The sequence below is a fragment of the Roseburia yibonii genome (genome assembly GCF_014297335.1).
Taxonomy (GTDB): Bacteria; Bacillota; Clostridia; order Lachnospirales; family Lachnospiraceae; genus Roseburia_D; species Roseburia_D yibonii.
In genome coordinates this window covers 1-115,343 of the sequence record NZ_JACOQH010000007.1, presented here as the reverse complement: position 1 = coordinate 115,343, position 115,343 = coordinate 1, and the positions used below count along the sequence as shown (strand labels likewise).

93 protein-coding genes are annotated in these 115,343 nt (G+C 47.7%); 18 read left to right on the top strand and 75 right to left on the bottom strand.

The genetic code is table 11. The features are described from left to right. Positions 1-62 precede the first annotated feature (62 nt). Positions 63-380: a 30S ribosomal protein S10 gene (gene rpsJ, locus H8Z76_RS10295; protein ID WP_022514257.1), complete on the bottom strand. Its 318-nt coding sequence runs from the start codon at positions 378-380 to the stop codon at positions 63-65. Positions 381-678: 298 nt separating this feature from the next. Continuing rightward, positions 679-846, bottom strand: a complete 168-nt coding sequence (locus H8Z76_RS10290) for a hypothetical protein (protein WP_186982443.1) — start codon at positions 844-846, stop codon at positions 679-681. A 134-nt stretch (positions 847-980) separates the two neighbouring features. On the opposite strand from H8Z76_RS10290, the gene H8Z76_RS10285 reads away from it, so the two are divergent. Continuing rightward, positions 981-1,838 (top strand): class I SAM-dependent methyltransferase, encoded by an 858-nt coding sequence (locus H8Z76_RS10285; RefSeq protein WP_147619062.1) that lies wholly within the window; start codon positions 981-983, stop codon positions 1,836-1,838. Positions 1,839-1,895: 57 nt separating this feature from the next. Here the strand turns inward: H8Z76_RS10285 and H8Z76_RS10280 are convergent, their stop codons facing one another. The 5 genes from H8Z76_RS10280 to H8Z76_RS10260 form a co-directional block, all read right to left on the bottom strand. Next, positions 1,896-2,465 carry a cytidylate kinase-like family protein gene (locus tag H8Z76_RS10280; RefSeq protein WP_022514898.1) on the bottom strand — a complete coding sequence of 190 codons (570 nt, stop codon included), beginning with the start codon at positions 2,463-2,465 and terminating at the stop codon, positions 1,896-1,898. 35 nt (positions 2,466-2,500) lie between these two features. Further along, positions 2,501-3,325, bottom strand: a complete 825-nt coding sequence (locus H8Z76_RS10275; protein ID WP_243240531.1) for a TraX family protein — start codon at positions 3,323-3,325, stop codon at positions 2,501-2,503. Positions 3,326-3,368: 43 nt separating this feature from the next. Beyond that, positions 3,369-5,669, bottom strand: a complete 2,301-nt coding sequence (locus H8Z76_RS10270) for a GGDEF domain-containing protein (protein ID WP_186982442.1) — start codon at positions 5,667-5,669, stop codon at positions 3,369-3,371. 27 nt (positions 5,670-5,696) lie between these two features. After that, positions 5,697-6,083 carry a DUF6483 family protein gene (locus H8Z76_RS10265; RefSeq protein WP_022514901.1) on the bottom strand — a complete coding sequence of 129 codons (387 nt, stop codon included), beginning with the start codon at positions 6,081-6,083 and terminating at the stop codon, positions 5,697-5,699. Positions 6,084-6,229: 146 nt separating this feature from the next. Next, on the bottom strand, positions 6,230-6,868 hold the full coding sequence (locus H8Z76_RS10260; RefSeq protein ID WP_186982441.1) for a CAP domain-containing protein: 639 nt from the start codon (positions 6,866-6,868) through the stop codon (positions 6,230-6,232). A 226-nt stretch (positions 6,869-7,094) separates the two neighbouring features. On the opposite strand from H8Z76_RS10260, the gene H8Z76_RS10255 reads away from it, so the two are divergent. Beyond that, positions 7,095-9,419, top strand: coding sequence for a diguanylate cyclase domain-containing protein (locus H8Z76_RS10255; protein ID WP_186982440.1), 2,325 nt, complete (start codon positions 7,095-7,097; stop codon positions 9,417-9,419). Between the two features lie 65 nt (positions 9,420-9,484). Here the strand turns inward: H8Z76_RS10255 and H8Z76_RS10250 are convergent, their stop codons facing one another. The 8 genes from H8Z76_RS10250 to H8Z76_RS10215 form a co-directional block, all read right to left on the bottom strand. Next, entirely contained in the window at positions 9,485-10,426 is a 942-nt protein-coding gene (locus tag H8Z76_RS10250) for an ROK family glucokinase (RefSeq protein ID WP_147619058.1), read from the bottom strand. 87 nt (positions 10,427-10,513) lie between these two features. Beyond that, a complete protein-coding gene (locus H8Z76_RS10245; RefSeq protein WP_186982439.1) occupies positions 10,514-11,179 on the bottom strand; it encodes a hypothetical protein in 666 nt (221 codons plus the stop codon). Positions 11,180-11,198: 19 nt separating this feature from the next. After that, the gene (locus H8Z76_RS10240; protein ID WP_186982438.1) at positions 11,199-13,529 is read right to left on the bottom strand and encodes a transglycosylase domain-containing protein; all 2,331 of its coding nucleotides are present in this window, start codon (positions 13,527-13,529) and stop codon (positions 11,199-11,201) included. After that, a complete protein-coding gene (locus H8Z76_RS10235) occupies positions 13,529-15,055 on the bottom strand; it encodes an ATP-binding protein (protein WP_186982437.1) in 1,527 nt (508 codons plus the stop codon). The genes H8Z76_RS10240 and H8Z76_RS10235 overlap by 1 nt, the downstream gene beginning before the upstream one ends. Continuing rightward, complete coding sequence (locus tag H8Z76_RS10230) at positions 15,052-16,110, bottom strand: metallophosphoesterase family protein (RefSeq protein ID WP_186982436.1); 1,059 nt, start codon at positions 16,108-16,110, stop codon at positions 15,052-15,054. The genes H8Z76_RS10235 and H8Z76_RS10230 overlap by 4 nt, the downstream gene beginning before the upstream one ends. Positions 16,111-16,306: 196 nt before the next feature. Beyond that, positions 16,307-16,972: a hypothetical protein gene (locus tag H8Z76_RS10225; RefSeq protein WP_022516506.1), complete on the bottom strand. Its 666-nt coding sequence runs from the start codon at positions 16,970-16,972 to the stop codon at positions 16,307-16,309. Between the two features lie 135 nt (positions 16,973-17,107). Beyond that, positions 17,108-17,668 (bottom strand): accessory gene regulator B family protein, encoded by a 561-nt coding sequence (locus tag H8Z76_RS10220; protein WP_022516505.1) that lies wholly within the window; start codon positions 17,666-17,668, stop codon positions 17,108-17,110. Continuing rightward, positions 17,665-17,817: a cyclic lactone autoinducer peptide gene (locus tag H8Z76_RS10215; protein ID WP_022516504.1), complete on the bottom strand. Its 153-nt coding sequence runs from the start codon at positions 17,815-17,817 to the stop codon at positions 17,665-17,667. Before H8Z76_RS10215 ends, H8Z76_RS10220 begins: the two co-directional genes overlap by 4 nt. Positions 17,818-18,012: 195 nt before the next feature. On the opposite strand from H8Z76_RS10215, the gene H8Z76_RS10210 reads away from it, so the two are divergent. From H8Z76_RS10210 to H8Z76_RS10200, 3 genes are read left to right on the top strand one after another with little or no spacing between them, the layout of a single operon-like run. After that, a complete protein-coding gene (locus H8Z76_RS10210; protein WP_022516503.1) occupies positions 18,013-18,369 on the top strand; it encodes a helix-turn-helix domain-containing protein in 357 nt (118 codons plus the stop codon). Between the two features lie 21 nt (positions 18,370-18,390). Continuing rightward, complete coding sequence (locus H8Z76_RS10205) at positions 18,391-19,098, top strand: LytR/AlgR family response regulator transcription factor (RefSeq protein WP_022516502.1); 708 nt, start codon at positions 18,391-18,393, stop codon at positions 19,096-19,098. Positions 19,099-19,104: 6 nt separating this feature from the next. Then, positions 19,105-20,412 carry a sensor histidine kinase gene (locus H8Z76_RS10200; protein WP_022516501.1) on the top strand — a complete coding sequence of 436 codons (1,308 nt, stop codon included), beginning with the start codon at positions 19,105-19,107 and terminating at the stop codon, positions 20,410-20,412. A 23-nt stretch (positions 20,413-20,435) separates the two neighbouring features. Here the strand turns inward: H8Z76_RS10200 and gnpA are convergent, their stop codons facing one another. The 3 genes from gnpA to H8Z76_RS10185 are packed head-to-tail and all read right to left on the bottom strand — an operon-like array spanning position 20,436 to position 24,636. Next, positions 20,436-22,592 carry a 1,3-beta-galactosyl-N-acetylhexosamine phosphorylase gene (gene gnpA / locus H8Z76_RS10195; protein WP_186982435.1) on the bottom strand — a complete coding sequence of 719 codons (2,157 nt, stop codon included), beginning with the start codon at positions 22,590-22,592 and terminating at the stop codon, positions 20,436-20,438. A 2-nt stretch (positions 22,593-22,594) separates the two neighbouring features. After that, positions 22,595-23,704, bottom strand: coding sequence for a phosphotransferase enzyme family protein (locus H8Z76_RS10190; RefSeq protein WP_279287702.1), 1,110 nt, complete (start codon positions 23,702-23,704; stop codon positions 22,595-22,597). A 20-nt stretch (positions 23,705-23,724) separates the two neighbouring features. Next, the gene (locus H8Z76_RS10185) at positions 23,725-24,636 is read right to left on the bottom strand and encodes a glycosyltransferase family protein (RefSeq protein WP_186982434.1); all 912 of its coding nucleotides are present in this window, start codon (positions 24,634-24,636) and stop codon (positions 23,725-23,727) included. Between the two features lie 177 nt (positions 24,637-24,813). Here H8Z76_RS10185 and H8Z76_RS10180 point away from each other — a divergent pair, with 177 nt between their 5' ends. Genes H8Z76_RS10180 through nagA form a run of 3 tightly spaced genes read left to right on the top strand, consistent with a single transcriptional unit; the run spans position 24,814 to position 27,574 of the window. Further along, a complete protein-coding gene (locus H8Z76_RS10180) occupies positions 24,814-25,710 on the top strand; it encodes an AraC family transcriptional regulator (protein ID WP_186982433.1) in 897 nt (298 codons plus the stop codon). Further along, the gene (gene nagB / locus H8Z76_RS10175; RefSeq protein ID WP_186982432.1) at positions 25,710-26,459 is read left to right on the top strand and encodes a glucosamine-6-phosphate deaminase; all 750 of its coding nucleotides are present in this window, start codon (positions 25,710-25,712) and stop codon (positions 26,457-26,459) included. The genes H8Z76_RS10180 and nagB overlap by 1 nt, the downstream gene beginning before the upstream one ends. Next, complete coding sequence (gene nagA / locus H8Z76_RS10170; protein ID WP_186982431.1) at positions 26,456-27,574, top strand: N-acetylglucosamine-6-phosphate deacetylase; 1,119 nt, start codon at positions 26,456-26,458, stop codon at positions 27,572-27,574. The genes nagB and nagA overlap by 4 nt, the downstream gene beginning before the upstream one ends. A gap of 10 nt (positions 27,575-27,584) precedes the next feature. Here nagA and spoVT read toward each other — a convergent pair whose 3' ends face one another. The 16 genes from spoVT to H8Z76_RS10090 all read right to left on the bottom strand — a co-directional run bounded on the left by spoVT (position 27,585) and on the right by H8Z76_RS10090 (position 44,511). Further along, the gene (gene spoVT / locus H8Z76_RS10165) at positions 27,585-28,133 is read right to left on the bottom strand and encodes a stage V sporulation protein T (protein ID WP_022516301.1); all 549 of its coding nucleotides are present in this window, start codon (positions 28,131-28,133) and stop codon (positions 27,585-27,587) included. Positions 28,134-28,383: 250 nt separating this feature from the next. After that, positions 28,384-29,037 (bottom strand): CatA-like O-acetyltransferase, encoded by a 654-nt coding sequence (locus H8Z76_RS10160; protein WP_186982430.1) that lies wholly within the window; start codon positions 29,035-29,037, stop codon positions 28,384-28,386. A gap of 30 nt (positions 29,038-29,067) precedes the next feature. Further along, complete coding sequence (gene rhuM / locus H8Z76_RS10155) at positions 29,068-29,988, bottom strand: virulence protein RhuM/Fic/DOC family protein (protein WP_186982429.1); 921 nt, start codon at positions 29,986-29,988, stop codon at positions 29,068-29,070. After that, complete coding sequence (locus H8Z76_RS10150; RefSeq protein WP_147619048.1) at positions 29,975-30,196, bottom strand: helix-turn-helix domain-containing protein; 222 nt, start codon at positions 30,194-30,196, stop codon at positions 29,975-29,977. The genes rhuM and H8Z76_RS10150 overlap by 14 nt, the downstream gene beginning before the upstream one ends. Positions 30,197-30,345: 149 nt before the next feature. Then, complete coding sequence (locus tag H8Z76_RS10145) at positions 30,346-32,016, bottom strand: methyl-accepting chemotaxis protein (RefSeq protein WP_186982428.1); 1,671 nt, start codon at positions 32,014-32,016, stop codon at positions 30,346-30,348. A 4-nt stretch (positions 32,017-32,020) separates the two neighbouring features. After that, positions 32,021-33,355 carry an ABC transporter substrate-binding protein gene (locus H8Z76_RS10140; RefSeq protein WP_147619046.1) on the bottom strand — a complete coding sequence of 445 codons (1,335 nt, stop codon included), beginning with the start codon at positions 33,353-33,355 and terminating at the stop codon, positions 32,021-32,023. Positions 33,356-33,374: 19 nt separating this feature from the next. After that, positions 33,375-34,358, bottom strand: a complete 984-nt coding sequence (locus tag H8Z76_RS10135) for a carbohydrate kinase family protein (RefSeq protein ID WP_147619045.1) — start codon at positions 34,356-34,358, stop codon at positions 33,375-33,377. Positions 34,359-34,382: 24 nt separating this feature from the next. Continuing rightward, the gene (locus tag H8Z76_RS10130) at positions 34,383-35,192 is read right to left on the bottom strand and encodes a substrate-binding domain-containing protein (protein WP_186982458.1); all 810 of its coding nucleotides are present in this window, start codon (positions 35,190-35,192) and stop codon (positions 34,383-34,385) included. A gap of 24 nt (positions 35,193-35,216) precedes the next feature. Beyond that, complete coding sequence (locus tag H8Z76_RS13790) at positions 35,217-35,375, bottom strand: LacI family DNA-binding transcriptional regulator (protein WP_186982427.1); 159 nt, start codon at positions 35,373-35,375, stop codon at positions 35,217-35,219. A gap of 25 nt (positions 35,376-35,400) precedes the next feature. Beyond that, positions 35,401-36,813: a glycoside hydrolase family 32 protein gene (locus H8Z76_RS10120; RefSeq protein ID WP_186982426.1), complete on the bottom strand. Its 1,413-nt coding sequence runs from the start codon at positions 36,811-36,813 to the stop codon at positions 35,401-35,403. Continuing rightward, positions 36,773-38,230, bottom strand: coding sequence for a sucrose phosphorylase (gene gtfA / locus H8Z76_RS10115; protein ID WP_147619042.1), 1,458 nt, complete (start codon positions 38,228-38,230; stop codon positions 36,773-36,775). The genes H8Z76_RS10120 and gtfA overlap by 41 nt, the downstream gene beginning before the upstream one ends. Positions 38,231-38,263: 33 nt before the next feature. Then, positions 38,264-39,127, bottom strand: a complete 864-nt coding sequence (locus H8Z76_RS10110; RefSeq protein WP_186982425.1) for a carbohydrate ABC transporter permease — start codon at positions 39,125-39,127, stop codon at positions 38,264-38,266. Next, on the bottom strand, positions 39,127-40,005 hold the full coding sequence (locus H8Z76_RS10105) for a carbohydrate ABC transporter permease (RefSeq protein WP_186982424.1): 879 nt from the start codon (positions 40,003-40,005) through the stop codon (positions 39,127-39,129). Before H8Z76_RS10105 ends, H8Z76_RS10110 begins: the two co-directional genes overlap by 1 nt. A 139-nt stretch (positions 40,006-40,144) precedes the next feature. Continuing rightward, positions 40,145-41,518 (bottom strand): ABC transporter substrate-binding protein, encoded by a 1,374-nt coding sequence (locus tag H8Z76_RS10100; protein WP_147619039.1) that lies wholly within the window; start codon positions 41,516-41,518, stop codon positions 40,145-40,147. A 357-nt stretch (positions 41,519-41,875) separates the two neighbouring features. Continuing rightward, positions 41,876-43,165, bottom strand: a complete 1,290-nt coding sequence (locus H8Z76_RS10095) for an MATE family efflux transporter (protein WP_147619038.1) — start codon at positions 43,163-43,165, stop codon at positions 41,876-41,878. Further along, on the bottom strand, positions 43,162-44,511 hold the full coding sequence (locus H8Z76_RS10090; protein ID WP_186982423.1) for an MATE family efflux transporter: 1,350 nt from the start codon (positions 44,509-44,511) through the stop codon (positions 43,162-43,164). Before H8Z76_RS10090 ends, H8Z76_RS10095 begins: the two co-directional genes overlap by 4 nt. 175 nt (positions 44,512-44,686) lie before the next feature. Between H8Z76_RS10090 and H8Z76_RS10085 the strand changes: the two genes are divergently transcribed. Together H8Z76_RS10085 and H8Z76_RS10080 are read left to right on the top strand one after the other, a co-directional pair. Then, positions 44,687-45,577: an alpha/beta hydrolase gene (locus H8Z76_RS10085; RefSeq protein ID WP_186982422.1), complete on the top strand. Its 891-nt coding sequence runs from the start codon at positions 44,687-44,689 to the stop codon at positions 45,575-45,577. A 24-nt stretch (positions 45,578-45,601) separates the two neighbouring features. Next, a complete protein-coding gene (locus H8Z76_RS10080) occupies positions 45,602-47,710 on the top strand; it encodes a methyl-accepting chemotaxis protein (RefSeq protein ID WP_186982421.1) in 2,109 nt (702 codons plus the stop codon). A gap of 44 nt (positions 47,711-47,754) precedes the next feature. Here the strand turns inward: H8Z76_RS10080 and H8Z76_RS10075 are convergent, their stop codons facing one another. From H8Z76_RS10075 to H8Z76_RS10060, 4 genes are all read right to left on the bottom strand, one after another. Further along, positions 47,755-49,365, bottom strand: coding sequence for a GGDEF domain-containing protein (locus H8Z76_RS10075; RefSeq protein WP_186982420.1), 1,611 nt, complete (start codon positions 49,363-49,365; stop codon positions 47,755-47,757). A gap of 123 nt (positions 49,366-49,488) precedes the next feature. After that, on the bottom strand, positions 49,489-50,103 hold the full coding sequence (locus tag H8Z76_RS10070) for a cell wall hydrolase (RefSeq protein ID WP_147619033.1): 615 nt from the start codon (positions 50,101-50,103) through the stop codon (positions 49,489-49,491). 197 nt (positions 50,104-50,300) lie between these two features. Next, complete coding sequence (locus H8Z76_RS10065; RefSeq protein ID WP_186982419.1) at positions 50,301-52,088, bottom strand: methyl-accepting chemotaxis protein; 1,788 nt, start codon at positions 52,086-52,088, stop codon at positions 50,301-50,303. A 150-nt stretch (positions 52,089-52,238) separates the two neighbouring features. Then, complete coding sequence (locus H8Z76_RS10060) at positions 52,239-53,408, bottom strand: cation diffusion facilitator family transporter (RefSeq protein ID WP_186982418.1); 1,170 nt, start codon at positions 53,406-53,408, stop codon at positions 52,239-52,241. A 244-nt stretch (positions 53,409-53,652) separates the two neighbouring features. Between H8Z76_RS10060 and H8Z76_RS10055 the strand changes: the two genes are divergently transcribed. Continuing rightward, positions 53,653-55,155: a L,D-transpeptidase family protein gene (locus H8Z76_RS10055; protein WP_186982417.1), complete on the top strand. Its 1,503-nt coding sequence runs from the start codon at positions 53,653-53,655 to the stop codon at positions 55,153-55,155. Positions 55,156-55,184: 29 nt separating this feature from the next. Here H8Z76_RS10055 and H8Z76_RS10050 read toward each other — a convergent pair whose 3' ends face one another. The 9 genes from H8Z76_RS10050 to H8Z76_RS10010 form a co-directional block, all read right to left on the bottom strand. Then, positions 55,185-57,488, bottom strand: a complete 2,304-nt coding sequence (locus H8Z76_RS10050) for a GH1 family beta-glucosidase (RefSeq protein WP_186982416.1) — start codon at positions 57,486-57,488, stop codon at positions 55,185-55,187. Positions 57,489-57,512: 24 nt separating this feature from the next. Further along, positions 57,513-59,711: a methyl-accepting chemotaxis protein gene (locus H8Z76_RS10045; protein WP_186982415.1), complete on the bottom strand. Its 2,199-nt coding sequence runs from the start codon at positions 59,709-59,711 to the stop codon at positions 57,513-57,515. A gap of 57 nt (positions 59,712-59,768) precedes the next feature. Then, positions 59,769-60,899 (bottom strand): SGNH/GDSL hydrolase family protein, encoded by a 1,131-nt coding sequence (locus H8Z76_RS10040; RefSeq protein ID WP_022516287.1) that lies wholly within the window; start codon positions 60,897-60,899, stop codon positions 59,769-59,771. Positions 60,900-61,030: 131 nt separating this feature from the next. Then, entirely contained in the window at positions 61,031-62,053 is a 1,023-nt protein-coding gene (locus tag H8Z76_RS10035; RefSeq protein ID WP_022516286.1) for a glycoside hydrolase family 130 protein, read from the bottom strand. 36 nt (positions 62,054-62,089) lie between these two features. Beyond that, positions 62,090-63,265 (bottom strand): glycoside hydrolase family 130 protein, encoded by a 1,176-nt coding sequence (locus tag H8Z76_RS10030; protein WP_177307107.1) that lies wholly within the window; start codon positions 63,263-63,265, stop codon positions 62,090-62,092. Then, positions 63,255-64,430 carry an AGE family epimerase/isomerase gene (locus H8Z76_RS10025; RefSeq protein WP_186982414.1) on the bottom strand — a complete coding sequence of 392 codons (1,176 nt, stop codon included), beginning with the start codon at positions 64,428-64,430 and terminating at the stop codon, positions 63,255-63,257. Before H8Z76_RS10025 ends, H8Z76_RS10030 begins: the two co-directional genes overlap by 11 nt. Before the next feature lie 18 nt (positions 64,431-64,448). Continuing rightward, positions 64,449-65,309, bottom strand: coding sequence for a carbohydrate ABC transporter permease (locus H8Z76_RS10020; RefSeq protein ID WP_186982413.1), 861 nt, complete (start codon positions 65,307-65,309; stop codon positions 64,449-64,451). Between the two features lie 15 nt (positions 65,310-65,324). Further along, on the bottom strand, positions 65,325-66,311 hold the full coding sequence (locus H8Z76_RS10015) for a carbohydrate ABC transporter permease (protein WP_186982412.1): 987 nt from the start codon (positions 66,309-66,311) through the stop codon (positions 65,325-65,327). Between the two features lie 410 nt (positions 66,312-66,721). Further along, entirely contained in the window at positions 66,722-68,182 is a 1,461-nt protein-coding gene (locus tag H8Z76_RS10010; RefSeq protein ID WP_186982411.1) for an ABC transporter substrate-binding protein, read from the bottom strand. Between the two features lie 375 nt (positions 68,183-68,557). On the opposite strand from H8Z76_RS10010, the gene H8Z76_RS10005 reads away from it, so the two are divergent. After that, positions 68,558-69,463, top strand: coding sequence for an AraC family transcriptional regulator (locus tag H8Z76_RS10005; protein ID WP_186982410.1), 906 nt, complete (start codon positions 68,558-68,560; stop codon positions 69,461-69,463). Positions 69,464-69,478: 15 nt separating this feature from the next. Here the strand turns inward: H8Z76_RS10005 and H8Z76_RS10000 are convergent, their stop codons facing one another. From H8Z76_RS10000 to H8Z76_RS09990, 3 genes are all read right to left on the bottom strand, one after another. Next, positions 69,479-71,611 carry a glycoside hydrolase family 36 protein gene (locus H8Z76_RS10000; protein WP_186982409.1) on the bottom strand — a complete coding sequence of 711 codons (2,133 nt, stop codon included), beginning with the start codon at positions 71,609-71,611 and terminating at the stop codon, positions 69,479-69,481. Positions 71,612-71,627: 16 nt separating this feature from the next. Next, positions 71,628-74,093, bottom strand: a complete 2,466-nt coding sequence (locus H8Z76_RS09995; RefSeq protein ID WP_186982408.1) for a beta-mannosidase — start codon at positions 74,091-74,093, stop codon at positions 71,628-71,630. Between the two features lie 112 nt (positions 74,094-74,205). Beyond that, complete coding sequence (locus H8Z76_RS09990) at positions 74,206-75,243, bottom strand: LacI family DNA-binding transcriptional regulator (RefSeq protein ID WP_186982407.1); 1,038 nt, start codon at positions 75,241-75,243, stop codon at positions 74,206-74,208. A gap of 261 nt (positions 75,244-75,504) precedes the next feature. Between H8Z76_RS09990 and H8Z76_RS09985 the strand changes: the two genes are divergently transcribed. The 3 genes from H8Z76_RS09985 to H8Z76_RS09975 all read left to right on the top strand — a co-directional run bounded on the left by H8Z76_RS09985 (position 75,505) and on the right by H8Z76_RS09975 (position 80,099). Then, positions 75,505-77,529, top strand: coding sequence for a methyl-accepting chemotaxis protein (locus tag H8Z76_RS09985; RefSeq protein WP_186982406.1), 2,025 nt, complete (start codon positions 75,505-75,507; stop codon positions 77,527-77,529). After that, a complete protein-coding gene (locus tag H8Z76_RS09980; RefSeq protein WP_022514293.1) occupies positions 77,526-78,506 on the top strand; it encodes a sugar ABC transporter substrate-binding protein in 981 nt (326 codons plus the stop codon). Before H8Z76_RS09985 ends, H8Z76_RS09980 begins: the two co-directional genes overlap by 4 nt. A 180-nt stretch (positions 78,507-78,686) precedes the next feature. Continuing rightward, on the top strand, positions 78,687-80,099 hold the full coding sequence (locus H8Z76_RS09975; protein WP_186982405.1) for an IS1182 family transposase: 1,413 nt from the start codon (positions 78,687-78,689) through the stop codon (positions 80,097-80,099). A gap of 177 nt (positions 80,100-80,276) precedes the next feature. On the opposite strand, the gene H8Z76_RS09970 is transcribed toward H8Z76_RS09975, so the two are convergent. From H8Z76_RS09970 to H8Z76_RS09930, 9 genes are all read right to left on the bottom strand, one after another. Then, positions 80,277-82,472 (bottom strand): alpha-galactosidase, encoded by a 2,196-nt coding sequence (locus tag H8Z76_RS09970; protein ID WP_186982404.1) that lies wholly within the window; start codon positions 82,470-82,472, stop codon positions 80,277-80,279. A 122-nt stretch (positions 82,473-82,594) separates the two neighbouring features. Continuing rightward, a complete protein-coding gene (locus H8Z76_RS09965) occupies positions 82,595-83,221 on the bottom strand; it encodes an NUDIX hydrolase (RefSeq protein ID WP_243240530.1) in 627 nt (208 codons plus the stop codon). Between the two features lie 24 nt (positions 83,222-83,245). Further along, a complete protein-coding gene (locus H8Z76_RS09960; RefSeq protein ID WP_186982403.1) occupies positions 83,246-84,355 on the bottom strand; it encodes a CPBP family intramembrane glutamic endopeptidase in 1,110 nt (369 codons plus the stop codon). Between the two features lie 97 nt (positions 84,356-84,452). After that, positions 84,453-86,183 (bottom strand): phospho-sugar mutase, encoded by a 1,731-nt coding sequence (locus H8Z76_RS09955; protein WP_022514297.1) that lies wholly within the window; start codon positions 86,181-86,183, stop codon positions 84,453-84,455. Positions 86,184-86,273: 90 nt separating this feature from the next. Beyond that, on the bottom strand, positions 86,274-87,206 hold the full coding sequence (locus tag H8Z76_RS09950; RefSeq protein WP_186982402.1) for a glycoside hydrolase family 113: 933 nt from the start codon (positions 87,204-87,206) through the stop codon (positions 86,274-86,276). Between the two features lie 141 nt (positions 87,207-87,347). Continuing rightward, complete coding sequence (locus tag H8Z76_RS09945; RefSeq protein ID WP_186982401.1) at positions 87,348-88,694, bottom strand: MATE family efflux transporter; 1,347 nt, start codon at positions 88,692-88,694, stop codon at positions 87,348-87,350. Positions 88,695-88,794: 100 nt separating this feature from the next. Beyond that, positions 88,795-89,148, bottom strand: coding sequence for a hypothetical protein (locus H8Z76_RS09940; RefSeq protein WP_022516570.1), 354 nt, complete (start codon positions 89,146-89,148; stop codon positions 88,795-88,797). An 88-nt stretch (positions 89,149-89,236) separates the two neighbouring features. Next, positions 89,237-90,991, bottom strand: coding sequence for an ABC transporter ATP-binding protein (locus H8Z76_RS09935; protein WP_022516569.1), 1,755 nt, complete (start codon positions 90,989-90,991; stop codon positions 89,237-89,239). Then, positions 90,984-92,717: an ABC transporter ATP-binding protein gene (locus tag H8Z76_RS09930; protein ID WP_147619015.1), complete on the bottom strand. Its 1,734-nt coding sequence runs from the start codon at positions 92,715-92,717 to the stop codon at positions 90,984-90,986. The genes H8Z76_RS09935 and H8Z76_RS09930 overlap by 8 nt, the downstream gene beginning before the upstream one ends. A gap of 144 nt (positions 92,718-92,861) precedes the next feature. On the opposite strand from H8Z76_RS09930, the gene H8Z76_RS09925 reads away from it, so the two are divergent. Continuing rightward, a complete protein-coding gene (locus H8Z76_RS09925; RefSeq protein WP_186982400.1) occupies positions 92,862-93,740 on the top strand; it encodes a LysR family transcriptional regulator in 879 nt (292 codons plus the stop codon). A 14-nt stretch (positions 93,741-93,754) separates the two neighbouring features. Here H8Z76_RS09925 and H8Z76_RS09920 read toward each other — a convergent pair whose 3' ends face one another. The 6 genes from H8Z76_RS09920 to H8Z76_RS09895 form a co-directional block, all read right to left on the bottom strand. Then, positions 93,755-94,759, bottom strand: coding sequence for an aldo/keto reductase (locus tag H8Z76_RS09920; protein WP_186982399.1), 1,005 nt, complete (start codon positions 94,757-94,759; stop codon positions 93,755-93,757). A 57-nt stretch (positions 94,760-94,816) separates the two neighbouring features. Beyond that, complete coding sequence (locus H8Z76_RS09915) at positions 94,817-96,019, bottom strand: glycosyltransferase family protein (protein ID WP_186982398.1); 1,203 nt, start codon at positions 96,017-96,019, stop codon at positions 94,817-94,819. A gap of 35 nt (positions 96,020-96,054) precedes the next feature. Beyond that, positions 96,055-96,507: a chemotaxis protein CheW gene (locus tag H8Z76_RS09910; protein ID WP_022514450.1), complete on the bottom strand. Its 453-nt coding sequence runs from the start codon at positions 96,505-96,507 to the stop codon at positions 96,055-96,057. A 163-nt stretch (positions 96,508-96,670) separates the two neighbouring features. After that, the gene (locus H8Z76_RS09905; RefSeq protein ID WP_147619010.1) at positions 96,671-97,513 is read right to left on the bottom strand and encodes a carbohydrate ABC transporter permease; all 843 of its coding nucleotides are present in this window, start codon (positions 97,511-97,513) and stop codon (positions 96,671-96,673) included. Beyond that, the gene (locus H8Z76_RS09900) at positions 97,513-98,475 is read right to left on the bottom strand and encodes a carbohydrate ABC transporter permease (protein WP_022514448.1); all 963 of its coding nucleotides are present in this window, start codon (positions 98,473-98,475) and stop codon (positions 97,513-97,515) included. Before H8Z76_RS09900 ends, H8Z76_RS09905 begins: the two co-directional genes overlap by 1 nt. A gap of 80 nt (positions 98,476-98,555) precedes the next feature. Further along, positions 98,556-99,965, bottom strand: coding sequence for an ABC transporter substrate-binding protein (locus H8Z76_RS09895; protein WP_186982397.1), 1,410 nt, complete (start codon positions 99,963-99,965; stop codon positions 98,556-98,558). A gap of 192 nt (positions 99,966-100,157) precedes the next feature. On the opposite strand from H8Z76_RS09895, the gene H8Z76_RS09890 reads away from it, so the two are divergent. Next, the gene (locus tag H8Z76_RS09890; RefSeq protein WP_022514446.1) at positions 100,158-100,898 is read left to right on the top strand and encodes an AraC family transcriptional regulator; all 741 of its coding nucleotides are present in this window, start codon (positions 100,158-100,160) and stop codon (positions 100,896-100,898) included. Positions 100,899-100,921: 23 nt separating this feature from the next. Here the strand turns inward: H8Z76_RS09890 and H8Z76_RS09885 are convergent, their stop codons facing one another. From H8Z76_RS09885 to H8Z76_RS09860, 6 genes are all read right to left on the bottom strand, one after another. Then, positions 100,922-103,630, bottom strand: coding sequence for a GH36-type glycosyl hydrolase domain-containing protein (locus H8Z76_RS09885; RefSeq protein WP_186982396.1), 2,709 nt, complete (start codon positions 103,628-103,630; stop codon positions 100,922-100,924). Positions 103,631-103,650: 20 nt separating this feature from the next. After that, complete coding sequence (locus H8Z76_RS09880; RefSeq protein WP_022514444.1) at positions 103,651-106,065, bottom strand: GH36-type glycosyl hydrolase domain-containing protein; 2,415 nt, start codon at positions 106,063-106,065, stop codon at positions 103,651-103,653. 286 nt (positions 106,066-106,351) lie between these two features. Next, the gene (locus H8Z76_RS09875) at positions 106,352-108,628 is read right to left on the bottom strand and encodes an EAL domain-containing protein (protein ID WP_186982395.1); all 2,277 of its coding nucleotides are present in this window, start codon (positions 108,626-108,628) and stop codon (positions 106,352-106,354) included. Between the two features lie 33 nt (positions 108,629-108,661). Further along, the gene (locus tag H8Z76_RS09870) at positions 108,662-110,107 is read right to left on the bottom strand and encodes a sensor histidine kinase (RefSeq protein WP_022514442.1); all 1,446 of its coding nucleotides are present in this window, start codon (positions 110,105-110,107) and stop codon (positions 108,662-108,664) included. Further along, positions 110,104-110,790 (bottom strand): response regulator transcription factor, encoded by a 687-nt coding sequence (locus H8Z76_RS09865; protein WP_022514441.1) that lies wholly within the window; start codon positions 110,788-110,790, stop codon positions 110,104-110,106. Before H8Z76_RS09865 ends, H8Z76_RS09870 begins: the two co-directional genes overlap by 4 nt. Beyond that, positions 110,765-112,216: a serine hydrolase domain-containing protein gene (locus tag H8Z76_RS09860; RefSeq protein ID WP_186982394.1), complete on the bottom strand. Its 1,452-nt coding sequence runs from the start codon at positions 112,214-112,216 to the stop codon at positions 110,765-110,767. Before H8Z76_RS09860 ends, H8Z76_RS09865 begins: the two co-directional genes overlap by 26 nt. Positions 112,217-112,396: 180 nt before the next feature. On the opposite strand from H8Z76_RS09860, the gene H8Z76_RS09855 reads away from it, so the two are divergent. Then, positions 112,397-112,636, top strand: coding sequence for a nitroreductase family protein (locus H8Z76_RS09855; RefSeq protein ID WP_022514439.1), 240 nt, complete (start codon positions 112,397-112,399; stop codon positions 112,634-112,636). Between the two features lie 15 nt (positions 112,637-112,651). Here H8Z76_RS09855 and H8Z76_RS13905 read toward each other — a convergent pair whose 3' ends face one another. From H8Z76_RS13905 to H8Z76_RS13670, 4 genes are all read right to left on the bottom strand, one after another. Continuing rightward, complete coding sequence (locus tag H8Z76_RS13905) at positions 112,652-113,233, bottom strand: pyridoxamine 5'-phosphate oxidase family protein (protein WP_330595055.1); 582 nt, start codon at positions 113,231-113,233, stop codon at positions 112,652-112,654. A gap of 113 nt (positions 113,234-113,346) precedes the next feature. After that, positions 113,347-114,441 (bottom strand): amidohydrolase, encoded by a 1,095-nt coding sequence (locus H8Z76_RS09840; protein ID WP_243240529.1) that lies wholly within the window; start codon positions 114,439-114,441, stop codon positions 113,347-113,349. A 10-nt stretch (positions 114,442-114,451) separates the two neighbouring features. Further along, positions 114,452-114,880, bottom strand: coding sequence for a GNAT family N-acetyltransferase (locus H8Z76_RS09835; protein ID WP_186982392.1), 429 nt, complete (start codon positions 114,878-114,880; stop codon positions 114,452-114,454). A 200-nt stretch (positions 114,881-115,080) separates the two neighbouring features. Further along, a partial coding sequence (locus tag H8Z76_RS13670; protein ID WP_243240528.1) for a ClbS/DfsB family four-helix bundle protein occupies positions 115,081-115,343 on the bottom strand: 263 nt, incomplete at its 5' end.

Below are 115,343 nucleotides of genomic sequence, written 5' to 3'. Positions count from 1 at the left end.
CTTACAGAATGTTGTGTTGCTTCTATATTAACCCTTCAGGATTGTTGCCATTTTTGACTTTCTTACTTTTCTTTCATTTTGATATCAATGTAAACACCAGCCGGCATTTCCAGTCTGGATAATGCATCTACAGTTTTCTGTGTCGGTGCAATGATATCGATAAGTCTCTTATGAGTTCTCTGCTCGAACTGCTCTCTGGAATCTTTGTACTTGTGTACTGCTCTAAGAATCGTAACTACTTCTTTCTTAGTCGGAAGTGGTACTGGTCCACTCACCTGTGATCCGTTTTTCTTTACAGTCTCGATGATTTTTTTTGCTGATGAATCCACTAATTCGTGGTCATAAGCTTTGAGCGTGATTCTCATTACTTGACTTGCCATAAAAAAAGTCGCCTCCTTTTCGCACTTTTACTTCAGTACGACAAGCGGTGACTGTACACTTCTCCGTGTGTGTCCTACGGATTTACACACGTTGTTTCTACCTTTCGTAGACATCTTTGATTCGTACAGTGACTTGTCGCCAGTTTCCTAACTTGACATTCGCTCCACGGAAAACCTGCCATATCAGGCAGCAACCTCGCGCTTCAACGCTATCATGTCACAGCACTTGCTAGTATACAGGATATCCTCCGGCTTTGCAACACTTTTTTCAAAGAAATTGTATTTTTTCCGGTACAATCTATTTTTTCCGGTTTTTCATGCAAAAGGGCGGGATTTTTCCGGTTCCCGCCCTAAAAAACAGCTCACGCATGTTGTTTGCCTCTTCAAATTCCTGAATGATCTTCTGTTCCGGTGCCCCGCTTAAGACGCTCACTGCGATATTGACCACGAGCGCTGATGTACTCATTTTCTCTCCTCCTCATGTATAATGCCGTAATTATAACACACTTCATCCGGGAAAGAAACGGAAAGATATTGACGCTGGCGCGCGCGGTCGATATAATAACTTCATATATAATTAGGTAGGAAGAGGATTTTAACATGTGGATTGCAGATCAATGGAAAGATTATGAAGTAATAGACTGTTCAAAAGGAGAAAAGGCGGAACGCTGGGGAAATTATATCCTGGTGCGCCCGGATCCGCAGGTCATCTGGGACACGCCCAAGAACAACCGCTGTTGGAAGAAGATGAACGCGCATTACCACCGCAGTAAAAAAGGCGGCGGTGAATGGGAGTTTTTCGATCTGCCGGAGCAGTGGAGCATCCAGTACAAAAATCTGACGTTCCAGTTAAAGCCATTCAGCTTCAAGCATACCGGACTGTTTCCGGAACAGGCGGTCAACTGGGACTGGTGCTCCGGAAAGATCAAAAACGCGCACCGTCCGGTCAAGGTCTTAAACCTGTTCGCCTACACCGGAGGCGCTACGGTCGCCGCTGCCGCTGCCGGTGCGAGCGTGACACACGTTGACGCCTCAAAGGGCATGGTCACCTGGGCAAAGGAAAACGCGGCATCCTCCGGTCTTTCCGACGCGCCGATCCGCTGGATCGTAGATGACTGCGTCAAATTCGTAGAGCGCGAGATCCGCCGCGGAAACCACTATGACGCGATCATCATGGATCCGCCTTCTTACGGCAGAGGCACCAAGGGAGAGATCTGGAAGATCGAGGACTGTGTCTACCCGCTGATCAAGCTCTGTGCGAAGCTGCTCTCGGACGACCCGCTGTTCTTCCTAATCAGTTCCTACACGACCGGGCTTCAGCCTGCCGTGCTCTCCTATATGCTTGGAACTGCGTTAAAAGATTTCGGTGGAACTGTCCATGCGGAGGAGATCGGGCTTCCGGTTTCCGCAACCGGTCTGGTGCTCCCGTGCGGCGCATCGGGACGATGGGAAAAGTAAAATGCCATCAAAAAAAGCTGCGAAAAATGATGTTTCATCTTTCACAGCTTTTTTCTTTTATCGATCCATACTTTTTATGATCATATCCACGCACTGGTCAATTCCGAACATGCTGCTGTTTAACACAAGATCATAGCCAGATGCCTGATCCCATTCCCCGTTGGTATAGAAACGGTAAAAGGAAGCTCTCGCCTTATCTGTCTCAACGATCTTTTTTGCCGCCTTTTCTTCCGTGATCCCGTTTTCCTTCGCCACACGCTCCGCGCGGAATTTATCATCCGCATGGATGAACACACGCAGGGTATCTGTTCTGTCCTTCGTGATATAGTTTCCACAGCGTCCGATCAGGATACACGGCTCCTGCTCAATGATCTTTTTGATCTCCTGAAACGGCTTTCTCTCCATGCCCTGTGTGAGCGTGCTCATCGCGATCGCGTACAGCAGACTGTCCACCGGTTTTTCCTGATAGAAAGATCTCACCTCATCAAAACTGCCGTCTTTTTTCGCAATTTCCAGCAGTTTTTCCTTATCATAAAGCGGATATCCCAGCTTCTCGGCAATCTTCTGTCCGATTTCACGGCCGCCACTTCCATACTGTCTTCCAATGGTAAGAATCGTCTTTTTCATGTCCATCGTCTCCATTCCGTCTGTATTTCATTTCCTTACATTGCCGGCATATTTCCCATACCCATCAGGCAAACGACCAGATACAGTATGAGCAGATGCACCGGATAGAATGCATAAAAGAAATATTTAATCTTTAATCCACGCTTTCCATTATAGAATGCAATCGGCAAAAATGCAATCGGTGCTGTAAGCTCCCAGCAAAATGCCACGCAGCCGGCAATGATCTGCTGCACCTTTGTTTTCCTAAAAATATAAAGCGCCATAATGCAGACCACGCCCTTTCCCGCGTAATCCGTCTGCAGCAGCTCCGCCACCACGATCCCGCACACAAGCGCCGCGATATAAAGGATCACGCGCTGCCATCCGCTCCAGTCCGTATGCTCCTCGATCCAACGGAACGCGATCATCGTCATAAGACCGATAAACAGTGTAAAGAATACATTCTGATAGGAAAAATCTATCTTTCCCTTAAATGCCAGATCAAAGGGCAGTTCCGAGATCAGTGCGAACGCAAACAGCCGCGCCGCGTATTTTTTTACGTCATGGGTATGTAAAAATCCCTGGATCAGCAAAAAGCAGAAGATCGGAAACGCCACGCGCCCGATCATCCGCATGATGGTATAACTCCAGAACAATACCGAATTATCAGCCATCCACTGTGTGAGCGCCGATATATCTGCCACATTCAGTTCATTAATCCCGTGTGTCTGAAGCAGTCTCCCGAGTACCGACGCACCGATGTGGTCAATGAGCATGGTAACGATCGCAATGATCTTTAGGGTACTTCCACTGATCCCCGATCTTTCTTTTTTTGCCGGGATCTGCGTTCCCATCCCCGGATAATTCATCTCTTCTGCCATTCTTTTACTCCTGTCATTCCTTTTCTATCTTTTTTTATCTTTATTATTTCGCAACTTCTTTCTTACGATGCTGTTTTGCAATGTATAACTTCTGATCCGCCTTTGCGAGTGCTTCCTCAAGCGTCATTTCTTCTTCCGGATCGATCCTCACCGCGCCGGCGGAAACCGTCACATTGTATGGCTTATCACTGTTTTTGTTCTCACGCTCAAATGCCTGACGCAGTGCCCGCAGGAAACTTTTTCCGCCATCTGGCTCATCATAATATAACATCCCGGCAAATTCATCTCCGCCGATACGTCCTGCCACGCCTTTTTCCCCGATCTGCTCCGCAAGCAGTCTGCCGATCATCTTTAAGGAAAAATCTCCGTTTTCATGTCCGTATCTGTCGTTGATGATCTTTAAGTTGTTCATGTCCGCGTACAGCACCAAAAGCGGTTTTCTGCTTTCCCGCGCCTCTGTCAGCATTTTTTCCGCTTCCTGGTAAAAGCCGCGCCGGTTTAATGTCATCGTAAGACCATCCGATTTCGACAGCGTATCGAGAACAACGTTGTTCTCACGCATTGCCTCAAAACTCTCCTCCAACTGCTGCTGGATCGTTTCGTTGACCTTTAAGAGTTTGATGATCCGCATCGCGGAACTCATCTGGTTTACAAGAAATTCCCCGTTTTCGAAGATCTCGTTCGTCAGATCACAGAGCAGGACACCGTAGAGACTTTCATTATAAAAAAGCGGTATCTGCACAAAGGAATATTTTTTATCGGTCTGGATATATGGGTTACATAACATATCCTCCACTGCCGTCTTCTGCTCGGTAAACGGCACTGCAAAAACATCATTCCCGCATTTTGCCGCTTTCAGATAAAGATGATCCGGTGCCTCAAATTCCTCCCGGAACAGATGGATCTGCGGCTCCCCAAACGCATAGAGAAACGCGTGCTCGATATGGAGCCATTCCAGGTTGTTTAAGATCAGAGAGTAGCTCTGGTCATTTCCGTTTTCAAACTCAAGCATATCCCGCACGAAAAGCTTCATGGAATAATTGTACGTCTGCTGCTCCTCCCGCTGTCTGCCGTTTTCGTAATCCATCGCCCGGATGATCTTCCAGTAAGCCAGCGAAAACTCTTTTTCCATCGCATACAGATGTTCTCCGTCTCTGATCCACGCTTTTAATACCGTTTCTATTCTCTTCATGATCCCGAGCATATTTTCGACATCGGCATCCGCCATCGTTCCAAGATTTAACAAACGATCGATATACACCTGCATGCCGTTTTCTTCTGCGAAAAATTTTTTCTCGGAAATCTGCCGCTCCAGATATCCGCCAAGCGCATACATGGTCTCTTTTATCTGCTCCATGCGTCCCACATCATCACGATCCTCAGAACGCCAGAATATATCCCGGAAAATATTGTCCAGCGCAAAAAACTCCCTTGCGCCATCCGCCTGGAAAATCCCCTCTTCTTCCCTCTGACATACGGAATCACGCAGGATAAAGCGTGTCGGGACCTTTTTGCTTTCTATTTTCTCCCCGCCCAACATTGCAAGTGCCATGCGAAGCGCTTTCTCTCCAAGTACGGCACCGTCCGCGCGGACTGACGCGATCGGCGGGTTTGCCCTTGCTGCCGCAACCACATCATCAAATCCGATCACCGAAATATCTTTGCCCGGCTGGATGCCTCTGCGCTTTAACTCTTCGTACAGTCCAAGCGCCGTGTCATCATTGACGCAGAAGATCGCGTCCAGATCCGGTTCCCGTTCCAGGAAACCGGAAACGATCTCCCGATTCTTTCTCGTCAGTGTTCCCTCGACAAAAACATTCTCGTCATGCGGCAGTCCATATTCGCGCAGCACCTCGAAAAAGGTCTGTTTGCGCTCTTCGGCATCCAGATTCGTACTGTTTCCGCCGATCATTCCGATCTTCTTACATCCTACCCTTTTAATCAGATATTCCAGTGCCTGACGCACCCCCGCGCAGTTATCATAGGAGACATCCACAAATCCGTCCACCTGTGACGCGATCAGCACACATGGCACTTTGTACCTTGTGAGCATTTTTTTCATGCGCTCTGTCGAAACGCAGTATCCGATGCTTCCCGCCAGCACGAGAAGCGCGTCTATCTTTTCTTTCTCCGCATAGGAAAATATGGTATTGTACTGATATTCATAACGAAGTTCCCGGTTGTCCGACAGATCCCGGTCCAGATATTTTCCGGGGAGCACCACGACGTTCACGCCCAGACGCTTTGCCGCGCTGAGCACTCCCCTGCTCACGACTTTCGTAAAATCGTCCAGTATTCCGCCTGCGAGAACTCCGATCGTTATTCTCTTTTGTCCTTTTTCCAATGTAAATCCCTTCTTTATCCTTTCATTTTACTGCAAAAACAATCCGGTCATTCCACCATAGCCAAATCGCTTAAGCACATCGCAGATCCCATCCCGGATCTCCTCTCTGGAATAGTCTGCCTCATCTAAAAATTCTGTATCGAACCCGTTCATATGATCGTAAAATGCAAGCGCGATCTTGAGCGCATCCGGATCTTTGTCCTCCAACAGGTCATACAGTCTGTTCTCTGCTTCATTGATCTTTCCCTCGTCTGCAAGGTCGATCAGCTCGTTCAATTTTTCTCCATTATCCGCTGACATGGTATCGAGCACTCTCAATTCTTCTTCCTCTTCTTCGTCCAGCCCGAATACCAGTTTCATAACTGTGCGCACCATCTCATGGATCAGGCGCATAATATAATCCTGTTCAAACATGCGATTCTCCCCTTTACTGTCTTCTACTTTCCATAATAATCAATTTCCCAGGGATTGTACAGTGATTTTTCAAAGCAAAACCCGTTTTCCACTATAAAAAGGAGATCTGGAATTTATGTCTCCAGACCTCTTTTTTCTTTTCCTTATTAATAAGTAAATAACTGTGTCCAGTAATTTGTGCCCCTGGCATTCTGATAATATCCCACACCGATCTTGGTGAACCTGGCATTTAAGATATTGGCTCTGTGGCCTTCACTGTTCATCCATGCCTTCATGACATCCTCCGGTGTTTTCTGTCCCCACGCGATGTTCTCGCCCGAACCACGGTAAGACACGCCCTGCTCTTTTAAGGCTGTGCTAAAGCTGCTTCCGTTCGGTCTCGTATGGGAAAAGGACTGCTCGGTCTCCTTCGCGCGCACTAACGCCGCCGCTTCCACTTTTTCATCCAGTGTTACCTCGGAAAGACCTGCTTTTTTCCGCTCCGCGTTCACCAGTGCCACGACCTGACGGGCAAAGGAGGTTTCTGACGCGTCCTCCTCCGGCTTCGTCTCCGGTTTTGTTTCCGGTATGCAGTTGTTCCATCTGTCATTCCAGTTTCCGTTTCCGAGCTGTGACATGATATCCTTGATGCTGTCGCAGTCATTGATCTTTCCACCGATCACCGTAACTTTCGCGCTCTTTGCGCAATTTCCCGTGGAAGTCACGGTTCCCGCGTGTACCGCGAGCGGAGATACCGCTGTTGTGATGAATGCCGCTGTCAGTGCCGCCATATATCTTTTTTTCATATTGTCCTCTCTTTCCTTTGAAATCAGCTTCAATATATTTCGTTTTGATTTCAGAATTGTTACATATTTGTTACAAAAAATCATAGCACAGCCATGCGAAAATAGACAGCCACAATATCTGGAACCGGTGGAATATATTTGAAAACCGGTTCACGCCCCTCTCTTTTTATGGTATAATTTAAATAATAATCAGCTTTGTACGGTTTTTCAAAAGAGGGATTTTTACATGAATACACCAGAAAAGAAACGCTATACGATCGGGATCATGTTGGGGGACATTCAATCCGATTACTCGGAGGATCTGATCAGTGGATTTTATACCTGCGCCAGGGAAGAGGACGTCAATCTGATCTTTCTGATGGGGCCGCAGGCGCCGCTTTACTGCACAGACATTCTTTTAAGCAATGACAACGGACATTATCATTATCAGTTTGACACCATTTACGATTACGCCCATTTCTCAAAGCTGGACGCGATGATCATCGCTTATGGTTCGCTTTCGCTGTCCACACGCAGCAGCAATCTGGAACAGTTTTTAAACAATTACGCGGACATTCCATGCCTTCTGCTTGAGGACATCCCAAAATCAACGGATGCCCCGTATCTGATCGCGGACAATTACAACGGCACCCGCAGCTGCATGGAGCATCTGCTCGATTTCCATCATTATAAGAAGATCGCATTCGTCTGCGGTCCGAAGAACAACCGTGACTCCAACGAGCGCCTTGCCGCCTACCGCGACACCATGGAAGAACACGGTCTTACGGTCACGAAAGACATGGTCGTCTACGGCGACTATTCCGAAAATATCGATGAGCTCGTGGAAGCTCTCTTGGACAACAACCCTGGTCTTGAAGCGATCGCTTTCGCGAACGATAATATGGCAAAAGCCGGATACCGCGTCTGTGGGCGACACAACCTTCTGATCGGAAAGGACATTGCCATCACCGGCTTTGACAATGTGGATTTCGCGCAGTCCCTGACCCCGCCTTTGACCAGCGTGGCGCACAGCAGCTTTCTTTTCAGCTATACCGCGCTCAAAAACACGCTGATGCTCTGCCGCGGGCGGAAACCGTTTTCCAAGCGCATGCCATCCATTCTGCGCAGACGGTGTTCCTGTGGATGTACACCAAGTCTCTCCCTGACTTCTGACGCTGTCGCTGTCACGGATTTTAAGGCTTTCATCCTCTCTTCCGCCGACCAGATCTCGATGGATGTATTTTCTCTGATCCCGTACGAGAATATGCGCGTGTACTACACCGCCCTCGTGCGCAATTTCTTTGCCTATATTTATGAAAATGCTTTTGAGAAAAAGGAACTGCACGCGCAGGACAATTATCTGTTCACGATCTTGAACCTGCTGCTCGGACACCACCACATTTCCACCGAGCTGGTGCTTGAGAAGTTCACCGAACTTTTGCGCGTGCTGATCGCAAATACCGAAGATGATGTCATTTCCGATATTCTTTCCGACATCATTTCCATGCTGCACCAGTATACGCATTTAAAGGATGTGAGCAATCTGGAAAAACAGGTCATCACCGCAAACCGCAAGGCGTGGTTCGTTCCGACGTTCACGCGGGATCTGATCAACGACGATCTGAATTTCATGGATTCCATCCATCATGTCATAGAGCGTTTCCGCCTGATGAACATCCGCGGTGCCTATTTTTACCTTTTTGAGCACCCGATCCGTCTGGTTGCCGGAAAGCCGATCTCTTTTGATGAGGATCTGTATCTGACTGCGTTTTATAACCAGAATGAATGCCATCTCTATGAGCCGGATGAGCGGCCGCTTATCACAGAAGAGAACGGTTTTTCCTCTTTTCTGCCGGAAGACCGCCGTCAGTCCCTGACTGCCTTTGTAATGTTTTCCGGGGAAGAACAGTACGGTGTCCTTCTGTGTGATGTCGAGCAGAACGATGTGTCCTTTGTGCAGACCTGCAGCCTGCAACTCGGTTCACTGTTCCGTTTCATCCATCTGAACAATCAGGAGAAAAAGGTTCAGCAGGAATTGAAGCAGTCTTTGGATGTCATCCAGAACCAGAACCACATCCTCAGTTTCATCTCCGAGTATGACGAACTGAGCAAGCTGTTGAACCGGCGTGGTTTTATGGAGCGCGCGATCTCGTTATGCAAAGATCATGAAGGCGTACCGGCGCATCTGATCTTTGGCGATCTCGATCATTTAAAAGAGATCAACGACTGTTTCGGACACGCTTCCGGCGATTTCGCGATCCAGTCTGCAGCCCGGCTTTTAACCAAAAATCTGCCCGCAGCCTCTCTGACTGCGCGTATCGGCGGTGATGAGTTCGTATCCCTTGTGCTCTCTTCCGATCCGGATTTTGCCACTTCGTTCCCGGCGAAATTAAAACAGACGCAAACTGACTTTAACGCGGTATCTGAAAAGCCTTTTTTCGTGGAACTCTCGGTCGGCATTCAGAGTTTTACCTGCAGCCCGGATACAGACTTAAATGAGATCATCAAAAAGTCCGATGAGATCCTTTATGAAGCAAAAAAACACAGACGGTCAAGCATCAAAAAGTCCTGATCCGTCTGTGGCTTTTATTTTTACTGTATGATATTGCTATGTAATCCTGCGGTACGCTTTTTTGCTTACATGTCAAGCAGCATCTGTACACATCCGTACATTCCTGCCTGATTGCCCAGTGTTGCGAGCGCAAATTCTGCTTTTCTGCATGCATGGAACGTTGTCTCCACATAGTGTTTCTGAATTACATCGATCAAGATGCTTCCTGCTTTGGAAACACCGCCGCCGATTACGATGATCTCCGGATTGACTACGCATGCCACATTTGCAAGCGCGTTGCCAAGTACCTTTCCAAGCTTTTCTACCAGTTCTTTCGCTACTGCGTCTCCCGCTTTTGCCGCGTCAAAGATGTCTTTTGCTGTCAGCTCACTCACGTTCTTTAAGGTTGTCTCTCTGTCGTCAGACGCAAGCAGTTTCTTTGCCATGCGCACGATTCCGGTTGCGGATGCGTACTGCTCCAGACAGCCTTTCTTTCCACAGCCACAGGTATCGGTCTCTTCTTCATTGACCATGATGTGTCCGATCTCGCCGCCGGCTCCGTTCGCGCCTGCCACGATCTTTCCATCTACGATGATTCCGCCGCCGACTCCGGTTCCAAGCGTAACCATGACAACATCCTTGTGACCTTTTCCGCCACCCTGCCACATCTCGCCGAGTGCCGCTACGTTTGCGTCATTGCCGACTTTTACATCAAATCCGGTGCGTTTCTTTAATACCTCTGCAACATTGAATTCACCCCAGCCGAGATTGACACACTGTAATACTGTGCCGTCACCGGTAACCGGTCCCGGAACACCCACTCCGATGCCCTGGACTTCCTCTTTTGCAATGCCGGCAGACTGCATTTTGCCTTCGATCGCAACCGCAACGTCATCTAAGATCGATGCCCCTTTATTTTCTGTGTTTGTCTTGATCTCCCAGTCCTCGATCAGTGTTCCGTTCATCTCGAACAGACCGATCTTGCATGTTGTTCCTCCAATGTCCACTCCAAAACCATACTTCTTCATTTTCTGATTTGCTCCTTTATCTACTTTTTTTCTGAAAAACGAGAAATTTCATCCATAATTTCAGTATAGGCGACCAATTTCGTCCTGTCAATGGCTTTCGCCCTCTCCTAATATATAAGAAATCAGCTTTTCACTCAGACCGTTCCTGGCATCTCCATATGCCGCGCCGATCACGCACTCTCCGCTGTAAAGACCGGTCTCTTTCGTCCACTCATTTCCGGTGATCTCGATCCCGCAAGGGTATTCTTCCTTCGTCTCCTCATCCGTGGCATAGACCAGTTTGTCCGCGTATTTTTCCATGATATCCTCCGGCAGCACCGTAGAGAGATCCTTTAAGTTCGAAGTGGAACCTATGAGGTCAAAGGTCTCCGGATCTGCCAGATAGACATCCGCGCCGCCCGCTTCTAAGATCGTTAAGATCGAGCTGAAGGTGTAGTAGTTGTTCTGTCCGACTCCGGTCGGATCCACATGCAGTCCGTCGTTTACCGCAACTTCCTGTTTTGCGGTATTATAGCCGTTATCCGAAAGAAGCCCGTCAAACATACGGTTATCGTCGTCACTCACCGCTTCCAGGTCGGCATTGACCATCAGTACATGCGCCACTTCCTCCTTGCGTGTCGCGTAGCTGAAGATCAGATAGATCCCGAAAATAACCGCAAACGTGATCACAATGATGTACCATTTATAGTACTCCCATATATAGGACACCCTGTCTTTCGGCTCCATATCCTTTAATACAACCTTTTTCTCCATCGTTTTTAATCCTTTCTCTCTATTCGCCCGGCGTGTTCTGTTCTCCACCCTGGTTTTCTATCTGCTGTGCATTGTCCTGCGAATCCTGCCCGCTCTGGTCTCCCGGCTGTGGCTGTTCCGGCTGTGCCTCCTGCTGTCCGGTCTGCTGATCCGCCGGCTGCTGTTCTGCCGGCTGTTGTTCTGCCGGCTGTTGTTCCGGCTGCTGCTGCTCCGGTGACGGATTCTCCTGCGGCTGTTCCGCCGGCTGTTGTTCCGGTGGCGTCTGCTGCTCCGGCTGCGGCTCTGCCGGCTGATCTGTCTTATCTTTTTCTTCTTTCTTCGTGTCCTCTTGCTGCTGTTCCTTTCCGTCATCTTTCTGCCCGCCATCCGTGTAGGAAACATAAGGCAGGAAGTTGAGAGGGGTCAGTCCGGTGTGGATATTTTCCATAAAATCATGCCAGATATTTCCCGGGTAAGAAGAACCTTTCAGTGTCGGAAGCTCTTTTGGCATATCATAGCCTACCCATACACTGGTCGTATAGTAACGCGTGTAGCCGACAAACCATCCGTCTTTATTGTCGTTGGTCGTTCCGGTCTTGCCCGCGCATGGCATCTCACTGATCGCCAGTCCCTTTCCGGTTCCCTCCTGCACAACGGAAACCAGCATGTCGGTCATCATCCGTGCCGCGTTTTCTTTGTAGACAACGGTCTCCTCCTGATCCGACACATAGATATCATTGCCGTCCGCATCCGTGATCTTGACGATACAGGTCGGCTCCCGGTATTTTCCGCTGTTTTCCAGTGCCGCATATCCAGACGCCATCTCAAGCGCGGACACACCTCTGGTAAAACCACCCAGGGAAGCCGCCATCTGCTCATCTTGATTTTCCAGATGTGAAAAGTTCATATTTCGCAGATAGGAGATCCCGACTTTCGGCGTCAGCTCCTCAAACAGGCTCCACGCCACTGTGTTTTTGGAAGATTCCACCGCCTGGCGCAGTGTGATCTTTCCGGCATAACTCTTGTTGGCGTTGGACGGCCCACCCTCCGTCTTCTCATCATTTACAATCGAATCCGGCGTATAACCGCGCTCCAACGCCGGTGTATACACGATGAGCGGCTTGATCGAGCTTCCCGGCTGACGGAAGCTCTGGTAAGCGCGGTTTAAGGTATAACCGCTCAGCTGCTGGCTCCGTCCGCCAACGATCGCCTTGACATAACCGGTCTCGTTGTCAATGCATACCGCCGAGCTCTGCATCTCGTAGATGCCGTCATCCCCGACATCCGTATAATCTTTCAAATTATCATCCACGCTCTGCTGAAGCGCGGTCTGCATGTTCAGATCGATCGAGGTGTAGATCCGGTATCCTCCGGTATAGAGGGCACGCTGGCAGGCGGCATAGGTTTCCTCATACATACTGTCATAAGCATCCTCCGCCTCCGCCGTATCAAACGTATACTGGAACTGGAAGCCCTGCTGTTTCATCAGCGCACGGGTCGCGCAGTTATAGGTATACGTCTCCACATAGTCGTTTTTACTGGTCTGCGGGCGGTTTAACACGATCTGCTCCGCCTTTGCGTTTTCATACGCGCTCTGCGTGATCTTCCCGTCATCCAGCATGTTTTTTAAGATCAGATCCCGGCGCGTTATGGTATGGTCCGCATGGTTCACCGGATCATATAACGACGGATTGTTCGGTATCGCGCATAAAAACGCGATCTGGGACAGGTCAAGCTGATCCACGGTCGTATTAAAGTAACCCTTGCTTGCCGCCTGGATCCCATAATATCCGTTTCCAAAGTAGATATTGTTCAGATAAAATTCGAGGATCTCATTTTTGGTGTACTTTTTCTCCATCTGCAGTGCGATAAAGATCTCCTCCATCTTTCGCTGCCAGGTCTTTTCCTGCGAGATAAAAACATTTCTTGCAAGCTGCTGGGTGATCGTACTTCCACCCTGCGTAACCTCTCCGTCCCGCAGCATCGCGAGCACCGCACGCATGATCGCCTTATAATCCACACCGCCATGCTGGTAGAATTTCTTGTCCTCGATACTGATGATCGCCGCGGTCACATTCGTCGGGATCTGGTCAAAGCTCAGGTAATAGACATCTTTCTCCCCTTTTAAGACCGAAATCTGGTTTCCGTTCGCGTCATAGACGACACTGGTCTGTGATGCCTTAAAGGTCGACGGTGATGACGTCTTTACATACTGCTCCGCCTCCGACTTTAACTGTGAGATCTGCTGCGCGTAACCGCCTAAATAGTAGTACGCCAGCCCTCCGAGCACAAGACACATTAAAAATATCTGAAATTTGATGAACCGCCAGAATCCGCGGTATTTTTTCTTCTTCTTTTTCTTTCGGGACATCAGCTGCCTCCCCCTGTATGTAAAACTATTCTGTGATATGGAATATCATTCTTCTTTAGTATATCCTCTTCCCGCGTCGTGCAGGTAAAAATGAGTGACTGCTGCGGCTGTCTGCCCAGATACGCGAGCACTGCCGCAAGACGGTCTTCATCATAAAACGCGAACGCCTCATCAAAGGAATAAAACATCGGCTCATCCGAGAGCACGGCTGCGATCGCGATCCGAACCGCCAGATAGACCTGTTCTATCGTTCCCCGGCTGAGTGCCTCAACCGGGATCTCCTTTTTAGAATCAGATAGCACGATCCTCATCGCATCGTCAAATTTAAGGCTCACATAACGCCCGCCCGTGATCTCGGAAAGGATCCCGGACGCCGAAGCATAAAGTTTTTCTTTTGCTTCCCCTGACATCCCACCGGATGATTCCCCAAGGATCTGCTGCGCTAAAAGCAACGCCTGTTCTTTCTTCTCAATCTCCGCCTCTGCACTGCCTTTTTGCATGGCTTCCCGGATCGCTTCCCGCACATTGTCCCGGCGCAGTTCCTTATCCGTCCTCTGCTCCGCGAATGTCTGCTTCAGCGCCTGATGACGCTGCATCTCCGCTTTCTGTTGTTCCAGCACTGCCACCTGTTTCTGATGCTGCCTGCGGCCGGTGAAAACCGCAAAAAACAGAAAGAACAGAAACAGCATTTCCACCGTGCACCATGCTGCCACGGCATACTTTCCAAATAAAAACAGATGAGACACAGCCGCCACTCCGCATAAGACCGCCATCCAGATCTGCCATCCGGATCTTTTCTTCTGTCCGGTTTCATGTTCTTCACGCATCAGCGCCTGGATCTTCAGATCATGCCGGATCGCTTCGTGCCCGGTCTGTTCTTCTAACTTTTCCATGTCCCCGGTAAGGAGCTGTTCCTCGACCCGCAGTTTTTCGACCCTGCTTTCTTTTTCCTCTAAAAGCGCCTTTTTCTCTCTGCGGATCTCTTTGCCGCGCTGCTCCAAATTCTTCTGCGCCAGCAAAAGACTGATATCCGCCTCCCCGGTATTTTCAAGGTTGGAAAGATATTCCCGCAGGATGCCCGCCAGTTCCTCACCGGTCACCGCTCCGGTCTGCCCGATGCACCAGGTATTTTCATACGCGCTCCTGCCAAGTTCCCCGAGTAACATCGAAAGATCTCCAAACTCGACGGAAAGCTGTTCGCCGTCCGCCTCATTTTTCAGTTCCGCCGTCTTTTCTTTGTGGTAAAAATTGCGCTTTAACACAAACGGCCTGTCCTCTATCTCAAAACGGAGACTGCCGCAGTAGTAGGATGCCGCATTCCACGGCTCATAACGCCGGTAGGCATCGTTTTTCTGACTTCTGCCGCGCTTTGGTTCCAGCCCAAAGAGCATCGCGGAAAGAAATTCCGCAAACGTGGTTTTTCCCGCCTCGTTTCCGCCGCAGATCACATTGATCCCCGGCCGGAACACGATCTCTTCCTTATGAAGTTTTCCGAAATTTTCTATATAGGCTTCTTTTAATATCATCTGTGCTCCATCGCCTGACAGATCGCGTCCACGCCATAATACAGCGCTTCCTTTGTGACCGCGTTCTGCGGCAGTGTTTCTATCTTAGAAATATACCGTTCGAGCAGTGTTCCCCGGTACTCCCGCTTTAACTGCGCGAAATCATACGCGGGAACCAGACCGTTCTCCACTGCCGTCACATCCGGTAATTCCAAGAGCCGCGCAGTATCCGGCTCCGCGCCCGGTGTATAGCCGCCGGTAAGTATCACATGGTATTTTTCATAGGGTTCTTTTTTCGTGAGGTCGCGCTTTAAGCATTCTTCCACGTCCTGCGCGGTCATGCCCGCATCCACACGGATCTCATGCCGCACATACTCACATTTGCGGATCGGGTAAAACGATACCTCACATCCGCGCTTGGTCACCTCACCCATCCAGTATCCGTGCGGCCCGAAATCCTTGCAGTCGGTCGGCTCAAGCGAACCTGCCATGACCGCTTTGTTTTTTATGATCTGCCCGCCTTTGTGAATATGTCCGCAGGCAACGTAGTCAAATCCGTTCTGCCGCAGCGCCGCTTCCGACATCGGGATGTGCTTCGCGTCGCCGCCATGCGCAAGCAGTATGTTGATCTTCGCCGGATCTTTCGGCCGCAGCGCATCATATAGACCGTCTGTAATCTCTTTATGCCAGTAACTGAGCCCGTAAATGCACGCCTGATACTCCGGCAGTTCCACTCCCCTTATCTGTTCACGGTCAAAAAAGATCACATTTTCCGCAAACGAAAAGCCCCGGTAATTGGATCTCGGATGCATATAATCGTGATTCCCCGCGATCAGCGCCACTTTGGTACGGGTAAGCCCGCCGAAGAGTTCGTTGACCTGCTTTAGCTCCCGCATGAGCGGCTGACGGTGAAACAGATCCCCGGCGATCAGGACAAGATCGACCTTTTCCCGCTCCGCCACGGCAAGAACCTCCCGGAAAGAATCCCATATATCCTGTTGTCTGCGCGAACTCCACGGCTTTCCCGCATCCGGTGCAAGCCCAAGATGCACATCCGCTATGTGTAGGAATTTCATATGGTTTTCCTGTCCTTTCTGCCGCTCCTGCCGCGTTTTTGTATCTTTTTATTTTACACTGAACGCAGAGATTATACAAGGTAGGACACTTCTTAAAATTCCATGAACTATTTCTAAATTATTTATAGAAACACAACAGAGACGGAATGCGTTTCCTGCATCCCGTCTCTGACGTGACAAACTCTTTTATTCTTTTTTATGCGCTTTCCCAGACTTTTCTCCTGCCTGCGCGCGCCCTTCTTAAATCCATATAATCTGCCCCATAGGGAAGTACCGCCTGTTTTCCTTTCCGGTAGATCCGGTAGCAGTTGTCATAATCCTGCTTTGCGTATATCTTTCCCTCTCTGCTGTAGAAAAAGGTATTGCTGCGTTCTCCCACGCGGATCGTAAAAAATCCATGGCGGATCCCGTATTTTTGAAAGATCCGGTCCACTTCCACCGGGGTCTTATACTCCATTTCAAACGCGACCGTGAGTGAGGTGACACTGAGCGCCCGGATAAATCCCCAGCATTCATAGGCTTCCTTACACTTTTCCCCGTGATCCCACGCGTAAAGCGATTCCGAATGCATGAGACGGAAATCTCCGTTTTTATTGATCCGCATCGCCCATTTCCTGCCGTCTGCCCCACGGACTCCGTAAAATTTCCCCTTTTCGATCGTGATCGTATTGTTTTTGCTTTTGATCTCCTGTATCAGACTGTCATTTATCTTTTCCACATCATCCATACTGCATTTATGGCCCTCGATGTAAAATTCATTCCGGTCTTCTACTTTCATTTCCTCTAATGCTTCCCAGATTCTCTCCCTTGTCAATGCTGCTTTGGTAATTCCCTGCGACTTTACTCCACTGATGCCTTCCATATGATTATCCTTCTCCACTTCCCAAAACAATAAGTACGTTTCCTATTATCTTCAAATCCCCTGCCTTTTCAAGCAATTATGTATGAAACGACATTTTTTCATCTGTTTTGGTCATTTTTCTTGAAAAAACAGATATCATCTGGAAAAGATACACGGTATCTGCAAGCCCGCAGTCAGAATGATCCCAAGTGAAATGCACACCGACGCGTTCTCCCATCCGCAGAAGAAAAGTACCGCCGCAAGCAGCCCGAATGCTGTCGTAAGAATTCCTGTAACCACGCGGTAATGTCTTTTTTCGTCTTCATCCAGTCTCCGGTTTTTGGAATCCACCGGACTGAGTAAAAAGAGGGATACCATTGCTGCTGCTGTCACGGCTGCCAGTGTAGAGCCGCCCTCTATGTGCCCGGAAAGTTCGATGCACAAAAGAAGTAACAGACACGAACAGATGAAGCATACGATGGCATGCTTTGCGTGTACGCCGCCGCTGAATTTCCGTATCAGTAAAAATGGAAGGATCAAAACGATACTCTGCCACGTTTTTCCAAGCAGGGTACCGATCAGGATCGTTAAGAATAACGGTGATACGGTGATCAGAAAGCTATATGCCGCGTAGACATATAGCTCTCTGTCAGATTCTCTGACCGCTCCGCACCGGATCAGCCATCCTGTGATCCCCCGTGCGCACCACGCGATCATTTACTCTTTTTGTAACGTGCCAGTTCCTTCGGTGCCTTCGGCTGATAAACCACGATGCAGGATGTGGAATTCGCATCCGCACGCAGTACCGTATCAAGCGCTGCCGCTACCCCTTTTGCTGCCTGTTTTCCAAAATTTTTCTTTGCCATAGTTCTTCTCCTTTCGGGTCGATGTTTTTTGGTTACGCCACTTATCATAATCGTTTTTCCGGCAAAAATCGACCGTTTTCGCAGGAACGGTCAGATATACTTCTATATTGGTCGAAACCTTTTTTCTGCCCTTCTTTTTTTCACATGAGGCAGAAAAATCCAACCCGTTCAGAATTTTTTGAAGATAAGGATGTGATGCATTTGCACCTGCGCTATATCGAAATGGGAAACCGCATCCGGCTGCGGCGCAAAGAACTGCATTTAAAGCAGGGAGAACTCGCCCGGCTGCTTTCCATCTCAAATAACCACATGTCCGCCATTGAGAGCGGAAAACAAAAAACCAGCATCGACACTTTTTTAAACCTCTGTGAAGTCTTAAAAGTGACGCCGGACTATCTGCTGCTTGGCAGTATGCACGCCAACAACGTCTCAAAAGACATTTCGGACATGCTACGCCTGTGCAGTCCGTCCGACCTTGCGCTCGCCAAAGAGTTTATTGAACTGCTCGTAGCGCGCAACCGGACGCCCTGGAACGAGGAACATTTTATATAAAATATAAAGGAGATATGATTTATGCGTATACTGATCTGTGATGACGATCAAACGACAGCCGGACAGCTCGCCGGATATATCCGGGACTTTTTTAAGCGGGATCATCTGAAATGCCCGGATATGGATCTGTTTTTTGACGGAGAATCCCTGCTTGCGGATCCCGGAGAAAAGGACATCGTTTTTCTCGATGTGGAAATGCCCGGTGTGGACGGCATTTATGTCGGTCAGCAGCTAAAAAAGAAGCAGCCGGACACCATCATTTTTATGGTGACTTCCTACACGGAATACCTGGACGAGGCGATGCGGTTTCATGTTTTCCGCTATCTCTCCAAGCCCATAGACCGCAAGCGGCTTTTCCGCAATCTGAAGGACGCGCTCAAGCAGTACAACTGCGCCTCCGAAAAAGTCGCGATTGAGACGAGACAGGGCGTATTTACGGTTCCTGTTTCCGACATCATCTGCCTGGAAACGCAGGGGCGGAAGCTTGTGATCCACACGCTGACAAGAGATTTTGAATCGGTACATAATATGCAGTTCTGGGCAGACACGCTTCCCAAAAACTGCTTTTTCCAGTCACACCGCAGTTTTCTCGTGAACCTTTCACATGTTTCGGAATTTGACCACTCGCTCATCCAGCTCGCCAGCCACCGCTTTGAGGCCTACCTGACGCGCAGAAAGTACACCGAATTTAAAGCTGCCTATTTTTTATATTTAGAAAGTACGAGGTAAGACACCATGGAAATTTCCGCATTTTATATTTTGATCTACACGATAGAAGGTTTTATTTTCGGCAACTACGCGATCCGGCTGTTTGATTCCAAGTTCCACTGGCATCTTCAGGTCTCCATGCTCTTTATTTTTTACAGCGGTCTGTACCTGCTCTCCCGCCTGGAACTCTCGTGGTCATGCAACACGGTCACATTTTTTGCCGCCAATTTCTGCTTTCTTTTGCTCATGTACCGCCTGACCTGGTATACCGCCTTATTTCACGCGGCCGCGGCTACCTTTCTCATGGGGATCAGTGAATTTATCCCTTACAGCATCCTGTTTTCCTTTTTTCACAGTTCCGGAAAACCGAACGACTACTTTTTTTCCCTCGTGCTCCTCACCGCCATCAGCAAAACCTTATATTTTACTTTTATGACACTGCTTGCGCACTATGAAAAGAGGATCCTGGACATTCCGCCGGATAAAACGTTCTTTTTTCTGATCAGCATTCCCATCATCTCGCTCTTTTTGATGCTGTCCCTCTTTTTTATCTCGGAAAACGGAAATCTTCCGACCTTTATCAACTGCATGATCTCGGCAAGCGCCGTTCTTCTTTTGATCTGTAACCTCCTCGTTTATGCGGCGGACAGCTACTCCAAAAAGCGGAACCAGTCCTTCACCGAGCTCTCGCTCCAGCTGCAAAAAGAGCAGGATGCCACAGAATATTACAAACTGCTGCTAAGGCAGAATGAAAACCAGAATATTTTGATCCACGATATCAAAAAGCATATCAACATGATCTCTGTTTTAAATGATAAGAACGAACCAAAAAAGATCGCGGAATACATAAGCCTTCTGATCCAGTCCCCTGCGCTCAAAGAAAGCGCGCATCTGTGTGACCGCGAGATCTTAGACGCGATCCTCTGCCGCTACCAGACCAGATGCCGTGAGGCGGGCGTCACCTTCCATACGGATATCCGAAGCGGCACGACAGAATTTGTCACAGATACGGACATGACCTCGCTTTTCTGCAACCTGCTTGAAAATGCGCTTGAATCTGCCACAGGCACTGCGGAAGCTTTTATCGAGCTGAGCGTCAGCCACCGGGAAAACACTCCTTACACGGTGCTTGTGATGACCAACTCCTGTGGAAGCGATCCGTTTGTCCGCCATGGGGAACGCCTGCCGACCAGCAAGCCGGACAAGGGACGGCATGGCTACGGCATGAAAAGCGTCTGCCGGATCGTGGAAAAATACCATGGCGAGATCCAGAACTATTATGAAGGCAGCACCCAGACCTTTCACACGATCCTGACCCTGCGGCAGGAACCATAACCTGCCGCAGATCCCACACCGCTTTAAATCTCAAACCAGCGGATCTCATTTTCTTTTAATGCCAGCGGAAAGTGGCTGCCATCTCCGGTATAGACCTCTGTCTCCTGCGGCTCATAGGTATTGTTGACCACGCAGTATTTTCCGTTTGCCACATAAGCGTGGACTTCGACATGGTAGTTGGTGGAAAACCAGCGGTGGAGGTTCTTTTCATCTCCCGCGCTCCACAAAATCGCCCGGTAAAGCAGTCTGCTGTTTTCAAAGGAGAACGGCAGCCCGCTGATGTAGACCGCGCGCCCTGCGCCAAATTCATGTACGGCAAGATCAATGTCATCTCCCGTCTTCGCCAGGATCTTTGTCCCATCAAGCGCGTAGATATTTTTCTTTCCCTCGCCAAAATCAATGTGTGCGCCTGCGTCCTCGGTGATAAAATGCGCGTGTACGTCTTTGTTGTATTTGTCATATCCAAGCGTAAATCCACGCTCCTCCTCCACGCCAAGCACGTTCGCAAGCTGGAAGAAATGTCCGTTTGCCTGATGTGCGGACGGCTCTCCGACTCCGATGAATCCGCCCCCGCGATGAACAAATTCTTTGATGGCAGAGGAAATGACAGGGTTACACCACCATTCCCCGCCGGTCTGCGCGGTGTCCGCATCCCCGACATTTAAGATCACGTCGATCTCTTTTAACAGATCCGGGGTCTTTAAAATATCCTCGAAGCTGATGAATTTCACGTCAAACGGTGCGCCGGACAGTGCTTCCATAATCCCCGCATAGGAATAATTCTGCTTAAAATAAATCGCGTGATGTACCATATGGTTGCCCCATGCACGCATCTTTCCAAAGCAGTTTAAGACTGCGACCGTCTTTACGCAGTAAGGCGTTGTTCCCTTGATGTTGCGGTACAGTTCTCTAAATTCCTCACAGACCGATTCCACATAATCGGTAAACTCCGGGAAATCAAGCGTCAGCTTCAAGTAACCGCCATATCCGATCCGGTCGATCGGTTTGCGCAAAATCGCGCGCCTTGCAGTCACCCAGTTTGTCTTTGCCTCTTTTACCGGATCTGCGCCCTCGTGAAACGTATCCGGGAAGAAATACGGGAGCAGTCTGCCCTCGGTGTATTTCACGCCCTCTATGTCGCTGATCAGACGGAGCGTCGCGCCGTTTCCGACACTTCCGACCACGGCATCCAGCCCGATCCCCTGAAATTCTTCCATAAACGGTTCTGTTCCGATCCAGTGATCCCCCAGAAACATCATAGCTTCTTTTCCGTACTCGTGCGTGATATCCACCATCTCTTTTACGATCTTTGCCACTTCCCTACGCTGAAACGCCTGAAAATCCCGGTATTCTTTCGTCGGGATCCGATACTGGTTGTTGTAATATCCCTGATCGATGATATACTCCGGACGGAACCGGTAACCAACCTCTTTTTCAAACTGTTCCAGGATATAAGGACTTACCGATGCCGAGTAGCCATACCAGTCCACATATTTTTCGCGGGCAAGCTCATCAAACACCAGTGTAAACTGGTGGAAAAAGGTCGTAAAGCGCAGTACATTGACGTATGGGTGGGTCTCAATGAATTTGCGCAGACGCTTCATGGTGAACGCGTGTGTCTTTGGCTGGCGGACATCAAAGGTCATCTGATGTTCCACGTCTTTCCAGTCGTTGACCACCGCATTGTACATATGCACCGGATCCCAGAGGATATACGCGAGAAAGCTCACCGTATAATCGTGGAACGGCACGGTCTTTATCGTCACATCCCCGCCTGCTTCATCATACTCCCACGCATCCGTGTCTACGACTTCCCCTGTCGTCCGGTCTATGACCTCCCACCAGCGCTTGATGTCATCCCGGCTGTTTGGCGCGAGCATATCGGGATAGAGCCCTTTCATCAGATGGATCTGAAGCTCTTCCTCCTCCGCCGTGTAGATCGGCGTCATCAGATACATCTGCTGGATCTCATCCGGATTCTCCTTCGCCCAGGCATTGTCTTTTCTGGTGGTGTAGTAGGTCGCGTATACCTTTAACCCCGCGTCCTTTAACTCCTTCGGAAAATCTGTCCCGTCACAGTCGCGCACCGCGTCCGCGCCCCATTTTTTTGCAAGTTCCAGTGTCTCCTTTACCACATCCATGTCTGTCGGTATCGTCACACGCCCCATCGTATGTTCCATAGCTAATCCTCCTTACACATTGCGTCCCACTTTTTTTCCATGTCAGCCACCAGTGCGAACTGACTCCTGCACCGGTCGAGATTCTGTTTCTTTCTGTGGATCTTAAAATAAATATCTCCGTTTAAATAATCGGTCAGGAAACGGATCCCGCACTCAAGCGTCATGAGCTTTGCCCCGACCGGAAGCAGTTTTTTCTCAAGTGCGCCAAGACTGCCCCGGGAACCCTCCAGATATCCCTTTTTATAAAGCCGGTACAAAGAAAGATCCAGCGAAACCCTGGTGAGATCCACTTCATCCTCCGCTCCGGTATTGGCTCCATAACGGATGGAATCCCCGAAATCATACAACGAAAGTCCCGGCATCACGGTGTCCAAATCGATGACGCAGATCCCGCGTCCTGTCTTTTCATCCATCATGATATTGTTTAACTTTGTGTCGTTATGCGTCACGCGAAGCGGCAGTTTTCCCGCGCGCTGTAAGTCAAGCAGTTCTCCGAGCTCCGCTTTCCGCTCCCGCGCAAAGGCGATCTCCGGTTCCACACATGTTTTTCTTCCCGCCACATCTGCCGCAATGGCGGCTTCCAGATCCTGATAACGCTTTACGGTATTATGAAAATCCGGTATCGTCTCATGCAGTGTCTCTGCCGGATAATCGGAAAGCAGATACTGGAATCTGCCAAACGCCACCGCGCTCTCATAAAAGTCTTCCGGCCTTTTTACCACATCATAACTCACCGCGCCCTCGATAAAATCATACATCCGGTAATACCCGAGATCCTCTGCCACAAAACAGTTTTCTCCCCGCTTTGTCTCTATGAGAGAAAGTGTCTCCCGTTTCGGATCCCCGCCTTCCATGCGTATCTTATTCTTTAAATGCTTTGTGACACCGGAAATATTTTCCATGAGTTCTGACGGTTTGGTAAAAACAGACGTATTCATACGCTGTAAAATGTAACGTTTCGTTCCGCTCCCACCTGTTTTTTCCCGCATGACTACAAGATAGGTGTCATTGATATGTCCGCTTCCATATGGTGTAATGGTATGTACCGTTCCCTCCAGATCAAATTGTGCCGCAATCTGAAATAATGTTTCCTGCTCTTTTCCCATCGTCATGGCAAAAACCTCCCACACTTTTAAAAATTTTGCGGATAATCACCCCATTCTTTCATTTGCCGGATCGCTTCTTCCACCACCGGCTTATCCGCATGATAAGTCACGCCATACCACTGATCCGGCGATCTTAGCACTGTGACCTCTGCCTTTTTTTCTTCTAAGAGGGCTCCGACCACCGCCGGAAGAAAATATTCACATTTGAGCGGATTTTTCGCAAGGTTTTCCACAAGAAAACGGGGGAAACGTTCCCGCAGTTCCACAAGTATGCTCTCCGTAAATCCCCACATGTTCATGGACACCACACTGCCCGCCGGAATCTCATGCCAGGATATCCCATCATCCCCGGTATACTGGATTTTTCCATCCCGCTTTTCGATATGGGTGCGCTCTGTGATCCCGGTAAGCATCCCGTCTTCATCCACCGTACAGATCCCGCGCGCCACATGACCGTGATCCGTCAGCGTCTTCTCCAGCTGATAACCGACCATTGCATAGTGATAAGGCTCCTCCGCCACCGGATGCGCAAGATAATCGTAGATCAGGGAAAACGCGTGCTTTCCATAGTAATCATCCGCGTTGATCACCGCAAACGGTCCGTCAATGACCGGTGCGCAGCAAAGAACCGCATGTCCGGTTCCAAACGGTTTCGTCCTGCCTTCCGGCACCGAAAATCCCTCCGGCAGCGTCCAGTCCTGATATACATAAGAGACCTCCATGCTTTTTTCGATCCGGTTTCCGATCACGGCCTTAAAATCCGCCTCATTCTCTTTTTTTATGATGAACACCACCTTGTGAAATCCCGCTTTTCCTGCGTCATAAAGCGAAAAATCGATCAGGATGTGTCCCTCCCTGTCCATCGGATCGATCTGTTTTAACCCTCCGTAACGGCTGCCCATTCCAGCCGCCATGATCACTAATACCGGTTCTTTCATCACGATTACCTCCTCTCTTTCTATCCTCATTATATCGCCGCATTTTTGTCCGGGCTTTGCACGATCTCTCATTGTTTTTGCACTATCGTTCTTTTCTATTACTATTTTTGTGCATCTGTGCTATGATGATTTTAGAAACAGATGAGCGCGATCTTCTCCGCAGGAGGTGGATATGTAATGGAATACGGAAGTGTTTTTCTGACACCCACGATCCAGATTGAAAGAATCGTGACCATACATTACTACGAGTATGGCAGCCACTATCATTTTTCCGGTGAATCCCATGATTTCTGGGAGTTTCTCTGTGTTGACAAGGGGGAACTGAACGTAACCGCAGGCGACCGCGACTATGCGCTTTCCCGCAACGACATTATTTTTCACAAACCAAATGAATTTCACTGTCTGAGCGCCAACCACAAAGTCGCTCCGAATCTGGTCGTCATCGCTTTTTTCTGCGACTCGCCCCAGATGGATTTCTTCCGGGACAAGCTGCTTTCGATCGACAATTTTGAGCGCGGGCTCTTAGCCCAGATCATTTTGGAGGCACGCAATGTCTTTTTGGATCCACTCGATGATCCGATGTTAAAGCAGATGCATAAACGGGAGGTCATTCCACCGGGTGCCGAGCAGTTAATCTCTCTCAACCTTGAGCTTTTACTGCTGCATCTGCTGCGGCGCTACTCGCTTCCGATGGATCTTCCGGTCGCCAAGGAGACGATCCGCCAGAAAAACAGTGATGAACTGTATCACCGCGTGGTAGAATATCTGACGCTGCATTTGAATGAGCAGCTGACCTTAGATGATATCGCAAAGGGCACTCTGACCGGAAAATCGCAGCTGCAGCATCTGATCCGGGAGCAGAAAGGCTGTGGGGTGATCGAACTGTTCTGCCGCATGAAGATCAATCAGGCAAAGCTTTTGATCCGCGAAAATTCCCTAAATTTCACGGAGATCGCCAACACGCTCGGCTACAGTTCCATCCACTATTTTTCCAGGCAGTTCAAAAAGATCACCGGCATGACTCCAAGCGAGTATTCCGGTTCCATAAAAAAGATGATTGAGGAGGATATGTGATGAGAATTTATCGGGTAAAAAATTATGACGCGATGAGCAGACAGGCGGCAAATATCATTTCCGCCCAGATCATTTTAAAACCGGATTCCGTACTCGGTCTTGCCACCGGTTCCACCCCGATCGGTGCCTACCGGCAGCTGATCGACCGGTACCGGATGGGAGATCTCGACTTTTCGGGGATCCGGTCCGTCAATCTCGACGAATATCTGGGACTTTCCGCCGATGATCCGAGAAGTTATGCCTGTTTTATGCGAAAGAACCTCTTTGACGCGATCAACATAAAACCGGAAAACACGTTTATTCCAGACGGATGCGCCACGGATCCGACCGAAGAATGCGCGCGTTACAATCAGTTGATCCGCGCGCTCGGCGGCATCGATCTGCAGCTGCTCGGCATCGGAAACAACGGACATATCGGCTTTAACGAACCGGGCGACTGTTTTGCCAAAGAGACACATCCGGTCCGGCTGACGGAAAACACCATTGCCGCAAATGCTCGCTTTTTCTCCTCTGTGGAGGAAGTGCCAAAATACGCCATCTCGACCGGGATCAAAAATATCATGCAGGCAAAACGCATCCTGCTCATTGCTTCCGGCACCGCCAAGGCAGAGGCGCTTTTCTCAACGATCTGCGGTCCGATCACCCCGGCGGTTCCCGCCTCCATCTTACAGCTGCATGAAAACGTGACCATTGTTGCGGACGAAGCCGCGCTTGCCCTCGTCCCGGATCAAACGGAGGAACCATTATGATCATAAAAAACGGATCTGTATTTACTTCAGACGGATTTGAAAAGAAAGATATCGCATTTGACACTTCCCACCGGATCATGGCAGCTCTGCCGTCCGCCGATCCGGATGTCTTTGACGCGGAGGGCTGTTATGTCGTTCCCGGTTTTATCGACATTCACACACACGGAGCCGTTGGTGCCGACTTTTGTGACGCGGATCTCTCCGGTTTAAAACGTATGGCCGCTTACTTAAAATCCTGCGGCATTACCACGTTCTGCCCGACTTCCATGACACTGCCGCCGGAAAAACTAAAAGAAATTTTTAAGACCGCCTCGGATCTTATGGACGTACCGGATCCCGCCATTTCCCGCGTTGCCGGCATCAATATGGAAGGTCCTTTTATCTCTGCCGAAAAGAGAGGCGCCCAGAAGATCGACCATATAAAAAATCCTGACAGTTCCATGTTCTTTTCTCTGTTTCATGGCTGTCAGGATCGTATCAAATTTGTCACGCTCGCGCCGGAGCTTCCCGGCTCTCTTTCTTTTATCGACACGGTAAAAGATGTAGTTTCGGTTTCCCTCGGGCATTCTTCCGCTGACTATGACGCGGCAGCTGCCGGATTTTCACACGGCGCCGATCATGTCACGCACCTGTTTAACGGAATGGAGCCGTTTTTACACCGGAATCCGGGCATCGTCGGAGCCGCAGCGGATGCCTGTGCCGCCTCCGAAAATGTCTTTCTTGAACTCATCTGCGACGGCATTCACATTCATCCTTCCATGATCCGCAGTGTCTTCCACCTGTTCGGGGAAGACCACATGATCCTTATCAGCGACTCCATGCGTGCCTGTGGTATGGAAGACGGCATCTACGAGCTCGGCGGACAGCGCGTGGAAAAAAACGGAAGCCGCGCAACACTTCATGACGGAACGCTCGCCGGTTCTGTCACAAACCTGTTTTCCTGCTTCCAGAATGCTGTTTCTTTCGGCATCCCGCTTGTTTCCGCCCTGAAAGCAGTCACCGTAAATCCGGCAAAGAGCCTGCATATGGAGTATGCGATCGGACAGCTTCTGCCCGGCATGGAGGCAGATATTCTGATCCTCTCCAAAGATCTCTCGCTCATTGCCGTATTTTAGCAGACATTTTTTACTGCTCCATCTGCCGCCCCAAAAACGTGGCGGCAGTCATGGCAAGCTTCTGCTCGGTATCTCCGAACTTGTTTTTCTCGTCTCTGCCATAGAGTACAACCGCGCCGACCGCATCGCCTTCGCATAAGATCGTACTGACCACTTCGTTGCCATGCTCCCTGCTGTCATCCAATGTGATCTGGACAAAGTCTTCATCGGCTGCGGTCGCGACCATGCTTCCCCGTCCTTCCATGAATCCCTCCAGCTGCTTGCTGATCGGCTTGCCCTCAAAGTCTCTTTTTCCGGCTCCCACTGCTGCCACCACATGATCCCGGTCCGTGATGCAGACTAACTGTCCGGTCGTCTGCGCAAGCGCTTCCGCACAAAGCCCTGCATACTGGCTGAGTTCCCCGATCAGGGAATATTTTTTTAAAATGATCTCCCCCTCACGGTCTGTAAATATCTCAAGCGGATCTCCCTCCCGGATACGCAGTGTTCTTCTGATCTCCTTTGGTACTACGACTCTTCCAAGGTCATCTATTCTTCTGACAATTCCTGTGGCTTTCATATGATTGTTTTCCTCCATTGCTAAGTTTAAACTATGGAGTTATTATGTGGAAAATCAGAAGAATTATTCTTTCTGCCTTATAATTTCACCTCAGCGAAAATGAAATACTTCATCCCAGTTCAAAAATCTGCAGATGATCTTTCAACGACATCGTTTCTTCTCCTCCTGCATTTTTCTTGTTTTATGATACGCTAAACATGTATTTGTCACAAGCCCAATCCGGCAAATGACACTTTTTTAGCAATAAGTGTTACCGATTTTTAAATTCCGCGATCGTATCCTGCAGTTTTTTAAAAAACTGCGCAATATGATATCCGTCTGCCGCCGCATGCGCAATCTTTATCGCAAACGGCAGCCGGTATCTGCCCTCGTGATCCATTGTATATTTCCCATATGTAATGATCGGAAATAACGGTGGCTGCCCGGACGCGCTGACATTTACCGCATCAAAGGAAAGCCACGGCACACAGCTGATGCAGTAAAAATTTTCCGGCTGATCCGGTCTTCCCTTAATCCCCACATGATGACCATATACCTCTGTTGTATGCACGAAACCATCATAAAAGTCATCCAGATCCTCGTGAAAGTCGCACCACAGGTCGCTGAACGTATGGCTCTCCTCATGGAAAACCGTATAAACAGGCACTACGCTGTCCCACACGCCGGGATTTCCCTGGTCATCCAGCATCATTTTCATTTCATCCATCCGGTTGATGACCGATGAAACCGCCCAGACCATGCACGGATAAAACTTTCTTCCGCTTCTGTGCGCATAGGACAGGATCTCGGTAACATCCACGGTTACGGTCACTGCTTCCGATGTCTGGATTGTATTTTGATAATAAAGAAAATGTTCCCTGCGATTCCAGGATGTGACATCGATCCGTTTATAGTTTTCTTTCATGCTGTTCCTCCTTGCTGTAGCACTACCTGTTTACTTCAGGCAGTTTAAGATGACCGTGATCATCATTTCCATCTCCTCCGGTCTTGACTCTGCGATCATAATCGTAAGTGCGACCAGTGTATGATCATCGATCAGTTTCTTTCCATCCAGAAACAGGACACCGTTTCTATCCAGGAAATACAAAAACATGGTTGCCGCAATTCTTTTATTGCCATCATAAAAGCTGTGATTTTTGGTTACAAAATATAAAAGATGAGCCGCCTTCTCCTCTAATGTGGGATAAATTTCCTGTCCGCCAAAGGACTGATATATGTTCCCGATACTTCCTTTAAAGGAATCATCCTTCTCTTTTCCAAACAGCTCCGATTCGTCGCCGAAACGCATATTGGAGATCACCTCCCGGCACTCCTCATAGGTAAGTTCATAACTCGCCGCATTTCCCCTCGGGCGCTCCATATTCTGATGGTCATAAGAATCCAGAAGTTCCAGTGCCTCGCTGTATTTTTCAATAACTGTAAGCACCTGTTTACTGTCCAATGCGCTCTCCGTTCGCTTCATAATCTGTATCACCTCACCAAGCTGGCTGATACGATTATTATTCACGGCGTAACCCTGCAATATGTACTTTTTTAATACAGAATTTGCCCATTTGCGAAACTCCACACCTCGTTTTGATTTCACACGGTACCCAACTGAAATGATCACATCGAGGTTGTAATACTGCACGGGACGATCCGAATTTGCAACGTGCAAAATTTGCACATTGCTTTCTCTGTCCAGTTCCTTTTCCTTAAAAACATTATTCACATGCCTTGTAATAACTGTTCGATCCACCCCAAATAACTCCGTCATTTGCGCCTGCGTAAGCCACACCGTCTCCTGCTCCACCGGCACCTGAAGCGTGATCTGCCGATCCTCTGTCTCAAACAGAACAATTTCATTTTTGTCCATTTGCCCCTTCTCCTTTTTCCTTTGCCTGTCCGATCTTTTCCATCTCAACCTTGTATGCCATGAGCCTGTAAAGATACTCCGGCATCTTCCGGTTTCCCAGCTCCCAGTCCTGTAATGTTCGGTACGGAATTCCAAAATATTCTGCGAACTCACGTCTTCCCATCTTTGTTTCTTTCCTGAGTGCAATGATCTGATCCTGTAATTCCATATCTTCCCCTCCCGATTTATACGCTTTGCGTATAATCATTATATATTAATGAAATTTCCATTTCAAGTCCTTCCACAAAAATAATCTAAAAAAACCCTTCTTACCAGTACGCCATCCTGTCGGTAAAAAGGGTTTTTCTCTTATATATTCTATATCTGGAACCGTGAAGTAATATCCTCCAATGCTTCCGCTGATTCCTTACAGTTCGTAGAGCGTTCAAAGCTCTCACTGGTCAGTTCTACGACCTCTGCTGTCTTATTTGCGATATCATTGATTCCAACCGAACACTCATTGATGTTCCGGTTGATCGCATCCATTGCATCTGTGATACTGTTTATCGCGCTTCTTAACTGATCCACCTCGCCATTTGCCTGATTCATAAAGTCTTCAATGCTCTGCGTCGTAGTGCTGTATTCATCCGAAGATTCCATAAATACGTTATAGTCATTCATTACCTTATCTTCGAGGAACTTTAACGTGTCAACAAGGCAGGTGGTAAGCGTTTCCACTGACGCGTTCACCTGTGCCACGATCGTCACGATGTTTGCGCCGGTTTCCGTGGACTCTGACGCAAGATTTGCGATCTCACTCGCCACAACCGCAAAACCTTTTCCCTGTTCTCCGGCTCTTGCCGCCTCGATGGACGCATTTAAAGAAAGAAGCGTGGTCTGATCCGCAATATCCTGTATCGCCTTGGCAAGCTCATTGATCTTTTTGACCTCACCCGCCTCAACGATCGCCTGCTCTGACGTCCCTTTGATCGATTCATACAATTTAAGCGTCTCTTCCCGCGCCTGACCGGTTCTCTCATGGATCTCCTTCGCTTTATCCATCGCATGCGCGGTAAGATTGGTTCCTTCTTTGATCTTATTTGCCACTTCGATCGCGTTGCTGTTCATGCTCTGGACATTGTTCGTAACATTTTCCGTAGACTGGGAAGTCGCCTCCATGCTCGCCGCAAGCTCTTCATTTGTCGCCGAGTTATTTGTGGATGCCTCTGTCACATTTTCCGAGATGTCATAGAGCGTATTGGCATCGGAAACCAGCTTTCCGGAAATATCGTTTAACTCTCCGACGATATCGTTTAGCTTTTCTTTCATCCGCACGACCGCAGCGCCCATCACACCGATCTCATCCTTCGTGACCGGCACCTCATGTTCACCCGTCATATTGAGTTCCGATATATCATTGATCACTGCGGTGAGCTTTGTGATCGGCCCGGTGATCTTTCCGGTGACAAGCATTCCGACCAGCACCGCAAACGCGATCAGCACTGCGCCTACGATCAGCGAAATGGTTGTGATCGCAGTGATCGGAGCTAAAACATCCGACTTGTCCGCTTCCACATATACGACCCAGTCATTGACCGTACACATATACGCAACATATTTCCTGCTGCCGTCCACACTGCACTCTTTTACATCTGCCGGCGGCATAACTCCTGTGGAGTTCAGCTGATCCAGTACGTCTTGCATAACCGGATTCCCGGACATTGTTGTACCGATCATATCCGGATCATCATGATAGAGAAACTCACCGTTTTTGTCCACCAGATATGCCTTGCTCGAATCCATGTCCTGAATTCCCACATTATATAAAATGTACTGAACCCGCACATCCATATTTACCTGATCCGTATCTCCGTAAAAGCTTTCATAAAGCGTATTGGATGCGGAAACACAGGTATCATACAGATAGTTCTCGCACATATTTACCACATTCTTTTTCATAACGGTAAGTGAGACCGCGAGAATCGCTACAATGAGCAGCACCGAAGTTGCCGCGATCAATGTCGCGACTTTTGCCTTTATCGTCTTCATATGATCACTCCTCCCCGGCCTTTTTCTCTGTCTGCCATTCGCTCTTTGTCGTATCCACAAGACTGTTCCAGTCAAGTTCGCCAGCAGCGTATGCCCGCAGATTGGATCCGAGGTCATCTTTAAACACCTGGCTTGGGAATGCCACAAAATTCCAGGAAACCGATGTTTTTTCGGTATCATTCATATCTTTTATCACTTCTACCGCAAGCGGATTGGACGGATATTCATCCTCGGTAAATGTATCAAACGGAGGAATAAATCCAAACTCTTCCGTCACAAATTTTTTACCTTCATCCGAGCTGTAAAGCCACTCGAGAAAATCGATGGACGCCTGTCTTTTTTCCTCACTCACCTGGGAATTGACACAGATAAAGTTTTCGGTACCGATGCACAGTCCCTGTTTCTCCTCACCTTCGACCCCGGTGTAGATCGGCATATATTTTACGTCATCTTCAGATACTACGCTGCCTTCCGTGCTCTCGATCTGCGTCCACGCCCAGTTTCCGTTCTGAACCATGGCGACTTTTCCCTGCGCAAACTCAGTCATGGAATCATCCACCGTCTTTTCCCCAAGCGCGCTCCTGTCTGTGCAGGAATTCTCAATATACAGATCAAAGATATTTTTATAGTTGTCACTGTAAGTAAAGTCTAAGGTATCCTCATCCGCGATCCCTTTATCCTGAAATTCATAATAAACCGGAACATTCAAAAGGTGGGTCTGCCACCGCCAGTTTTCTCCCGGCGCAAGTGAAGTGGAGGCAAACACTCCGTCTATCCCGAGTTCCCCCGCATGCGCCTGCATATCCTCCACCACTTCTTTGAGTTTCGCGAAATTGTTGATCTCAGACATATCCGCATAGGTTGTCACGCGATCCGGAAGCGCAAAATAGCGATCCATGATCGACTGGTTATATATGATCCCATATCCTTCTACCACATACGGGATCCCATATACACCGGAACCTTCCGTAACCGCCATATCCTTGTCCACCATCCAGGAATACAGATCGGTACCGCTTAAATCCATGCAGTAGTTTTTCCATTTCTCATACTCTACCGGTCCGTTGATCTGAAACATTGTAGGCGCGTCCTTTTTCGCAAGTTCCGCTTTTAACGTTCGTTCATGATTTCCGTCCGCAGCGGTAAGGATCTTTAATTTGACTCCGGTCTCTTTCTCATAGGTCTCGGATACCTCTTCCCATACCGCCTTTACTTCCGGCTTACAGCTTAAAAAATAAATTTCTGTCGCTTCTTTGGTCTTTCCGATCGCACATCCCGAAAGACTTAACAAACCAAGGCCTGTGCATACCGCCAAAGCCATAATGACTTTCTTTCGCATATCATTTTCTCCCAATTTTCTACGCTTTTAAAATTTCCTCTCTGGACGGCATGACCGCAAGCGCCCCTTTTCTGGTCGTTATGATCGATGCCGCTTTGTTCGCGAATGTGAGCATTTCGGTCAGATCCTCCGCCTTCCAGTTCACCTTTCTCACATCACCTTCCCCATGCTCTAACACATAGTGCAGACAGCAGCCTCCGAACGTATCCCCCGCTCCTGTCGTCTCTATCGTATCTTTCCGCACAAAGGCCGGAACTTCTGCCCGCGCTTCCGTAACAGAATTTTTAAGGTATGCCCTGCTCCCCTCTCTTCCGAGTGAAAGCAGGATCAACGGGATCTGGTATTCCTCCTGCAGCTTCTTTATCCCGGCATCAAAATCTTCCTCACCGGTAAACCACATGATCTCGTTATCCGATATCTTTAACACATCACATACGGAGAGCCCGTAGGCGGTCTGTTCTCTCGCGTCTTCCATGCTCTCCCACAGCGGTTCTCTGATATTCGGATCAAAAGAGATCATAAGACCTTCCTCTTTTGCGATCTGAACCGCCCGTCTCGTCGCGCTGCGCACCGGTTCATGTGTCAGCGACAAGGTGCCCATGTGAAAAATCTTTGCCTTTTTTATCAGCTCTGCGTCCACTTCTTCCGGTTGAAGCATCATATCCGCTCCCGGATTTCGATAAAAGGAAAAGTCCCTGTCTCCGTCCGGCTTGGTCTCGACAAACGCCAGCGTGGTCTTGACCACATCATCCATCACCAGTCCCGATACATCGATCCCCGCATCAGAAACAGCCTTTTTTAACTGTCTGCCAAAAATGTCATTTCCGATCTTTCCGATAAACGCGGTCTCATGCCCAAGCTTTTTTAACATGGAAAGTACATTGCAGGGCGCTCCTCCCGGATTTGCCTCATAGATCGGATTTCCCTGATTACTTGTTCCATTTTCCGTAAAATCAACCAAAAGCTCACCCAAAGCCACTACATCATATTTTGTATTTTCCATCTTCTTCTCCTTCCACCTGTGCATTTAAAATTTATCCGAATCTGTTGTCCCCCGGACCACCAGCCGGACCGGAAGCGTCGTTCTGGTCGGAACGATCTTTCCCTCCACGGAATCCACCAAGCATTCGATCGCCTTCTGTGCCATCTCCTTGATCGGCTGATGGATCGTTGTGATCTGCGGTGTGGTCACCGACGCGATGTAGGAATCATCAAATCCCACCACCTTGATATCGTCCGGCACTGCGATCGACATCGCATGGCAAATCTGAAGAAACTGTGCCGCGATCAGGTCACTGCTTGCGAACACCCCGTCCGTTTCCGGATTTTTTTCCAACATTTCTTTTAAGATCTGATGATAATCCAGGGTGTTATACTGGCTTGCGCTGGTCTCGACGATCTTATGATCCACGCCTTCTCTTTCGCAAATCTCACAAAAACCGGTCGCCCTGTCATCCGCCGGCATCATCGTTTCATGTACCCCGCTGATATGGATGAGATGTCTGCAGCCGAGATCGATCAGATGCTTCGCCGCGAGACGTCCGCCCTGGATATTGTCACACTCCACCCCGGCTGTCCCGTTTTCTAAGAAACGCTCGATCGTAACGATCGGTATGTTCAGTCCGTCAAATACATTCAAATGCACGGAACCGCTGCACATGATAACGCCCGCCACCCGGTTGCTGTAACACATTTCCAGATACTCATTTTCCTTTTCCTGTTTCTCTCTGGAATTAAAAATAAAAATCTTATAATTTTTTTCATACGCAGCCATTTCCAGATTACTGATCAGCTCGGAAAAATAAGGATGCCGTATATGCGGGACAATGACACCTATGGTATTGTTCGTCTTTTTGGAGAGCTAACGCGCGACCTCGTTTGGTGTATAATTCAGTTTATTCATCGCGTCATATACTTTTTTCCGGGTCTTGTCGCTGATATATCCGCGATTGTTCAATACCCTTGAAACTGTGCTGACCGTAAGTCCTGTTTCTGCTGCAACATCTTTGATCGTTGCCATTTTTATACCCTCAATCTATTTTGATCTATACTTCGTATACACCTAACATTGTATCATAATCTGCAGTCACTTCAACTATTCCGTTGTCCACACACACTTCAAATTCATCGAGCCCTGCCGCGATCACGGACTCGTCTGTTCCGACAAGGAACTTACCGCTTTCCTTATTATAGGAAACCGGCACACCCGCCACTTCAAAATCATTCTGCGCATGATCGCAGATACAGCGGGAAAACAGTTCCCGGTCGAGTTCTTTTACCGGCGAAAGCGCGATCCGGTAATCCCCCGCCACTTTAACCAGGGTAAGCTCCCTTGGAAGCCCCATCGCGCCGGTATAATTTCTTCCTTTAAAATCCACACGAAGCCACGGGATCAGTACGGATCTGCCCGCCGTCCCGGAATATACCTGTGCGGCATATGGCACACGGTTCATGTAAAATCCATGTCTTTCGCCGTTCCATGTAAAATGATATCCGTCAAATTTTCCCGGATAATAATAACCATCCGCCGTCGTGACAAACCAGTGGTCTTCGCCGTTTTCATCCTTTAAACGGAGCAGATCCGGGCATTCAAATCCGTCTTTTAACTCAAATCGATGGGATATCTCCCATTTTTCCAGATTTTCGGAACGCAGGATCGCAAATTCATTCCCATCCACCCAGAGGATCATGATATAAGCCTGACTGGCTTCATGCCAGAATACTTTTGGATCACGGTTCTCATGGCTGATCGTTTCAACCATTCCCCGGTCTGTTTTCTCTAACGTCTTTCCACCGTCTGTACTGAACGCCAGACGCTGCGTGGAAAGCTTTTCGCTCGTCCACGGACGGCATTCCCCGGCTGCCGTATAATAAAACATCAGTGTCTGCTCCGGCAGTCCAAGGCAGCCACGGCTGTTTACAAAACCACTTCCGGAAAACATATATCCGTTTTCATCCGGATACATCACGGTCTCCTGCTGTCTCCAGTGGATGAGATCCGTGCTTGTGGCATGTCCCCAGCTCATATTTTCCCATCTGGTATCAAACGGGTTGTACTGAAAATACAGATGGTAGATACCATCACTATATACTAATCCGTTCGGGTCATTGATCCAGCCTCTTATGGCTGTGAAATGATATTGCGGCCGCGCAATGCTCTCTTTCGAGAAGTCGTAATCCGACTCCCCGAATTCCCGGTCAGTTTCCTGTATTCCCGAGAAGAAAGCATCATTTCCGCAGCCTGTAAGGATTAGTGTTTTACCGATAAAATTTTTTACCGATAAACGGGCATAAAAATCAGGGTGAAACTCCTTTTCTTCTGTTCCCATCGGAACCTGAAATTCATAGATCTTGGCTCCGGTATCCTTATCGAATACCTGAAGTGTCTGCACTTCTGTTTCCGCAGCGATCGGTAACTCAAGATAATCCCTGCTTATCAAATACTCTTTCTTCACCATTCTCACTATAAGTCACCTCAAATGTTTTTTTCACAAAATCAGCGTCCAGTCTTGCCCAGTCCGATCCGTTTCTCCGGACAATGACCAGTTTTCCATCCGCGCACTCTTCCAGTTCAAAACTGCCGTCAAACGCAGGATGCGTATTCCGGAATTTCATCAGTGCGAGAAGTTCCTTTACTACCGGCCGTTTTACTTCCTGTTCGATCTCATCCAGAGAATAGTAATGTCTGTTGATATTTCTTCCGACCTTCGTCTTTTCCAGAAGTTCCAGATCGTTTTTTCCGGCGAGCAGTCCGACATAATATACCTGCGGGATCCCCGGCGCGAAAAACTGCACCGCTCTCGCAAGAAGATAGGACGCGTCATCATCTCCGAGCGCGGAATAATAGGAACAGTTTACCTGATAGATATCGAGGTTATTGTACGCCGCCGTATTATAAATTTTTTTCACATTTGCGCCAAATTTAAAGATATCTTCCTTGGTCTTTTCGATCTCCTCATCCGGGAGCAGATCCTTCACATCGACCACACCGATCCCGTCATGCGTATCCAACGTGGTAAACTGCTTTCTCGGGCAGATGGAGAGCCAGTGTTTCAGATACTGTGTCTGACCATAGTATAACGCATGGATGAGTAACATCGGCAGTGCGAAATCATACACATAATAATCTTTTTTCGCAATGCGCTCCTGCATCGTGTAATGCTCATGGATCTCCGGCAGCAGCGTAACCCCGTATGGCACTACGATCTGCTCACATTCCTCCATGAATTCCCATACATCCGGCTCGATGAAGAAACAGCTCGTGCCGGCTTTTTTGGTCGCGTACGCAAATGCATCCAGGCGGATCATGGCAGCTCCGTGCTCACAGAGTGTTTTTAAATTGTCTTTGATAAATTTCTTTGCCGTCTTTGATTTGCAGTTGATATCGATCTGCTCTTCATCAAAGGTACACCACACCTTCTCGGTCGTGCCATCCGCGAAATGTGCCTCCACATAAGGCGCTCTCGGTTTTCTTTTGTAAATCGCGTCTACCTGTTCTTCGGTCGGTTCTCCGTTTTCCCAAAAGTCCTTATACCGGATAAAAAGATCCGCGTATTCCGACGCATCCTTCTTTTCCAGAAAATCCTTATAATACGCGCTGTGCGCGGATATATGATTGATCATATAATCAAACATCAGATAGTAATCATCCGCCAGTTTCTCCACATCGCTCCAGTCTCCGAACGCCTCATCCACCTTGTGATAATCCATCGGTGCAAACCCACGGTCACCGGAGGACGGAAAGAACGGCAGGATATGAACGCCGCCCACCGCGTCCTTAAAGTAACGGTCAAGCACCTGATAGAGATCTTTTAAATTATTTCCCATGCTGTCCGAATAAGTGATCAGCATACATTTATTTTCCAGTTTTTTCATTGTCGCACTCCTTTTTTCCATAATCTCACGCACTTATGATTTCACCGCGCCTGCCACAACACCGTCGATGATCTGTCTTTGCAGGAACAGATATAAGATGACGATCGGCGCAACGGTAAGTACCAGCGCTGCCATGATCACCCCGTAATCCGCGGAATAGGTTCCGTAGAAAACATAGGTGGACAGCGGCAGTGTATACAGATCTTTTTTGCCAAGCACTAACGACGGAAGAAGGTAATCATTCCAGAATGCCAGCACATTTAAGATGACTAACGTAGCCGTCGTCGGTTTTAATAACGGAAAGACCACTTTAAAAAATGTCTGTACCTTTGTGCAGCCATCGAGATATGCCGCTTCTTCCAGTGAAATCGGGATGCCGCTCTTTATAAATCCCTGAAAGATGAATACCGACATACTCATCGCAAAACCGGTATGCATAAACACCAGCGTCAGTCTGTGGTTCAAAAGATTTAAGTTCGCTCCGTAGATCGATACCAGAGGGATCATGATCGCCTGGAACGGAATGATCATTGCCGCAACCATAAGTCCGAAGAATATCTTGGAAAACAGATTGTTTGCGCGGCAGAAATAATACGCTGTCATGGACGCGAAGAGCACTACCGCGAGTGTGCTGAGTCCTGTGATAAAAAGTGAGTTGGTAAATGCCTTGAAAAAGTCCATTTTTTCAAAGGCTTTTATGTAATTTTCGATCGTATATCCCTTTTGCGCAATGATGGACAACGGATTTGTGATGATATCACGTTTGTATTTAAAAGAATTTATAATGACTACGATAAACGGGATCATATAGAGCACAAACAGCGCCGCTATTACGAGAAATCCAACGATCCCGGCCACTTTCTTTTTTCTTCCTCCGACCTGTGAACCTCTTGCCATTATGCCTCTACCTCCTTTTTCTTTCCAACGTAGATCTGTATCCCGCTGATCACTGCTACAAGCGCAAACAGGATAAGCGCTTCCGCCTGACCCACGCCATAATTTCTGGATGTAAATGCCTTATCGTACACATACATTGCAACGAGCTTTGTGGAACCGTACGGTTCACCGCCGGTCAGTGTAAGGTTTACATCGTATACCATAAATGCCCTTGACAGGGTAAAGAACAGACAGATGACAAAAGACGGAACCATAAGCGGAAGGATCACGCTCTTCATTTTCTGAAATCCGGTCGCCCCGTCAATGCTCGCCGCTTCAAGCACGTCCGTGGAAAGTCCGGTAAAACCGGCAATGTAGATAAGCATCATATAACCGGAAAGCTGCCATACCGTAACGACTACAAGTGTCCAGAATGCTTTATGCGGATCGGAGAGCCAGGACTGGGAGAAGATCTTCCATCCCATGTTTTTTCCGACTTCCACAAGCACTCTTGAAAAAATAAACTGCCAGATAAATCCGAGTACAACGCCGCCGATCAGGTTTGGTGTAAAAAATCCGGCACGGAAAAAGTTCTGTCCCTTGATCCCGTTTGTCAGCGCGTACGCAAGTAAAAACGCGATAATATTTACCAGTAAGACCGTGATCACCACATATTTGAGTGTCAGACCCATGGATGTCCAGAACTCGGCATCATGAAAGACACTGGTATAATTGCTGAATCCTACAATGTTCTTTACCGTACTCACGCCATTCCAGTCCGTCAGGGTCAGATAAAATCCATAAAAGAACGGTATCATGACCACGGCAAAAAATATTGCACAGCCCGGTATCGCAAAAATACATAAATTTTTTATTTTTTCTCCCGTTTTCCTTCCCATGTTAAAATCCCTCTTTCACCGCAGCTTTTTCCTGCAGTTTCCTTTCTTTCTATGTTTGCCACGTCCGATTTTGCCGAAAATACAGGCGGCCCGTACTCCTTTGCCTTTGCAGCGGACCGCCATGTACTTCTGCTGATCTTTATTTCTGTGACTGCCAGTAGGTATCTACATCTGCTGCCAGTTCATCCTTTGTGCTTTCTCCCGCAATATATTTCTGCATGGAAGCGCCAAGTACCTGCCAGTGATCAGACGGAGCTACGAAGCAGGAAGAATAGGTCTTTCCTTCATTCATCTTGCTCTTCATGTCTTTTCCAAGCGGATCGAGCGGTTCTACGGTGTTGTTGGAATTTGCCGGAACGATCGCCACATCCTCAACTAACATCTTCTGAGCGGTCTCATTGTAAACCATCCAGTTTAAGAACTCTTTGGCTGCTGCCTGCTGTTCTTCGGTTGCCTGAACCTTATCGATGATCACCTGTTTGGTCGCAGATGCCTGCATACCGGTATTTGCTGCCGCACTTGTGTCATTGCCAAGTACATATGGGATAAAGCAGTAATCATCTGAGGTTTCCGCTCCTGCTTCCGCAAGATTCGGCCATGCCCATGTACCATTCGGCCAAATCGCAGCATCACCGTCTACCAGATAGATCGGATCCTGGTCATACATTGCGCCAAGTGGATCTTCGCCGTTGATGTTGTACTCCAAAAGCAGATCCAGTGTCTGGATAAATTCATTGTATCTGTCATAATCCGCTGTTTTTAATGTGCCGTCTTCCAGCTGTGAGATCACTTCCGCACTTCCTTCGGTCGTGCCATCATAGGTATCATAGATATATCCGAGCTGATGATTTCCGAGTGACCAGTCTTCTTTTGAAACAACCACCGGTGTCTCCATGCCGGCAGCCTTCAACTGCTCAAGAAGCGCTTTTAAGTCATCATAGGACTGAATAGAATCCGGATCAAAGGTTTCTCCCAGTGTGTCTTCCACAGCCTTCTTGTTTACGATCAGTCCTCTTCCTTCGATACAGAACGGGAAGCAGAATACTTTGCCATCTGAATAGGTCAGTGTGTTCTCGCATTCTTTTACCCAGTCCTCATTGGACAGATCCAATGCGTATTCATCCGCAAGTGCCAGAGCGTCTGTCGTATCTAACATGGACATTGTCGGCGCGCTTCCTGAATTGTATGCGCTTGTTACTTTTGTATAAGGAGATTCTCCGGTACCGCATGCAAGAATCTCTACATCGATTCCTGTCTCATCGGTAAATTCCGCTGCCAGTTCCTCCATTGCTTCCTGGATCTCACCTTTACTGTTCAAAAATGTGATCGACGTTCCCGCCAGATCAGATTCCTGACTGCTGCCGCCCGCCTGTGTGCTTTCCTCGCTTGCGCTCTCCGCAGTCTTTGTGTCAGCTGCCGTGCTTCCGCTCTCACTGCTGCTTCCGCATCCGCTTGCCATAGCTGCTGTCAACGCTGACACCAGTAATACTGAGATCAATTTCTTTGTTTTCATTCTTTTTCCCTCCAACTTTTCATACAAATAGTTTCTTCCCATTTTTCACAATCCTAATCCTTACACCGGAATCCCGGTACACATCCGGAGTTTTTGTTCTCCGCTCATGTGATACTTGCACTTTATCACCGTCTTTTTGATATGTCAACCGGTTGACATATTTTTGGTTAATTACATACAAAATCATCCGTTTCATTTTGTGCATTTTTTATTCTTATCTGGTCTGTTTTTTACTTTTTTGCGAGCACAGCGTCCTTTTTCCTTGTCGCCGATGCCAATCGTGCCTGCCACCGGCAGCTTTTCTGGATGCATGGCAGCAAAAAAGATTATGATAACCGCTTGTTATTTTTTATTTTGTCAACACTTTCCTGCAATACCGGTACGTGCCAGTCCGCAGATGAGCAGGCAGGTGATCATCTCCGATCCGAGAAATGAGATCCACACGCCGTTTAAGCCAAACAGCTTCGCAAACAGGACTGCGCAGACAACGATCGCGACCGCTCCGCGCGACACAGAACCGGCGATCGCCGTTTTGGCATTATCCACTGCCGAGAAATACGCGACGAGCATGATGTTGATCCCCGCGAACAAAAATCCAAGAAAATACAGCCGCAGACCGACATGTGCGTAACGCAGAAGCGCCGCGTTATGTTCACTGTTAAACACCGCGATCAGCGCGTCGGTCTTTGCCCAGACACCGGAGACAATGGCAAGTTCCATGACAAGACTCGCGCAAAGTCCCATTTTTAGCAGCTTCTTTGCCCGGTCGAAATGATTTTTCCCGTAATTTTCGCTGATCAGCGGCTGTACGCCCTGCGCAAGCCCGTTAAAAATAGACATTGCGACCGCCGACATGTTCGCGATGACTCCATACGCGGCAACCCCGGTATTTCCGGCAATGCCAAGGATCAGCATATTAAAGACGATCGTAATGACCGCGGATGAAATCTCCCCGACAAACGCGGATATCCCAAGTTTGCAGCAGGAGATCAGATGTGAAAAGCACGGTCTCTTCCAATGGAATCCCACCGTATTTTTCCGCCCGAGATAATGCACACCGCAGATCGACATGGTAACTGCGGGACACACCGCGGTCGCAAGCGCCGCCCCCGCCAGCCCGAGCCCGCATGGGAACATTAAAATATAGTCAAACACAATATTAAAAAGACTTCCGGCGATCGATGCGGTCATTGCAACCGAAGTTGCCTGATCGTTCCGCGCAAACGCCGTAAACGTATAATTTGCCATAAAAAGCGGAGATGCTGTCAATATGATCCTGAGATAACTTTTTCCAAGCGCCGCAAGCTTCGCGTCCGCCCCCAATAGTCCCAAGAATTTCTGTGGTGCCAAAAATCCGGTCAGCATAAACGGAATGCTAAAGAGGATACTAAAGAAAAACGACTGCAAAAAGTAATCACCGGTATCCTCCCCTTTTGCGCGGTTGATCCCATACCTTGTCGCCGATCCGATCCCGATCATCGATCCGATCGCATAGATCACCCCGTACACCGGGAGCACCAGATTTAGCATTGCAAGTCCGTCCGCTCCCGCGTAGACGGATATGAAAAACGTGTCAGCCAGAATATAGACAGAGATCCCGACCATTCCGGCAACACTCTGTAACTCATATTTCAAAAATTTTTTCATCGCGTCAGATCCTTCACCCACTTGTACTTGCGGAAATGGATAAGCACCCACGGAAGTTTCCCGACTTCATCAATACAGGTACACGCATAAACCACAACCACCGGCCAGTGAAAATAATAAGTGCCCGCAATCGCAAGAGGGATCGCGATCCCCCACATGCATACCGCAAGACTGTAAAAATCAAACATCGTGTCGCCGCCGGACGCGAAAATGCCGTTCATCGTGACATCATTGATCGCGCGCCCGATCATATAGACCGCGATGACCACAAACATGCCTTTCAAATAGGAAGCTGCCTGCGGACTTAAATTTACGAAACGTAAGATAAACGGTGCGACCGCGCACATAAGAAGCGACATCACAATACCGCAGACCAGTGAAATTTTAAGCAGACGGATCCCATAGGTCTTTCCCTTTTCCAGATTGCCGGAACCCAGTTCGTTTCCGACCATGATCCCCGCCGCGCTTGAAATTCCCGCGCTGAGACAGCAGATGATATCACGCACGACTGCCGCAACCGAGTTTGCCGCAGCAGCGTCCACGCCCAGATGCCCCATAAATGAGGAATAGGATGTAAATCCGATCCCCCAGAACAGACTTGCGCCGAGAAGCGGCAGCGCGCATTTCCGGAAATCCAGTGCCAGCTGCCTGTTCCGCCGGAACAGATCCGCAAGCTTCGGATAGATATACCCCGGCATATAAGAGATCACGACCGAAATCACAAGTTCCAGTATGCGGGATATGAGCGTCGCAAGCGCAGCGCCCTTTACGCCCATCGGCGCGATCCCAAACCATCCGTAGATAAACACCGCATTTAACAGAATGTTGATACAGACGGTAAAGGAACTGATGATCGCTGTCGTCTTCGCGTGCTCACTTGTTTTCATGATGACCAGATAACACTGTGAGATACCGGTCAGCAGATAGGAGAATGCCGCGATCCTCAAATAGTCCACGCCATAACCGATCAGTACGCTCTCATTCGTAAAAAGTATCATCAGGTACTTCGGTATAAACATGCAGGCGGCAAAGAACACGACCGACACCAGTCCGCATAAGCGCAGCGCCATACAAAAGATATCATCGAGTGTCTTTAAATCGCCTTTTCCCCAGTACTGCGCGCCCAGGATCCCAAGGCTCGCCGTCGCCGCCGTCAGAAACATATTCTGTATAAACTGGATCTGTGTCGCCAGAGAAACCGCCGACATATAGTTCTGATCCACCCCGCCGAGCATAAACGCGTCCGCCACCGCGACCAGCGCGAGCATCAGATTCTGAAGCATGATCGGAATCATCAGCTCAAAAAGTTTTTTGTAAAAAACCGTATCTCTCTCCATTTTTTTCATTTTTTATCCCCATGTATTTTGTCTTTCTGCCATTTTTTCTCTATTATAATTATAGGTGCTGGACATGAGAAATTCAAGCTGATAAAACATTTTGCACTTCACTTCTTTTCCTTGAAAACTCTGGAAAAATAAACTAAAATAAGAGTAGATTTTTGTCGGAGGTTTTTACAATAAGATGAGTCAGTTTTTCATAAAAAATTTCTATAAACAGCGGGCCGATTTCGCGAAAGAGGCGGCAGCCCGGGATAAAGTTCTTTCTTTCCCGGAAGGCGTCATCGAACAGAAGGACATCCGCTATCTGGACGACCGGATCGAAGCGCACCGTCTGGATATCTTCCGCCCCGCAGACCGTGACGGCGACACCCTGCCTGTCATCGTCAACGTCCACGGCGGCGGGCTTTTGCTCGGCAGCAAAGAATTCAACCGCTTCTTCTGCGCCAGACTCAGTGCCCTGGGATTTCTTGTATACAGCATCGAGTACCGTCTGGTCCCGGACTGCGAATTCTATGAACAGCTCTCCGATTTTTCCGACGCGATGAATTTCATCAAAGACCGGATCGTCTCCGACCACGGAGATCCTTCGCGTGTGTATGCCGTCGGTGACAGCGGAGGCGCCTGTCTTCTCGTCTACGGTACCGCCGCAGGAAACTGTCCTGCTGTGGCAAAGGCAGCACACATCACACCGTCTGCGCTTAAATTCCGCGCGCTCGGACTGATCAGCGGCATGTTTTATACCACGCGTTTTGACAAGATCGGTCTTTTTCTTCCGCGCTACCTCTACGGTAAGCACTACAAGAAACGGGCATTTGCCCCTTACACCAACCCGGATCACGCGGATATCGCAGGTTCCCTGCCGCCCTGCTTTTTGATCACAAGCTACAGGGATCATCTGCGGCATTACACGATCAATTTCGAGAAAGCGCTCACCCGCTGCCACACACCGCATGAGCTTCTCGATTTTCCGGATGACCCAAGACTCACCCACGCCTTTTGCGTGTTTGAGCCTTTTATGGAAGAAAGCACCGACGCGATCACTTCCATGACACAATTTCTTTTAAAATACTAAAGCACCCTGCGAGGAGATGGTTATATGAACTATGATGAAAATGCCTTTAAAGAAAAAGCCAACCGGAAAGCCCGGAGGATCTGGCTTATTTTCGCGCTTTTACTCACCGCGAATTACGGTTCGGACACTGCGAGCGGACTGAACTCACCAACGTATTACTTGGTCTTTGTCCTTTTATGCTGGCTTCCTTTTTTTGCCGGCGAGCTCGTTCTTAGGACAAAGGGCTGGGCGACAGATCTCTATAAATACGATCTCGTGATCGGATACGGTATCTTTTATACCTTTGTGGTCAGCACTACCGCTTCCCCGATCGCCTTCACCTATATCCTTCCGGTGACCAGCCTGCTCGTTCTCTATAAGAACCGGAAATTTATGGTGTACTGCGGCATTGCCAACACACTCATCATCATCGCAAGCTCGGTCTACCATGTCGTTGCGCTCGGTGCCAACAGCGCCTCTGATATGAAAAACTACCAGCTTGAGGTAGCCTGTATCATCCTCTGCTACATCTGCTATGTCATGTCCATCCAGCATCTGAACGAGTCCGATGGTGCCATGACCGACAGCATCAAGGCAGATCTTCACCGTGTCATAACCACGGTGGAAAAAGTAAAATCCGCGAGCAATTCCATCATGGACGGCGTCACGGTCGTCCGGGAGCTGGCTTCGGAAAACAAGCACGGCTCCGATATGGTCGTACTCGGCATGAACGAGCTGACCGGCAACAACGAAAAACTGCAGGAGCACACGGATTCCTCAGTTGAAATGACGACCGACATCAGCTCCCAGGTGCAGAACGTAGCCTCCCTGATCGAGGAAATGGTCTCTCTGACCAACGAATCCGGTGCGCACGCAAAGAGCAGTTCAACCGATCTTGAGAGCCTGGTCAACACCACAGCGGCCATGTCCGATCTCTCCACTGAAGTCGAAAATGTTTTAAATGACTTCAAGACGGAATTTGAGATGGTAAAACAGGAGACCGGAACCATCGACAGCATTTCCAACCAGACCAACCTGCTCGCTTTAAACGCTTCCATTGAGGCGGCAAGAGCCGGAGAAGCCGGCAAGGGCTTTGCGGTTGTTGCGGAACAGATCCGCACGTTGAGCAACGAGACAAAATCTTCCTCCGGTCAGATCCGCGATGCTCTCGTAAGATTAGACGAGATCTCCGGAAAGATGACCACCTCCATTGAGGAGACCTTAAAGCTGATCCAGATCACACTGGAAAAAGTAACGCAGACCGGCGAAAACGTCGAAAAGATCACGACGGATTCCACCAAGCTCGGCGACCACATCCAGGTCATCGACAGCGCGATGAAACATATGGAGACCTCCAATTCGCACCTGGTTGATAATATGGAACAGGTAACGCGTATCATGACGACCATGACCGAGTGCATCAAAAACTCGGATGAGATCAGCAGACGTATGCTCAGTAAATACGCGGAAAGCGCTTCCAATATCAATACGATCGAAGACATTATTGAGGCTCTGATGCGCGAACTCGGCATCGGCGGTTTCATGGGTGCCGATGATTTAAAACCGGGTCTTAAAGTGACCGTCAGCCTCGGTGAAGGCTCACATGCGGCCGAACTCCACGGAGATTTAAAGCAGGTGACCAAAGAGGGGGTTGTCATCACCCTTTCTGACGCTCCATCATTTTCTGATGATACCGCCTGCAAATTCCAGGTTACTGTCGGAAATGAGCTCTATTACTGGGAACATGCAAAGATCCGGACAGAAAAACCTGCCGGCACCTACCGGATCCTGCTTGATACCAGACCAAAGATCAACAACAGACGTAAATACCCGCGTGTAGATATCTCAAATGCCTGCACGATCACGGTAAAGCGAACCGGCGAGACTTTTAACGGCCGGCTGGATAATATCAGTGCCAACGGTTTCGCGCTTCTCGCGAATGACCCGTTCTTCGCGGACTGCAAGGGTCTTGATATTGCGATCTCGATCCAGGATTTCGCACTGCCGGATCATTCCGATCTCGAAGGTCATATCATCCGCTGCTCGGATGACAATGGTGTATACATCATCGGCTGTCAGATGCCGGAAGACAATTTCTACATTATGAATTATGTAGAAAACTGCCTCGAAAAAGGAGAACACTCCTTCAGGTAATCCCTGAAGGAGTGTTCTCCTCTTCTTTTCCGTTTCTTCAACGATCAGCAGGCAACTTCGCCGTTTTCCTCATCCAGTTCTTTCATCTGATGGATCAGGCGCACATCGTCGCGCCCTTTCCGCTTCACCCAGTAAAGTGTCTGATCTGCCGCCGAGGCATAATCCCATACTTTATTTCCCTTTCGCGGAATCCAGTTCGCGATCCCGATGGAAACGGTCAGTGTATCCAGTCCGAGTTTATTTCCCGCAACTTTTACTGCCTCCTGGATCTTTCTGCACCGCTGCATGATCTCATGATCCGTCATATCATCAAACAGGAGCATAAATTCATCACCGCCGTAACGGAACACAAACTGCTTTCCGTCCATATACTCCTTTAAGATCTCCGCAAGCACAACGAGACACTGATCGCCGGTGTGATGACCGTAGGTATCGTTCCACTGTTTGAAGTGATCCATATCAAGCATCGCCATTCCAAACGAGGTCTGCTCCCGCTCTGCTTTCGCCATTATCTGATCCGCCTGTTCATTCATCCTGCGCCGGTTCGGGATGCCGGTGAGTGCATCCATGTCCGCCTGCTGCATCAAGAACATCTTCTCGATCTCTGCCTGACGCAGAGTACTGCGCAGCTGGATTAAGGAACGCGTGGATTCCTGCTGTGATTTCATGCGCTTTTCTTCCAGCACGAAATATCTCTGCAGTTCCTGATACTGCTTCTTGTCATCACCGATCCGCTGATACAGGCTGATCTTTTCTGCCAGAACTTTTAAACTGAACTCTCTCGTTGTTTCGGTATCTTTATACTCCCGCTCAAGCGTATCCGTCATATGGACCAGCACTTTCTCAAGCAGCTCATAATCCTCCGCGAGTTTCAGATAGCGTATAAAGCCCGCGCACTCATCAAAGTATTCGATCAGATTTTCGCATTGCAGGAACGCATCCAGTGTTTTTTTCTTTAATTCCTGCTCTCCCTGCCCCTCTCCATATTTCCGGGCAAAGAGCAGCTGGTTTACATAAACCTCAAAGCCATTGGTCGTCTTTTTATATTTCTTTAAGAGTTCCTCTAAGTGCTCCGCCTCCGCTTTCGCGTGTACTTCATCGTCCATCTTCATATAAAGCCGCAGGAGCATTGCAGATATTGCCGTTATGTAATCATCACGCTTCTCAGATGCCGGCATTTCCTCAAACATCCCAAAACTCCGGACACGGTAAAACAGTGCCCGCTCATAATCCCCCGATGACTCACAGAGCGCGCTGAAATTCATAATGATGCCACCTGTCTCCGGTACTGGATGCTCCTCCGCAATATCCATTCCCGCAAGGAAACTGTCAATGGCATTGGTGACATCCCCGGCGCCCTGAAACGCCAGTCCAAGATAACTGTAGCACTTTATCAGAATCTCCCACTCCTCCGTCTTTTTTAAATACTGGATCGCCCGTGTGAGATAATTGATCGTCTCTCCATCGGTCTGATAATTCGTGTAGATATCTCCATGACAGAAACAGGCATATCCCGCCAGCGCATCGTCTTTCAACTGCTGCGCTATCTCAAACAGCTCTTCACATTCTGATACGGCACTTTTCCTTTCCGCCCCTTTTGTCTCTATCGTGTGGATCAACTCTTTGACATGTTCATCGTATTTTTCCAGATTCAACGCAGCTACGCCTCCATTCCCATTCTCCACTTCTCCCCATATACTAATATTTTCAGTATCGCCTAAAAAATATCGTCTGTCAATTATTTTTTTTACGAAAATTATCGAATTTTATACACCCTTTCACCTGCCGTAACAGAAGCAATGACAGCAGATTTTCCGATCCACCTGCGGTGTCAGCGCGAACGTGGAAAAATATACGGTATCGCTGCGCAGGATCGCAGTCTGTCCATACAGTACCCGGTAAATGGACTGATACTCTTTCTCCGTGGGTTTTGCCGTGTCCTTCAGTTTCCAGGAGCAAAACTGCACCGGATCATCCTGGCTCAAAACTCCGTACAATGTATCCGGGTAATCCGGCGAACACATGCGGTTAAAGACCACCTCGACCACAGCCTCCTGACCTTCGCTCGGCTCCCCGCAGGCCTCCACCCACACGATCTTTGCCAAAAGGTCGATCTCATCCGCGGTAAGATATATATTCCATCTGTTCTGATACATATTAAGTACATTGGTTACAATAACGGTCGTCTCCGCCTCTGCCGTGATCGATGCCGCAGACGCCTGTATCTGTGGTTCCCTGCACAATGTTATCCTCGCCTCTTCCTCCTCTTTTTGTGTTTCTGTTTCATGTTCGTTTGATTCTGGCGTAAATGATTTCTGTTTCATGTTGGATGCACCCGGAACACTGCCGCAAAGACACACAAGCAGTATGGCAACCAATACTTTTTTTGTCATTTTTTTCCTTTCCTTCAAGAACAAGTGATACTCTAATCATATCCATTATTTTGCATTTCTATTCACCTTTTTCCCGGCGGTGCATGACACCTAATATACATGATATGAACTGGCTGATTATTTTATGTCAAAAAAAAGATCACAGACGCATTCGCCTGTGATCCCTTTTTATTCCCTTTCGGGGAGATTTTTTATTTTTATAATTTGAACTGCTTGGTATTATCCACCAGGATCTGTACATCATTAAGCAACGTCTGCACAATATCGGAAGAATGTTTTACCACTCCGTCCAGTTCGGCAGACATTGCCGATGTCTCCTCGGTGGATGCCGCATTATCCGTTGCCAGCCGGTTCAAGGTCTCAATATCCCCGGTAACCTTATCCCGCTGCGCATTGATCACGGAAATACGATCGGTGATCGTTGTTACCGCATCCACACACGCCTGCAATGCGTCTTTCAGTCCGTGGAACATCTCTCTTGTGCTCTCTAAAGTATTTACCTGGAGCGCCGCTGCCTCGTTCATCGTCTGCATCAGCTGCATGGACTTCTCAGAATTACCGGTAAGTTCCTTGATGATATCATTGATCTCCGTAGCCGTATTTGCGGACTGCGTCGCAAGATTTCCGATCTCCTCCGCTACGACCGCAAAGCCTTTTCCGGCTTCACCCGCGCGCGCTGCCTCAATAGAAGCATTTAAGGACAGCAGATTGGTCTGTGAAGAGATCTCCGTGATCAGGGTTGCCGCCTGGCTGATCTTCGTAACAGAATCGTTGGTATTCTCCGTCTGTGCGTACATGGAATCAATGTCTGTCTTGGTTTTGGTATTTACCTCGATCAGTTTCTGCAGGGCATCCATGGATTTATCCGAGTAATCCTGCATGGTCTTCGCGTTGTCCGCAAGGGAATCCACCTCATTTGAAGTCGTCTGGATGCCGTCCGCGATATTTTCAATACTGTCAGCCGCTTCCGTTGTGGACTGCGCCTGCGTTGTCGTATTCTGCGCGATCTCACCGACTGCGGTAGAAACATTGATGATCGACTCTTCCATCGTTGAAAAGTTCGTATTGAATGTCTCGATCGCTCCCGCGAGATTCTCCGATGTCGTACTGATATTGGAGATCAGCTCAACGATATTCGCCTGTGCCACATTCAGCGCATCGGCAGTTCTTCCAAGTTCGCTTCCATCTTTCACATCGACCGGTGTGGTCAGATCGCCATCGGAAAGACGGGTTGCCAGATCCTGGATCTTTACGAGTGGCTTGCAGATCCGGTTTCCATAAACTTTGGAAATGATCAGCGAAATCACCGCCATGATCACTGCCACAACCGCGATCACAACACAAAGTGCCGCAAAGTTAGAACTGATACTGTTCTCTACGGATGCCATCTCTGCCTGCATGTCATCCACATAATTTCCGGTAGACACGACCCATCCCCACGGTTTAAAGATCTGGGAATACGCTACTTTAGGCGCAACTGTAACACCATCGGATTTTGTGAAATAAAATTCATTAAAGCCGCCGCCATCTGCACTCTGCGCCACTTTCATGATCTCCTGGATGATCATGACCCCATTCTGATCTTCCAGGTCGTAGCGGTTATTTCCTTCCTGATCCGGCAGGATCGGATGCATGACAAGGTTGTAATCGGTATCATCAATCCAGAAATAGCCATCTCCCGCATCTCCGTAACGCATCGCGCGCACGATCTCAGCCGCTTCTTTCTTCGCTTCTTCCTCTGTCAGATCCCCGGCTTCGCATTTGTCATATTCCGCCTGCAGGATCGTGATCACAGACTGTACCTGCGACTTGATCTCCTGATTGTAACCATTGTTCATCGCGTCCTCATAATCACTGACCGCCATCGTGGTCGTTGTTCTTATGCTGATGATCGCTACAATGCCAATGATCAGACAGGCTACTAATACATTCCCCATACACAGGGACATGAGTGACGTTTTTACACTTTTCCCTTTTGCTCTCATATCTTTTTCTCCCTTTTTACGCCAGTGCTTTTGACCGACGGTTATCATATTTGCATATACTTATTATAGCACATTCTGGCGTGTTTTGGGAATTTTTGTAAATTTTCGGCATTTTTTGTCTTTTATGATTTTTTATACGATTTTTGCAATTCAGCGCGTATAATCATGGTCTACGTTTACGATCGCGTACACATTTTCAAAATTTTTCTCCATCAGCTCCGAAACCCAGCGCTTTGCCTCCTCATCACTCATCTTGCAGTCGCCGGGCAGGACAATATCAAACACCACATTGGTATGGGTCGGTCCCTTGATCATACGGAAATCATGAATGCTCATCCGGTCATTTTCCGCAGTGATGATGTCCGACACTTTCTGCTTCATGCCGGCGACCTCCGCATCATTTACGTTGATCGGATCCATATGGATCACCGCGTCACAGTCCAGCTTCTCTTTCAGCTCCCGCTCGATGGAATCGATCAGGTCATGCATCTCGTAAATTCCTCCATCCCCCGGCACTTCCGCATGCAGTGAAATCATACATCTGCCAGGTCCGTAATCATGCACGATGAGATCATGCATCCCGACGATCTGCCCATGTGACATGACGATCTGATCGATCTGTTCTACCAGTTCCGGTCTCGGCGCCTGCCCAAGCAGCGGGCTTAACGTATCTTTCGCCGCCCCATAACCGGTCTGCAGGATAAAGAGCGCGACCAGCACACCGCAGATCCCATCGACATTTCGTCCGGTAAATTTTGTGATCAGCATGGAGAGAAAGACCACGCTCGTAGCCACCACGTCACTCAGACTGTCCGCGGCTGTCGCTTTCATCGCCGCCGAATTGATCTTTTTTCCTATCTTCCTATTATAAGAAGCCATATAAAGTTTCACGCAGATCGCGGCGATCAGTACCACGAACGCCACCAGGCTGGTATCCACCGTCTCCGGGTGGATGATCTTTTTTACGGAAGTCCGTAACAGTTCGACGCCCATGACGAGAATCATCGCGGACACGATAAGCCCGGAGAGGTATTCCACCCTTCCGTGTCCGAACGGATGCTCCAGATCTGCCTTCTTTCCCGCCATCTGAAAACCGACAAGGGTGATGACCGAAGAGCCGGCATCCGAGAGATTGTTAAAGGAATCCGCCATGACCGCGACCGACCGGCTGAGCATGCCCGCCATATATTTCCCGGCAAACAGGATAATGTTCAAAACGATCCCCACGATGCAGCTGATCCTTCCATATCCCCTGCGCACCGCGGGATCTTTGCTGTCTGATGTATCTTTTAATAAAAGCTTTGCTAACAGTTCTATCATATGCTCCCCCTCATATTCCTCATTATCAGGACTATTTTATTCTTTTCCTTCAAAAAAAACAATCATTTCTTTTCATTTTTTCCGCCTGCACAGCATATCTATAAACTGTCACCTCTCCATTCCCAGACGCGTTTCTTAATTTTTCCTTTATTCCATTAAATACCTGATTTTTTCACTACCTTTTTTTCAGGTTTTGTGCTATCTTAGGTAATAAACAACAGGTTATTCACAGAAAGGATTTATTATGCCAAAAAGAAGAAAAAGAAGGCGGCGTTCCTGCCTCACGAAGGGGCTGATCCTTGGCTTTGGGATCCCGGTTTTACTGTTCCTTATTTTATATATTGTTTTTGCGGTCTATTTCCGCTCCCATTTTTTATGGCGCACCGAGATCAACGGTCTGTCCGTCAGCGGCATGACTCCGGATGAGGCAAAGGACAAGATAAAAGAAGCGTCCGAATCCTACCTCCTTACGATCTACGACCGGGATGGAAACAAATACCACATCCGCGCGGCTGACATCGACTATATCTATGTGCCGGGCTCCAGGGAAGAAACGCTCTTACAGGAGCAGAACTCCCTTGCATGGCCACGCGCCCTGTTTTCCGGAACTTCGCTTGATCTGGAGACGACCGTGACCTACGACAGCGACCTTTTGTCTGATGCTGTTGCGGCACTGCCTTGTTTTCTGCCTGAAAATATCACCGAACCCATAGACGCTTACATCGAAAAGACCGACAATGGCTACACCCTGGTTGCAGAAACACCGGGTACACACCTGCTCATCGACGAAGTCCAAAAAGATGTTGCGGATGCCGTGTCCGCCGGTGAGACAACGCTCACGCTGACGGACAGCGACTATCTCGCGCCTTCCGTGACATCCGATGATCCGGCTCTGACCGCATGCATGGACACCATAAATACCTGGCTCTCCACTTCAATCACCTATGACATCACCGATCAGAATGAAGTGCTCGACCGGAATACGACTGCAGACTGGATCGAGATCGGTGACGATTACAGTGTATCACTAAATCAGGCCAAACTTACTGCTTATGTTCAGTCGCTTGCCAGCAAATATAACACCTACGGCCGCAAGCGGAATTTTATCACGACAAAAGGGGACACCATAGTGATCGGCGGCGGTGATTACGGCTGGGTCGTTGCCAAGAAAAAAGAGGCAGAGCAGATTTCTGCGGATCTTGCCACCGGTACCGCTATTTCCAGAGAGCCGGTTTATGAGCAGCGCGCGATCCAGAGATCAGCAGACGACATTGGAAATACCTATGTGGAGATCGACTATACCAATCAGCATCTCTGGTATTATAAGGAAGGTTCCCTTGTGACCGAGGCGGACATTGTTTCGGGAAAACTTTCCAATGGCAACGGTTCCCCGGACGGGATCTACAAGATCGTCTACCGCCAGAGCCCTGCTGTTTTAAAGGGCGAGGACTACGAATCCAATGTAACGTATTTTATGCCGTTTGCCTACAACGTCGGCATCCACGACGCTGCCTGGCGCAGTGCCTTTGGCGGCAACATCTATATCAATTCCGGCTCGCACGGCTGTATCAATGTCCCATACGACTGCGCGACCGCTATTTACCAGAACATCGAAGTCGGCACTCCGGTTGTCGCCTATTACAGAGAGCCGGTTTCCTTAACTTCCAATTCTGCAAAAATCTCCAATGCGTATTCGTATACCGATCCGGATGCAGACAAAAAAGCAGCAGGTACGGCAACACCGTAACCTGCTTTTTTTTCTCTCTGTCTCTGATCTTAGATCGTAGATGCGATGATCTCCAGATTTCCCTGAAGTTCTACTTTTCCATATCCGTTTGGAAGAATAAAGTGATCTCCCTTTTTGATACGCTGTCCGTTTAACAGTGCATCCCCTTCCAGTACAGACATGATAAGGAACGGATATTCCTGCTCAAACTCCATCTTTCCGTCCAGCTCGATCTTAAACACCTTGTAATACTGGCAGGAATACAGTTCGTTTAATTTGTTCTTTTCCACATGCGCAGCGGATTTTACACTGTCTTCCACAGATTTTGCCGGAACTGTGATCACATCGATACTCTTTTCGACATGCAGTTCTCTTGGCTTTCCATTGGAAAGTCTGTCGTAATCGTATACACGGTAAGTGATATCACTGTTCTGCTGTGTCTCAAGGATCATAAGACCTCCCTTGATCGCATGTACCGTACCCGGATCGATCTGGATGAAATCACCTTTCTTTACCGGGATCTCACGGATAAATTCTTTCCATCTTCCCTGATGGATCATGTCGCTCAATTCCTCTTTGGTCTTCGCGTTATGACCGATCACGAGGGATGCGTTTTCCGGGCAGTCAATGATGTACCAGCACTCGGTCTTTCCGAAAGAGCCGTTCTCATTTACCTTTGCGTATTCGTCGTTCGGATGAACCTGGATACTCAGATCGTCCTTTGCGTCAATGATCTTGATGAGAAGCGGGAAACGGTCGATATCCACATTTCCGAAAAGTCCCGGCTCTTCTTTCCACAACTGTGACAGTTTCTTTCCGGCATAAATGCCTTCACGGATCGTGTCATCTCCGTTCTGATGCGCCGCAACGCCCCAGCATTCGCCGATATCATCGCCCTCTACTTCATAGCCGAAATCGGTGCGCAGTCTGGTTCCTCCCCAGATATTGTGGGTAAATACCGGGTTCAAAAATAAAATTGGTGTCTCCTGTTTGTTCATTCCAAGCTCCTTTCCGTTGGATTCGATCACCTTCTGATACCAGTAGGCGGAATCCTTTACAATCCTTTTTTGTGTTGCAAAATCGACATATACAATGCCGAATCTTTCATTGTATCCTTTATCCCATTCAAAATTATCAAGAAATGTCCACAGGAAATATCCCCTGACATCCGCGCCGTCATCATTTGCCCGGCAGAGTGCGGAAAGATATTCATCCAGAAACTGGATGCGATTCGGATCATGTACTCTGCCATCGCGTGACACATTGTCGTGGCAGGACATTCCGTTTTCTGTAATGTAGAGTGGCAGATGATAGCGCTCCGAGAGGAAACGCACGCCCCAGTAAAACGCCCCGGGCGTCACCGGCCAGTTTGCCGCCGTCTTGGCAAAGCCCGGCTCGCGTGATACGAACTCCGGCTCCCCATCTGCTCCGGCGCGCACCGGATAGCCATTGTAAATATTCTGTCCCATGAAATCAATCGGCTGATGGATCAGTTCCATATCTTCCTTTGTGATCTTGGGCAGATACTCCTTATATTTTTCCAGTCCTTCCTTCGGATAACTTCCGAGGAACACCGGATCGGAAAACCATGCCACATTCCATGTCCAGTTATCGATCGGGTTATAAAATCCGAAATAAACTTTCTTTGCCGCTTCGATATCCTCTTTGCTGTCGGTCGCCGGATAAGCCACGCCACAGGTCGGCGCATAGCCGATCTTGATCTCCTGCTTCGCGTATTTCCGCAGGTTGATCACTGCCTGCCCGTGTGCGCGCAGTGCGTTATGCGCGATCTGGAATGTCTCTTTGATCTCCATCTTTTTGCCCGGCGCATGAACCCCGGACAGGTGTCCAAGCCCTACAAAACACTGCGGCTCATTCAGCGTGAAGAAATATTCACACAGATCCGAGAAATTCTCCGCAACGACTTTCGCGTATTCCCCGAACCAGCCGATCACGTCCTCGTTTAACCAGCCGCCCCTATCCTGGAGCGCCTGTGGAAACTCCCAGTGATACAGGGTGATGTACGGCGTGATTCCGTTCTTTTTCATCTCAAGGATCATATCGCGGTAGAGCGCGATCGCCTTTTCATTGACCTTGCCGGTTCCCTCCGGCAGGATTCTGGCCCAGCTTAGGGAAAAGCGGTACGCCCTGATCCCGAGCAGACGCATCAGCGCAAAATCTTCTTTGTAGCGGTGGATCTCATCACAGCTCACATAAGCATTCTGGTTCTCGTAAACACGGCCTTCCTCCGTAAAGGTGTCCCATATGTTTTTCCCACAGCCATCCTCTTTATCTCTTCCTTCGATCTGGTAGGCGCTGCTCGCAACGCCCCATGCAAAATCTTGCCGAAACATCTCGTTCCTCCCAGTTCTATTTTTTTATACCTGATATTTGTTCAGTGCTTCCTGCAGGCGGGAAACTTCCTGGTTCAGCTCTTCTGCCGCCGCTGCCAGTTTCTCCGCATCGGAAAGCTGACCGTTTACTGTTGCTGTTACTTCTTCCGCGGATGCCGCCGTCTCCTCGGAAACAGCCGCGATACTGCGGATCGAATCAAATACTTTTTCTTTATCGGAAACCATTTCTTCCATATTTCCGGTCACTTCACCGAGCACCCTGATCAGGTTCGTCACGTTGGTATTGATCTCGGTGAAGATATCTACCGTACCCTCGATCGACTCCGCCTGATTTTTCAGGAATTCTTCCGCACGTTTCGCAGAATCCGAAGTAACTTTGGTCTTCTGCTGGATCACACCTACTATCTGGCGGATATGGCTTCCTGCTTCCGCTGACTGATCGGCGAGTTTACGGATCTCCTCCGCAACGACCGCAAAACCTTTGCCCGCTTCCCCTGCGCGTGCCGCCTCGATCGATGCGTTTAAGGACAGAAGGTTGGTCTGCTCCGCGATCTCGCTGATCGTCGCGATGATGCTTCCGATGCTCTTTGAATTTTCTTCTACATCGGCGATGTTCTCGATCAGGATGTTCGTGATCTCCGCTGCCGCTTTGGACTTATCGGAAAGCTCGTAAACCATGACTTTTCCGCTTTCGATCGCTTCCATCGCCTGATTGGAGTTTTCCTGCATATCCGAAGTTCTGCCATGCACCAGATTCAGTTTATCCGAGAAATTCGTCATTTCCCGCAGTCCCACTTCGGTATCTTCCGCCTGTCTGGTAACGCCTTGCGCAACCTCTTCCATCGCGGTGTTGATGCCGTTCATGGAATCTACCATCGTGCTCGCGGTCGCTGCCACGCCCTCCGTAGACTCACTGACCGCAGCGATAAATCCGATGACATTCTGCATCAGCTGTCTGATATTCTGTAACATCTCGGTCATTCCGCCGGCAAGCAGCTTAAACTCGTCATTGCGCTTTGTCGTAAATTCTGTTGTGAAATCTCCTGCGGATACCTTATCCATCTGACGCTTTAAGGCAGTAACCTCACGGCTGATGCCCTGCGCCATCACACTTCCGATCAGCAGTGCGACCACGCATGCCAGGATCACGATGATGATCGTTGTATTCCGGATCCCGGACGCCGCGGACAGGATCGTTGCCTTCGGCACAATGCTTGCCACGGTCATTCCGGTCGTTCCGATCGGAGAAACCGAGAGCAGATAGCTTTTGCCATTAAAGTTCACATAGCTGTTTCCGGTCTCTTCGGCTGCGAGCGCGCGTTCTTCGACATCACTGCCTTCAAACAGATCTGTCGTTACAAGGCTTCCGTCTTCCATGGTAAGCACACGGTGATCCGGAGTAAATAACGCAACGTAAGATCCTTCCCCGTTGTCGATATTCGCAAGGACTTCCTGGATCGCCGCCGTGGTGATATCCAGACTGATAAAACCATTGCCCTTGGAAAAAGTTCTCATATAAGCGACTGCATAGCTGTCCGTCTTGGATTCGGTATTTTCATCCAGATAGGTATGGTAACCGCTCCAGTGATTTTCATTTCCGGAACCGGAACTGAAGCGCGCCCCTTCATCTGTTTCCAGATAAGCTTCGTACGCACCCATCGGCGTATTGCTGGCCGTTGATGTAACACCGTTTCCGTTTTCACCAAACACTGCGTAGTTTGCGATATAGCTTGATGTTCCACGGACGGTGGTGAGCACCGCCTGTACCGAACGATAGCAGGACTGCGCCTCTGCCGCGTCCGCTTTGTAGGACTTAGTATAATACGCCTGTATGTACTCGTTGCTTGCAAACTCCGCCGCCTTGTTCTGCACATTTTCGCACAGAAGATTGCAGTTTAAACTCATGGACGCTACAGTATCCATCACAGACTGCTCATATTGTTTCTTGATTCTCTTTACGGAAAGATTGTATGAAACCGTTCCCAGTGCGACGATCAGAAGAACCGGAACGCAGAACGCGAGGATCAGTTTATACCCGATCTTACTGTTTCCTTTTTTACTCTTTACAGTCTTCCCACCTTCTTTTTTCGCGCCCGGCGCCGGGATCCTGATCCCGTCTAAAGGCAACTTCGGCACTTTGATCTTTTTTGCGGCATCCTTCACCTTCGTCATCTTTTCTTTCACCGCCGCTTTGTTTCCCTTTTTCCCAATGTTTTTTGCCATGGTTTTTCCTCCCTATCTGCCAGCCATGCTTCACGCCTTTGTATATAACATTCTCACTCAAGCTCTCCCCTGCTTTGATGAGCAAATTACGGATGCCAGATAAAACGGTTCTGCCACTGGTCCACAGTCCACAGGGATCCGGATCTTCACTTCGTGTTTTCCGTCTTTCCCGTGTCTTAGTACGGTCTGAAGAAACAAACAGTCACCCCATGTTTCCTCAAAATTCGCATCCAGCTTTATCACCTGTGACTCGTCCCCGTCAATGACCGCTTCCGCGACAACCGCCGGGTGCTTCACACATTTTTTGTACTGGATCGCAATCTCACTTCCGCTGATTTCAAAGGTAATGGATGATCCCGGCTCTTTTGCCGTCCATCCATACCGAAACACTTCCGTGATCGCATTCTGCTTTTCCATATCCTTCTTCCAGCCGCCGGTGATCACCGGATCGCAGTTATCATTCCGATAACGCACCGCATGCTGATAGGAAGCCTCCGTAAGCGGCGCTTTTTCCTCCGCTTCTGCTTCTTTTTGCTCCCTCTCGGTATACACTTCCTCCAGGAAACTCTCTATCACGCCTGCGACCAGTTTATGTCCGATGTCGTTCGGGTGCAGATAATCTGCGGTGATCTCCTCCGCGCTTATCCTGCCCGCCGCCACTTCCGGATAAATGGAACGCTGCATACTGATCTGTGGCAGTTCATAATATCTTGCTACCTTTGCGTGCCAGACTTCCGCGCTACCGCCATCGTCATAACGCACACAATTTATGATTATTATAGCAGTATTTTGGTCAAAAGTGTAGATTTTTCGAATCAAACTTTCATATGTTTCCATAAAAAATTCATTTGCATCGTCATTTACACTAAATTCCACAAAAACCACATCCGGCTTCTGATCTAACAGATCCTTTTCCACGCGTGCTGCCGCAAACTGCGAGGTCGTAGCGCCAATGCCGGCATTGATATAGGAAACTTCTGTTTTGGGGAACTTTTCCTGCCACCATTCATACACACGATACGCGTAACAGAGCTCCGGCTCGGTCGCGAGACATCCCATCGTAATGGAACCTCCGATAAATCCGACCTTAACTGGTTCCCCTGCCTCGGCACGCCGCATCACCTGCTTTAACCGGAAAAGATTTCCCCGGTTCGCGATCGCTTTTTTGTTATCTATCTCAAACTGCATACCATTTTCTCCTTATATAGGTTGTGAGCCTGCTTATGCAGGCTCACGAGTCAAAATATATTAGGTTTGCGGCGGTTGGAGTGTAAGGGTTATTACCCGCCGCAGGATGAAAAGAAACTGCCGGTACTTGTTTAGCGTCTGCCAATCTCTGTGTCTGTCACTGTGGTCACACTGTGTTCTTTGATGTAATCAATGATTTCATCCAATTCTGTGAACGCAAGACCAACATAACTGTCTGCAGCGCCGTAGTAAATCGCGATCTTTCCGCTCTCAGAATCATGAATGGTTGCGCATGGGAAGCATACGTTCGGAACGAATCCTCTTTCCTCATACCATTCTTCCGGAGTGAGCAGGAAAGTCTCACATCTGTATTTTACAATAGACGGATTGTCAATATCTAAGATTGCTCCGCCGATGGAATAAACATAACCATTGCAGGTTCCACTTACACCGTGATAGAAAAGCAGCCATCCTTCGGATGTCTCGATCGGAGCAGCTCCGCCACCGATCTTTAAGGACTCCCACCATTCATTTCCTTTTCCCATGACATGTCTGTGTTTGCCCCAGTATACCATATCCGGGCTCTCGCTGACGAAGATATCACCAAACGGAGTGTGGCCACTGTCAGACGGGCGGGAAAGCATCATAAAGTTTCCATTGATCTTGCGCGGGAATAACACCGCGTTACGGTTAAACGGAAGGAACGGATTTTCAATTCTTGTGAAAGTCTTGAAATCTGTTGTCTTCGCGACACCGATCGCTGCGCCGTAGAAATCCTGGCACCAGATAATGTAGTAGGTATCTTCTACTTTTACCAGACGAGGATCGTATGCGTAGATCGGCATGAACGGCTTTCCGTCTTCATCTACAAACGGGATCTTATCCTTTTCGAAATCCCAGTGGATCGCGTCTTTGCTTCTTCCCATGTAGATATATGGGATACCGTTTGTCTGCTCGCCACGGAACACACCGATGAATTCATCACCGTAAGGCATAACTGCGCTGTTGAAGATACGCGCTACGCCTTCCACCGGATTTCTTCCGATGATCGGGTTTTCATTGTAACGCCATACCGGCGCGTTTTTTAATCCTTCCGGTTTTTCCTGCCACGGCACATTCGGCACTGCCGGGCTGATCATTTTATATTTGCTCATACTATTCTCCTTTTCTTTCCCAATTACTCGGATGCTTTATTTTTCGTTTGCTAAAAATTCCAGATTCTTTTTGATCAGATCACATCTCTGCGCTACGCACTCAACGGAACGTCCCGGATCTGCCGGTGTGTTGAATACGAAATCTTTCAGTTTGTCGATCGTTGTTGTCGCAACATGCAGTCTGGTATCACTTGCTGCATAGTAAATGTATACCTCTCCTGCTTCATTTGCGATCGCGCCGTTAGTAAATACAACGTTTGATACATCGCCGACTCTTTCCCACTCTCTCGGAGCGATCAAAAATCCGGACGGCTCTGCGATCACTTTTCCAGGATCCTCTAAGGATGTCGCGAATGCGTAAATAACATAGCGAAGTCCGGCTGCTGTGTTACGGACACCGTGCGCAATATGGATCCAGCCCTTGTCGGTCTTGATCGGAGTAGCACCTGCGCCGTTCTTTGCCTCGGTGATCGTATGGTATTTTCTAAGGCTGGTCATGCGCTCTTCGTCGATCACTGCATGTGTGATATCGTCGCACAGGCCAAAACCGATTCCTCCGCCGCTTCCGGTGTCGATGAAATCATCCATCGGTCTGGTGTAGAATGCATATTTTCCGTTTACGAATTCCGGATGCAGGCATACATTTCTCTGCTGCGGGGAATTTAAGGTAACCAGGTTATCCAGTCTTTCCCAGTGCTTTAAGTCTTTGGTTCTTACGATTCCGGCTGCTGCAACCGCTGCGGAAAGATCGTTTACGGTCTTATCCTTGCTCTCGGAGCAGAATACACCATAAATGTATCCGTCTTCATGTTTGGTCAGACGCATGTCATATACGTTGGTCTCTTCCGGGCAGGTATCGTCCAGAAGGATCGGATAATCCCAGAATTTGAAACCATCCACTCCGTTGTCGCTTTCCGCAACACCGAAGAAAGATTTTCTGTCATTTCCTTCGATACGGGCAACGAGGTAATATTTTCCGTTCAGTTCGATCGCGCCTGCATTGAAAACCGCATTAACGCCGAGACGTTCCATAAAGTACGGATTTGTCTCCGGGTTTAAATCATAACGCCAGGTAAGCGGAATATGTTCTCTGGTAAGTACCGGATATTCATAACGGTCGTAAATTCCATTGTAAAAATCAGATTTTACATTTTTTCTGGCTATCAGTTCGTTGTATTTCTTCAATTCTTCTTCATATTTCTTATGCAACATCGATATCCCTCCTTATCACTTCTATGCACATTCTTCCGTTATGGTACGGGCATTTCCACGGTTCTACGATCGGTCTGTCCGGATACGGCTTTCCGTTCTCGTCTACTTCCCAGAACCACTCGGAGCCTTCACGTTTGTCGATCACATAGTCTTTGATGAACTGCCATTCACTTTTTGCGGCTTCCAGATACTCTTTTTTCTCCGGATTTCTCTGATAGCCGTTTAAGAATCCGATCACGGTCTCTGCCTGAACCCACCATACGCGGTGTGTATTGACTACGCCTTTTTCGCACTCGTTCGCAAGTGAATGTCCGTCGAATGCAACCTTGTAAACCTGCGCAGTCAGATCGTCGATGATCGGTCCCATCTTCTTCTGATAAGCTTCCTCTCCGAGGACATCCACACCGCGGTTTAAAAGCCACGCTGTTTCAATATCATGTCCATAGGAATGCAGATCCAGAATGCTGTTGTAATTTTTATCAAAAAACACTTCCTGTCTGTGAAGCTTTGGATTGTAGATCTTGTCTGCGATCGTATCAAGGATCCACTCCAGACGTTTCTTTACTTCTGTGTCTTTGGATACGCGGTAAAGCTCGGTATATGCTTCAAATACATGGAGCAGGGTGTTCATCGTCTTATCTGCGATCACGCCGTTTTCAGAAAGCTTGTCGTTCTCGATCAGGTGGAACTCACGGTCAAACGCTTCCAGGTATCCCACCTCATCGGTGCATTTTTCCTCGATGATATGGAACAGCTCTTTTGCCATCGCAAGTGCTTCCTCATCTTTGGATGCTTCATAATAAGAAGACAGTGCGTAAATGCAGAATGCCTGGTTGTAAGTATGTTTTGTCGTATCTTCCGGTTTTCCGTCATAGGTGATGGACCAGTAAATACCGCCATTTTCCTTGTCAAAGCAGTAGTCCTTCATGAACGCGAATCCGTGTTTTGCTTCATCGAGCAGGCTTTCATCTTTTAAAAGCGTATATGCATTGGCAAAGAACCAGGTGATCCGGCTGTTTAAGATGCAGCCCTTGACTGCTTTCTTATCCAGCGCGAGATCATAACCGAGCCATCCATAATAGCCGCCATGCTCATTGTCACGCAGATTTTTCCAGAATGGAATTATTGTGTGTAATAAATGCTCTTTTACTTCTTCGACCATCATATTCTCATTCTCCTTATCTTAACCTTTGACAGCTCCCGCGGTAATACCACTGTAAATCTGTTTCTGGCACACGATAAATATGATCAATGCCGGAAGCAGGGAAATGATAACGCCCGCGCAGATCATGTTGTAACGGTTTCCGAGAGGTCCTGTAAATGTATACAGGGACATTGCTATGGTACGGATATCCTTGCTCTGTAAGTACAGGCTGGCTGAGTAGTATTCGTTGTAAGTACCTACACCCTTTAAGATGGCGCTGGTCACAATCGCCGGCTGTAACAGCGGAAGGATGATCTTCCAGTAGATCTGGAAATAGGAAGCACCGTCAATGATCGCCGATTCATCCAGAGAGTCCGGAATGTTTTCCATGAACTGAATGAAGATGTATACGGAGATGATATCGGTACCCATGCTCATGATGATGTAACCATACAGATGGTTGATAAATCCGAGTGCGCCCATGATGTTGTATACGGTTACCTGCATTGCTACTGCCGGAAGCAGGGAAGCAAATAAGAACAGGTTACGGATCAGGGTATTTCCCGGGAATTTAAAACGGTTCAATACATATGCAAGCTGTGTTCCGACCAGGATCGCCCCGGCAAGTACGCAGACAAGCACGATTCCTGAGTTAAGGAACGCTCTTCCCATGTTTGCAGTGTTGAACGCTTTGATAAAGTTATCCAGTGTCCATGCCGCCGGTAATGTCATTACATTGGTTGACTGATATTCCGCGTCTGTTTTAAAAGCGGTGATAACGCAGGATACCACCGGAAGCACTGCGGCGAATGAGAAGAAGATCAGTGAAAAATATTTTACTACGATCCAGATCCAGCCGCCTACGCTTCTGTGTTTGATTCTTTTTTTCGTTGCTGCCATTTTGGTTCGACCTCCTTACGCCTTCACTCTTTTTTTGTGCTTGATCTCTTCTTCTTCGTTCGCATTCCGGAAAAGAACATTCATAATGACTTTCTGTAAGATCGTTGCGATGAAGATGAGGATCAGCAGTACAACCGCCATCGCAGATGCAAGACCTACTTTCTGGCTGACATGCGCGATCTCATTCATGATAACGAAGTAAGTACCTGTTCCGTTCGCACCGCTGGTGATAACGTATGGCGGTTCGAATGCACTTAAGGATCCTGAAATGGAAAGGATAATATTTAAAGTTACGATCGTACGGATACTCGGTAATATAATATGTAAGAACTGCTGGAACTGGTTTGCTCCGTCAAGCTCTGCTGCTTCGTACATTTCTTTGTCTACGGACATGATCGCTCCGATAAAGAGTACCATATTCTGTCCGAAGTATCTCCAGACGGAAGTCGCTACCAGTGACCAGTTGTTTACTCTCTGGTCTTTCAACCAGTATGGCAGGTTATCCAACTGGAATCCACACCACTGAAGAACGGTATCAAATACGAATCCTCTGGTGTAGAAGAACTTGAAGATAAATCCGATTGCAATACCACTGATCAAAAACGGGAAGAACATCAATCCCTTAAACAGTCCACCGCATCTTGTCTTGAAGCTTAAGATCGTTGCGAGATAAAGCGCGATCACAAGCTGGATCAGCGCGCCTGCGATGTAGTACAGGCTGAGCTTCAACGCTGAGAAGCAGTCCTTTCTTCTGAATACATCAAGGTAGTTCTTCCAGCCCACGAACTGCCGTTTATCTACCGGTGTCGTATACTTCATTTTGTAAAAACTGAATTTTACCATTTCGCCGAACGGCAAGTAGGTAAATACAAACAAAAGCAGGAGCGGTATGATCGAAAACGCCAGAACAATAAGCACTTTCTGACCTTCCCTGCTTTTCGCCCACTTAGCAAGGCTAAATGGCTTTTTTTGTTTTGTAGCACTTTCTGCTTTAGCTACCATATGCTTTTCCTCCCTGATCAATTTAATTAACTTAGTGCAGTTTCTTTGTTTTTCGCACCTCTTTTTACTTAATTTAATTATATATTTTCTATTTATTTATTCATCACTCATTCTTGTTATTAATTACTCATTCTTGTTATTGTTGTCCTTTTCCTCTATTTTACCAAATGTCGCTTTCCATTTTTGTGCACTTTTCCCATTTTTATTCTTTTCCATCGCTTGTGTGCAAGCTAATTTTAGCTTATTTTTCATTTTTCAATTATTCACGCAAAAAGGCATGTACAAATACTTTCACGCATCCTGCTCCGGCGTACAATCACCGCCACACGAAAAAGAGCAGGGAGCTTGCGCCCTCTGCCCATTTCCTTCGCTATACTATTTAAGGTTGATTCATGAAAAAGATTTTTTTATTATTCGTTGACCTCTACGCCTTCTGCGTCCTGAGCGTCAGTCCATTTCTGGTTCCAGTCGTTCATGATGTCGTCGAAAGATTCGTCACCGTTTGCTGCATGCTCGATGAGCTCCTGGATCTTGCTGTCACCGGAGTTGTTGATGTTTAACTCGGAATCAGAGTTCAGGTCTGTAAGCAGATCTTCTTCGCCCTCCAGCGCAGAATCATCCGACACATAGTCGATACCATCGAATGCAGAGTATACTTCCGGCCAGTTGTCATCATCCAGAGCGATCGGCATACCACCTTCATTATAGGAGAAGCCAGATTTTTCAGTCATCCATTTTACGAAGATGATAGAAGCCTGTAAGTTTGTATCATCAGCGTCTTTGTTGATACCCCATGCATAATCCGCGCCTGAAGATGCGTACTGTTTTCCGTCTACTGTGATCGGGAATGGCATATATCCGATATCAGCACCATTGTCACCAGCATCTCTCATCTGTGTGTAAGCCCAGGAACCAAGTACCATGCAACCGATCTCTCCATTGTTGATCATGCCCTTGCAGCCTTCCCAGTCAGTTGTTGTGTAATCGTCTTCTGTCAAACCACCTGCTACTGCATCATATAAGATCTTGTATACGTTGTAAGCATGTGTGCCATCACCAGGATCACTGAACGGATCTTTGGTATGAGCTAATTTCTGATTAAGGTAAGTAGAATCGCCAGTTGCGCTTCCTCCGATGTAAGCATCCCATGCCCCCATGGTCCAGCCTGCAGCGTAGTTTGTGTAAAGCGGAATAGCGTCTGTGTTGTCTTTGATCATCTGAAGATCAGTCATGAATTCATCCGGAGTTTTCGGAAGAGCTGTGATGCCTGCTTCTTCAAATACTTTCTTATTGTAAACGATACCCTGTGCGTTTCCGGTAGAAGCAATACCATATACCTCTCCGTCATACATCTTGCTGTTTGCGAATCTTACTAATGGCTCCATGGTATCAAGGGAACCATAATCATAAAAATATGTGGAAAGTTCTCCGTTGTCTACTGCCGGGATCATCATGATATCGCCCCAGTAGTCACCGCTCTGTAAACGAAGCAGAGAAGTTTCTGCGTAGTCTGTTACCGTTTCTACATTTACTTTAATATTCGGATACATTGCATTGAAATCTGCAAGATAGTCATCCCATTTCTTTCCTGTATAATCATCCTGCTGTAAATCTGTTCTGTGGTTTGCGACAGAGATCTCAGCAGCAAGATCTGTACAATCTTCGCCAAGTTTTAAATCAGCGTAGCTGATGACTCCGTCTGCAGAGCTGCCTGCAGAGCTGCCTGCTGCGCTTTCTGTTCCGGATGCACTGTCCTTTGCAGAATCGTTAGATGAATTTGTGCTGGAAGTATCAGAGCTGCTTCCACATGCTGCCATGGACGCCATCATTGAGACTGTCAGGCTGACCGCCAATACTTTTTTCAGTTTCATAAAAATATCCTCCTTTTTGTGTTACCTTATTTCCTGTTACCTCTGTAACTTAATTTAATTATATTATATTTATTTTTTAATTCATCACTCATACTTGCGTTTAATATCTTTTTCTTGCTCTTTTCGTCACTTCTGTATATGTGTCCAAATTTGTTCCTTGGTTTTTGTGCATTTTTACTTTTATTTTTTCACATTTTTATCTCTTTTTTCTGTTTTTAGCCTTTTTTACTCAAATCAGCAATATTTATTTACCTTTTCTTGCTTGCCTTTCTTTCTATTTTACCATATAATATAGAAAATATCAGTGTGTAATCGTAACCAGTTCTGGCAATTCCTATCCATTTTGCCAGACGAACGATAAGGAAAGGAGTTTTTATGGACTTCAGACAGGAATTCAAATCTTCCTTTATCCGTCTTCCCGCGCTCGGTGCCGGAATGTCGGAATATAGTCTGCTCGGAGAAGTCTACGGCAGCACGCCGGATCACACGGTCGGCGACATGATCTCTGTGCTCGCGCACAGCTCGATCACCTGCCAGCCGCCGTTTTCCTACCACATCCGCTCGCTCGGATGTTACCTGCTTCTCCTTACGACCAGCGGAAGCGGTACGCTGCGTTACGGAAACCGGACGCTCGAGTTAAAAGAGAAGACCCTTTTGTTTTTTGACTGCCGTCAGCCCTTCTCTCTTTTTATCAATCACTCTTTCTGGAATTTTGAGGCTTATTTTTTAACCGGGACAAACTTAAAAAATTACTACGAACTTTTAAAAGAGCTGGAACAGCCGTTTAACCTGCATACCAATTCTTCCGTTTTCCAGCACTTCAAGGCACTTGACCGGAACAACAAGACTTACGCGGACCGGAACCCGGTTCTGGATGTAAAGTGCCTGACGGACATTTTTACCGAGATCGCTCTCATCCGCCGCGCAGAGGACGAGCCGGTCGAAAAGATCCCGCCTTATCTTCTTTATATGAAAAAATGCTTCGATTACTCCTACGCAGAAAACTATACGCTCGCCGATTTCGAGCAGAAGCTTGAGATCAGCAAGTATCGTCTCTGCAGAGAGTTCTCAAAACATTTTTCCTTATCTCCGCTGCAATATCTAAATCACAGGAGGATCGATATCGCAAAGGATCTTTTATGTACGACAGACGAGCCCGTCCATGAGATCGGCTCGTCCATCGGAATTGATAACACCAACCATTTCATCGGTCTCTTCAAACGTGAGACCGGATTTACCCCAACTGCATACCGACAGCATCTGTTAGAGCAGAACGGTTAGGCAGCCGGCAGGACTTTATGACCATGTGAGTTCGTAAAGTCTTGCCGTTTTTTCTTTTTTCTGTTCTACACTGAGCGTACCGGTCCGCTCATTCCACGCATACGCGTCTTTTGCGTAAGAAGGATAGATGCAGCGCACGTTCACTTCTTTTCCTGCCAGTCCCGCAACTGGAAGCACCCGGCTTTCCTGCGTGCCTTCCCTGCGCCAGACGGCAAGATAGCATTTCTTTTCTCCGCGCATGCCAAGGCTCACCCATTCATCCGCATAGGAGGAAAGCCCAAGCGGCCAGAACGGATAAAAGTCTTTGATATCTGACCGGATCTTTTTGTAAAGATCAAGCCCCTCTTTCACCAGTTCCTTTCTGGCATCATCCAGTTTTGCGAGATGACCGCTCTGATGCACGCGCAGCAGCATCGCGTTTACCATGTTAAAAACAACTTCTTCTTTTAACGCGTCCTCCGGCACCTGCTCCTCATGGTTCATCGGATAAGTCCAGACCGCGCTCTGTTCCGGTGTCAGCCCGCTCGGCGAATTTGCCGCGATTGTGGCATAATCCAGATAATTTTCCTGATCGCTCGTAGACTGGATGCTGTAACGGGAAAGCATTGCGTAGTCGATACGCATGCCGCCGCTCGAACAGTTTTCTATGATGAGATCCGGATAGCGCGCGAACACGCCGTCCAGCCAGGAAAGATAACTGCGCTCATGGGCAAGCATTCCGTCTCCCACACTGTCCGCGTTTAATTCCGTTCCGATCCCCGGCTCGATATTGTAATCCATCTTTATATAGCCGACGCCGTAATCGCGCACCAGGCGGTCGATCACCTGATCCGCATAGTCGCGCACCGCAGGGTTCCGGTAATCCAGCTGATATCTGCTTCTGTCATACACACGCTTTCCGTGGCGTACAAAGAACCAGTCATCCGGAACTTTTTTCGCTGTCTCACAGCAGATCCCCATCACTTCCAGTTCCAGCCAGACGCCCGGTATCATACCTTTCTTGCGGATATAATCCGTCACCTCGCGCACGCCGTTCGGGAAACGCCTGCGGCTCTCTTTCCACTCTCCGACGCTGTCCCACCAGTCGCCGTCCGCATACCAGCCACAGTCGATGCAGAAATATTCGCATCCTGCCTCCGCCGCGGCATCGATCAGCGGAAACTCCGCCTCTGTCGTAGGTTTTCCCCACAGGCAGTTCATGTAGTCATTGAATATGATCGGGAGCTTTTCATTGTCCGCGTTGACCCTGCGGATCTTTCTGCGGTAGGACGTCAGCGTCTTCATCGCGTCATCAAATCCGTCTGCCGTCACACCGACCGCCACCGGAACACCGGTGAAGCTGTCGCCCGGCTGTAAGGTTTTGTACCAGTGGGAATAGATTTCATTCGGGCCGCTCACCGCAAGATACAAATGTCCGTTCTGGTCTCCGATCTCCCAGTGCCACGAGCCGTTGTGCTCGATCTGGAAAAACAGGCCGCTTCCTGTCTCCGTATTTTCCAGATATGCCATCGGCAGGTATTCCTTGCTCGACCAGTTTCCGGTATTAGACACCCGGATCATGGAGGAAGACCGCTGGTCTTCAACAGGCTGCACCAGTTCCATGCCAAGCTCCGGCAGGGTATAGCACTTCCAGTTCATCTCTCTCTGCCAGCTGTTATGTGGAACATAGATCTTCATCTTTTCATCTCTCGGAAGCACGCCCTCTTTCTCGATGCCCTCATAATTAAAAGAGGAAAGATATTCCAGCGTCTGCGGTTCATGTCCCTCATTCCGCACCGTCTGCCACATGCGGACGATCGGATCTCCATCATAAAACTGCAGATACGCGTCCACAAAAACATTCGTCACGTCATCGCGCAGGATAAATTTGAGCAGCCTTCCCTTTTCGTTCCTCTCATCCGTATGCCCCGCATATTTCATCCGGTAGCCCGGCGCTGTCACGATATATTTATTGCCGTGCCGCTCATACGGCCGGTCAAATCCCGAAAGATTCATCTCCACAAAGCGGAATCCGTACTCTGTCGTTGCCGCCACGATATCCTCGCGGTGAAACGGCAGTGCGGAAAAATGGAGCAGCTTTAAATTATTTTCCTCATCGATCTCCCACACAAGATAGATGCCGTTTTCTTTGATCTCTATTGTCTGCATATGAAAAGCCTCCTCCTTAATAAGTATCTGTCACAGAGCGGCATACAAGCCGTTTTTTCAGATCCTCCGCATCCGCGAAGCTTCCCTGTGTGATATCTTCTTTCTTTAATGTGACCACGGTTTCCTTCTTTTCGGTGAGCATCAGATAATTATCACCAAAGACCGCGTCCGCATCCGCGAAATCCAGTTCCAGGAATGGCACAAACGTATCGGCACAAAGGTGGATCCGATATTCGTCTTTTTCTTCTGTGACCGTGGCTTTCACCTGTGGTTTTTTCAGTTTCAGATATTTATACGGTACAAAAATCTCTGTCTCCTTTAACACGGTTCCATCGGAAAGTGTTACCACTGCCTCTAAAAAGACTTCTTCTTTATCCCTCACTTTTAACAGCTCTCCGTAGTCCTTTTCTATCAGAAGTTCGGATGAGAGCTCTTTTACCGTGCCTTTTTTCTCCACACAGTCAAGCACTTCAAGGTCTAATGTCTTTAAGACAAGCTTCGCCTCATACTGCTGCCCGCGCATCGTTTCGTTTTCCAGATAGACACCCGCCATCTCTCCCTCCAGGCAGATGCTCGCCGCCGTCTGCGCGTAGAAATGTTTTGCCGCGTAATGCAGCGCTTTCCAGCGTCCGAAATAATCGATACTCGCCCAGGATGCCACCGGCCAGTTGTCATTGACCTGCCAGTAGAGCGTTCCCATACAGCGGCCACGGTTTCTGCGCCAGTGCTCCACACCGCTTTTGATTGCCATCGCCTGTAAGATCTGTGTCACATAGAGCAAGGACTTAAAATCTTTTGGATAGCGGAAGTTTTCGGAGAGATAATATAACATCTTTCCGTTTGCCGCGTCATTTTTCTGGTGGCTTTCCATGACTTTCGAGAAGATATTGCGGTCTTCCTCCTCCGTAAAGCTTTCCACTGTCTTATAGGAAGGGAAGGACTGGAAGCCGAATTCCGAGCAGAAGCGGAAAAAGTATTTCCGGTAATCCGAAAACGGTTTCTGTCCATGCCATACATCCCAGTAATGCGTATCCCCGCGGTCTTCCGAATCCGGTTCGTCAAAGCAGCCGCCGGAAGACGGGGAAGACGGCCAGTAGAAGGTATCCGGATCCGCCTCTCTCACCGCATGCGGAAGGATCTGTTCAAACTGTTTTACATAATCGGCACGCAGATACGGTGTCTCCTTCTGGAAATCTCCCCAGTGATCCCACGCCGACTCGATCTCATTATTTCCGCACCAGAGTCCGAGGCAGGCATGATGGCGCAGGCGTCTCACATTATCCAGTGTCTCCTGTCTGATGTTTTCCGCGAACGCGTCCGTCACATCATATACATTGCAGGCGTACATCAGATCCTGCCATACGATCAGTCCGTATTCGTCGCACAGATCGTAAAACACATCGTTCGGATAATAGCCGCCGCCCCAGACACGCAGGCAGTTGAAGTTCGCGCGGACGCAGGATCTCACGAGATATTCCTGCCGCTCTTTTGTGATCCTCGTATAACAGCAGTCTTCCGGGATATAATTTCCACCCTTTGTAAAGATCTTCACGCCGTTTACGATAAAGGCAAACTCCTGCCCCCACTGGTCTTTATCCTGACTAATCGTGAGCGTCCGAATCCCGATCCTCTTTTTGACCACATCACGCACACTGCCGTCCTCCGCCAGCAGTTCCACCGTCACCGTGTAAAGATTCTGTTCTCCGTATCCGTTCGGCCACCATTTTTTCGGATGCTCCAGCAAAAGTCTCACTCTGCCGTCTCCATCCGCCGGGATCTCCGTATTGATCTCACCTTCCACCGAAACGCGGATGCGCGCTCCGTCCTCTGCCGCTCCGTCAAGTTTTGTCTGCACATCGAGCCATACGCGCTCCGCCTCGTGCTCCTGTCTGATATGTACATCATCCAGCTTTGCCCCGCTGTACGCTTCGAGATAAATATCGCGGAAGATCCCCGCATCGATCAGCTGTGGGCCCCAGTCCCAGCCAAACATGGAATGCGCTTTGCGGATCAGTTCATTTCCCTTCATCGCGCCGCAGGGAACATACCTGATCTCGCGGTTTTCCCGGTACGGATAATTTTCAATAAATTTAAGCACGGAGCCAAATTTGATCCGGATCCGGTTGGTTCCGCGCACCAGCACCGACTTTACCGGGACTTTCCATGTACGGTGCATATTGTCCGCCGCAAGCACCTTTGTGTCATTGATGTATACATCCGCAAGCGTATCGAGTCCCTCGCAGACGAGAAGGATCTTTTCCTCCGAGAGAAGCTTTTCCTCCACCTCAAATTTCCGGATAAATTCATAGTCTTTCCAGAATAATTCTCTGGTCTGATACTCGTTGTCCCGGTAAAACGGATCCTCGATCTTTCCATTGTCCAAAAGCCCGGAGAGCACTGTCCCCGGCACTGTGACCGGATATCGCTCTACACTGCCACACTCCCCAAACTTCCATGCCCCATTTAATGTTACTGCCTTCATTTTTTTGCCTTCTCCTTTCTACTTTCCAGCCATCCGGCTCTCTAAAACAAAAAGCACCCTTCTCTCATTTCAAAACTCTGAAATAAAATCAAGATACTTTTTTCAAGCTGCTTTACTCTGATTCACTGCCGCCCTCTAAGGATCTCACGCTGTCTTTGTGAACCATATGTCCCTCTACGATCGAGATGCCCTGACGGTAATGCTCCCCGTTCATCTTCTTGGTCAGGATATGGAGTGCTTTTCTCGCCATCTCTTTCATATCCACTTCATAGGTCGTGATCCCGATCTCACAAAGACCCGGATACAGGTAATTGTCAAATCCGACGACCGACACATCCTCCGGCACGGAAAGTCCCTGCTCATTTAACTTTTTGATCAGGAAACTCGCGGTCAGATCACTGTTGCAGACATAAGCGGTCGGCTGATCCTTATAATTCTCAAGTTTGCCATCAAAATTGATCAGACCATATTTCATATCACGATCCGGGATGACCCACTCTTTCGGAATCTGTACACCATGTTCCATCATGGACTTCGCGTATCCGAAATACCGGTCGGTGATACTCGCCGTGATAAGAAGCGTTCCCACATAGGCGATCTTTCTGTGTCCCTGCTCAAACAGGTAATTGGTCAGAAGGTAGGAACCGTAATAGCTGTTTGAGATCACGGAATCCTCGATCACATGCTCATCATAGAAATCCAGATATACCGTCGGAATGTTGCATCTTTTCTTTAATTCCTTCAGATATTCTCCAGACAGCTTACCTACGATCACAATACCGTCTACCTTGTGTTCCAAAACGATCTTGGGAAGCGTAATATCCATTTCATTCTCATAAGTGACTACTTCAAGCATTGTAAAGCAGTCCTTCTGCACTGCCTTTGTCGCCACACACTGATACATCTTCCAGTAAAACGAATCATACTTATCCAGGTACCGGTCAGATACCAGCACACCGATATTATAACTCTTTGCCTGCTGCTGCTTCATCGCCGATGGTGGTTTGTACCCCATCTCATCCGCAAGCTGCTTTATCTTTTCCCGCATCGGCTCGCTGACGCCCTTCTGTCCGGAAAGCGCCTTCGAGACCGTAACGGTGCTAACTCCCAATTTTACTGCTATGTCTGCCAGCTTTACTGCTTTCGCCATATGTCCCCCCCTCAAAAACTTTTTTGTTTTTTTAAGCTAATTAAACTTAATTTTATTTTAAAGTCAATTCCTGATTTTGTCAATATTACAAATCGCCATTTGTTTTACAGGGCTAATTTCAGCTAATCGAAAATTGTCCACAGCGCCGCTAAATTCAATGGTTTCAGCCTTGAATTCTCTCCCCAAAAATCCTATAATAAAAACGACCCGATGATATTTTTACAGAGAAAGCTATATTATTTTAGAGAGGAATGAATACGAATGAACCCAAAACAATCCAATGAAAAGAATCCCGAAAAGATGCTTTCCATTAAGACCAAACTTCTTGGAACGATTCTTCCGCTCACCATCATCATTGTGCTGGTGCTGACCGGAATATCCTACTTTATTTCCAAGTCGATCATATCGTCTTACTCGGAAAACCTGCTCACTTCTTCGATTGAAAACCAGTCGAACGAGATCGAGGCATGGTTAAATGAAAACCTGTCTTCTTTCCAGGTAGCCAAAAAGACGATCGAACAGACCAAACCGGATGACGCCGCCTTAAAGCAGATCTTAAACGGCTACTGCGGCTTTAACGATAATTACCCGGACGGTCTTTATATTGCAGATGAAAACGGTACACTCATCACGGCGGACGATTCTTCCAAGAAGGACAGCGATCCAACTTCTTCCGTGTGGTATAAAGACGGTCTGACCCGTGTCAACATGAGATTTACCGATGCCTACACCAACGAAGACGGAGATGCCGTTATCAGTGCTTCCGGTATTTTAAATGACGGTTCCGATACCTTAAAGGTAATTTCCGCGGATCTGTCTTTGGACCGTATCAGTATCATCGTAAACAGCTTCATCGAGATGGATGATGCCCAGGCGTTTCTCGTGAACCCGAAAGACGGCTCCATCCTTGCGCACCGCGACAGCTCGATGATCTCAACCAGACTGAGTGATTCCGGCGATGCCTTTTTAAAGGATGTCGGAGCCAAAGTCGCTGACGGCGATTACTCTCTGACAAAGATCGACGGAAACATGACCGCGTTCTCGGAGATTTCCGGTACGGACTGGATCCTTGTTTCCTATATCCCGACTTCCATTATTTATAAGGATGTCAACAAAGTACGGACTGACATGATCTTAGTAGGTCTGATCTCCGTTCTGATCCTGGCTGTTTTGATCGAACGTGTCATCCACTTTACGATCCGCCCGATCAAGGAGCTTACTTCCATCATCACTTCGATGACAGACGGCGATTTCACCGTGGAAGTAAAGACAAAGAGCAACGACGAGATCGGTCGTATGGGACGCGGTGTGGAGAGATTTGTTTCCACCATGCGCGGTATGATCGCATCTATTTACAGTGTATCTGACAAACTGCACTCCCAGGCGGACAACAGCAATACGGTCTCCGACCAGATGCTTGACGCTTCCACCACACAGAGTCAGTCCATGAAGGAGTTAAACAGCACCGTGGAGCAGCTTTCTCTTTCTGTCAATGATATCGCCCAGAACGCAACCACTCTTGCGATGGTCGTTGCCGATACCAGAAAGGACAGCGAAGAAGTGGATGACAAGATGAAAGAGACCGTCACCATTTCCCGCCAGGGCAAATCCGATATGCAGCGTGTCGGTGCGGCAATGACCGACATCAACGACTCCGTGCTCCACTTACAGGAAGCGATCGACAAGGTCGGAAAAGCTTCCAGCGAGATCACAAACATCACCAACGTGATCGCGGGAATCGCCGATCAGACCAACCTGCTCTCCTTAAACGCTTCGATCGAAGCTGCCAGAGCCGGAGAAGCCGGCAAGGGATTTGCAGTTGTTGCCGGTGAGATCGGACAGCTCGCGCAGACCAGTGCCGATTCGGTACGCGATATTGAAAATCTGATCCACGAGATTAACGATCTGGTAAAAGACGCAGTATCCCAGGCGGACGGCAGCGCAGGCAATATCAACGAAAGCAGCCGTCTCGTTGAGGATGCGTTAAAGACCTTTGACGCAATCTTCAACAACATCGACGCGGTCAGCGGTCTGGTTCAGCAGGTCATTGAAAAAGTCGAAAAAGTAGATGATGTTGCGAGCAACGTAGCCGCAATTTCCGAGGAACAGGCTGCAAGTTCCGAAGAGATCCTTGCGACCTCCGATACCATGGTAGAACAGGCAAACCACATCACAGACAACAGCAAGACCGTTGCGAACGACGCGAGAGAACTGACAGAATCTGCTCAGGAACTGGCGGATCAGGTCAGCATGTTCAAAATTTCGAAGGGAGCGAACGAATCATGAAAAAGAAACTTGGAATTCTGATGGCTGCCGTCATCTTTGCACTGACAGCCTTTGCCGGATGCGGAAACAGCTCGTCTGCTTCTTCCGGAAACAACGGCATTAAGATATTACTTTCGTTAAATGAGATGGATGATTTCCGCCAGACACTCGTGGATGGCGCGACCGCCGCAGCTGCCGAACAGGGCATTCAGCTGGATGTAAAGGATGCGGAGGGCTCAATCGAAAATCAGTCCGCTTTTATCAAATCAGCAGAATCCGATGGCTATGATGCCATCATCTGCAGCCCGGTATCCATCGATACCGTAGTCGCTTTAAAGGCAAACGCGGGTAACCTGCCGATCGTATTCATCAACAGCTGCCCGGACGAAAAATACCTCGAAGCAGACAAATATATCTATGTCGGCTCCGATGAAAAAGTTGCCGGTCAGTATCAGGCAGAATATGTACTGGATGCGCTTTCTGACAAGAGCGAACTCAATGTCGTTATCTTAAAAGGGCCAAAAGCACATTCCGCTACGATCGGCCGTACCAAAGGTGCCAAGGAAACCTTGGAGGCAAGCGGCAAAACGATCAACTATGTATTTGATGACTATGCAAACTGGGATCAGGACACCGCAGCGGATCTTTTTAAAGTTTTCCTGAACACCGGTGTTACCCCGGACTGTGTCATCTGCAACAACGACTCTATGGCTCTCGGTATCATTGACGCCTGCAAAGAGGAAAACATCGACCTTGACAAGCTTCCGGTTCTCGGCATTGACGCCACCGCAAACGGCTGTGAAGCGATCGAGAACGGCGATATGGCATTCACCGTTTACCAGTCCGGAAAAGGACAGGGTACTGCCGCTGTTGAGGCTGCTGCTCATCTTGCCAACGGAGAATCCGTAGGCTCCATGGACGGCGTGACCGATGACGGAAAATACGTCTGGGTACCGTTTGAAAAAGTAGATAAGAGCAACGTTTCTGATTACAAATAAGTATCCATGCAAATAAAAACAGAAAGAGGACTGCCAGATGTGCAGTCCCCAGACTGTAGACAAAGTCCTCGGCTTTTCGCCGGGGATTTTGCTGTATTAAAGAGGCGAAAAGTCGTATTTTCAAGACTTTTCAGCCTCTTTCTGGTATAATAAAAGTATCAAAAAAGGCGGTATTCTTCTATGATGACACAAGAAACAGAAAAAGTAAGAAAGCAAATGCAGATCGTATGTATTGATGATCTTGTTCCGAAGGATCATCTTCTACGGCTTATTGACAAAGCAATTGACTGGACATTCATCTATGATCTCGTCCGTGATACTTATTCCGACGGAATGGGTAGACCAAGTATTGATCCCGTTACGCTTATTAAGATACCTCTTATTCAATACCTGTATGGAATCAAAAGCATGCGGCAGACAATCAAAGAGATTGAAGTAAACATGGCTTACCGTTGGTTCCTTGGACTTGAACTTTATGATCCAGTTCCTCATTTTTCTACTTTCGGGAAAAACTATACCCGTCGTTTTAAAGATACCGACTTATTCGAGCAGATTTTCCAGCGTATCCTTGAAGAGTGTTATCGTTTTAAACTGGTTGACCCAACAGAGATTTTTGTTGATGCAACGCATGTGAAAGCGCGGGCGAACAACAGAAAGATGCAGAAACGAATCGCAAAACAGGAAGCTTTATTCTATGCTGACATGCTGTGTCAGGACATTAACGCAGACAGAGAAGCGCATGGGAAGAAACCTCTGAAAGATAAAGATGATAACAACAAACCTGGTTCCGGTGGCAACGACACGTTTGAAGATTATACGGATGATGTTCCGACAGATGAAAAAACAATTAAATGCAGCACTACAGATCCTGAAAGCGGCTGGTTTCGAAAAGGCGAGCACAAGCATGTGTTTGCTTATGGGATTGAAACAGCATGCGATAAAAATGGATGGATTATTGATTTTACAGTAAATCCTGGTAATGAGCATGACAGTCGAACATTTAAAGGTCTTTACGATAAGCTTGCAGATGTCGGCATGAAATACTGTATCGTTGATGCCGGATATAAAACTCCTGCAATAGCAAAACTGCTTTTGGATGATGGAGTAAAGCCTGTCTTTCCTTACAAACGTCCCATGACAAAGGATGGCTTTTTCAGAAAATCCGAGTATGTATACGATGAGTATAATGATGCTTATATTTGTCCGGGAAATCACTTTCTGCATTACAGTACAACAAACAGGGACGGATATCGTGAATACAAAAGCTGTGGGCACATTTGTGAAAAGTGCGAGTATCTTTCGCAGTGTACAGAAAGTAGGAACCATGTAAAAGTTGTTACGAGACATGTATGGGAAGAATACATGGAAACATGTGAGGATATCCGGCATACAGAAGGAATGAAGGAACTATACTCACACAGAAAAGAAACGATTGAAAGAATCTTTGGAACAGCAAAGGAAAATCATGGATTTCGATATACGCAGTTGTATGGCAAAGCGCGGATGACAATGAAAGTCGCGCTTACGTTTGCGTGCATGAATTTAAAAAAGCTTGCAAAATGCAAGAGCGAATGGGGATTACGGATGACATAATCCAAGGGGAAAGTTCCTCTTTTCAGCACAAAATTTATAGACACTAAGAAAAAAGACTCCGAGAAACTTTCGTTTCTCGGAGCACTTTGTCTACAGTCTGAGGACTGCCAGATGTGCAGTCCCCTTTTTTATTCCGTTCATTCTCTTTTTCCGTTCTTTTTTCGACGGTCTTTATCGTTATGCCTCTACAAAGTGAAGCAGTCTGCCCTTGTAATCCCCCCACAGATTTTCCACGCGGATTCCCGCATTCATCAGGGTATCACCAAGGTAAACCCGTTCATTCTCTGCGCCTTCCAGCTTATAGCGCTTTTCCGGATCAAGTCCTTTCAGGCAGATCGTTCTGCTGTGGTAATTCGGACGGTTCAGCACCTGGACATACGTAACAAGCGCTTCTGATTTATCCTTTGCAACCACTTCATAGCAGTCAAAGTAATGATTCTCACGGTAAGACGCGATACGGTAGTAATCGCCCTCACGCACCAGATCGTTGTAGGTATGATACATCTTTACCTGTTCCGGGATCATCTTTCTGTCTTCCTCGGAGATCTTTGTGATATCAAGTTCGTAACCAAATGTACCAGCCAGTGCCACATAGCCTCTGGTCTCAAACGGTGTGCTTCTGCCAACGGTGTGGTTCGGGCAGTCAGATACATGCGCGCCCATCGTGGAGAGCGGATATACGAGTGCCGTACCTTCCTGGATCTTTAATCGCTCTACCGCATCGGTATCATCCGAGCACCAGATCTGCGGGCTGTAATATAACATACCCGGATCAAAACGCGCTCCGCCGCCGGAGCAGTTCTCCAAAAGCAGATGCGGGAATTCCTGCATCAGACGCTCCTGTAATTCATAAACCGCAAGCACATAACGGTGATAGATCTCGCCCTGACGGTCTGCCGGCAGTTCGAAGCTTCCGATATCGGTAAGCTGGCGGTTCATATCCCATTTTACATACTCGATGTTTGCGCTGCGTAAGATCTTCGCAATGCTCTCATACGTGTGCTCTCTGACATCTTCTCTGGTCAGATCCAGCACATACTGGTTACGGCAGAGAGATCCGACACGTCCCGGAATCTGAAGTGCCCAGTCCGGATGCTCCTTATAGAGATTGGAATCCGGTGATATCATCTCCGGCTCAAACCAGATACCGAATTTCAGGCCGAGCTTATTCACTTCGTCTACGAGTGCCTTTAAGCCTCCGGTGATCTTTGTCTCGTTGACTTCCCAGTCACCAAGACTGGTATTGTCATCGTTTCGGTGGCCAAACCAGCCATCATCCATAACTAACATCTCGATGCCGTGCTCTGCCGCTGTCTTTGCGATCGCAAGCAGTTTTTCGGTATTGAAATCGAAGTAAGTCGCTTCCCAGTTGTTGATGAGAATCGGGCGCTTCTTGTTCTTATACTCACTGCGGATCAGATGATTGCGGTACAACTCATGATAGTTGTGTGTCATGCCGTCCAGACCGTCCTCGGTATAGACCATGACAACTTCCGGTGTCTGGAATTCTGCGTTCTGCTCCAGTTTCCAGCAGAAGTTCTCCGGATGGATTCCCATCACTGCACGCACCATATCGAACTGGTTTAATTCCACCTGTCCGATGAAGTTTCCGGAATATACAAAATGGAATCCGTAGACACTGCCGCTCTCCTGCGTTGCGTTCTTCTGTTTCAGCGCCATAAACGGATGATCCTGATGACTGGATTCTCCACGGAAAGATTCCACACCCTGATAGCCATGTCCGACCTTACGGTACTCGATCATACGCTCTCTCGCCCAGGAACCGTGCATCGTGAGCAGTTCGAAATCCTGATTGTTCATATCGACACAGCAGGAAAGCGCTTTGGTCAGATAAACTGCCTCACTGCCCTTGTTGATGATCTTTACGCTTCTTGCAATGACATCTACATCTTTAAACGCGGAGTAGATCAAAACGACCTGAAGTCCAAGTACCTTATCTTCGCAGAGAAGCTCTAAGGTATCACATTCCCCTTCCTTCGCGAAGGTCGCCGGAAGTCCGGAAAGCTTCGGTTTTCCGGCATAGATCCTGTGTGATACATAAGACAGGGATACTGCGTTGTGTCCGCCCGCTGTCCGTACCTCAAAACAGCTTCCACGGTAATCCCCAAGTCCGCTGCACGGATACTCCATCGGAAAACTGTCTAGGAAAGACACACGGTCTCTGTTGTTCTTTGACGGAACAAACGGTGCTTCCTCCGTTCCCATCAGATAACCGACATTGTGATCCTTTAATTTTTTTCCATAATACACATGTCCGACAAAATTTTCTTTGTCCACGATACCGATGATATAACTCGTATTCGGTGTGTCCAGTTTGAAAATGCGCTCTTTTTCATGGTAAACAACTGCCATTTCCTTCTCCTCCTTATTTCCGCTTTTTCAGTGTTACTAACATAACACAGGTTCTTGCTTTCGTATACTTAATTTTTGCTTATAATTTTCTCACTTTTTGCGGTAAAATTGCTTAAATTAGCTTAAACATCCAGAAACGCAAACGGCGCGGACGCATCCATCTGTAAAAACTGCATTAAAAGGTACGCGGCACGCAGGCAGACCCGCTCTTCCTTGAGGATCCGTCTCGCCTCTTTTTTGTCTACAAATATCACCTCAAGCGTCTCCGTATCTTCTCTCTGCGTGTCAGCCACGGTTCCGGAAGCATAGCCAAATACCGACGCATCCGTCTCATCGGTAAAGCCGGGTCCGATAAAAAACGGGTTGCGCAGGCTGTCATTTCCACCCTCATAGACCGTAAAGTCGAGCCCGGTCTCCTCTTTCATCTCGCGCACCGCCGTCATTTCCTTTGTCTCGCCCGGATCGATACATCCGGCAGGAAATTCATAGATATACGCATCGAGCGGATAACGGTACTGCCGTATCATCACGACCTTGTCCGGCTCATCTTTTAAGACCGGGTAGATCACGATCCCTTCAGGTCTTACTTCCTTTGTCTTTATCTTGATGTTATCCGCGTCGTTGCGTGACGCGAAATAGTAGTCAAACGGCTGTCCGCTCGCGGAACGCGCGTCAATGTGATAAAGATTGAGGAAACGGTTATCCGTCAGTTTTTCTACTCCCATACATTTGTTTACTTCATTTCCCATATGCCTCTCCTTTCCCGGTATTCCTTATTGAAAGCCGCGCATCAGATCACTCATGTCTGACACCTGCGGCATAACGCCCAGCATAAAGATACACGCGATAAACGAGATCACGATCGCCGCGCCCGAGGTTATAAATGCCGCGATCAGGATTCCGTTTCTCTTCCGGCTCTCTTTCCATGCGGTATAGGATCCGAGCAATCCAACGACACCAAACGCAAGACCATATCCGGCACATCCCATCATGATCCCGATCATTCCGAGGATCAGCGACACGATCGCTGTATGCTCACATGATTTCTGCGACGGGATCACAACAATCCCGTTTCTCTTATCCTCCAGCTCCTGAAGCTTACTTTTCCGGAAAAGGACAAGTGTCGGGATCAAAAAGATCGGAACCGTGATAAAATTAAGCCACGACAGCTGGTTGATACTGTCGATCGCATCGCCCATTCCATAAATGCCGCTCGAAAGCATTGACGCGAAATCCGTAAGCGCATGTGCCACGATCACGATCCAGATATTTCCGCTCCGCAGATAGATCGCCGCGAGCAGTCCGCCTAAAACGGCTGCCTGGATCGCCTGCACCAGAGCACTTGCCACCGAAACACCGGAAAAGATATTTGTCAGATGCACCGCACCGAAGATCACACTGCTAAGCACTGTCGCCGTGACGATTCCTTTTTTGCTGTTTCCGAATTTATCTAAAAACAGGTTTAAGATGATCCCACGGAATACCAGCTCCTCATTAAATCCGATCAAAAACGTCGCAACCGCAAATAAAAAGATCTGTACCGCCGGCTGTACCTGTCCGTCTCCTGACATACTCTGGATATAAAACTGTCCGATGATCTCATAAATGCAGTACGCAGTCATAAAGCCTCCAATATAAAATCCGGTCAGAAGGCCTTCACCCATTTTTGCAAATACTCCGATATAGCCAAGCGCGAGCAGCACGATCAGAATATAAACGCTCGCTGTAAGCTCTGAGACCACTGTCATTCCGTAGCCCGGCAGTATCATAAAACAGCTTGCGAGGAAGGTCGCCCCATCCATAACAAGCAGAAATCCAGCTGCAATCGCCACTCCCAGAATGAACACAAGCACCGGATTCCAGTTCTTTCTTTTCTCCCGCATAGTTTCTCCTTTTCTCTTCTGAAAAACAGAGGCTGCCGCCAAGTATTTCTACTTACGCAGCAGCCCTCTCCCTGTTATTTCGTTCTGTTCTCTGTCTTTATTCTGCTTTTGCAGCTTTTAACATATCTTCTCTTACCGCTTCTAATTTCTTTTCTGCGTCTGCAAGAGATGTTCCCTTAACACCAAAGTAGAATTTGATCTTCGGTTCTGTACCGGACGGTCTTACGCAGCACCATGCGTTGTCGGTCAGTTCATAGTACAGTACATTGGAAGTCGGAAGTCCGGTCTTTGTAACCTCTCCGGTCGCAAGATCTTTTCTGGTGTCTTCCTTGTAGTCGCGTACGGCAACAACCTTGTATCCGCCAAGTTCTTTCGGAGGATTGTTTCGCATATCGGTCATGATATTCTGGATCTGTTCTGCTCCATCGATACCCTTTAAGGTAAGTGTCTCAAGACCTTCCTTGAAGTAACCGTATTTCTCGTACATATCTACCATTGCATCCCAGAGTGTCTTACCCTGTGATTTGTAGTAAGAAGCAACTTCGCAGAGCATCATAACTGCAACGCAGGCATCTTTGTCTCTTGCGTATGTTCCGGCAAGGCAGCCATAGCTTTCTTCCAGACCAAATACATAGTTGTATGTATGATTTTTCTCGAAAAGGCGGATCTGCTCTCCGATATATTTAAATCCGGTCAGTACCTCGATCAGTTTTACGCCGTAATCCGCAGCGATCACCTTTGCCATATCTGTGGTAACGATGGTCTCTACCAGTGCAGGATTCTCCGGCATGGTTCCGGTTGCTTTGCGCTCACGAAGAATGTACTCCGCGATCAGCATTCCGGACATATTTCCGGTAAAGCTTACATATTCTCCGGTCTTTGTATCCTTGCAGTATACACCAAGACGGTCAGCATCCGGGTCAGTTGCAAGCACGATATCCGCGTCTTCCTTCTTTGCAAGTGCAAGTGCGAGTTCCCATGCAGCCGGGCTTTCCGGGTTCGGATAAGAAACGGTCGGGAAATTGCCGTCCGGTTTTTCCTGTTCCGGCACTACGATGACTTTCTCAAAGCCAAGCTCTTTTAACACGCGGCGTACCGGCAGATTTCCGGTTCCATGAAGCGGTGTGTAAACGATCTTGATGTCTTTTGCCATCTTTTTGATGATGTCCGGATGGATACTCTGTTTCTTTAACTGTTCCATGTACTTGTCATCGATGTCTTCGCCGATCACATTGTAAAGACCTGCTTTTACAGCTTCGTCTTTGTCCATGGTCTTAACTGCGGAAAACTCGGTTACTTTCGCAACTTCCGCAAGGATGTTCTTGTCGTGAGGCGGTGTGATCTGTGCGCCGTCCTCCCAGTATACTTTATATCCGTTGTATTCTCTCGGGTTGTGGCTCGCTGTGATTACAATACCGGAAATGCAGTGAAGTTCACGCACGGAGAAGGATAATTCCGGTGTCGGACGAAGGCTCGGGAAAACGTATGCCTTGATTCCGTTTGCGTTCAGGCAAAGTGCTGCCTCATCTGCGAATTCTTTGGACATGATACGGGAATCGTATGCGATCGCAACGCCCTTGCTCTGTCCGTTCTGGGAAATAATGTAATTTGCGAGTCCCTGTGTTGCCTGACGTACCGTATAAATATTCATACGGTTTGTACCTGCGCCAATGACACCACGCAAACCACCGGTACCGAACTCTAACTGACGGTAAAAGCGGTCCTCAATCTCTGCTTTATCATCTTTAATGGCAAGAAGTTCCTTTTTGGTCTCATCATCAAAATAAGGATCTGTACACCACTGTTCATACACTTTCATGTAATCCATAATCAATTTTTCCTCTCTTTCTCATCCACATATATAGCTTATTATAGCACTTGCCTGTTTTCATTTCTACCACAAAATGAACTATCGATATTATTTTCTCGTCTCATAAAAATTCCGTACCACTTTTTCTGCCGGTTTTTCATAGAGTTCATATCCTTTTTCCTGCTGTGCCCGGGCGCACTCCGGCAGGCACCAGTTCCACGACCAGAGCCCGAACCCGGATACCCAGTCTCTCTTTTCGCATGCCGCGAACATGGCGCGGTAAAAGTCCGCCTGCTCCTCGAGTGCCAGGCCGCCACGCACCGTCCAGTCGTTCGGAACCGCCGCGGAACCCTCCGTTGACATGCAGCCAGCCTCCGCGAAGAAGAACGGCCGGTCAAATTTCTTTACGACTGCCTCGATCCGGTCAAGCTGGTTTTCCCAGTCATCCGCCGGATAATAGCCGCTTGAGGAGATCACATCCACCGCGTCCCACCAGTTCACATGTCCTTCCTGATACTTGTCGGTATTGTAGGACACCGGTCCGTGAAATACTTCTCTGATGTCCGCGATCAGTTTTCTCCACTCTTTTTCACGGATCTCTGTCATGACCATCTCACAGCCCGCAATAAAAAGCTCGCAGCCTTCTTCCTCTGCGATCTTTGCGTAATGCAGCTGAAATGCGGTGTAGGACGCAAACCAGTTGCCCCACTTCGGTTCACACGGCACATCCACATCAAAAAAGTGGATATGTCCGCGCCAGGTTCCGTCCGCACAGTTCACGGTCGGCTTTAACGCCACGCGAAGCCCAAGGCTTTTTGCCTGACGAATCGTATCGATGAGCTCTGCGTCTGTCATCGTTCTCTCTGACCGGAAATCGATCTCCTCCGAGATCGGCGTCGCCTGCACTGCTCCCGGCGCGAGGATCACGAAATCCGCGCCCGTGCGCTCCTTCATCTTTACAAGACTCTCTTTTGCTTCTTCTGTTCCAAGGCATCCGCTCGGTACGAACGGTGCGAAGGTAACTCCCTTTATAAACTTCATCATTATATTCTCCTTTTTCAGCTATGATTCCTTCTGTTTCCAACAGAAAAACACCTGTGTTTTCTTACATATAAATAACACAGGTGTTTTCCGTTCGTATACTTAGTTTTTGCTTTTGTGCTCCCTATTTTTTGCGGAGTGTTACCGCGTGACGTCATTGAGCCATTTTTTCTGGCGGTACCGGAAGAAACAGAACGGCAGTTTGATGATCTCGTCACTGAGCAGGATCACATAGACCGCCGTGACCGGCAGCTTTAACACAAATGCCGCGACCGCGCCCAAAAGGATGGAACAGCACCACATACTGGTCATATCGAGGATCATTCCGAATTTTGTATCGCCGCCCGACCGGAAGATCCCGACCACCATCGTAGAATTTAATGCCTGACCGATCACATAATAGGACATGATGATTAAAAAATTGCTCAGATACACCGCGCTCATCCCCTCAAATCCAAGGATTCCCACAATAAACGGCCGGATGAGCAGTACCACCAGTGAGCCCGCAACGCCGCAGACCACCGACAGCCAGATAAATTTTTTCGCGTAAGCTTCCGCCAGTTCCTCCCGCTTTTCCCCGATCGCTTTTCCGATCAGGATCGCCGCCGCGTTTGAAACGCCAAAACCGACGACCATGGAGAGCTGTCTTATGACCTGCGCCACGGAATTTGCAGCGACCGCACTGCTGCCGAGCCGTCCCATGATCGCAGTATTTGCGGAGTAACCGACGCCCCAGAGCACCTCGTTGATGATGACCGGATACGCGTAATAAAAGAAATCCTTTGTAAGGATCTTATCCGGATGGAAGATCATGCCCGGATGTACCCGCACTTCCTTACAACGGTACCGGCTGTAAAAGATCACGATCACAAGCTCCAGGCATCTCGCGCTCAAAGTGCCGATTGCGGCTCCCCGCACGCCGAGTGCCGGCGCGCCAAACAGTCCGTAGATAAAAATGGCGTTTACGATCACATTCAGTCCCAGCGAACTTGCATAGACCACGGTGGAGATCACGACTTTTTCCACACTCTTTAAGAGGTTTAAGTAGGTCATCGTGTATGCCGCGATCGGATAGGTAAACGCGAGGATCTGCATATATTTCACGCCTTCCGCCGCCACTTCGGGATCATTGGTATACACCGACATGATCTGCTCCGGGAAAAAAAGCGACAGAACCATAAAGAGCACGGCAACGATCTCGGTAAAAAGGATCGCGATCCCCATGATCTTTTCGATCGCCTTTGTGTCACGTTTGCCCCAGTACTGCGCCACGAGCACGGAGCCTCCGGATGCCGCGCCAAATAAAAACAGGCTTAGGATCCAGAATACCTGACCGCCCAGCGAACAGCCGGAAAGCACCTTTTCTCCCACTGCGCCGAGCATCATGACGTCCGTTGCGGACACCCCGACATTGATCAGATTCTGAAGTGCCATCGGCAGAACCAGGATCAGCACTTTTTTGTAAAAATTATCTCTTTCCTTTTCCATCTTTACCCCTTTCTTCTTTTGTATCTCACCATAATATAAAAATCTGCCCTGTACGCATCCGTACAGGGCATGGCATATGTCTGCATCTATATGATCATCTTTATCGTTCCAGTTTTCTGCCAAGGATATAACCACCGCACCAGATCGCTCCCGCCGCGGTTGCAGCCATCACACATTTGATCGCTGCCTTTATCAGATATGAAACAGTCAGAGTTCCAGCGAGATAGGCTTCGTAAGTTCCAAAGATCGACTTTGCGAACATGATCCATCCGCCAACATAGATTGCAAATACCGAGCCAAGCAGTGTACACAGCGTAAACACGATCTTGTTATACATTCTCCATGTCTCTTCGTGCCGTTTTAACTGTTCTTTCTGCTGTCTGATCTTTTCCTTCTGCTTTTCAATGATCGACTCGCTTCCTGTCATTGTATTTTCCTGCAGCTCTTCTCTCATTATCTTCGCGCTCCAGACGGTTTTCGTGCTTTATTTTCGAGTGACAAAGCACATTATAATAAAAACTTTTTCCAATGTCAATTCCTATCTATACCGCAAACTGACTGTTATAAAGCTTTGCGTAAAATCCGCCTTTTTCAAGCAGTTCTTTGTGATTTCCCTGCTCAATGATATTTCCGTCACGCATGACCAAAATGACATCCGCTTCCCGGATCGTGGAAAGCCGGTGCGCAACGATAAAACTCGTGCGTCCCTTCATCATCGTCGCAAACGCGTTCTGGATCTTTAACTCCGTACGCGTATCGATGGATGATGTCGCCTCGTCCAAGATCAGCATCGGCGGCAGGCAGAGCATTACACGCGTGATACACAAAAGCTGCTTCTGCCCCTGGGAAAGATTTCCACCGTCCTCGGTGATAAAAGTGTCATAGCCGTTCGGCAGACGCTTGATAAAGTTGTGCGCATGGGACGCTTTCGCCGCAGCGATCACTTCCTCGTCCGTTGCGTCCGGTTTTCCCATCACGATATTTTCGCGGATCGTACCCGTCTTTAACCAGGTCTCCTGCAGCACCATTCCATAACCGGCGCGCAGGCTCTCTCTCGTCACATCCCGGATATCTTCTCCCATGACACGGATCGCGCCGTCATTGACATCATAGAAGCGCATCAGCAGATTGATGATGGTCGTCTTGCCACAGCCAGTCGGTCCGACGATCGCGACACGCTGTCCCGGCTTTACGGAAAGATTAAAATCCTCGATCAGCTTTTTGTCCGGGTCATACGAAAAATAGACATGGGACAGCTCCACCGTTCCGTCTACATCCTTTAAGGAAACCGCATGTTCCGCTTCCGGTATCTGCGGCTCCTCCTCGATCAGCTCAAAGATACGTCCAGCGCAGGCGATCGCGTTCTGCAATTCCGTTACGACACCGGAAATTTCATTGAACGGCTTGGTGTACTGATTGGCGTAACTTAAGAAACAGGAGAGCTGGCCGACGCTCAGTCTTCCGTTGATCGCGGAGATCGCGCCCGTGATTCCGACCCCGGTGTATACCAGGCTGTTGATAAAACGTGTCGACGGATTCGTAATCGAGGAAAAGAAGATCGCGCGGAGAGAATACTTCTGCAGTCTTCCGTTGATCTCATCAAACTGCTCTAAAGTCTCATCCTCCTGCCCGAATGCCTGCACGACCTTCTGGTTTCCAATCATCTCATCAATGAGCGCCGTCTGTTCCCCTCTGGTCACCGACTGAAGCTGGAACATGGAATAGGTTCTTTTCGCGATAAATCCCGCCACAAGGAAGGACACCGGTGTGATCAGCACTACCACAAGCGTGATCTTTACGTTGACGCTCAACATGAAGATCAGGGTTCCGAGGATCGTGATCACACCTGTAAAAAGCTGTGTAAATCCCATCAGAAGTCCGTCCGCGAACTGATCCACATCAGCGATAACACGGCTCACCACCTCGCCATAGGAATGAGCATCAATATATTTTAGCGGCAGGATCTCGATCTTATCAAACGCGTCCTTCCGCACATCCCGCACGATATTGTAGGTCATCTTATTGTTCAGGTCATTCATGACCCACTGCGCGACCGCCGTAACCGCGATCACAACAATCATCCGCTCCAAGATCGGCATCAGTCCCGCAAAATCTACCCTGCCTTTCGCGATGATATGATCCACCGCGTCTCCGGTCAGGATCGGAATATAAAGTGTGGATATCACGGTCACTGCTGCGAGAAGGATGGAGCAGATCAGATAGATCCGATACTTTTTCAGATACTTCATGACTTTTTTTAAGGTTGCCCACTGGCTGTCATCCATTTTTCTAAGCATCACGTTTCTCCTCCTTTTCAAACTGGGAATAATAGATCTCCTGATAAACTTCACAGTTTTTCAGCAGTTCCTCATGCGTACCGATACCGGCGATCGCACCGTCATCCAAAACAACGATCTCATCCGCGTAAAGGATCGAGGACGCGCGCTGCGTCACGATAAATACCGTCGGTCTTTCTTTCATCTCACGGATGGCTTTGCGGAGCGCCGCGTCTGTCGCAAAGTCAAGTGCGGACGCGCTGTCATCTAAAATCAGGATTTCCGGCTTTTTCATCAGCGCTCTTGCGATCGTAAGACGCTGTTTCTGTCCACCGGAAAGATTTCTTCCGCCCTGTTCGATCTCCGCATCCAGTCCGCCATCTTTTTTCTCTACAAATTCTTTGGACTGGGAAATGGTGAGTGCTTCCCACATCTCCGCCTCGGTCGCGTCCCGTTTGCCCCATCTTAAATTCTCACGGATCGTTCCCTTAAACAGCACCGCTTTTTGCATAACGATACCGACTTTGTCGCGAATTTCTTCTTTTGTATATGTTTTTACATCCTTTCCATCAACAAGTACACTTCCTCTGGTCGCATCATAGAAACGCGGGATCAGATGTACCAGACTGGTCTTTCCGGATCCGGTTCCGCCAATGACTCCGATCGTCTGTCCTTTTTTCACGGAAAAATCGATGTCGCATAGGGATTCCGCACCGGCTCCCGCATAGCTTAATCCGACATTTTTAAATTCCACTGCAAGCTCGCCTTCCATGCTTCCTGCCGCATGTTCCGGGAACTCCATCGTAGACTCCATATCCAGCACGCCAGCGATACGGTTCATGCAGGCTCCCGCCTTTGTCAGTGTCACGATCAGATTCGCGAGTTTGATGAGTTCGACTAAGATCTGTGACATATAATTGACGAGCGCAACGACTTCACCCTGTGTGATCACGCCGGTATCCACCCGGACCGCCCCGGTGTAGATCAGAACTACCGTCGCCACATTGATGATAATGTAGGTCACCGGGTTCATCAGTGCGGAAATCTTCCCGACAAACAGCTGTGCCGCCGTAAGTCCCTCGTTCCGCTCCCTGAAATTTTCGATTTCAGAATGTTCTTTATTAAACGCGCGGATCACACGCGCTCCGGTCAGATTTTCTCTCGTGATCCCGAGCACCGCATCCAGTTTTTCCTGGACTCTCTTATAAAGCGGCATGGATATCGCCATAATGCCGAATACCACGACCGCCAGCACCGGGATCGTCACCACGAAGATCATCGCCGCTTTCCAGTCGATCGTAAACGCCATGACCATTGCTCCAAAGACGATAAACGGGGAGCGGAGGAACAGACGCAAAAACATATTGACGCCGTTCTGTGCCTGATTGACATCACTGGTCATACGGGTGATGAGCGTTGAGGTTCCCACCGTATCCATCTCCGTAAAGGAAAGGCTCTGGATGTGGGAAAACAGCGCGTGACGCAGTCCGGTGGAAAATCCGACCGCCGCCTTCGCCGCGAAATACTGCGCCGTGATCGAGCAGACCAGACCGATGATCCCGAGTGTGATCAAAATCAGGCACATCCGGATGACGTATCCCTTGTCACCGTTTCCAATACCGGTATCGATCACTGCCGCCATAACGAGCGGCACAAAAAGTTCAAACGTCGCTTCAAGCATTTTAAAAAGCGGCGCGCAGATACATTCTTTTTTGTACCCTTTTAAATAGGCTAATACTTTTTTCACAATAACCTCCTGCTTTTTCATTCTTCCATATTTGAAAACAATTTAGTCTCTTGTCGCTGCTGCTATTATAGCATATAATAATCCATATCAATAATATTTCATTTGTATATGTATTATAGTTTTTATATATGGGTTGGTGATCGCATGGATTTGAAACAATTACAGTATTTTGCCACAGTCGCAAAAGAAGGAAATATCTCCAAAGCCGCAAAGGCGCTGCATATCTCACAGCCGCCGCTCAGTATCCAGTTAAAGCATTTAGAGGAAGAGCTTGGCTGCGTGCTGTTCGAGCGTGGCGCGAGGGAGGTTGAACTGACGGAGGCCGGGCTGCTTTTATACAACCGCGCGCTCTCCCTGCTTGAACTCTCCGCGATCACCGTGCAGGAGATCTCCGATCTGAAGAATCAGACCGCCGGTACGCTGCGGCTCGGCGCAGTATCCTCGGTCGGCAGCACTCTGTTAAATGCGTGGATCGTCGATCTGAACAAAGAATACCCGGATATCCACTATGAGATCTTTGAAGGGAACACTTATGAACAGATCGAGCAGTTAAAAAACCACACGATTGAACTCGCGATCGTGCGCTCCCCGTTTTCCACGAACGATATGCACGTCATCCCGCTGCGCACAGAACCCATGATGGCAGTTGGAAATGAACGCTTTTTTTCAGCTTCTTCGGACGAGATCCCGCTGTCCGCGCTTGCAGACAAGCCTCTCATCCTGTACCGCCGCTGGGAGGATATGATCCTCTCTGCGTTTTCCAAGCAGCAGCTCTCCTGTCAGATCTTCTGCAAAAACGAGGACGCAAGGACGACGCTGCACTGGGCGGACGCCGGGCTTGGGATCGGCATTGTCCCGAGATCCGCCGTCTCCCTGATCCGAAAACCGGACACTGTCTGCAAAAAAATAGCAGACGCGGAACTTGCATCCCGCATCTGCCTTGTATACCACGAAAATCATTATCTCTCCGCGCTTGCGAAGCTCTTTTTAAATTACCTCACCACGCATCACTGCAAAGACTGATCCTGTTTTTTTATTTACGCCCGCTTCACACCGCAGATCTCATCGATCTTTTGCAGTTCCTCGTTCGTAAAGCCCGGCGCGCCGATGATCTTTAAGTTGTCCAGGATCTGCGCCGGTCTGGATGCTCCGATCAGCACTGAAGTCACCTCGCCGTCTTTTAAAATCCAGCTCAGTGCCATCTGCGCCAGACTCTGTCCACGCGCAAGTGCCATGTCATTTAACGCCCGAATCTGCGCAAGCCGCTCCTCGGTCAGATCCGTCGCATGCAAAAATCTTCCATCCCTGCGGATACGGCTGTCCTCCGGGATCCCGTGCAGATATTTGTCGGTCAACATACCCTGTGCAAGCGGCGAAAACGAGATGATCCCTTTTCCTTCCCGCACAGCCGCGCGCTTTAACCCATTCTCCTCGATCGTACGGTTAAAAATGTTGTAACTGTTCTGGTTGATCACAAACGGACACTTCAGCTCCTTTAAGATCGCGCATGCCCGTGTCATCGTCTCCCCATCATAATTGGAAAGCCCGACATAGAGTGCTTTTCCGCTCCGCACGATCTGGTCGAGCGCGAGCATCGTTTCTTCGAGCGGCGTATCCGGATCCATTCTGTGATGATAGAAAATGTCCACGTACTCGAGCCCCATCCGCTTCAGGCTCTGATCCAGACTCGCAATCAGATATTTTCTGCTGCCGTGATCCCCATACGGTCCCGGCCACATATCAAATCCCGCTTTGGTACTGATGATGAGTTCATCCCGGTAAGCCGAAAATTCTTCCTTTAAAATCTTTCCAAGATTTGTCTCCGCGCTTCCGTATTCCGGTCCGTAATTGTTCGCAAGGTCAAAATGCGTGATCCCGTTGTCAAATGCTGTAAAGCACATCTGCTTCATGTTGTCGTAATTGTCCCTTGTCCCGAAATTGTGCCAGAACCCGAGCGAAAGCACCGGAAGTAAAAGCCCGCTTTTTCCGGTGCGGTGATACTGCATCGTATCATATCTTGTTTCTGCTGCTGTGTATCCCATGTAAAATCCTCCTAATATATCATGTATTTTTGTTCCATTATTTCCTGATAAACTGCCTCAGGAAATAATGCGCAACATCTCATCAAACCGGTTCTCCATCCGGTGATGCCCTGACGCCGCCGCATAACCGCAATCCGCGATCTGCTGCATCGCCGCCTCATCCCCGATCAGTTCTTTTACCCGCTCCGGCAGCTTCATCAACTGATCCAGCTCAAAGAATACCAGTTCTCTGCCATCCGTAAATTCCTCTTTCATGTAGCCGGACGTGTCTGTCACAACCACTGCCCGTGCGAGCATCCCATTAAATACCCGGTCGTGGGATCCGTCCTTAAACCAGGTCATGGTGTTTAATACGATCTTCGCGTCCGTCATGAGTTTTGGGATCTCCTGTGCCGGAACCACACCCCGGTAATCCAGATTGGGATGATCGATCCAGTCGCATACATCCCATCCCGCGCCGTAGAGTGTCACCTTTACGCCGTTTTCCACCAGAAGTTTCACTGTCATTTCCCGGAAAAAGGATGTAATGTAGGAATCTAAAAAACGCAGTTTCCTTATGACTTCGCGTAAGGTTTCATCCGGGTAATGTATACCGATCCTATTTAGATATTCCTCGATCGCGGCTTCCGTTGTCTTCTTTGGATGATGAAGGAGATCGTCAAGCACCTCTCTGGTCAGCCGGTCTGCGTCAAAATCGGCAAATTCGTTCAGATCCGGCACCATATGACCGACCACCCCACGGGAAAGCCCTCCTGCATAGAGCACTTCTATGCCACGCTCCCGGATCGGCTTTTTCTCTCCGGGCAGCTCGATCCCCGCATGCGGCAGGAAATCCGCGCATGCGATCTCCGGGAAAAACCGCCGGATATAGTTCACATGATTGCGATCCGGGCAAAGCAATGCCGTCTGTTTTGCCGCATACCGGAAAATGCCGGAAAAATGAAACGGATGGTCCATCATAACATCAATATAGGGTACCGCAAAAGCATCCCAGATGTTTCCGATTCCATCCATTTCATAACGCAATCCCATATTTCCGAATCCGACCGCCGCCGTGACAGGCTCTTTCAAAAAGCGAAGCAGTTCCTTGCGCTCTTCTTTCTCCTGTTCCTCGCTGATGTGCATACAGGAAGTATCTTCTCCCTGCGTCGTATGCAAAACAAACGAGTCGTAGCCACGCTCCCTGCAGATCCTTAACATCTCATCCGTATACAGGTCAAGCGTGGAATAAAGTCCCTTAAAAAAGATGAAACGGGGCATAGATCAGTCACCTCTCCTTTAGATCTGTCTGCCGCCTACGCCGGCGTTTTCTCTTCTTTTAACAGTTCCTTGATGTTATTCTGTTCATCGGTCTCAAGCAGCTCGTCCACATTCAAAAGCACGATCAGCTTTTTGTCATAATCCGCCACATTGGTCATGAATTTCTCACTGTTGCTGATCATCTGAGGCATCGGCTGTACATGGTCATTTCCCACTTCGAGGATCTCATCAACTTTGGTAACCTCGAATCCGATCGCCATGCCGTTCACATCCACGACAACGATGTTCTGGATATTCTCTCTCCGATAACCAAATTTCTCTGCAAGACTGTAGATTGGTATGATATTTCCGTGCAGATTCATAATCCCCTTTACACATGGCAACGTCTTCGGAATTCCTACTACCTGTACCCGTTCCTCTATGGACTGAACATGCTCGATCGGGATCCCGTATTTTACCTCACCGAGCATAAATGTTAATAACTGCATAGCAGTCCCTCCTTGTTCCTGTATTTCTGTTTCATTTCTATCTTTCTTTCCTACATAGTATCACGTTTTTGCGGTGTTTTCTATAATGTTTTGCAATTTCGTAAAATAAAAAGTGCATGACTCTTTGTACCAAAAAGCCATGCACCTAAATATATGATATCTTTTATTCTTTTACTCCACCAAGAGTCACGCCTGCGATGATATATTTTGAAAGAAGAAGATACATAATAATGATCGGCACGATCGCTACCATGATCATCATATACACCTTTCCCATATCAAAATTCATATAATCCGCACCACGGAGTGTCGCGATCAGGATTGGAACTGTCATCTTGTCTTTGGACTGGATAATGAGCGCCGGAACGAAGTAATTGTTCCAGGAACCAACAAATGTAAAGATTGCCTGAACCGCAACTGCCGGTTTCATGATCGGCATTACGATCTTATTAAACGTCCGGAATTCCCCGGAACCATCTATTCGTGCCGCCTCAACCAGGGACAGTGGCAATGAGGACTGAAGATAACTATACATAAAGTAGAAAACTGCCGGTGAAGCGATCGATGGGATGATAAGCGGCCACAATGTATCGTACAGTCCCATCTTTGTCACTAAACGAAGGAATCCCATTGCCGTAACCTGTGTCGGCATAACCAGGATAGCCATAATAAATGTAAATGCCGCTTTTCTTGCCTTAAACTGGTATGCATACAGACCATATGCCGTTAATGATGAGAAGTAAGTACAAAGCGCTGCAGAGCAGATTGATACCAGCAAACTGTTGAAAATTCCGCGAAACATTGGGAAGCTTCCGTCATTTGCCACATTCTTTAAATTTTCAAGAAAATGTGTACCCGGAAGAGCGGAAAATCCTTTCTGCAGCTCTGCATGCGACCGTGTCGCGTTTATGATCAGTACATAAAAGAAAAACAGACAGAGGAACGTCAGAATGATAAGTACTGCATACGCAATAGCTGTACGCACAATTTTTCCATATTTTTTCATTATCTTTTCCCCTTTCTTCTTTCTTCCCTTGCTCTTTTTTTTGCTGCTGCCTTCGATCCATCCGGATCATTATCATTCGTCATTCTGTACACAATAAAGCACAGAATACCACTTATGATAAACAGATAAACAGACAACGCACCCGCCATTCCGTAATTCTTACTCTTCAAATGGCTGTTCAAAAACATGATCAGTGTCATGGAAGTACGATCCGGATTTCCCTGACCATTGGTCAGTATCTGCGGCACATCAAACATCTGCAGTCCACCGATGATCGATGTGATCAGTGTATAGGCAAGGATTGGACGGATCATCGGTAATGTAATGTAAAAGAATCTCTGTATGCTGTTACATCCATCGAGGTCAGATGCTTCAAAAACATCCATACTGATTCCCATAATCGCCGCCATCAGCATGATGGTTGTATTGCCAAACCACATCAGGAAGTTCATTAACCCGATCAGGGATCTGGTGCCCAATACGGAACCCATAAAATCAATCGGACTTTTTGTAATTCCAATCGACATCAGAATCGAATTGATTGGGCCGTTTGTTGAAAACAGTGTAAAAAATAACAGCGCAAATGCGGACGCCATGATCAGGTTTGGGAGGTAAATAACCACCTTAAAAAACTGTTTTCCACGGATCTTCAAACGAACATCCGTAAACCAGGCTGCCAGGATCAGTGCTATCACAATCTGCGGAATAAATCCAATCAGCCACAGAATCAATGTATTCTCCCCGTATTTCACCATATCAGACTGAAGCAGACTGATATAATTTTCAAGTCCGATAAAATTAGGTCCTATTTCCTTGATTCCTGACCGGTAATATTCAAAAAAGCTGTATCGAACCGTATCGATCATTGGAATCAGTGAAAAAATAAAATATGTTATAAAAAAAGGAAGAATAAACAGATATCCCCATTTGGCATAACTAAGACTTTTCCGCCTTTTTTTCATGATATATCACCCTTTCCATTTCACATTTCGCAGCGGCGGAGCTTTATTTCTCCGCCCGCCGCCTGTATTTTACTTATTTTTTATTCCGGCCATTCAACCTGTGTGATATCCGGATAACGTTCTTTGATCGCAGTTTCAAAGTTTGCTTTTGCCTTGTCAAAATCGACTTCTCCCTGGAAGTAATCGCTAAAGGAGTTCTGGATCAGTTCCACACATCCCTGATCGTAAGCGGAAAGCGGAGCAATCTTGATATTTTCTGCAACCGGTGCGAAATACTGGAACGCATTCTGTCCACCAAGGAATTCTGATGAGAAGTTTGCGTCGTCCGTAGCTGCTTCCTGCATACCGCTCTTCGTATTAGTAAAATCAGAGTAGTCCTTTGAAATCTTTAACAGATTATCTTTGTCTGCAGTCATCGCAAGGATAATATCCTTTGCGTGTTCCGGATTATCGGTTCCAGTTGCCGCATGGATATAAGAACCACCCCAGTTATATTCCTGTGGCGGATTGGTAACTGCCCATGCTCCTGCATCGCCATCCCAGTTCGGATTTAACACGAAATCAATTCCCCATGCCGGTAAAAGGAACGCAAATACGTTTGACTGTGAACTCATCGCCTTGTTCCAGTCATCATTCCACTGTCCTTTTACGGTCGGATTCAGATAACCGGCATCTAACCATTCTTTGGAATTATCAATCCAGTTCATGATCTGAGGATCAACCTTTACGGTTGTATCTCCCGGCTGAACCCAGGATTCAGAAATGCTGTTTCCGTAAAGGCGGAAAGTATCCGCATAGGAAGCAAATGTATAATAACCTTTTGCCTTTAATTCTTCTGCTGTTGCCTTTAATGTATCCCAGTCTTTTACCTTTTCACCTACTGCTGCCGGATCATCGGTTCCAAATACATCCTGTGCAATATCACGGCGATATACCAAAAGTCCCGGGCAGCACTGCCAGGTAGATCCTCTCTGTACACCATCAGAATCCGATGCTGTCGTTCTGGTAAAATCATACTGGTCAGCCAGATCTTTATCTGGATCGATTCCAAGATCTTTAAGCGGCATTGCTACATCCGCATCCTTATCTGTATACTTGAATACATAGTCCGTCTCAGAAAGGAAAATATCTATCTTGTCATCCGCAGAAGCGTCTGCCTGTTTTAACAATGCCTCATCCAGCTTCTGTTGGTATACACCATCCTGATTTGGATTGATGATCCAGTGGATTTCTGTTCCGTCCTTTAATGTTGTTACGGTTCCATCTTTCGATGTTTCTTCCACTTCCGGATAAACGGCTTCCAGACGTTCACGAAATTCATCGTTCCAGGAATAGATATTGATAACCTTCCCTTCATCTCCGCCTGAAGCGGATGCTGTTTCTGTTCCCCCTGCACTGCTGTTGCCTGAGCTTGCGGTACTGCCACATCCAGCCAGTGTTCCTGCTACCATCGTTAATGCTAACAGACCTGTAATTACCTTCTTTTTCATGAAACAATTTCCTCCTTTTTTCAGATGCTTGTTGCATCTTGTCTTTGTTTAATGAAAATATAACACCTTCCGGGAAAACGATATATTATAATTCCAGACAAAATATCAAATTCATGTTCTTGATTTCATTTGCCAGACGAAAACTTTTGTGCCATAATAGTGAATATTAAAAGATTTACGGAGATATCAGATATGTCACTTTCCAAAGAATGGTATAACGCTGAGTTGAAAAATAGTGAATCCGAAACCAAACACCGCTCCCCCAATGTAGAGTATTCCTTTTACAATGCCGTCAAAACAGGCGATATGGATGCTGTTATAAAAAACTGTAATGAAGATGCCTTTCTCCATATGGAGGGCACCGGTGTTCTTTCCAGAAATTCGCTCACAAACCTGAAATATCATTTTGTTGTCACTACTGCCCTGCTCACAAGATACTGCATCGACGGCGGACTCGAACCGGAACAGGCCTACCGTTTAAGCGATTTTTATATTTTAAAAATGGACGCCTGCACTTCAGTCCGTCAGGTCGCGGATCTGCATCACATTATGGCCAAAGATTTTACCGGAAAAATGATCCTGCAAAAAAAAAGTTCGATCCTTTCCAAACCAGTCATGCAGTGTGTTGATTATATTTACAGCCACATCAAAGAACGCATCACCATTGAATCGCTTGCGTCCTACACCGGGCTTTCCTCCAGCTACCTCTCCCGTGTCTTCAAGAAGAATCTCGGCGTATCGATCAGCGATTATATCCGTGAGAAAAAAATTGAGAAGGCAACGCATCTTTTGCGCTACTCGGACAAATCCGTGATTGAGATCGCAAATTATCTGGCGTTTTCCTCACAAAGTCATTTCATCCAGACTTTTGAAAGTTTTACCGGTCTCACGCCCAAAAAGTATCGCGACAAATATTATAAGGCCATGTGGTAATTTCTTATCACATGACCTTTTTCTTAACATTTCTCTAACAGCACCACGATCTGATGGATTTCGTCCTGCTTTAATGCGTTTATCTGCTTCTTTGCTAAAGATGCTTTTGTTTCATCCAACAGCGCAAGCCTGTTATCGTCGCACGCTGCTTTTTTGATCCGGTACGCTCCGGGTTCTGCCTTGTCCGGATTTTTGATCTGTATCTTGAATTTTCTTTTTCCAAATTCCAGATAAACGGATGCATTTCCTTTATCATCAAACTGTTCCGGCATAAGCGATGGATGAATGGTAAGATCACCCAGTTCACCTTTTACGCCAAACATTTCCGTGATCACCGTAAGCATATACCAGCTCGCCGCACCGGTAAGATACGCATACAGCCCCCTGCCCTGATTATCAAAATACTCGGGAATGCCCGGATACATTTTACTGTTTTCAAAGTTCTGTGCTGCTTCTAACAGTGTATTTAATGCTTTATATCCCTCTTTTGCAAATCCTCTCTGATATAAGGCATTCGCATACATGACCGTCATATGTGAGAATACCGCTCCATTTTCCTTTTCTCCATACGCAAAACCGAACATTCTTCCAAGGTCAAATTTTTCTTCCTTAAAATCCGTGTTCAGCCGGTATCCACCCGCTGATTTCTCATACAGATAATGATCTGCGCTTCTGCATATCTCTTTTATCTGTTTTGCATCCGCGGTTCCGCTCATGATCGCGAACACCTGTCCCGTCAGCATCATGCGGATCTGATCCTTCTGATATCTTTCCACTGCGTTTCCATGGTTATCGTAATATCCGTTGAACCAGCCCTCGCCTTCTTCACCTTTGATCCACTCATCCGTCCTGATATGTTCCATCAGCCATTGTGCTTTCTCTTCCAGATTTCTGCTGATTTCTTCTATTTTTACTAAAATTGTCTTTCCACTGATATTATGAATACACTGATCACCATATTGTTTCAACAGATTTTGTTTTTTTTCCGGATCCTCAAACAGTGTGTTTCCTCCCGTCAGCAGGATCTGCATTTCTTCTGCAAGCTCCACCTTATTGTATCCGCATTTCTGCTCGAGATTTCTTAAATATTTTGCAATATCCTTCAGATTCCCGGCATATGCGCAGGTAAAGGCCACGCTCTCTCCGCGCTCCCACGCCATATCCAATGCATCGTTCCAGTCCGCTCCATGCAGGCGCATCTCATTGTGCTCTCCCACATCAAAAAATGCACATAAATTCTGCAGCAGAATATGTTCAAGCACGCTTCCAAAATAGATCTGACCGCTTTTTGTCCGCTGCTTATCGCCTTCTTCCGCTCTCCACTGCGTATCATGCGCTTCTCCGCGTTTTGCCTGAAGATCCTTAAAATACGGAACTTTTTCCAGCAAAACTTCGAGATCTCCGGTCTGGTCCATATAAAACTTTGTTGTAACAAACGGCCAGAACGCATGGTCCATCCAGACTCTTGTGATGTTATTTCTGTCCGCAACGAATTCACCCGGTCTGTTTCCTATGATCGTTGCATTGGTACCGTCCATACGCACACCACCGTAATTAGAAAGGATCATCTGCCTCACCAGTGACGGCTCCATGATCAGCAGTGCCAGACAGTCCTGCCACAAATCTCTCCATCCACGTCCGCCCTTGCCATAATCATGATACGGAAGGAACGAACAGCCATAAATCCTTCGTAAAATTGGCTGAAAACAGATCCATTTCAGATAGTGATCTTCTCTCTTATTTCCGGTTTCAAAGGAGACATTCACCTGCTTTCTCCAATATGTTTTCACTTCATCCAACGCCTGCATTCCTTTAGCCAGAGTCCGATACCTGGAGGCTGTTTTTTCAATCTGCTCTTTGGTCTGTGCAATTCCCGCCAGAACAATATAACTTCTGGATTCGCCCTTTTCTAAAACCGCTTTTGCAAAGCGGATTCCACCAACTGCCTCTTTTCCCTGGATCTTAACACCTGCCGGCTTTCCCGCCTTTTCTTTGCGCACTGCTTCCGGGATCAGAAAAGAACCACCTTCTCCGATGAATTCCTCTACCGTAGGATAAAAGGACTCCGGTGCCTCACCATTTTCTGTCCAGCCATATACAAAATAGGATGTCTCATTTTTCTGATGTCCACGCTCGTCAAAAGACAACACGGGGGTCACTGTAATTCCATGGGTACTGGTATAAATTCTGTGTAAAAGCGAAGTTACATGCCTGTGATCCCTGATGTTATCCGCGCTCCTTCCATAGATTGGGATCGCCGCAATCGGTGTCACTTCCATTTTCTCATCCCTATTATTGGTAAGCGTGACAAGCGTAACCTCTGCCGCCCCATCCACTGGAACAAATATGGTCATTTTGGCTTCTATTCCATATTTTTTGGACTTTCTCACTAAAGTCTGCCACATAAATCCTGCTTCAAGGATGCTTTCATCCTGCTCCCTGGTAAAACGACTGCTTTCCTGTTCTGCCGAGTTGCCGCATACCGACCAGTAACCTTCCCCCTCGATCCGACACCAGAAATTTCTCGTATTCTTATTGTTGTGAAGATTCTCAGCACTGACCGGCTCTAACAGGAAATGGTTCTGATCCGTTTTACTGTCTCCTCCCCAGTTCGGGGTAATACTGGATTTGATCCCCTCTGTTCCCGCCATCGGAAGATACAGCCCACTGTAATTTTCCGGATCACGGATCACAAACGTTTCGCTTTCGTCTTTAAATTCTATCTGCCGCATACCACTTCTCCCTTCTTTTCCTATGACATAAACAATTCCACGGTAGTCTGTGCCGTCAGCTCCTGCTGCGGAATATAGTTTCCTTCCATCTTCTTTCCATTAACCAGAAGTTCTCTGCAGCCAGACTGTACATGGCCCGGATTTGATACTTTAATCTGCAGATGACATCCGCGAAAATCCTTTTCTATTTCAAATGATTCCCATGACTTCGGAACGGATGGTGAAACATGGATTCCATAAAAGTCCGGCCGCATGCCGAGTATACCTTCCACGCAGCCCACCATGACCGTTGACGCAGTTCCCGTCAGCCAGTGTACATGTGATTCTCCAAAATTCGGACTTGCTTTTCCTTCTGTAAACTGACCATAGCAGTACGGCTCTAACTTTCGGATCTCTGCACGGTCATTCTGTGCCGCCGGCGCATTCTCCATAAAATAGGTGAATGCCTTCTCCCCATTTCCTCTTAGTGCCTCCGCAAGAATCAGCCAGCCCTGTGACTGTGAAAAAATACCGGCATTTTCCTTACTTCCTGCGTTATAGATCACTGCAAGCGCACCGTCAAACGCATGCGCATGATAAGGCGGATCCATCAATATCGCACCGTATTCGGTATTCAGTCTTTCATATACCAGATCGAGGATCTGATTCGTCTGATCTTTGCTTGCAAGACCACTGATCACTGCCCAGCTCTGCGGATTAAGCCACATATTGGCTTCCGGATCACTGCGCCTTCCGATCATTTCTCCGGTCTCGGTATAGCCACGGATAAAACGGTCTTCATTCCAGCAATATTTCTGGATCAACGCCCCGAGTTCTTTCTGCTTTTCTTCCAGATAAGATTGATAAACGCTGTCCTCTTTATACTGCGCAAATTCCTTTAAAATCCGCATCGCATAGTAAAACTGCATTGCGACAAATGCCGATTCCCCATCTTTCCCAAGCCGCAGACAGTCATTCCAGTCTGCATACAATCCAGCCGGCATACCATGTTTTCCAAGATGATTCATGGAAAATGTGATCGCCTGTTTCAAATGTTCATATACCGTCGCTGTTCCCTTATTCGCATATGGAATTACTTCGTCTATGAATTTCAGATCTCCGGTTTCCGCAATATACTTATACACTGTCGGGAACAGCCACAATGCGTCATCTGCCCGATATTCCGGATGACCTGTTTCCTGCACATAAGACACATCATCCGGTGTATCCTCATGACCTGGATTATGCGTAAATTTGACAAGTGGAAGTCCTCCTCCATTATCTACCTGCGCAGAAAGCATAAAGCGGATCTTTTCTTTTGCCATTTCCGGCGCAAGATGTATCACACCCTGGATATCCTGAACAGTATCCCGGTATCCATATCCGTTCCGCAGCCCGCAATAGGTAAAGGATGCCGCACGCGACCAGATAAATGTCATAAAACAGTTATACGCATTCCATGTATTGATCATGGTATCAAATTCCTGACTCGGTGTCTTAATCTGAAAATGGGAAATTTTCTCATGCCAGTGACAAATCAGTTCTTTTATTTCTTTTTCACATACTGCCGCCGGATCTTTATAGTCCGCTAAGATCTTTGCTGCCTCCGCATCCTTTTTCATTCCTGCTACAAATGCGATTTCTTTTGCTTCTCCCGGTTGTAATGTAAGCACTGTCGAAAGCGCTCCACATCCATTTCCATTGTAGTTTCCTTTATTTTCAAGCACTCCGCTTTCCACACCTGTCGGCCTGTCATATCCATGATATCTTCCAAGGAAGCCTTCTTTCTCGCCACTCCATGACTTCACTTCCGCTCCTGCCAGTCCGAAAAAGCGACTGGATACGATCTTATGATCGACTTCTTTTCCTTCTTCGATCTGATCCAGATTTGCGTGTATCAGCTGCTGCACTCTGTCGCCACGAAATACAGTACGCGTAATAAACTGTGAGTACTGCAGATTCACCTGATCCTGCTCGTAATTACTGTGATTGGTAAATTCCGCATACCCGGTGATCGTAAGCTCCCTCTCCCGGTCAGAGTCGTTCTTCACACTCAGATTCCATACTTCGTAGGATCTGCCAAGCGGCACATAATATCTCACTTCTGATGTTATTCCACTGTACTGTGCTTTCATTTTCGTATACGCAGTTCCATGACGGCATTCACATTTGTACTCTTTTAAGTCCTTTCCTACTGGCTGCCAGGATGCCGACCAGTAATCCGCATTTTCATTATCACGAAGATATATATATCTTCCCGGCTGATCAAACTGATTGAACACATACCGCAAGATTCTTCCGTTCGCGCCGGATTTCGCAAAACTGTATCCTCCTGCGTTATTCGATACAATAGCGCCATATTCCGGAGATCCCAGATAATTTACCCACGGTGCCGGTGTATCCGGTCTTGTGATCACATATTCCTTATTTTCTTCATCAAAATATCCATATCTCATTCTGCGTCTCTCCTCATTCTTGTTTTTCCCAATATAACTCCTTATGAAATCCGGATATACAAAATCATCCTCGAAAATATCAGATTCATGACCTATTTCAAATAAAGTGTGCGCTTACCGCACACTTTCGCGCGCGAGCGGTATGTTCAACATAAACTTCATCTCCGCGAGCTGCGCATCCCCGCGGAGCGTTTTTAAATCATAGGAAGGAATTTCCTATGATTTAAAAAAACTGTTGGCTGCACGATCATACTGTGCGCAGACAACAGTCTCTTTCTCTTTTTACTTAATTTATCCCATATTTCTCCTCAAACTCATCCACCGGCACCGGTCTGGAAAAATAGTACCCCTGGAACATCTTACATCCCATCCTGGTCAGCATGGAAAGCTGTTTTTCTGTCTCAACGCCTTCCGTGATCACTTCCATACCAAGTTTGTCCGCAAGCACGATGATGCTCTCCAGGATATCCTTTCCTTTCACCTCATTTTCAGAAGCCCGCAGAAATCCCATATCTATTTTCAGCACATCTGCGCTGATATCTTTTAACATATTTAAGGACGAATATCCGCTTCCGAAATCATCGATTTCAATCTTAAATCCAAAGTCCTGAAGCCGCTTTAAGATCTCCATGTTCTTCTTAAAATCGGACATGAGCGCCGTCTCTGTGATCTCAAGCTTTAACATCTCCGGGTCGATCTCATATTTTTGCACAAGACCGGTAAACGTCTCATAGACATCCACAAGGTAAAAATCTTTGGTCGAAATGTTGACCGAGATATGGTACGCCCCGGCATTATTTTTCTTCCACTCCGCCAGCTTCTCTGCCGCCTTCTCCCAGATATAGCGGTCAAGCTTGTAGATCAGTCCCGCTTTTTCAAGGATATCGATAAAAACTGCCGGTGATAAAAGTCCGCGTTCCGGATGCTCCCAGCGGACCAGTGCCTCCGCTCCGTAGGCTTTTCCCGCTTCATCCACCTGCGGCTGCAAAAACATCACAAACTCATTTTGTTCCAGTGCCCGCTCAAATTCCCCGATGATGCGCCGCTCCTCGATCGAGCGTTTCAAAAGCTCGTCATCATAGTAGGCAAGGCTGCTGTGATAATCGTTTTTTATCGTTTCACTGGCAAGATTTGCCTTGTCGCACATGATGCTGACCGGCTCTTTGGGATTTTGAATATTGTATACGCCGGCAAATACATGCAGCCGGAAGGAACTGTTATTGACTTCTTCCTGTATTTTCTCCACGATCTCAAAAAGCATTTCTTCGCGGAATGCCTTCTGCTCCATGCAGACTGCGAACCGATCTCCCTGGAGTCTCGCGCACAGTGCTCCTGCCCCCGTGTGCGTGCGCATCAGCTCCGCCTGTCTTAACAGGATATCATTTCCCTTCTCAATGCCAAAGAGTTCATTTACAAATTTAAAATCACGGATATTACTGCATATGATGCAATATTTTTTGTCCGGGTTCTGATGAAGCCGCTCACTGGTATCCAGATAAAACTGCTCACGGTTCAAAAGTCCGGTCAGTCTGTCATGAGACGCACGGTATTTTTCATGCTCGAGTGACTCAATCTCTTCCGTCCTGTCATTAAAAATAAAGCAGTCACAGACAAAGTTGTTTTTATCATCATAAACGCGCTTGTACACAATTTCGTAGTACCGTTCTTTGCCGTCTTCCTCAACCGGCATCTGAAACCGCATCAGATCTGCACGTTTTTCACCGGAATCCGAAAGCCAGTTCCAGTACATCTGTTCCAGCACATCCGGTCTTCCGCTCACTTTATAAAGTTTTCGCACCAGATCATTACAGTAAACGCAGATTCCCCGATTGTCAAAGCAGATAATACCGTTGTTCATGTCACGGATGATCAAAGAAAGTGTACTCTCAATCAGCTCATTCGGCACATAGCTGAACGTAAAGTAATAGATGAGCATGGACATGACTCCAAACATGATCATCGACACATCATAGATCGACTGGGAATGGATCGAGAGCAGATCCAGTACAAATCCAACCACAAGCGCGGACAGAATGACTTCATACCGGAAGCGGTAAAATTTGGATGCTCTCGCAATCATAAACAGATACGCCAGGATCAGGATCGCGATCAGCACATAACTGTATATAAAATGCATCTGATAAAAGAAGCTGCCTTTCACAAACTCGACCGCGATCATATCCCCGGTCATCTCACCCACCGAAAACATATGATGCGTCCACGCGTTTACGATCAGCATGACCGTCTCAATCGCCGCGTAAGCCTCCATCAGGAGCTTAACGACCCGAACGCCGTGAAACAGTCCGGTATAATACTGCGTGTAATACATAAGCAAAATAAGGAGCCAGTCGAAACAGGCAAGCGTCAGTCCCTTGCAGAGTGTCGTCACAAAAACTCCCGGCACAAATGTATAGGCTGCAAATATGATCCCGCACAGGAATGCCACGCTCTCGTAACAGAATACGATCTTTGCCAGCTTTCCTCTTCTTTTTTCCGCCTTTAACGCACACACTCCGAGCGCAAGGATCTCTATGATAATAAGTACTCCGTATAGCGCTTTCATACATATTCCCCCATGTACTGTACTTTTACCATATCATACCACAGAATCCACCTGCTGGGATAGACTTTTTTCTGTCAATGGCAATATTATTTTTACCAAAAATCCCCATCCCCTATCACTTTTTATACAAAATTTTCCTCCATGCCTCTCAATGATCTCCTCAGCTATATAAAGGCCGAGTCCCATTCCTCCTGCCCTGCTGTTTCTTGCACTGTCTCCACGATAAAAAAGTTCTGTCATATAGGGAAGTTCTTCTTTGGATACACCCCTGCCATAATCCCGTATTCCAAACACTGCCAGCTCTCCTTCTTTTTTCACAGAGACCGTCAGCTTCTTTCCATCCATACCGTATTTTAAGGCGTTTTCAATCAGATTTCGAATCACTCTTCCGATTCTTTGTGCATCCCATTCGCCGCAGATCGCATACTCCGGTATTTTAAGTTCCAGTTCATAGCCATTTTTTTCAATTTGCGGATAATATTCGATCAGTATCTCCCTTACCAGCTCTGTCAAGTCGGTTTTTTCCCTGCACAGCCGCATCGTTCCCATTTCAAGTCTCGAATACTCCAGCAGTTCTGTAAGCAGTTTTTCCATATAAACCGATTTTCTGCGAATAATATCTGCATACTGTTTTTGCTCCTCTTTCGACTCATAGATCCCATCACAAAGCATTTCAGCATACCCCATAACCGAGGAGAGAGGAGTTCTTAGATCATGCGAAATTATCGACACCAATTCTCTTTTTTTCTGTTCCAGTTCTGCCTTTTCCTGATACTGTTTTTCTAATTTTTCCGCCATAGAATTGAATCCTTCTGCCATGACTGTCAACTCGTCATTTCCTTTTTCTTCCATGCGCACATCCATATGATCCATCGATAATTCCTGCATCACCTGATACATATTTGTGACACGCCGCACAAGCTTTCTTCCAAACAGCCATAAAAGTATCATCATGATAAAAACTGTGATTCCTACTCCGAATAAAGCAATTTTCCCGAGTACGCCTTTTCCTCGCAGCGGATTAAAAGCATAAGATATGGTTTCGTAATCATTGTAGTTTACATAACATACAATATCATACTCCTGACCGTTCACATTTCCGGAAAGGACACGAACTTTATATGTTCCTGCAATCTCCCCTCTTCCATTTGCCGCTTCTGAAAGTTCACGCCTCTCAAAGATCTGTGGCGTATCCGCCCCGGCACCACATACTTCCCCACATTTTACCGCAAAAAGCATCGGATGATTTTGTTTATCCAGTGCATTCACAAAATCTGTCAGATATGACTCATCTTCTGCCATACCGCCTGCTGCCTCCAGCTGGTCTCCCGCTGTTTCTAATGCATGTAACATATCCTCTGCGGTGATTCCGCCAAAATATCCAATGTGGATCACATAATAAAAAAACAGGCAGAACACACCAACTGATATGGAGGTCGACAGCAAAAACAGACCACCTATTTTATACTTCAGTTTCATCTGCTTCCTCCAAAACGATATCCAATTCCCCGAATCGTCTGTATCCATATTCTCTCATTCGGTTTGTCTTCCAGTTTTTCGCGCAGTTTACTGATGTAGACCATAACCGTATTATCGTCCTCGTAGCCATCCTCCCACACATGATGATAAATCTGTGCCTTGGTAAATACCTGTCCCGGATGTTCCATAAAAAATTTTAACAACCAGAATTCCTTGCCTGCAAGCACGACCTCTCTGCCATCTACTGTCACCTGGCAGCTCTCTGTATCCATGCGAAGTCCGTCTGCTTCCAGTATCCGTTCTGCCTTTTTTTCGATTTTCATTCCTTTTCTGAGCTGCACTTTTACTCTTGCCATCATCTCTCCCGGACTGAACGGCTTTGTCACATAATCATCCGCTCCCAGTCCAAGTCCAAGCACCTTGTCATATTCTTCCTGCCTTGCACTCAAAAGGATCACCGGAATTTCTCCCATTCTCTGGCGGATCTGTTTTAGAACTTCAAACCCGTCCATTCCTGCCATCATGATATCTAAGATCACCAGATCCACAGCATTTTCTTTTAAATACGCCAGCGCCTCAGTTCCGTTTTCACACTCAATTCCACAAATTCCCTCCCTTTTTAAATATTTTAATAGCATCTGTCGTATTTCGGTCTCATCATCTACCACCAGTACTTTTGGCATACTCTGCACATTTTCCTTTCTCTTTCACTTTCCTTTGGTTCATTCGGAATGCCAGCAGTAATATCATTACAAATCCCTCAACCAGTACAATAGCAAATGCTGGTGTAAAAAACGTAAACAGATAATTATCTGCCATTCCAAAACAGATCCGAAACGGCAGATCCGTATAAAACAAAAGATAGGCTGCCACGCAGTAAAATGCGGAAAGCAGTCCTCCCGTCACTTTTCCTGCTGCAGATTTTCTTTCCATCAGCCGCTTCTTTTTTATTCCATGGAATAATGTTATTCCAACACAAAAATCAAGGATTCCACCTACTATTATTGCATATAAAATCATTCTTTCAAGCTTTTTTAACAGCGGATCTGCCACCGGCTCTCCAAGCGTATGATCTGCCCATGCTTCCATAAGATCATAAGTAAAATAAAAGGCTTTATCCGAATTTGTAACGATTGTAATTCCAGAGCGGCTCTCCGGCTCCAGAACGAGCTGTGCATTCCATCCGGTCAACGTGCCATTATGCTCATAAACGGTACGCCCATCCTTCAATTTTCTCGGAATGATTCCAAGACCATATACTCCGGCCTCACTTTCCGTATTCTTCTGCGCCAAAAACATCTCGCCATTTCCACGCCGGGCATAATCCATCAGCGCAATATCGAATTTGGCCAGATCCGTTGCTGTCGTTATCACGCCTCCAGCTCCACTTAACACCACATCATTACAAGCGATCGGTTTTCCCTTACCTGCATACGGCACCGCCATTGCTCCTGTTTTTTCATAGCTGGTATGATCCATGCCAAGCGGTTTAAATATTTCTTTTTGCATATAATCCTCAAATTTTTCTCCTGTAACATCCTCTATCACAAGCTGACAGATTCCATATCCGGCAAATTCCGAATAGGCAAAAGAGCTCCCCGGTTTCGTTTTTATATGAACATCCGCCTGTGTTAATTTTTCTGCCGCCAGAAGTCCATGCTCATCTTCATTCACCGCATCCGCACATCCACTGAGTCCCGCCGTATGGGACATCAGCATACGGAGCGTTACCTGATCTCCGTCATAAGTTCCATCCGGTATTTTCCATTGTTTTAAATATTGATTTACCGGCACATCCAGATCAAGTTTTCCTTCGTCCACCAGCTGCATGACCGCATATGCAGTCATTGTTTTGGAAATGGATGCAATCCGAAAACGGGTATTTTCATCTGTTTTTATTTTCTTTTCCTTATCTGCATATCCATAATCTCTTACCTCTGTAATCTGTCCGTTTTCTATTAACACAACCTCCGCTCCGACCGGATCATATTTTTTCTCCATCCGATCGATATAATCCCCTGTTTTGTGTCTGATTCCACTCCACAAAACGGCACACGCCAGGGCACCTACCAAAACGATTCTTCCTGTCTTTTTCCATATTTTTTTCATTGTAATTTTCCTCCTTATGCCAGCCATTCTAGTCTGTCTTTTTAAAACCTGGCATAATGGAATCTTAAAGTTATCTTAAAGCATTGGATAACCGGCTCGACCGATACGGGATTGACTTTTTCCTCCCTGTGGAATAAGATGTTAGTACAGACTAACTGTTATTGTTCATGGAGGAAATATATGGAATTTCAGACTTTATTAGAAAGCAGAAGAAGTGTACGCGCCTTCGATGGCAGCAAGTCTGTCACCGAAGACCAGATCCGGCAGCTTGTAGATGCGGGCATTCAGGCTCCGTCCTGGAAAAATGCCCAGACCGCACGCTACTATTGTGTGTTGGACGAAGCCAAAAGAGCCGACTTTTTAAAGAACTGTCTCCCGGAATTCAACGCAAAAAGCGCAGACGGCCAGATGACATTTTAAAATTTTTCTAAAAGGTCACAGAAAAGGCACTGTCACACCATTTTTCGCCGCCAATACGCAGATGATCCGTGATTTCCATTTACCTCCAAATACGCTAAGGCCGTATTCCAACGGGCAGCGGATATCTTCTTCCATTTTTTTCTGATACAACGCACTCACCTCTTTTTCTTTCATCATATACGAAAATCCTTCTTTTTTGTAGTAACTATGAAATTTATGAGTGGCTATTTTCCAAAACAGGCTGCGCCATGCACGAATGAAAACAGGCGCTCCCTTTGCCGTAGCCGCGCCGTTAAACATTTTTTCCACCATTGCCTTAAAAGTGGCGACCACTTCTCCTTCTGTCACATAAGAAGCCGTTCCCTTAATCTGATAGCCTTCGAGGTTCTCTGCGCTGTATGCGGAGATTGCGATTTTTCCGCCATTTTCTCTTATATTTTTTAATGTTGTTTCAAGGAACACATCTCCGACCAGCAGCTTTCCGTCATCGGTCACATCCTTAAACGCCACTGGAACCACATTCGGTTCATTGTCTGCACAGGTTGCAAGATCCCACATACTCTCTTTTAATACCTTTTTTACATTCTCATTTAACATTTCAGATTCCCTCCTGATTCACTTTTGTTTTAAGATGAGCTCATTATAGGAAATCTGCTTGGCGCAAACAAGATATTAGCAAATTTGTGAGTCACTCATAAATTTCAGAGTAATCAGACCAGTCCCCCAAACATCCGAACCGCAGTCTCTATGATCTCATCCGGGAATTCATACTGCTCCGTGTGCAGCTGGACATGATCCTCTCCGTCTCCGATCCCGAAAAATGCTCCCTCTGTTTTCTGTAAATAATATCCAAAATCTTCCGACCAGCGCATCGGCTCTTTTAGCTCTGTAACAGGAAGCCCCTGCTTCGCCGCGCAGGCACGGAGTTTTTTTACGGAATCCATATGATTTTCTGTTGCAGGGAAACGCTCGATCTCATGGATCGCGAGCGTAAGATTTTCTTCCTTTGCCCGCTCTTTTGCAAGCTCTTTGATTGCGGCAACATATTCTTCAAATACACATTCGCGCTCGCCCCGGACGGTCAGGCGCAGCACCCCGTCCGATGCCGAAACTCCATAGCTATCACTGCCGATCTCCATTCCGATCAGGGTCATCCGCACAAATCCTCTGGTCTCATTTACCTGTTCCATAAGTTTTTCCACCTCAAGCAAAAGCTTTGCAAGCGCAAATCCCGGATTTTTTCCTGCTTCCGGATAAGCCGCATGGCTCGGTGTCCCGGTCATACGAATCTCAATCCCGGTCGATGCGCATGCAAAGGTTCCCTCTTTGATCAGAATATGATTTTTCGGATAGCCCGGAATATTATGAAGTCCATAAATTTCGCCGATCTTCTTTTCCTCAAGCAATGGAAGACAGAGCTTTGCCCCCTGTCCGGTTTCTTCCACGGGCTGAAAGATAAAATACACATCCCGGTTTAGCTCTGTTTTTCCTTTATCAAGGTAAAGTGCAAGCCCCGCAAGTATGCTGCTGTGTCCATCATGTCCGCAGTAATGTCCCGGCTGTCCGCCTTTCGCGCACACCGCGTCCATATCCGCCCGGAAAGCAACCGGTGCCTTCCTGTCCCCGACATCCGCTTTCCGTACAGCATAAAACCATTTTCCACAGTCTACGATCGAAAGTGTTGTGTTCTCCTGTAAGAACTGCATCAGTGTCTGCTTCGTTTTTGTTTCCGCAAGGGATCTCTCCGGTATTTCATGCAGTTTTTTCCGTAATGCTATGATTTTATTCAGTAGATCTTTCTCCATGATGCACTCCCTATTCCGCCGCATGCGTCAGGCTTTTGGTGTAATAATATCTCTTTCCTGTAAGCGGATAGTTCTCCAGTGCAAACTGCTCTTGATATCCGTATTTTTTATAAAATTCCGGAGCCTGAAAACTGAAAGTATCTAAAAACACATATTTGCAGTTTCTTTTTTCCGCCTCTTTTTCTGCTTCCAAAAGAAGCTTTTTCCCGGTTCCCTGACCGCGCAGATCTTCTTTCACCCAAAGATACTTGATCATAAGCCAGTTTCCATGCGTATAGCCAATGATCCCGGCAACGATCTTATTTTCTCCGTCTCTCTCATAAATACCCAAATCTCTTGGCTCTTTATCCTCAAGATGCGCCAGATTAAATGCCAGCAGTCCCTCAAATACCGCTTTTTCGTCCTCCGGCAGAATCCGGTCTGTCAGTTCCATACTCATGTTCTGCGTTCTCCTCTCGTTTTTCGTGCCTTGCCATTATAACACAAAACGGGAACTGACAGACATGCGAATTTAAGAACGCAATGACAAGAAGCGTTTTCCCTTTACAGAGCTCACTGATCGCCTCCTGAATGTATTTCTCGTTGTACGCGTCAACGCTTGCTGCCGGATTCTCCGTCGCGGTTAAAGATCTTTTCGACCTATTTGGTTTTTCTGTTTTCCTCTATCTTCCTTTTGTGCGCTTTCATTTTCTTCATCGCCCAGTCATAATGACTGCTGGTATTGCTGATAAAATAGCTGCCGATACAGCTGCCACCGACCCACGGATAAAATGTATTGGTAAATAGTGTCTGCTGATTAAGCAGATATCTGCAACTTCCAGCTCTTACATCTGTTCCAGTCATGCCAGAAGCGGAACAGGCGCAAAAGAGCGTAAAGTATTCGCCTCTGAATCCTGAACAGA

Excerpts from the sequence above, each read along its gene's own strand:
- H8Z76_RS10000 (WP_186982409.1), bottom strand. The coding sequence starts at position 71,611 with ATGCAGACAATAGAGATCAAAGAAAACGGCATCTATCTTGTGTGGGAG.
- H8Z76_RS10290 (WP_186982443.1), bottom strand. The coding sequence starts at position 846 with ATGAGTACATCAGCGCTCGTGGTCAATATCGCAGTGAGCGTCTTAAGC.
- H8Z76_RS09925 (WP_186982400.1), top strand. The coding sequence starts at position 92,862 with ATGGATTTGAAACAATTACAGTATTTTGCCACAGTCGCAAAAGAAGGA.
- H8Z76_RS10230 (WP_186982436.1), bottom strand. The coding sequence starts at position 16,110 with ATGAAATTCCTACACATAGCGGATGTGCATCTTGGGCTTGCACCGGAT.
- H8Z76_RS10035 (WP_022516286.1), bottom strand. The coding sequence starts at position 62,053 with ATGAGCAAATATAAAATGATCAGCCCGGCAGTGCCGAATGTGCCGTGG.
- H8Z76_RS10025 (WP_186982414.1), bottom strand. The coding sequence starts at position 64,430 with ATGATGGTCGAAGAAGTAAAAGAGCATTTATTACACACAATAATTCCA.
- nagB (WP_186982432.1), top strand. The coding sequence starts at position 25,710 with ATGAGAATTTATCGGGTAAAAAATTATGACGCGATGAGCAGACAGGCG.
- H8Z76_RS09895 (WP_186982397.1), bottom strand. The coding sequence starts at position 99,965 with ATGAAAAAGAAGGTAATTACAGGTCTGTTAGCATTAACGATGGTAGCA.
- H8Z76_RS10160 (WP_186982430.1), bottom strand. The coding sequence starts at position 29,037 with ATGAAAGAAAACTATAAACGGATCGATGTCACATCCTGGAATCGCAGG.
- H8Z76_RS10140 (WP_147619046.1), bottom strand. The coding sequence starts at position 33,355 with ATGCGAAAGAAAGTCATTATGGCTTTGGCGGTATGCACAGGCCTTGGT.
- H8Z76_RS10200 (WP_022516501.1), top strand. The coding sequence starts at position 19,105 with ATGGAAATTTCCGCATTTTATATTTTGATCTACACGATAGAAGGTTTT.
- H8Z76_RS10120 (WP_186982426.1), bottom strand. The coding sequence starts at position 36,813 with ATGGTGAAGAAAGAGTATTTGATAAGCAGGGATTATCTTGAGTTACCG.
- H8Z76_RS09890 (WP_022514446.1), top strand. The coding sequence starts at position 100,158 with ATGTCACTTTCCAAAGAATGGTATAACGCTGAGTTGAAAAATAGTGAA.
- H8Z76_RS09970 (WP_186982404.1), bottom strand. The coding sequence starts at position 82,472 with ATGGCAGTTGTTTACCATGAAAAAGAGCGCATTTTCAAACTGGACACA.
- H8Z76_RS10255 (WP_186982440.1), top strand. The coding sequence starts at position 7,095 with ATGAATACACCAGAAAAGAAACGCTATACGATCGGGATCATGTTGGGG.
- H8Z76_RS09950 (WP_186982402.1), bottom strand. The coding sequence starts at position 87,206 with ATGAAGTTTATAAAGGGAGTTACCTTCGCACCGTTCGTACCGAGCGGA.
- gtfA (WP_147619042.1), bottom strand. The coding sequence starts at position 38,230 with ATGAAAAAACTGGAAAATAAATGTATGCTGATCACTTATTCGGACAGC.
- H8Z76_RS09855 (WP_022514439.1), top strand. The coding sequence starts at position 112,397 with ATGGAATTTCAGACTTTATTAGAAAGCAGAAGAAGTGTACGCGCCTTC.
- H8Z76_RS10005 (WP_186982410.1), top strand. The coding sequence starts at position 68,558 with ATGGACTTCAGACAGGAATTCAAATCTTCCTTTATCCGTCTTCCCGCG.
- nagA (WP_186982431.1), top strand. The coding sequence starts at position 26,456 with ATGATCATAAAAAACGGATCTGTATTTACTTCAGACGGATTTGAAAAG.
- H8Z76_RS09910 (WP_022514450.1), bottom strand. The coding sequence starts at position 96,507 with ATGCAGTTATTAACATTTATGCTCGGTGAGGTAAAATACGGGATCCCG.
- H8Z76_RS09885 (WP_186982396.1), bottom strand. The coding sequence starts at position 103,630 with ATGCGGCAGATAGAATTTAAAGACGAAAGCGAAACGTTTGTGATCCGT.
- H8Z76_RS10045 (WP_186982415.1), bottom strand. The coding sequence starts at position 59,711 with ATGGCAAAAAACATTGGGAAAAAGGGAAACAAAGCGGCGGTGAAAGAA.
- H8Z76_RS09880 (WP_022514444.1), bottom strand. The coding sequence starts at position 106,065 with ATGAGATATGGATATTTTGATGAAGAAAATAAGGAATATGTGATCACA.
- H8Z76_RS10070 (WP_147619033.1), bottom strand. The coding sequence starts at position 50,103 with ATGACAAAAAAAGTATTGGTTGCCATACTGCTTGTGTGTCTTTGCGGC.
- H8Z76_RS10225 (WP_022516506.1), bottom strand. The coding sequence starts at position 16,972 with ATGGAAGGCATCAGTGGAGTAAAGTCGCAGGGAATTACCAAAGCAGCA.
- H8Z76_RS09870 (WP_022514442.1), bottom strand. The coding sequence starts at position 110,107 with ATGAAACTGAAGTATAAAATAGGTGGTCTGTTTTTGCTGTCGACCTCC.
- rhuM (WP_186982429.1), bottom strand. The coding sequence starts at position 29,988 with ATGGACAAAAATGAAATTGTTCTGTTTGAGACAGAGGATCGGCAGATC.
- H8Z76_RS10135 (WP_147619045.1), bottom strand. The coding sequence starts at position 34,358 with ATGGAAAATACAAAATATGATGTAGTGGCTTTGGGTGAGCTTTTGGTT.
- H8Z76_RS09915 (WP_186982398.1), bottom strand. The coding sequence starts at position 96,019 with ATGCCCCGTTTCATCTTTTTTAAGGGACTTTATTCCACGCTTGACCTG.
- H8Z76_RS10085 (WP_186982422.1), top strand. The coding sequence starts at position 44,687 with ATGAGTCAGTTTTTCATAAAAAATTTCTATAAACAGCGGGCCGATTTC.
- H8Z76_RS10060 (WP_186982418.1), bottom strand. The coding sequence starts at position 53,408 with ATGATAGAACTGTTAGCAAAGCTTTTATTAAAAGATACATCAGACAGC.
- H8Z76_RS10180 (WP_186982433.1), top strand. The coding sequence starts at position 24,814 with ATGGAATACGGAAGTGTTTTTCTGACACCCACGATCCAGATTGAAAGA.
- H8Z76_RS10065 (WP_186982419.1), bottom strand. The coding sequence starts at position 52,088 with ATGAGAGCAAAAGGGAAAAGTGTAAAAACGTCACTCATGTCCCTGTGT.
- H8Z76_RS10265 (WP_022514901.1), bottom strand. The coding sequence starts at position 6,083 with ATGTTTGAACAGGATTATATTATGCGCCTGATCCATGAGATGGTGCGC.
- H8Z76_RS09960 (WP_186982403.1), bottom strand. The coding sequence starts at position 84,355 with ATGCGGGAGAAAAGAAAGAACTGGAATCCGGTGCTTGTGTTCATTCTG.
- H8Z76_RS10095 (WP_147619038.1), bottom strand. The coding sequence starts at position 43,165 with ATGAAAAAATTTTTGAAATATGAGTTACAGAGTGTTGCCGGAATGGTC.
- H8Z76_RS10215 (WP_022516504.1), bottom strand. The coding sequence starts at position 17,817 with ATGGCAAAGAAAAATTTTGGAAAACAGGCAGCAAAAGGGGTAGCGGCA.
- H8Z76_RS10030 (WP_177307107.1), bottom strand. The coding sequence starts at position 63,265 with ATGTTGCATAAGAAATATGAAGAAGAATTGAAGAAATACAACGAACTG.
- H8Z76_RS09995 (WP_186982408.1), bottom strand. The coding sequence starts at position 74,093 with ATGAAGGCAGTAACATTAAATGGGGCATGGAAGTTTGGGGAGTGTGGC.
- H8Z76_RS10185 (WP_186982434.1), bottom strand. The coding sequence starts at position 24,636 with ATGAAAGAACCGGTATTAGTGATCATGGCGGCTGGAATGGGCAGCCGT.
- H8Z76_RS09860 (WP_186982394.1), bottom strand. The coding sequence starts at position 112,216 with ATGAAAAAAATATGGAAAAAGACAGGAAGAATCGTTTTGGTAGGTGCC.
- H8Z76_RS10105 (WP_186982424.1), bottom strand. The coding sequence starts at position 40,005 with ATGGGAAGGAAAACGGGAGAAAAAATAAAAAATTTATGTATTTTTGCG.
- H8Z76_RS09980 (WP_022514293.1), top strand. The coding sequence starts at position 77,526 with ATGAAAAAGAAACTTGGAATTCTGATGGCTGCCGTCATCTTTGCACTG.
- H8Z76_RS09840 (WP_243240529.1), bottom strand. The coding sequence starts at position 114,441 with ATGGAGAAAGATCTACTGAATAAAATCATAGCATTACGGAAAAAACTG.
- H8Z76_RS09965 (WP_243240530.1), bottom strand. The coding sequence starts at position 83,221 with ATGGGAAATGAAGTAAACAAATGTATGGGAGTAGAAAAACTGACGGAT.
- H8Z76_RS10210 (WP_022516503.1), top strand. The coding sequence starts at position 18,013 with ATGCATTTGCACCTGCGCTATATCGAAATGGGAAACCGCATCCGGCTG.
- H8Z76_RS09975 (WP_186982405.1), top strand. The coding sequence starts at position 78,687 with ATGATGACACAAGAAACAGAAAAAGTAAGAAAGCAAATGCAGATCGTA.
- H8Z76_RS10220 (WP_022516505.1), bottom strand. The coding sequence starts at position 17,668 with ATGATCGCGTGGTGCGCACGGGGGATCACAGGATGGCTGATCCGGTGC.
- H8Z76_RS10285 (WP_147619062.1), top strand. The coding sequence starts at position 981 with ATGTGGATTGCAGATCAATGGAAAGATTATGAAGTAATAGACTGTTCA.
- H8Z76_RS10015 (WP_186982412.1), bottom strand. The coding sequence starts at position 66,311 with ATGGTAGCTAAAGCAGAAAGTGCTACAAAACAAAAAAAGCCATTTAGC.
- H8Z76_RS10280 (WP_022514898.1), bottom strand. The coding sequence starts at position 2,465 with ATGAAAAAGACGATTCTTACCATTGGAAGACAGTATGGAAGTGGCGGC.
- H8Z76_RS09920 (WP_186982399.1), bottom strand. The coding sequence starts at position 94,759 with ATGGGATACACAGCAGCAGAAACAAGATATGATACGATGCAGTATCAC.
- H8Z76_RS13790 (WP_186982427.1), bottom strand. The coding sequence starts at position 35,375 with ATGGCAACGATCAAAGATGTTGCAGCAGAAACAGGACTTACGGTCAGC.
- H8Z76_RS13905 (WP_330595055.1), bottom strand. The coding sequence starts at position 113,233 with ATGTTAAATGAGAATGTAAAAAAGGTATTAAAAGAGAGTATGTGGGAT.
- H8Z76_RS10245 (WP_186982439.1), bottom strand. The coding sequence starts at position 11,179 with ATGGAGAAAAAGGTTGTATTAAAGGATATGGAGCCGAAAGACAGGGTG.
- spoVT (WP_022516301.1), bottom strand. The coding sequence starts at position 28,133 with ATGAAAGCCACAGGAATTGTCAGAAGAATAGATGACCTTGGAAGAGTC.
- H8Z76_RS09940 (WP_022516570.1), bottom strand. The coding sequence starts at position 89,148 with ATGAGAGAAGAGCTGCAGGAAAATACAATGACAGGAAGCGAGTCGATC.
- H8Z76_RS09955 (WP_022514297.1), bottom strand. The coding sequence starts at position 86,183 with ATGGATTACATGAAAGTGTATGAACAGTGGTGTACAGATCCTTATTTT.
- H8Z76_RS10190 (WP_279287702.1), bottom strand. The coding sequence starts at position 23,704 with ATGACGATGGGAAAAGAGCAGGAAACATTATTTCAGATTGCGGCACAA.
- H8Z76_RS09865 (WP_022514441.1), bottom strand. The coding sequence starts at position 110,790 with ATGCCAAAAGTACTGGTGGTAGATGATGAGACCGAAATACGACAGATG.
- H8Z76_RS10090 (WP_186982423.1), bottom strand. The coding sequence starts at position 44,511 with ATGAAAAAAATGGAGAGAGATACGGTTTTTTACAAAAAACTTTTTGAG.
- gnpA (WP_186982435.1), bottom strand. The coding sequence starts at position 22,592 with ATGGAACATACGATGGGGCGTGTGACGATACCGACAGACATGGATGTG.
- H8Z76_RS10250 (WP_147619058.1), bottom strand. The coding sequence starts at position 10,426 with ATGAAGAAGTATGGTTTTGGAGTGGACATTGGAGGAACAACATGCAAG.
- H8Z76_RS10040 (WP_022516287.1), bottom strand. The coding sequence starts at position 60,899 with ATGCAGTTTGAGATAGATAACAAAAAAGCGATCGCGAACCGGGGAAAT.
- H8Z76_RS09835 (WP_186982392.1), bottom strand. The coding sequence starts at position 114,880 with ATGAGTATGGAACTGACAGACCGGATTCTGCCGGAGGACGAAAAAGCG.
- H8Z76_RS10150 (WP_147619048.1), bottom strand. The coding sequence starts at position 30,196 with ATGGAATTACAGGATCAGATCATTGCACTCAGGAAAGAAACAAAGATG.
- H8Z76_RS09875 (WP_186982395.1), bottom strand. The coding sequence starts at position 108,628 with ATGAAAGCGCTATACGGAGTACTTATTATCATAGAGATCCTTGCGCTC.
- H8Z76_RS10100 (WP_147619039.1), bottom strand. The coding sequence starts at position 41,518 with ATGAAAACAAAGAAATTGATCTCAGTATTACTGGTGTCAGCGTTGACA.
- H8Z76_RS10240 (WP_186982438.1), bottom strand. The coding sequence starts at position 13,529 with ATGTCCCGAAAGAAAAAGAAGAAGAAAAAATACCGCGGATTCTGGCGG.
- H8Z76_RS09935 (WP_022516569.1), bottom strand. The coding sequence starts at position 90,991 with ATGCTTAGAAAAATGGATGACAGCCAGTGGGCAACCTTAAAAAAAGTC.
- H8Z76_RS09945 (WP_186982401.1), bottom strand. The coding sequence starts at position 88,694 with ATGGAAAAGGAAAGAGATAATTTTTACAAAAAAGTGCTGATCCTGGTT.
- H8Z76_RS10020 (WP_186982413.1), bottom strand. The coding sequence starts at position 65,309 with ATGGCAGCAACGAAAAAAAGAATCAAACACAGAAGCGTAGGCGGCTGG.
- H8Z76_RS10205 (WP_022516502.1), top strand. The coding sequence starts at position 18,391 with ATGCGTATACTGATCTGTGATGACGATCAAACGACAGCCGGACAGCTC.
- rpsJ (WP_022514257.1), bottom strand. The coding sequence starts at position 380 with ATGGCAAGTCAAGTAATGAGAATCACGCTCAAAGCTTATGACCACGAA.
- H8Z76_RS09985 (WP_186982406.1), top strand. The coding sequence starts at position 75,505 with ATGAACCCAAAACAATCCAATGAAAAGAATCCCGAAAAGATGCTTTCC.
- H8Z76_RS10145 (WP_186982428.1), bottom strand. The coding sequence starts at position 32,016 with ATGAAGACGATAAAGGCAAAAGTCGCGACATTGATCGCGGCAACTTCG.
- H8Z76_RS10235 (WP_186982437.1), bottom strand. The coding sequence starts at position 15,055 with ATGATATTAAAAGAAGCCTATATAGAAAATTTCGGAAAACTTCATAAG.
- H8Z76_RS10110 (WP_186982425.1), bottom strand. The coding sequence starts at position 39,127 with ATGGCAAGAGGTTCACAGGTCGGAGGAAGAAAAAAGAAAGTGGCCGGG.
- H8Z76_RS09900 (WP_022514448.1), bottom strand. The coding sequence starts at position 98,475 with ATGAAAAAAAGGCGGAAAAGTCTTAGTTATGCCAAATGGGGATATCTG.
- H8Z76_RS10080 (WP_186982421.1), top strand. The coding sequence starts at position 45,602 with ATGAACTATGATGAAAATGCCTTTAAAGAAAAAGCCAACCGGAAAGCC.
- H8Z76_RS10260 (WP_186982441.1), bottom strand. The coding sequence starts at position 6,868 with ATGAAAAAAAGATATATGGCGGCACTGACAGCGGCATTCATCACAACA.
- H8Z76_RS10010 (WP_186982411.1), bottom strand. The coding sequence starts at position 68,182 with ATGAAACTGAAAAAAGTATTGGCGGTCAGCCTGACAGTCTCAATGATG.
- H8Z76_RS09905 (WP_147619010.1), bottom strand. The coding sequence starts at position 97,513 with ATGAAAAAATATGGAAAAATTGTGCGTACAGCTATTGCGTATGCAGTA.
- H8Z76_RS09990 (WP_186982407.1), bottom strand. The coding sequence starts at position 75,243 with ATGGCGAAAGCAGTAAAGCTGGCAGACATAGCAGTAAAATTGGGAGTT.
- H8Z76_RS10055 (WP_186982417.1), top strand. The coding sequence starts at position 53,653 with ATGCCAAAAAGAAGAAAAAGAAGGCGGCGTTCCTGCCTCACGAAGGGG.
- H8Z76_RS10050 (WP_186982416.1), bottom strand. The coding sequence starts at position 57,488 with ATGTTTCGGCAAGATTTTGCATGGGGCGTTGCGAGCAGCGCCTACCAG.
- H8Z76_RS10275 (WP_243240531.1), bottom strand. The coding sequence starts at position 3,325 with ATGGCAGAAGAGATGAATTATCCGGGGATGGGAACGCAGATCCCGGCA.